Below are 108,679 nucleotides of genomic sequence, written 5' to 3'. Positions count from 1 at the left end.
AAGAATAGCACTAGCTATTTGAATAGCTAGTGCTAAGAGCTTTTTATATGAGTAGCCCCCACATTTGACAAAGAGCCTGTGTTTGTATAATTTAGCTAGTAAGGGTCGCTACAAGGCTACTACGCATAAGGGCATTGCTCAGGGGTGGGGGATGTGGAAGAGCACGGTATACTCCTCACAAAGGGTATTTCATAATGTATCGTCTCTTGTAATGCTATGTACTCTGTGGCGGCTATAAGAAAATATGGCAAAGGGAAACGAGCAACACATTCCTTCACAAACGGTATTTCATAATGTTTGTTCAGGAACATGTTGCTCGTTTCTGGCATTTTTATAATTCAGCTAGTAAGGGTAGCCACAAGGCTACTACGCATGACTGCGTTCCTCAGAGAGTTATAGTGTATGTGCTAGTTTGATGTACTCTCTGATGCGTTCGCAGGAGTTGTGGAAGGCTTTTTGTTCGTCTGAGGTTAGGTGCAATTCCAAGATTTCTTCGATGCCGTTTTTGCCGATGATGGCAGGGACGGAGGCAAAGACATTGTGTTCGCCGTATTCGCCTTCTAGTTTGCACGATAGAGGTAATACTTTTTGTTCATCGTGGAAGTAAGCGCGGATAATTTCTGTAACGGATGCAGCGATGCCAAATTCGGTGGAGCCTTTTCCAATGAGGACTAGGTAGCCACCGTATTTCATTTGTTCTACTAAGGCATTTTCATCAAAGGTTGGGAAGCGGTGAGGAAGTTCCTGTTGGAGTTCTTTTAAAGGTTTGCCAGATACTGTGACGTGGGACCAAGGGACCATAGCGCTACCACCGTGTTCACCCATAGCATAGCAAGATAAAGAACGACGATGTACGTGGATTTGCTCAGCTACCAATCGTTGCAAACGAGCGGAGTCCAAGGATGTGCCAGAAGAGATGATTTTATGTTTTGGGTAGTCTAAGTATTCTTGCACATAGGCAGCTACTACATCGGCAGGATTGGAAATGCTAACGATAAAACCGCTGAAACCAGAGGCTTTCACACGAGGTAAAAATTCACGTAACACCTCTACTGTGGAGCCTAGTGTATCTAAGCGATCTTGTTCTGGGGATGGGAGGGGACCTGCAGAAATGACGAGAATATCACAGTCTCCGATATCTTCAGGTTCACAAGCGATAGCTTCCACACGATGTGGTAAGTAACTTACAGCATCATTAATATCGGTGGCTTGGGCAATCGCTTTATCTTTGTCGATATCCACCATGTATAATTGGTCAACCTCACCTTGTGTAGCAAGGGAAAATGCCACGTGGGAGCCCACATGACCAGTGCCGATAATAGCAACTTTTCGTAGTTCTATAGACATATTGTTCCTCCTGTGTTGAATGATTAAAGTAATTAGTAATATGTAATAGGATAAAACTTTTGAGTTCATTTAGTCAATACGTCACTTGCTAATCTATGCAGCCTGTAGGTCGTCACTTATTCTGCTATGTAGCCTGTGGCGATCTATACTAAATATTGCAAAGGGAAGACCGCAACATATTCCTTCTCAAACTGATACAGTGGTTAGGTTTGTTCAGGAACATGTTGCGGTCTTCTTGTATTTGTGCAATTTAGCTAGTAAGGGTCGCCACGAGGCTGCTACGCTTAACTGCGTTCCTCAGGGAGTGGTTTGTGGTGTTTGTTCAGAGCACACCGTGCTCTTCTTGTTTTTTTGATTCAGTCAGTAAATCTCGCCGCAAGGCTGCTACACTTAACTGCGTTCCTCAGAAATGGTGGGAAACATGTGGCACTCTTCTTGCGTTTGTATAATTTTGCTAGTGATAACTGCCACAAGGCTGCTACACTTAACTGCGTTCCTCAGGAATGGTGGGAAACATGTGGCACTCTCCTTGTGTTTGTGTAATTTTGCTAGTGATAACTGCCGCAAGGCTTCTACGCTTAACTACATTCTTTAGAGAGTGGGATTGGTTTTGAGTTTTTTGTAGTACTTCCTAAGAAAACCATAAATTAAGATAGAGTTTCCTGAAACTCATAGTGGTTGTTCGTAATTGGTATGATATATGAGTGGCTATTTATATATAAAGCCTAGGGATTGTATAGTATAATGAATGCATGACAAATTTAGAACTTGAAGAATTAGCGATACAATTAAATATTCCTGCAGTGGGGGTGGCACCTTGGCCATTGCCGGCGGAGGCGTTGTTACATTTGGATACGCCCTATCCTTGTCCGTTTACGAATGGAAGTATTGAAGAACGATTGCAGGGGTCCACGACTATTGCTTCACCGAAGTCCGCTATAGTCTGTTTGTTTCCTTATTATATGCCTAGGGAAGGAGTGACGAATTTAGCTAGGTACTGTTGGGGAGATGATTATCATGTTGTGGTACGACAGTATTTGGAACGACTAGTGGAAGTTTTGCGTGAGCGCTATCCTGATGACATGTACGAGATTCACTGCGATACGTCACCTTTAGCGGATCGGTATATGGCATACTTGGCAGGCTTGGGGTTTTATGGGTGGAACCAAACGTTTATTAACCCTACGTGGGGATCCTATACTGGTATTGGCACTATTATGACGACGTTGGAATTGTCTCCTTCTGTACCGCTTGCACAGAGCTGTCTGCAATGTGGTGCTTGTTTGCGTGCTTGTCCTGGTAAGGCTTTACAAGGAGATCATTTAGATTATCGAACTTGTAAAAGTTATCTCACTCAGTGTAAGGGGGATCTTTCAGAGGAAGAAGAACGAATTATTGGTAAAACACCTCTCATTTTTGGGTGTGATGTATGCCAAGAGGTGTGCCCTCACAATCAGGGGATACCTATGACGCCTATCCCAGAGTTTCAACAGGTTGCATCCTACATTGAGATGGAGGAATTAGAAGGAATGACGAATAAAGAGTTTAAAGCGAAGTACGGCCACAAAGCATGGGCTTGGCGAGGAAAAAAAGTGTTGCTTCGGAATGCGGAGATTGTTAGAAAGGAAAAGCATGAAGGAAAGTAAGTCTGTTTCATTGTTTTTAATTATATTCTTAGGATTGCTCACAGCGGTAACGCCATTGGCGACGGATATGTATTTGCCAGCCTTGCCGATTATGCCTGGTGAACTGGATACATCGGCATCGAATATTCAAATGACCATCGGCATTATGACTATCGGCATTGCATTGGGACAACTCTTTGCAGGGCCTATTAGTGATGTGCTGGGGCGGAAAAAACCGCTCATTGTGGGAAACCTACTTTGCGTAGTAGCTACCATTGTTTGCGCTTATGCACCAAATATTGAAGTACTCTTGCTGGGCCGATTTTTGCAAGGTGTAACAGGTTCCTTTGGAGTAGTTATCTCTAAGGCTATCGCTCGTGACCATGCATCGGGACCGGCTCTGATTAAGTTGTTGGCATCATTGATGATGGTCAATGGATTGGCGCCTGTCATTGCTCCTCTTGTTGGAGGACAAATTTTGGCATACGAAACGTGGCGATTCATTTTCGTCGTTTTAGCAGGATTTTCCCTAATATTATTGATAGGTTCCATTCTATTCCGTGAAAGTTTACCAAAGGAGCAACGTGTAGTAGGTGGTGTTCAAGTGGCGCTCAAAAATTACAAGACGTTGCTGAAAGACAAAGCTTTTTTAGGGCAATGTGGTATTCAATGCTTTGCTTTTGGAGCCTTCTTTTGTTACATTAGTGGATCTTCCTTTGTATACCAAAATATCTTTGGGCTAGATGCACAACAATTTAGTTACATATTTGGTATTAATAGCTGTGGTATTATTCTATTTAGTATGATTAGCTCTCGTTTGAGTAATGTCATTAAGGATTACCAATTATTACAAGGCAGTTTAACTGTGCTCTTCTTAGGGTCTTCTTTGTTCTTAGGCGCTATGGCACTGAATATGCCATTCTTAGTGGTGACCACAATTTTATTCTTTACTGTAGGGATGGTGTCTCTATTCGGGGCGGCTAGCTTTTCTATGGCTATGGCCAATTACGGTCACCTAGCAGGTAGTGCATCTGCCTTATTAGGCTTTTTCTCTATGATGTCTGCGGGTATTGTGTCCCCTATTGTGGGGATCGGAGGGTCACATACGGCAATTCCTATGGGAATCACCATGGTGGTTTGCTCGTTAACGGCGTTGCTCTGTTATTATCGATTTGCTCGACCGGCTATATAGGTATACTTTCATAGCAATGAAATTCTAGGTGAATATAGTGTATAGTCAACTTTTGGCATCGTATTGTATCCTAAGACCATGCGTGTATCTGAAGGAGTGCCATTGTATAGTACATACAATGGTGTATAGATGAAAGATGATAACGATATAGTAGTGGTATTCTATAGTACACAGAATAGTTTATAGATGAAAGGGTGTGCTAGTAGATGACTTAATGATTCGAGATGCTTTTATAATAGATGCAGCAAAGTAGGCTTTCATAGGTGTAGATAGAAAAAATTAGTCCTATTTCGTTGACATAAACAGTGCTTGTCATGTATAATAATTGAGTCATAGTTTGGGTACGCCCAACTATTGCAAGCCGCATGAAGAGGTCAATAATATTTGGCTTCGGCTAGATAACCGCATTCAGCGAGTACGAATACAAGGAGGTGTCATAATGTACGCAATTATTAAAACTGGTGGTAAACAATATCGCGTTTCCGAAGGCGATGTAATCACTATTGAAAAATTGGATGTAGCAGCTGAAGGAACTGTTTCTTTTGACGAAGTTGTAACTGTAGTTAAAGACGGTGATGTTAAAGTTGGTACACCACTTGTGGACGGTGCAAAAGTTACTGGTACAGTACTTGAACATGGTAAAGCGAAAAAGATCTTGGTTTTCAAATACAAAGCGAAATCCAACTATCGTCGTCGTCAAGGCCATCGCCAACCATTCACTAAAGTTCGCATCGAAAAAATCGAGGCGTAAGTATCATGACTCACATTGATGTGAAGCGGAATCGATTAGGGCAAATCATAGAATGTCATTTTCGAGGACATGCTGAAGCAGGTCCTTACGGAGAAGATATTGTATGTGCCGCTATATCCATGCTTTCACAGACATCGATCTTAGGTCTTCATGAGGTGGCTAAGCAATCCATGGAGTACCAAATAGAAGACGGTGAGTTACATATCCTACTTTCAGAACCCATTACTGAAAGAGGACAAACTATATTAGAAACGATGCTTCTTGGTATCAAGAATGTGGCGGATCAATATAGTGATTTTGTTAGAGTGAGTGAACAATAGGAGGTGAACTACATGTTATTCAATATCCAATTACAACTATTCGCATCTAAAAAAGGTGCTTCCAGTACAAAAAATGGTCGTGATTCCGAGTCCAAACGTCTTGGAGTTAAATGCCATGACGGTTCTACTGTAAAAAGTGGTAACATCCTAGTTCGTCAACGTGGTACACATTTCCATCCAGGCACTAACGTAGGTATCGGCAAAGATGATACTTTGTTTGCATTGGTTCCTGGCCGTGTAGCATTTGAACGTGCTGGTCGTTATAACCGTAAAGTTTCTGTATATCCTGTAGAAGCTTAATCATAACACATATGAAAGGTCACTAGATAGCAATATCTGGTGACCTTTTTTGTTTGTTTAGTATAGGATTTTGCCGTTATTACAAATAGGACAACAAGATTTTGTAAAAATGATGTTATATCAGATATGCAGTTTAAGGTTATAGGTTGTAAAAGGACATGACGGTTTCAGAGTGAACAAATGAATAGATGTATATTTCTGTTTATGCATACATAGTATTAGTATTTGCTTTCATAATGCACACTAATTTTATATACATTGATTCATAAGTGGAGTATAATAAAAGAAAGACTATATCTAATAAAATCGGTATAGCGCTTATGTTAAGACAAAGCCTAGAAAGATGTAGGCTATCATAGATCTACTAAGTCAGTAGAAAAGGAGTTTACTATGTATGATGTACACTCTTCCAAGGCGGAAGAATTTATTAATCACGAAGAGATTCTAGCCACATTACAATATGCAGAAGAAAATAAGGAAAACCGTCCTTTATTGGATGCCATATTAGAAAAGGCAAAAACTCGTGTAGGATTAAATCATCGTGAGGCGATGGTACTGTTAGAATGTCCCTTGCCAGAATATAAGGAAAAATTATTTGCTTTAGCAAAAGAGATTAAACAAGCGATTTATGGCAATCGCATTGTATTATTTGCTCCGTTATATTTATCAAACTATTGCATCAATGGTTGTGTTTATTGCCCATACCATGCAAAAAATAAAACCATTACTCGCAAAAAGTTAAACCAAGATCAAGTGCGTGAAGAAGTGATGGCGCTAGAAGCCATGGGGCATAAACGAATTGTTATCGAATCTGGTGAACATCCATTAGAAAATCCATTGGAATATATTTTGGAATGTATTAATACGATTTACTCCATAAAAAAAGATAATGGTGAAATTCGTCGTGTCAACGTCAATATTGCGGCTTGTGAAGTAGAAGATTATCGCAAATTACATGAGGCAGGCATTGGTACGTACACATTGTTCCAAGAAACATATAATAAAGAAAACTATGAAGCCCTTCATCCAACAGGACCTAAGAGTGATTATGCCTACCATACAACGGCTATGGATCGCGCTATGGAGGCAGGTATTGATGACGTGGGCATTGGCGTCCTCTATGGATTGGAACACTACAAATATGACTTCGTAGGCTTGTTGATGCATGCAGAACATTTAGAAGCGAAGTTTGGTGTAGGTCCGCATACCATCAGTGTACCTCGAATTTGTCCAGCTGATGATATCGATGTAGATGATTTCAGTAATGCTGTACCAGATGATATTTTTGAAAAAATCGTAGCTTTGATTCGTGTATCTGCGCCGTATGCAGGTATGATTATGTCTACTCGTGAAAGTCAAGCTATGCGTGAACGAGGGTTAGCCTTAGGTATCTCGCAAATTTCTGGAGGATCTCGTACATCTGTGGGTGGCTATGTAGAAGAAGAACCAGAAGAAGAAAATTCTGCTCAATTTGATACGAGTGACCGCCGTTCCTTGGATGAAATTGTGGAATGGTTATTGCAATTAGGTTATGTACCTAGTTTCTGTACGGCTTGTTACCGTGAAGGTCGTACAGGAGACCGATTCATGGCACTGGCAAAGAGTGGACAAATTTCCAATTGTTGTCAACCGAATGCGTTGATGACATTGAAAGAGTATTTACTAGATTATGCAGATGAGGAAACTAAGGCTGTTGGTGCGGCTGTTATCGACGTGCAATTAGACTCCATTAAAAATGATCTAGTGAAAGAAAAATCCAAAGCTTATATTGCGCAAATGGAAGAGGGAGAACGTGACTTCCGATTCTAGTCAAAATTTAGTGCATAGGGTATAATATTTAATATATAGTGTTTATATATTGAAGTTATAAACAGAAGATTGTGGGAGGACAGAATGGAACAAAAAGAGATGGTTGTTGTCGTTGACTTTGGTGGTCAATATAACCAACTGATCGCGCGTCGTGTACGTGAAAATAATGTGTATTGTGAGGTATATCCGTACAATAAAGCATTAGAAAAAATTAAAGAATTACAGCCAAAAGGTATCATTTTCACAGGTGGTCCTGCTAGCGTATACGAAGACAATGCTCCAAAAATGGAAGCGGAAGTATTTGAACTTGGCATTCCAGTGTTGGGTATGTGTTATGGTATGCAATTCATGGCGCATACATTGGGCGGTCATGTAACGTCTGCAGAAACACGTGAATTTGGTAAAACACCAACTCATGTGGATGTGTCCTCACCATTATTTAAAGGACTTTCAGAAGAAGAAATCGTATGGATGAGCCATGTGGATTATGTGGCAAAAGTGCCAGAAGGTTTCAAAATTGTAGCGCATACAAAAGATTGTCCTGTAGCAGCCATGCAAAACGAAGAGCGCCGTTTATATGCTATGCAATACCATGCAGAAGTGTTGCATACAGAACATGGTAAAGAAATGTTGCACAACTTCTTGTATGAAGTATGTGGATGCACAGGCCAATGGACGATGGCAAACTATGCAAAAACTGCTATTGAAGAGATTCGTAATACAGTAGGTGATGGCAAAGTATTATTGGCATTATCTGGTGGTGTGGATAGCTCCGTAGCAGCGGCGTTAATCTCCAAAGCTGTAGGGGACCAATTAACTTGTATCTTCGTTGACCATGGTTTGATGCGTAAAAACGAAGGTGACGAAGTAGAAGCGGCGTTCAAAGATTCTGGTATGCACTTCATTCGTGTGGATGCAGAAGAACGTTTCTTAACAAAATTAGCAGGTCTTGAAGATCCAGAAGCGAAACGTAAAGCTATTGGTGAAGAATTTATCCGTGTATTCGAAGATGAAGGTCGCAAAATTGGTTCCGTTGATTACTTAGCACAAGGTACGATCTACCCAGATGTAATCGAGTCTGGCACTGGCGAAGCAGAAGTTATTAAGTCTCATCACAACGTAGGTGGGTTACCTGCAGTAGTAGATTTCAAAGGCTTAATCGAACCACTTCGCAACTTGTTCAAAGACGAAGTTCGTCAATTAGGTGCTGAACTTGGTTTGGCAGATTACCTAGTATGGCGTCAACCATTCCCAGGACCAGGTCTTGCGATCCGTGTCATGGGTGAAGTGACAAAAGATAAACTGGACGTATTGCGTGACGCGGATTACATCTTCCGCGATGAAATTGCAAAAGCTGGTTTAGATCGTTCTATTAACCAATACTTTGCGGTGTTAACAAGCACACGCACAGTAGGTGTTATGGGTGACTTCCGTACCTATGATTACACATTGGCGTTGCGCGGTGTAACTACAACTGACTTTATGACAGCTGATTGGGCACGTATCCCTTACGATGTATTGGATACTATCTCCCGCCGTATCGTGAACGAAGTAAACCACATTAACCGTATCGTGTACGATATTACAAGTAAACCACCAGCAACGATAGAGTGGGAATAAAATAAATAGACTGAAAGCCAGCAGAACTTTGGATCTGCTGGCTTTTTTATTTATAATCTCCTTAAAGTATGTTACAATTAATAGAATACGGAATTCTTTATAAGGAGAGGTTCGATGAAATTATTTTCTTCATTAGGAAGAGATTTAGGAATAGATATTGGTACCTTTCACACGCATATTTTTGTGGAAGGTCGAGGGGTGGTTGTATCGGAACCATCTATAGTGGCAACGGATGCAAAACAAGAGAACATTGTTACCATTGGCGAAGATGCGCAGCGCTTATTGTTGCGCAATCCGGAAACATTAGCACCTATGAGTCCTCTGAAAGAGGGCTTTATTGTGGACTATCGTATTGTGTTGTCCATGTTAAAGTATTTTATGAACAAAGCGTCCAAGGCGGTTCGTAGATCCCGTGTTGTCATGGCAGTGCCTTGTGGTATTACCGATGTAGAGCGAAGGGCCATGACGGATGCCATCATTCAGGCGGGCGCTCGGGAAGCACATTTGCTAGAAAGTCCAGTAGCAGCAGCGATTGGTGCAGGACTTCCTATCTTTGAGGCCCGTGGTAGTATGGCTGTCGATATTGGCGGTAGTACTACGGATGTAGCTATTTTATCGATGGGTGGTAAAGTAGCGAGCCGCACATCACGGATTGGTGGTAATGAATTAAACGAAGCCATTTACCATTATATACGTAATGAGTTTTCTATTATGGTATCCGATGAAACAGTGGAAGACATTAAGCAAACTCTTGGTTGTGCGATCGCTCCATCTATCGAAGGAGAATACACTATCGTAGGTCGTCACTCTGAAACGGGACTTACCAAACGCTGTATGATTCGTAAAAGTGAAGTCTATGAAATTTTGCGACAACCGATTGCAGATATGGTGGCGGTTATACGCAGTATTTTGGAAAAAACACCACCTGAATTAGTGGCAGATATTATGGAAAGCGGCATGCTCCTTACGGGAGGTACGTCTTTACTTGAAGGATTAGACCGCCACATCCAAGAGGAACTAGGTATTCCTGTACGCATTGCAGATACGCCAGGCGATACGGTAGCACTTGGTTTAGGCAGAGCTGCTGCAGATGTGCAACGCTTAGAGCGATTATTAGTGGCTAGTAAATTACGAAAGGGGCGATCTTAATGCAACAATCTGAACGAAAATGGTTGACTATGATCGTAATCCTTTGTGCCATATTAGGAATTTTTGGGTACGTGTGGAAACAAAGAACGCAAGTACCAGTGGTGACGGTAACTTTAGAGAACCTAATGGCTCCTTTCACTTATGGAGCCAGTCGTTTCTTATCTGGTTTACATACGGGAATAGCCGTGATAGATAATGGTATCTTGCGTGTGAAAGACATGTCAGACATAGAGGAGCGCAATGCTGAACTAGAACAAAAACAAGTAGCCTATGATGAATTAGTAGCAGAAAATATTCGCTTACGACAGTTATTGAAGTTTCAAGGAGAACAACCTCAATTTGTGTTGTTAGCGGCGTCCGTGGTAACTCGTGATAGAGGCGCCTGGACAGATACTTTCACTATTAGCAGAGGCAGTGCAGATGGAGTAGCGCCGAATATGGCGGTCATTGCTCCGCGCGGTGTAGTAGGTTTCGTGTCTGATGTGTATGAACACTCTGCACGGGTGCAAAGTATATTAGATCCACGATCTGCGACGGGAGTTATCGTACAACGACCGGAGTCTAGAATTGCATCCATACTGAAGGGCAATGGCAATCGCCCTATGGAACCACAAATGGTGAATATCGCTTTAAATGGCGACGTTCTAAAAGGTGATACCATCGTGACCTCGGGTTTTGGAGGTATGTATCCGAAAGGATTATTACTGGGCCATGTGAAAGACATTGTTACCGATGAAGAAGGATTTGTGAAACATGCTGTCATCGACCCTACAGTGGACTTTCAAAGTTTAGAAGAAGTATTTGTAATTGTATCATCATCCATTGCACGACCAGAAGCGCCAAAATTAGAGCCAAAATTGATTCCTCGTACGCAGCGAGATCAAGTAGAAGGGGCTAAAGGGACGGTGCAACAATGAAACGATGTGCTTGGACATTGATGGTATTAGGCGTTATTATTATCCAATCCTTAGTGGTACCTAGATGGTTTTCCTATTCGTGGGCGCCTCATCTATTACTAGATATTGCGTTGGTAGTGACCGTATTGAAAGGCCGGTCTCATGGTATGATGCTAGCCGTTGTAGGTGGTATCGTTCAAGACGTGATGATCGGAAACTATTTTGGATTACATGTGGTATCCTATGCGATGGTAAGTTATATGTTAGGCTCTATGCAAGGCACTGTGTATGAAGAACAATGGTACGCCACAGCTTGGTGGACAGGGGTAGGAGCCGCCTTAGTCATGGCTCTACAAATAGGTTTATTATGGATTGTACAAGAACCAATTGTCATGACCACCTACATTTGGAATCATGGAATTCCTTCGATAGGGATTGATGCCTTAGTAGGCATTGTGGTGCATAAATTAGTATGGCGCTGGGAAGAAAAGGATGAATACATGTGGTAGAAAGGAGAGGCTATGTTAAAAGCACTATATAAAAAGAAAAAAACGACACGCTTTGATGTATTGCTAACCATAGTCGTCATCATTTTTGCTATTTTGCTAGGACGTGTATTTTATCTGCAAGCCATTGAAGGTGATTATTACCGTGGAAAAGCGGAGGGAAATCGACTCCGGATGCTCTCTATGACGGCTACACGGGGATTAATGTATGATAGAAATGGTCAAATTGTGGTCGGTTCACGACCTGCCTATATGGTGTCTATGTTGCCCACTGGAAAGCAGGCGGATCCAAAAGAGCTAGAGCAATTGGCGTCCTATTTACAAATTCCTGTGAAAACATTGGCAGAAAAAATAGAGGCTCATAAGGGTGGCTATGAACCGATCCGATTAGCTAGTGACGTGACCTTAGACAAGGTGACAAAAATTGAAGAACATCGTCACGAATTACCTGGTATTACGGTAGATGTAGAGCCACTTCGCTATTATCCTCATGATACGATGGCATCCCAATTATTGGGCTATGTAGGGGAAGTCAGTGAAGATGAGCTGGCGGAAGCGAAACAAGCAGAGTTAGACGGAACACATACGGGTGGCACCATTGGTCCTGGTACAATTTTAGGTCGTTCTGGGCTAGAGAAAATGTACGATTCTGTGCTACGTGGTGTGGATGGTGGCCGCCAAGTAGAGGTGGATGCCAGTGGACGCCCTGTAGAAGAAGTAGGACGTAAACACACCATACCAGGTCGCAATATTCATTTAACCATTGATTTGAATCTACAAAAAGTGGCTGAAAAAGCTGTTTATGACCAATTAGCAGCGCTTAGAAAACAAGGTATTCCTGCGAAGGGAGCTGCCGTAGTGGCCCTAGATCCTAATACAGGGGCGGTACTCGCCATGGTGAGTGCACCAGGGTTCAATCCGAATTGGTTTGCGAAAGGGATTACTACGGAACAATGGAATCAGCTAAATACAGATGCCAATCATCCTTTTGAAAATAAAGTAGTTACTGGTGAGTATCCGCCAGGGTCTCCTTTCAAAATTATTACGGGGGCAGCGGCCTTAGAATTGAAAAAGGTGACTCCTAATGAAATGATTTATGACAGTGGTAAACACTGGTTAATCGATAAACGAAATGCAGAAGGAGAAGCCTTAGGCTGGCTGGATTTTAATAAAGCTTTGGCGAAGTCAGATAATGTGTATTTCTATGAAATGGGGAATCGCTTAGGCATCGATAATATCGATAAATATGCGAAGATTTTTGGGCTTGGTGAAAAAACGGGAATCAAGTTATATGATGAAGGCAGTGGTAATATTGCTAGTCCCGAATACAAACGAAAAGTATTTAATCAAGATTGGTACTTAGGGGAAACATTCGATGCCGCTATTGGACAGTCTTTCACATTGGTGACGCCGATACAAATGGCAGTGATGATGTCTGAGATTGCTAACGGAGGGATTCGCTATCAACCGTATGTAGTGAGTCGTATCGATAATGCTGATGGAACGCCAGAAGAGATTTTTGGGCCTAAGAAATTAGGAGTCTTGCAAGTATCGAAAGCCGTCATGGATATTGTTCGCAATGGTCTTAGAGACGTAACCTTGGAAGGTGGTACGGCAGGGGAAATTTTTAAAGGCTTATCCTTAGCCGTAGCTGGTAAAACGGGAACGGCGGAAAATGCTACTGGCCGTGACCATGGTTGGTTCGTTGCCTATGCACCGTATGACAAGCCTCGTATCGTTGTAGTAGCTCTGGTAGAACAAGGCGGCTTTGGTGCCGTTTCTGCAGGGTCCATTGTACGCCCTATTTTGGAAGAATACTTTCACATTCCTAAGCCGGTCGTAGTCCCTGCGGATGATAAGAAAGAGGCTGCTAAAAAAGAAATCGCCTCTGGAAAAGAACAAAAGGTAGACTAGGAGTATACTATGTGGCAGAGAATTATACGTGAATGGGATTGGATTTTGGTGCTCTCCACCATCAGCTTGATTATCATTGGTTGTGTTGTTATCGGCAGCGCTACTCATGTCAATCGAGAAGGACTGCAAATTACAGGGTTAGTATCGAAACAATTGCTATTCTTTGGATTAAATATCGTTGCCATTGTAGGTCTGCAATGGTTAGATTACGAGCGCTTGCGCCCTTATGCAAAGTGGATTTATGGTGCTACTATCGTTATGCTTTTGGCAGTTATGGTGGTAGGCACATCGGCACTAGGTGCGCAACGATGGATTCAGATTGGACCTATTACGATACAACCATCAGAATTTACGAAGTTGATGATGATCATTAGCTTGGCAAACATGCTGGAAAGTCGAGTAGGAAAGTTAAATACTTTTAAAGAGCTATTGCCTGTATTCTTATTTTTAGGAATCCCAGCCTTGTTGGTGTTTAAGCAACCAGATTTGGGGACATCCTTAGTGTATGTAGCTATATTAGCAGGCATGCTCTTTGTGAGCGGTATTCGTATGCGGTTAGTGCAAATTATGGTTGGCACTATGGTAGCGCTGTTGCCGTTAAGCTGGTTTGTACTACAAGAGTATCAAAAACAACGGATTATGGTGTTTTTGAATCCTAATGTAGATCCCTTTGGCGCAGGATATCATATTATCCAATCTAAAATTGCAATTGGTTCAGGCTTACTATTTGGTAAAGGGCTCTTTGAAGGAACCCAAAGTCAGTTGAACTTTTTACCGGAAAACCATACGGACTTTATTTTCTCCGTGGTGGGGGAAGAATTAGGTCTTCTAGGTTGTTTTGTGGTCTTAGGATTACTATTGGTGGTTGTGTATCGTAGTTTCTTAATTGCGAAACGCTCGGTAGATCCCTTTGGTATGTTGATTGCCACAGGTATTGGCTCCATGCTGTTATTTGAAGTGTTAGTCAATGTAGGCATGACGACAGGTATTATGCCAGTAACAGGGATCCCATTGCCTTTCATCAGTTATGGTGTTAGTGCTTTGACCACCAATCTATTGAGTATAGGTTTATTATTAAATATAGTAATGCGTCAGAAAAAACGCATGTTTTAATTGTTAGAAATGAGGCTTATGCCTCTAGTGAGGTTGTATGATTCACTTAGATCCATCATGGTTACAACATGTGGAAAAACCGGCTCGCTATACCGGAGGGGAATGGAATAGCATTGTAAAAGACCACAGTACAGTGGATGTGACAATGGCCTTGGCATTTCCTGATGTATATGAAGTAAGTATGAGCCATTTAGGAATAAAAATTTTATATGGTTTGTTAAATGAACGTCAAGATGTGGTGGCTGAGCGTGTCTTTGCGCCTTGGCACGACATGGAAAAGGAAATGCGAGACCGTACGATTCCTTTATTTTCCTTGGAAACAAAAACACCAATTCGGGAATTTGATCTATTGGGATTTACATTGCAATATGAAATGAGCTATACCAACATCTTGAATATGCTGGATATGGCAGATATCCCTTTCTATAGCAAAGATCGAGATATGTCTTTCCCATTGCTATTAGCAGGGGGACCTTGTGTATATAATATTGAACCTATTGCAGATTTTTTTGATATCGTGTCTATCGGTGAATCGGAAGAATGGCTTGTAGAATTTGTAGAACTATTTAAAGCAGAAAAAGTGAAAGGGTTTCCAGGCGGTAAAGAGGCATTCTTGCGCAAAGCAGCCTTAATTGAAGGGACCTATGTGCCTGCTTTATATGAACCAGAATACACAGAGGACGGTCATTTTAAAGGATTAAAAATTTTGGCAGAGGAAGCGCCATCAGTAGTAAAAAAACGTATCGTCGAAGATGTGGAACACTCCTATTATCCGACAGCGCCGATTGTGCCATATTTAGACGTAGTCCATGATCGGGCTGTATTAGAATTATTCCGTGGTTGTTTGCGAGGCTGTCGTTTCTGCCAAGCTGGTATGTTATATCGTCCTGTTCGTGAAAGAACGCCGGAACGATTATTACAAATGGCAAAGGATATTATCGCCAATACGGGATATAATGAAATTTCTTTAATGTCTCTAAGTTCTGCCGATTATTCTAAATTGCCGGAATTAGTGGATATGCTGATGGAAGAATTTAAAGATAAACAAGTCAGCGTTAGTTTACCATCTTTACGTATTGATGCATTCTCTATTGATATTGCAAAAAAAGTGCAGCAAGTGCGTAAAAGTGGCTTAACCTTTGCTCCAGAAGCAGGCTCTCAACGTATGCGTGATGTGATTAACAAAGGTGTTAGTGAAGAAGATTTGATGGCAGCCTGTGAAAATGCTTTCAAATCTGGTTGGAATACAGTAAAGCTCTATTTCATGATGGGCTTGCCAACAGAAACCGACGAAGACGTAGCAGGCATTGCTGACTTAGCTTATAAAGTATTGGATTTACATCGTGATATTACAGGTAAACGTAATGGCAAGGTGACAGTGAGTTGTTCTTTCTTCGTACCGAAAACACACTCCCCTTACCAATGGTATGGTCAACAAGATGTAGAGGAAATTCATCGTAAACAGAGATATTTAAAATCTCTTATCAACAATCGCAATATTTCCTATCATTATCATGATGGACATACAGGGTATTTAGAGGCTATCTTTGCTCGTGGAGATAGACGATTAGCGCTATCCGTTATAGAGGCATGGAAACATGGCTGTAAATTTGATGGCTGGACAGAGTATTTTAAATACGATACCTGGATGCAGGCTTTCAAAGATACGAATATTGATCCAGATTATTATGCTCGCCGTGACCGTAGTTTTGAAGAGGCATTGCCTTGGGAACATATTGATGACACCGTAAGTAAAGCCTTTTTACAACGTGAATGGGAGCGTGCTGTAGAAGGTACGTTGACGTGGGATTGCCGTCGTAAGCCATGTAATGGCTGTAATGCTTGCCCAGAGCTAGGCACACCAATTATTGATTATAAGGAGGGTGGACGTGTTGAGAAAGTTACGTTTGGCCTTACATAAGGGAGAAGAACTTCGCTTTTTATCCCATTTAGATTATGCCTCTGCTATAGAGCGTATGATTCGTCGCAGTGGGATTAAAATGGCTTATTCTGAGGGATTTAATCCACATATGAAAATTAGCTTTTCCTCTGCCCTAGCGCTGGGAATTACTGCGAGTGCTGAATATTGCGATATGGATGTGTTAGAAGAAGGGTCATTAGATGAATTGATGAGCCGACTTTCACAATCAGCGCCAAAAGGCTTAGAAGTGTTGGATGGACGATTCATGCCGGATAAAGTAAAAAAAATGATGGCTATTTGCAATTATGCTGTCTATGAGGTGACAGGTCCCGCTGTAGAACGCGCAAATTGGGAACAGTTGCTGGAACCTTTTAATAGTGCAAATGAAGTATTATATGAAAAAGTAACACCGAAGAAAACAAGAATGATTGATGTGAAATATTTCATTAAAGAACCATTGGTAGCAAAGGTAGACGGAGATATGGTAACAATTCGTATGGCTATTGGCGTATATCCAGAAGGGACTATGAAGCCAGGGGATATGTGGAAATTGGGCAAAGAGCAATACGGTTGGCCCGTAACAGATAGTTATTCTATTCACCGTGAAGCGATTTTGATTGAAACGGATGGGGCTTGTATTACGCCTCTAGAAGTGGAATAAGGAGAGACTATGAATCGATTATATGCCAATGTGATGAAAGAGGAAACCCGTCTTGCCATTGTGGATGAGACAGGGGATTTACAACAAATTATATATGAACGACCACAGCTATCAAATCGCGTACATCATATGTATAAAGGGGTAGTGAAAAATGTTTTACCTGGCATGAGTGCAGCTTTCCTCGACATTGGCATCGGTCAAAATGTGTACCTAAACCTACAAGAACAAGGGAAACAGAAAAAAGTACATGTAGGGGAAGTACTGCTCGTGCAAATTGTAAAAGATGCCATGCTTGGTAAAAGTGCGCGTGTTACTACAGATATAAGTTTAGCTGGTCATTACATGGTCTTATTGCCCAATGATCAACAGATTCATATTTCTAAAAAGATTACAGACCCAGAGTTGCGTCAGTCTTTAAAAGATATGGCACAACCTTATTTAGAGCGAGGTGTCGGATTTATTCTTCGCACTGCCGCTATGGGGGCGAGTCAAGAAGAGATTGCCAGGGATATGGCTTATTTACATCAGACTTGGGAACACTTGCAAAAGCGCTACAAGGTAGCACAGAATGGAACGGAAATTTATGGAGATGCGAACCTTTGGTATCGTGTCATCCGTGATTATGTAGGGCCTACGGTAGGTTCCATTATGGTGGATGATATGGCTGCCTATGAAGAGTTGCAGCAGCTCTTAGGGGCAGGACGATTTGGTAAGCCTGTAGACGTGAGTTTGTGGAATCAAAAGGAAGACATTTTTAAGACACATGGTATCGAAGAACAAATCGATGCGCTGTTAAATCATCGTATTGATTTGCCATCTGGTGGTTCTTTGCAGATTGATCAAACAGAGGCGCTCACGGTAATCGATGTCAACTCGGCTCATTACAGTGGTAAGAATGAACAAGCGGGACAGGTAGCGAAACGTGTCAACCAAGAAGCGGCCCATATGATTGCTCGACAATTGCGATTGCGGAATCTTGGAGGTATCATCATCTGCGACTTTATCGATATGCCGAAGCAGGATATGGAAGAACTTGTGCAGTTGATGCATCATCTAGTGAAAAAAGATCCTATTAAAACCGTGGTATGTGGTATTACATCCTTAGGGTTGTTGGAATTGACACGGAAACGGGAGCGCCAAAGTATTCCCTCTATCCTTTTTGATACTTGTTCCAGCTGTGGTGGCACTGGGCATGTGTTAAAAGGAGAAACGGTACATTTACAAATCTTGCGCCGTTTGCGTGAATTGTATCGCTTTGGTCGCTTAAAAACGGATGTATCCATTGTGGTTCATCCAGATGTAGGCCAATTCTTTACAAAACAAGTATTGGAATCGTTGCGTACAGAATTACAACGAACTATACAAATTGAAAATGATGCCACAATGGGACTAGAAGCCTATTCCCTATTAGCCTTAGGTGATGTATAATAATGGAATTAGTACTAAAAATAATTGCAGTTCTCTATATGAAATGTAATATTTTTAAGGAAAAGTGCTTGGGATTGCCAAGCACTTTTGTTGTTATTTACAGGAGGGACTTGTGTCATACCTTGAAATATTGATTTTATCGGTAGGTCTTGCCATGGATGCCTTTGCTGTTTCTATTTGTAAATCATCACAAATGAAAGATGATCCTACTTATAAGAAAGTATTGTTAGCATTTTTATTTGGTGCCTTTCAATGCATGATGCCTATTATAGGGGCAGCCGTAGGAGCTCAGTTTTCGCAGAACTTTGATGAATGGGACCACTGGGTTATTTTTATTACCTTAGGCTATTTGGGTATTAATATGATTCGTGCCTCTCTCAGCGATGAGGAAGAAGATAAAACAAAGGTGGATTGGAAAGAAATGTTAGCCTTGTCCATTGCCACTAGTATCGATGCATTGGCAGTGGGAGTCACTATTGCGTTATTACATGCGGATGTACTTACTACGTCAGTTACCATTGGTGTGATTACCTTCTTGGTATGTCTGGTAGGCATATTTAGTGGGTACCATATGATGAAAGCATTCCGTGAAAGAGCGGAAATGGCTGGGGGCGTTATATTGATCTTAATTGGAGTGAAAATATTGCTGCAGCATTTGGGGTATCTACCTCGCTAAATCGTTTCTTGCTGTGCTATGTAGCCTGTGGCATTTTTACTGAATGGTGTAAAGGGAAGAGCACGGTATACCCCCCTCTCAAACGGTATTTCATAATGTTTGTTCGGGGGCACACCGTGCTCTTCTTGCATTTTTGTGATTTAGGTAGTAAAAAATGCCACAAGGCTACTACGCGCAACTGTGTTCCTTACAGAGGGGGCGCACTCTTCTTGTGGGGTATGCAAATTAGCTAGTAAGGGTCGCCACAATGCTACTACGCGCAACTGCGTTTCTCTGTGTGTTTGAATGGAGTTGTTTAGTTTTGGTGAAGGAACTCCACAGGATATTTTAACGCTCACTGCGATATTCTATTGGGGAGAAAAAAGGGCTTGACGGAATGTATTTAGTGGTTTATAATAATTAAGTATTCACTTGGAGAGGTGTCCGAGCGGCTTAAGGAGCATGATTGGAAATCATGTGTGCGGTGATACCGTACCGAGGGTTCAAATCCCTCTCTCTCCGCCAAGGTTTAAAAGCGTTTATGCGTTGCATAGACGCTTTTATTATTATGTCCGTTGTATTCTAGAACAGGTTGGTATATAATTATTACAATAATGTTATATTCTCTACTATGGGGATAGAACCTAACTGGGTCAGGGCCAAAGGCCCTTTTTGCTTTCTATTTTCTGTTCTTAAAGAACTCCGGTGATATCTGTGACATAACATAAATTAAGGCACCTCAAAGATTTTTTTGCCCCCTACCTTGCCCCTCATAAGGAGTCACAAAGCAATTCTTGTATTTTGTGGCAAGATGGTATATAATTAACTCAATAAATGTTATAGTCCCCATTATAGGGTAAACAAAAAAGGACGGGTGCGACCGTCCTTTTTGCTTTCTTATTTTCTGTTCTTGAAGAACTCAATAACCATATATGAAATAATATGGATCAAGATACCTTGAAGAACAGGGGCGAGAAAGACGCCAATGCATAAAATGTTAAAGTCACCCATTTAGGGCTCACCCCCTTTCTTTAAATAAAGGGTTACATAGAGTATACCATATTTTACCCATGAATGTATGCGAATATTCGCCCTTATTGTGTGTTTATCATAGCTTAGGTATAAACTATAGGGCGACTATGGAAAAGCCCCGTACAGGCGAAATAAGAGCATTATTTTTTAAGGTCATACCCTTATAAATAGTCAGAAAATAGAGAAACAAGACTAAAAGCCGTACAGCTGATAGCCTTGTTTATGAGGTGATTATATACGTTAGTTTTGCCCCTTATCTTGCCTCCTGTAGAGGGTGGAAGGTGGAAAAGCTAGGAGATAAGCGGACGGTTGCCTCCGTCCTTTTTGCGTTATAAAATATCTAGTATCTTATGCAAAAGAATGGTACAATAATTCCGTATGAGGAGGCGTTGTATGGATTTTTTATGGTTATTATTTGACGTCATCGGAACGATAGCTTTTGCCATATCGGGAGCTCTTTTGGGGATTCAACGGCGTATGGATATTTTTGGTATTTTGATGTTAGCGTTGGTCACTGCTATTGGCGGTGGGATTGTACGGGATGTGATGGTAGGACGTATACCGCCTACATCCTTGCAAACGGGATTATATATTTCTATCACGTTAATTACGGTTGGTATTATGTTCATCATGTATCACTATGGTTGGAATCGTTATATTGAAGGTAAAGGGGCAACGAAGGTATATCTTACAGCGGATGCCTTAGGGTTGGCTTCTTTCACAGTGACAGGAGCCACAATTGGAATAGCTACAGATCCAACTAACTTGGTGCTCACCGTTGTATTAGGTGGAATTACAGCTGTGGGTGGCGGTATTATCCGAGATGTGTTAGCGCATCGCACGCCGAGTGTGTTGAAAGAAGAAGTGTATGCCTTGCCGGCCTTATTAGGAGGTATCTCCTACTTTGTAGTGTATGGTATGGGACATCCAATTGTGGCATCTTATGTGACATTTCTCATCGTTTTCATCATTCGCATGGTAGCCATTGAATATCATTGGAATCTGCCGCGTATTGATCGGATTCATCGATGATTATACTATTTGATGGTGTACATGCAGTCTAGACTTTCAGTAGTATTGAAAGTTTATAAGATACAGGCTTGTTACATTTAAAAAGATGATAAAAGATTTTATTAATAAGCTATATAAAAGAGAATATTGGTTGGTATAGTAATTGAGAAAAATAATTCTCAATTATCCATACATTGCCAATATATTAAAAATATACAAATATACAAATATATTTTGTGAAAGTATAATACAGAAAGAACAGGATTCACTAAGAAGATAACTAGCAACTATGCTATGCAATAGGAGAGATATTGAATATGAGTAAACAATTATGGCGACGTAAGTTTGCTGTGATGGCTACAGCCATTGCCACAGCGATACTGAGTCATGCAAGTACTGCAGAGGCTACGACGGTGCTGTATGTACCACAAGATGATCGGCCGGTCAGCTTAGCCTATACGGTGGCGACGGCTCAAGATGCAGGATATACGGTGTTAACACCACCACAATACTATATTTCTGGGCGAAACTTTCAAGGAAATGCGGAGGCCATGTGGAGATGGGTGGACGAGAATGTTAGCAAAGCGGATGTGCTCGTGCTAAGTACAGATTCCTTAATTTATGGTGGCCTTGTAGATTCTAGAAAACATAATTTAGATTTGCATACGTTGGAATATCGTGTGCGTCATATCGAGGACTTACACAAAAAATATCCCAATGTGCCAATCTATGCCTTTGGTACGGTGATGCGCTCTCCACGTGCTAGTGGAGGCGGTGTGGAGCCAGCCTATTATGATCAATATGGACCGACGATTTTCCGGATTGCCGCATTACAAGATAAATTAGACAGCCAAAAATTGACCTCAGATGAACAAAAAGAGTTGTTCATGTTGCAAGCTACAGTGCCGGTGGAGTTTCTACAAGACTGGTTCCATCGTCGTCAAAAAAATATGGAAATCAACCGTCAGTTGATTGATATTACGAAAAAAGGTGTTTTTAAATATTTTGCGTTGGGGCATGACGATACGAGTAGTTTATCTCAATCAGCTATGGAAGGTCGCTATTTACAAAAATATAGTAAAGGACTTTCTCCTACACAATATGGTAGTTTTCCAGGGGCTGACCAATTAGGCCTACTATTGATTGCTCGTGACCATGTAGATCGCAATCACTTAATGCCTACCTTCGAGGTTATCTATCCATTAGGTGGTGGTGGCGAGACGGTGCCACACTATGAAGATCAAAAGGTAGAAAAAACGATTGCCGAACATGTGGTAGCTGTAGGTGGCACGATGAAAGCCAAAGGCAAACCATCAGTATTACTAGCAGTGAATACTCCACTAGGTATGGTCACAGGTGAGTCAGAAGCCTTTGAAAACTTCCCAATGATTTCTAGAAGTACTAATGAATTTTTAGATCACATTCAAGCATCTATGAACCAAGGAGTACCTGTTAGTATTGCAGACATTGCTTATTCCAATGGTTCGGATAATACGTTGGTCTATGGATTGTACCAACGGGATTTACTGTATAAAGTCAGTGCCTATAATGGGTGGAATACGGCAAGTAATACTATTGGCTATGCCATAGCACAAGGTATTTTAGGAGTGCACATGGATGACCAAAGTCATCGAAATATGTTGACACAACAATACTTGGATAACTGGGCGTATCAAGCGAATATTCGTAAAGATGTGTATCGTATGCAAGACTCCATTCGTACAGATAATGTGAAATATACAGGCACCTTAAATGAAGTGTTAGAAAGCTATTTAGGTGAGCGTGTGCAGGACTTTGCAGCAACTTATTTAAAATTGGATCCACGCACGGTATCAGCTCGATTCCCATGGGGACGATTGTTTGAAACAGATATTACAGTATATCGTGAGCCGGTGGCTCCTTTACAAAAAGAATTGCGTTTACAACGTGAAGCGGCAGAACGAGAACGACTAGAAGCAGAAGCGAAAGCAAAGGCGGAAGCTGAGGCAAAGGCTGCTAAAGAAAAAGCAGAGGCAGAAGCAACGAAATTGAAACAAGCTCAATAATGTTATGTCATACAAGAAGAGGGGGCGTAGCCCCTCTTTTTTGGAGGGATTATGAGAAAGCCAGCTATACCGGCTATCACCTATATGCGGGGACTTTGTATGTTAGGTGTTATCGGTATTCATGTAGGGTCCTATGCACTAGCAAACCCTACGATTAATATACATCTATTAGGACTGTTAGAAATTGTGTCTCGTTTTACAGTGCCAGCCTTTTTCTTCCTATCCGCCTTCGGATTGTTTTATCATACATCGGTGGAGGATGAATTTTCTTACTCCAATTTTTTGCGCCGGCGTATACAAGTAGTGCTCTATCCATACATTGTATGGACTATTTTATATACAGCCTATAATGCGGTGCTAGCGCATAGTGCATGGGGACTGATGCCACATGTGTTAGGGTTGACTCTACTTTTTGGAAATGGTATGTATCACCTGTATTTTCTAGTCATACTTCTTTGGTTTTACGCTTTGATGCCACTTTGGCGATGGGTCCTACGGGCTATACTGAAAGCTCCCATAGTGCTGATTACTATATTATTTTTTGTGCAAATGGCAGTGAACTATTGGTCATCTTATATGGCAGGTTCTGTACAATTTTCCCGAGAATGGTTGCAGTACATATTTAGCATGCGCCTCAATTATTTTGTAGGATTTTATATATGGATTTTCCTATTAGGTGGACTATTAGCAGAGCGATTTGATGCAATGTTGGAATGGATTGACTCCCGCGGTTTTGGTATTACTGTTGGATTTATCGTATCTTTAGTGGCGATGCTAGGCTCCTATTACTATGTAATGGCAGAGTGGGGATATACTCGACTAGAGGCCATTTACACAGTACATCAACTAAGTCCACAAGGATTGGTGTATACAGGTATGGGCTGTATCTTTTTTGTGTGGGCTTTCACCGTGTCATCCATGAGTGACATAGTGGAAACCTTTTGGACAGAATTGGGAAATGCATCCTATGGGATTTATTTGGTACATCCATTTATGTTGATTCTGTTAGATAAAGTTTTGCAAATCGGCGGATTAGGATATACAACGACAACAGTCGTTTTTATGTATGTGAGCGCAGTGATCTTGTCCTTTGGAGTGACAAAAGGATTAGAAATATTGCCGAAACAAGTACGGGCTTATGTGTTAGGCAAGTAAGTCGTCTCTTGTTTTGCTATGCAGTCTGTGGCGTTTGTAACTGAATAAGCAAAGGGAAGAGCACGGCATACCTCTCTCAAAATGCATTTCATAATGTTTGTTCGAGGCACGCCGTGCTCTTCTTGGGTTTTGTGTGGGGTAGGTAATAAGGAACGCCACAAGGCTGCTACGTGTAACTGCGTTCCTCAGGGGATGGGAAGAGCACGGCATATTCCTCCACAAACTGATACAGTGGTTAGGTTTGCTCCGGAATACACCGTGCTCTTCTAGTATTTGTGTGATTTAGGTAGTAAGGAACGCCACAAGGCTACTACTCGTAACTGTGCTCCTCAGGTGGAAGGACGTTATTTGCAAACTTGCGCGTTGCTTAGTTTGCGTTAGTGGTAGATTGTTTGCTTCTACAGGAGATTTGATGTAAAAGGTGTAGAATTTTATAGTTGTCTGTACTATAATGAAAGTAATACTTGATTCGTATGTATGCTATGAGGTGTTATTATGAAAGAATTAACATATTTTAATGGCGAGATGATAGAGTCTGGCGCCAAGGTGGTTAGTCTTGATGATAGAGGATATTGTTTTGGTGATGGTGTATACGAGGTAGTGCGTGTATATAATGGTCGCGCTTTTGCCTTTTCCTATCATCAAGATCGCTTGTATCGTTCGATGCGTGAAATGGATATTCCTGTGCGCATGCCTCCTGATGAGCTGCAAGAGTTGCACGAAATCATGATTGAACAAAGTGAAATTACTGATGGATATATTTACTTACAGATTACTCGTGGGGTAACACCACGTCATCATGCGTTTGAGCGTTCTAAATTAGAACCGCAAATGTATATGTTTATTAAACCGATTACAACGGATTTAGGGGCCTTGCAAGAAGGTGTAAAAGCCATTACATTACCTGATGAACGGTGGGCTCGTGTAGACATCAAAACACTAAACTTAATTCCTAATATTTTGGCACAAACAAAAGCCGAGAAAAAAGGTGCTTATACAGCTATTTTAGTGCGTGATGGCATCGTTACAGAAGGGGCTACATCTAATGTATTTGTGATGAAAGATGGTGTGTGTTATACGCATCCAGCCGACCATCATATTTTAAAGGGTATCACTCGTCAGTTAGTGGTAACTCGTGTAGCACCAACAGCAGGGATTACGATTATTGAGCGTGAATTTGATGAAGCTTTCCTAAAAGATGCAGACGAAATCTTCTTCACCGATACGATTGGTGGCATTATTCCGATTACCACCTTGAATCGTGAGCCTGTAGGTGATGGTAAACCAGGTAAAGCAGCAAAAGTATTAGCTGAACAATTACAACATTTAATGGAAGAAGGGTTAGCATAATGTCAGTCAAAACAATAACAGGAAGTGCCTTGCTCTTAGCAATTGCTTTGCTAAGCCAAGGATTTCTTCGCATGATTATTCCTATGCACGGTTTAGTGCAATTTTTAGTGGGCTCCATCGTAGGCGCTTGTACGGCACTGGCTACGTGGCGCTATGGTTTGTGGAGTGGATTCGTTGTAGCTTGTGTGACACCGATTATGGCATTTATACAAGGTATGTTGACCATACCTCTATTTGTACCTGTGGTGGCTATTGGTAGCATGGCATATGCAATTACTGTAAAGGTATTAGGAACAAAACGTGTATGGATGACAGCTATTACAGGGGCTATCGTAAAAAGTGTAGTTCTTTATGGACTATTCTTGGCTTTATTCCAATTGATGCCGGGTATTCCTGAAGCGATGAAAAAAGGCATCTTGTTCAGCATGGGTTGGCCACAATTAATTACAGGCACTTGTGGTATTTTCTTAGCTGCATTCATTGCAAAACGTGGTGGCATTAAGCTCCAGAAACAAGACTAGCTAGTATGTGAATTGTATGTAAGGGAGTATATTCATCCGACTATTGCTCGCTGTCATTACGAAAAGTACAGGTATTTGTATAGAAATACCTGATAATTAGTGTATGGCTAGTATACGAGGAAGAATAGTTTCTTTAGATAGTGAATGTATTTATTGGAAATGCTAGCTTTCATTGATTTATAATGAGGAATTTTCATGCTAGTAGAAATTGGATACTTTCATAAAACTGTTTAAAGTACGTAAAGATGAAGGTATCAAGTGAGTTAGAGCGGTTTAACTGATTAGGATAATAGGGTACTTGTTATAAAGAGCAAGCACCTCTAAATATGAAGATATAGATTTAAGCTATAAAAGACGATAGGCAAGTAGTATAGTGGGAATTATTGACAGTCTGTCTACTCACATTGTACAATTTATGCATACCCAAGAGCTCTTAGGTTACTGAGAGCTCTTATTTTATTTAGTTTGAAAAGGAGAGGATTTCATGATAGAACTTAAACAGATTCGAAAAGTCTATGAAGGTGCTGTCCGCGTGGAAGCCTTGAAAGAAATTAATGTGACTATAAAAGAAGGCGAAATTTTTGGTGTTATTGGTCAATCTGGGGCCGGTAAATCTACCTTGATTCGCTGTATCAATATGTTGGAACGCCCTACATCTGGATCCGTTATTGTGGACGGTGTAGATTTAACGAAGTTGAACACAGCAGAACTTCGTGAAGAACGCAAACATATTGGTATGATTTTCCAACACTTTAATTTACTTTCATCCCGCACAGTCTATGAAAATGTAGCATTTCCATTGGAATTGCAAGGATTGTCAAAGGAAGAAATCAGAGAGCGTATTTTGCCAATTTTGGACATAGTAAAATTGTCGGATCGTTTAGACAACTATCCGTCTCAATTGTCCGGTGGTCAAAAACAACGTGTCGGTATTGCCCGTGCCTTAGCAAGCAACCCAAAAGTGTTATTATGTGACGAAGCTACGTCAGCCCTTGACCCACAAACAACAAAATCTATTTTGGCATTGTTGAAAGACATTAATCGCCGATTAAACTTGACTATCGTCTTGATTACTCATGAAATGAATGTCATCAAAGAGATTTGTGATCGCGTAGCCGTTATTGAAGGTGGTACGATTATTGAAGAAGGTCCTGTAGTAGATGTATTTACAGAGCCAAAACAAGCTACAACGAAAGAATTCGTGTCTGCTATTATCAGACGTGATTTGCCAGAAGATGCATTGGCTCACTTGACGTTAAATGAAGCTTGGGTAGAAGGAGCCAATCCGATTGTACGATTGACTTTCAAAGGCAATGTAACAGATGAACCTGTGGTGGCAAGTATCATCCGTAAATTTGATACAGATGTAAGCATCTTATTTGGCGGTGTCGATTATATTCAAGATATGAGCTTTGGACATTTGATTGTAGAATTAAAAGGCGAGCGCGCTAAATCAGAAGCGGCTATCGACTACTTACATAATTTACCAATTGGAAGCGAGGTGATCGGTTATGTCACAGCAAATCATTAATTTATTGCTACAAGGTTTCTTAGAAACCATACAAATGACGGTGATTTCCACTGTAGTAGCCGTTCTAATAGGGGTTCCATTGGGCGTAGTTTTAGTCATCACCAGCCGTGGTCATATCATGCAAAATGAAGCGGTGAATAAAGTGCTAGGCGCTATCGTAAATGCCACACGTTCCATTCCGTTCATCATTTTAATGGTAGCCATCATTCCATTTACTCGATTAGTAGCAGGTACATCCATTGGTACTACAGCAGCTTGTGTGCCATTGACATTGGCGGCCATCCCATTCTTAGCTCGTTTAGTAGAAACAGCCATCAAAGAAGTGAATGGAGGTGTTATTGAGGCAGCTCAATCCATGGGGGCTACACCATTGCAGATTATTTGGAAAGTGTTGTTGCCAGAAGCGTTACCAACATTAATCGATAATATTACGGTCCTAATCGTTAACTTAATTAGCTATTCTGCTATGGCAGGTGCTATCGGTGGTGGCGGTCTTGGGGATATTGCGATTCGCTATGGATACCAACGTTTCCAAGGAGATGTGATGTTAGCTACTATCATCATCTTAATTGTATTAGTACAAGTCATCCAAAGTGCAGGTGACTATTTATCCCGTAAAGTGAATAAAAAATAAAGGAGATATTATGAAGCGTATTTTAGTCGGCTTATTAGCCATTGCATCTTTAGTGTTACTATTAGCAGGATGCGGTAAAGAAGAAGCAAAACCAGCAGCAGATGCACCAATTAAAGTAGGTGTAACAGCAGGTCCTCATGCAAAGGTCATGGAATTTGTAAAAGGTGAAGCGGCAAAACAAGGATTGAACATCGAAATCGTTGAGTTCAGCGATTATATTCAACCGAATATTGCCTTAGATCAAAAAGAATTGAATGTGAACTCTTTCCAACATCAACCATTCTTGGATAACACAGTAAAAGATAAAGGTTTGAAAATTCAATCTATCGGCAAAACAATCTTATTACCAATGGCGATTTACTCTAACAAATATAAAGATTTGAAAGATGTACCAAATGGTGCTACTGTAGCGATTCCTAACGATCCTACCAATGGTGGTCGTGCCTTATTATTATTACAACAAGCTGGTTTAATTACATTGAAAGATGGCGGTAATGTTAAATCTTCCGTAGCAGATATTACAAGCAATCCTAAAAACATTGATATTCGTGAATTAGAAGCAGCGCAAATTGCTCGTTCCCTAAATGATGTGGATGTAGCAGCAGTGAATACAAACTATGCAATTCCAGCAGGTTTGAACCCACAAAAAGATGCTGTTGTAGTGGAAAGTACAGATTCTCCATATGCTAATGTAATGGCTGTTCGCACAGAAGATGTAAATAATGAAACATATCAAAAACTGTTGAAAATTTACCAATCTGAACCTGTACGCAAATTCATTCAAGAAGAATTCAAAGGATCCATTATCCCAGCATTCTAAGTGAATAAAAGCAACAAAGAAATATAAAACAGAGGCTAGTTGATGAACTATCATCAACGGCCTCTGTTTTTTGTATAAGAATGATGAATTTATGATATGTGTATAGTATTTCCTATGGTATAATAGTAGTGAAATAAAGTACATTCCGAATAGAATTATGAAGGAGTAGAAGGTTGAATCAAAAACTTAAAAATCCAATGCACGACCAGTTATTTCGGGCAGTCTTGTCTTTGGAAACACTAGAAGAATGTTATGAATTTTTTGAAGATATTTGTACCATCGGAGAATTGAAATCCATTTCTCAACGCTTAGAAGTGGCACGACTGTTAAAGGCGGGTACAGGATATGACCAAATTGTAGAAGTAACAGGAGCTAGTACAGCTACGATAAGCCGTGTGAAACGGTGTTTAAATTATGGCGCTGATGGATATAATAAAATTTTACCTCGCATTGAAGACTAGAAGATAGAAACAGACATCAACGTGATGTATATAAGAGAGGAGGGCTCATACTATGGAAGGCGATTTACTCATAGGTATTATACTATTTTTTGCAGGAGCCCTAGCGGGGTTTATTGACTCTATTGTAGGTGGAGGAGGGCTGATTTCGTTGCCAGCGTTGATGCTGACGAATATGCCGGTAGCCATGTGCTTAGGAACCAATAAATTATCTAGCGTTTTTGGATCTGGCACAGCGATGATTAACTTCGCCAGAAACAAATTGGTAGATTGGGCATTCGTGAAATGGATTATGCCATTTACTCTGCTTATCTCCATGGTAGGTGCTTATATAGCAGTCTATGTGCCAGGCACATTTTTAAAACCACTTATCATTGTATTATTGCTAGCTGTATTCATTGTGGTGCTTACCAAAAAAGATTGGGGTGCCATAGCACAAGTAGAACGTAAAACAGGATGGAAGCTACTTGCTTACATAGCGGTGGCTATCGCCATCGGTTTATATGATGGATTTCTAGGACCTGGAACAGGAATGTTTTTAATATTCTATTTCTTGTTTATGGGCTACGATTTCTTAGGCGCATCAGGAAATGCCAAAGTATTGAACACAGTGAGTAACTTTGGGTCCTTACTAGTGTTCATCTATATGGATCAAGTGAATTATGGCTATGGGCTCGCGGTCGCAGCAGGACAAATTATTGGCGCTACTACGGGATCTAAGTTAGCTATGGTGAAAGGTGCTGGACTAGTGCGATTTTTATTTATCGCCATGTCTTTGACGATGTTAATGAAATTGTCCTATGACTATTTACTTTCACTGGGAATTATATAGTAGGAGTGATTATGCAAAAGTTTAGTGATAATCAAGTAGCATTAATCAGTGGCGGCACATCGGGTATCGGGTTTGCTACTGCGGAATTACTGCTAAAGCAAGGTTGGTGTGTTGTCATCAATGGTCGCAATGAATGGGATGGACAAGAAGCGGTAGTCAAATTACGCCGTATTTCCTCAAAAGTACGATTTGTACAAGGCGATGTAAGCAAAGTTATGAATTGCCGTCGTATTGTAGAAGATACAGTGCGCCTATTTGGTAATTTGAATGCTTTGGTAACGGCAGCTGGTTACTATGAAGAGCGACTATTGGAAGATGTGGACGAGCAAAACTTTGATGAGATGTTCGGAACCAATGTAAAAGGCACCGTTTTTTTATGCCAAGCCGCAGCGCCGTACTTGAAACAAGTGCATGGTAGTATTGTGACCATATCAAGTGATGCAGGACTACAAGGTAATGTGGCGTGCACTGTGTACGGAGCATCCAAAGGGGCTGTAGTGAGTTTTACGAAATCCCTATCCTTAGAAATGGCACCTCATCGTGTTCGTGTTAATTGTGTATGTCCTGGTGATGTAGACACTTCATTAGTGGCAAAACAATTAGCCAATGAACCTTCTGGGGATATTGTGAAAGCTAAGGTAGAAATGGCGTTACATTATCCATTAGGACGGATTGCGCAACCAAAAGAAGTAGGAGAAGTCATTGCTTTTCTAATCAGTGAGAAAGCCTCTTTTGTGACGGGAGCAGCGTGGACGGTAGATGGTGGATTAACAAGTTGGTAATTCATGGCGAAATTTGATACAATAAGGGTAATCAGTACATTTACACTTAAATGTTTTGTGGTAAGTATAGGAGACAAATATGGAACAGTTGGAATACAATAATGAAACACTTGCTCAAGCAACGAATGTACAAGAAGAAGTAGAAACAATTTGTCGTTGGGCAGCAGCTCGTGCAGCAGGAATTGCAGCATTGCCAAGTTTTACATATGCTGGATTATTGGCCAATGACGTATATATGGTGAGCCGTATCGCTCAAGCCTATGGTGTATGTCCTGCCAAAGAGGGTGTGACTAGCTTTTTAGTGGGCCTTGGTGGCAGCGCTGTAGCAGCCTTAGTGTGTACCATCGTGCCAACAGTGATTCTTCGTGTGCCAGTAGCAGCAGCCATCACTTACGGCGTTGGTAAAATAGCGGCACAATGGATCGAAGAAGGCATGCCAGCATGTCCTAACTTTGAAAGTTATCGCCAACGTTTGGTGGAAATTTATGAACATAATAAAGAAACAGTCATCACATTGGCGAATACACCACTTCGGGATAAGCCGTTGGGTAATGAAACTGTAGATTTCTTAGATGATGTGCAGGTGTCTGGTAATGATTATTTAGCAAGTGCCAAAGGCTTTGCAGGTTCTTTTGTTGGATCTGATTTGTTGGCTAATGTAAGTGCTGTAAAAGATTTAGCAGTAGGAGCAGTATCCATCTTGGCAGCTACGGTAAAAGACACATTAGAGAAAAGTGGTAATGAAGAATTATTAGATAATGCTCGTCATGCTGCAAAAGGCGTAGGCTCTTTACTTAAAATTTTAGCTACGGAAGCGTTGTCCTTAACAGGTGCTGTAGCAGGTACATCAGCATCTAAAGCAAGTGTATATACAAAAGCAGCTTATGAAAAAGCAGATACGGTGCGACAAACATTAAATGATTCCTTACAAACTAAAGTAGAACCAGTGGTGGAAAAAGCCACAGCTGTTATGCAAGATGTAAAAGAAGTGGTAGAACCAAAACTACAACAAGTAAAAGAAAAGGTAGAGCCGAAATTACAGCAAGTAAAAGAGGCAGTAGAGCCAACACTACAGCAAGTAGAAGAAAAAGCTTCTGAATTAACAGCCAAAGCGATTGACCAAGCACAAGAAGCTGTACAAGACATTCGTGAAAAAGCAGAAGTTGTGAAGGAAACAGCCGTAGAATTAGCGGAACAAACAAAAGAAAAAGCCGTCGATTTAGCAGAACAAGCAAAAGATAAGTTCAAACAATAATCAGAGAGGTCATCACTATGAATATCTTACAAATCCTTAAGTATGGAAAAACATTTACATCTGATGCCTTTATGTCTACTGTAAATCGTATGGGCCGTAATATTATGTTTGCACGAAAAGCAGTTATGTTATATTATTGTTTACGTGATAATGACACACCAAAATTTGTGAAAGCTGTTATAGCTGGGGCTCTGGGATATTTAATTTTACCTATCGATTTCATTCCAGATAGTATACCAGGTCTTGGCTGGGTAGATGATGTAGCTGTTTTAGCTATTGCTATGAAAGTAGCCAATCGCTATATTAAGGCTTCTCATAAAGAGCAAGCACAAAAATTTGTGCCAATCGGATCAATTGATTAAGTAGTAGAAGGGGCTCCTTGGAGCCTCTTATTGCATAGGAAAGGTAGTATACGATGATTTCTACATCATTGCGCGTCCGCTTTTACGAAACGGACATGATGGAGATTGCCCATCATACGAATCATTTGCGATGGTTTGAAATGGGAAGAATTGAATATTTCCGCCGTTGTGGCATTAGTCTATGGGACATGATGCAAGAGGGCATCGTATTTCCTATCACAAAAGTGAGTTGTGAATATAAGGAAGTAGCACGTTTTGATGATGTATTGCGGGTAGAGTTAACAGTGGCTTCTTTATCGCGGGCTCAATGTACTTTTACATATCGGATTATTCGTGAAAGTGATGGTGCTCTGATATGTACTGGAGAGACACAAAATGTGTTTACCTCTAAGGAAACCGGTAAAATAATTCGTTTGCCAGACGTATTTTTTAAACCTATGAAAGCCGTAGCAGAGGAGGAGTAGGGAATGACGCCCATACAGAAAGAATTACCTATTGGAGTATTCGACTCTGGCATCGGTGGATTGTCTGTATTATCTGTGCTTAACCAAGAATTTCCAGAAGAAGATTTTATTTACGTCGGAGATAGCGCTAACAATCCAGTAGGCAATAGACCCATTGAGGAAATTGAAAGCATTGCAACGAAGATTGCAGAGTTTTTAGTGGCACAGCCAGTGAAACTGATCGTCATCGCTTGTAATACATTTTCTGTAGTAGCCTTGGATAAGCTATCCAAACGATTTGATGTACCTATTGTGGGGATGTCGCAGGGGATTCATGATGCACTACGCATCAAAGTGAAACAGAAACGAAAAGGCCCTTTAGGTATTATGGCTACGGTAGCGACCATCAATAGTCATAAACATATGGATGCGGTACATAGCTTAAAACCCCATGTGAAAGTGGTAGAACAAGGTTGTAAAGACTTGGCAGCCTGCATTGAGGAAGGCCATTTAGATGATGCGGTTTTACGACATTGTGCAAAAGAATATGTACAGCCTTTGGTAGAGGCAAATGTGGAAGTGGCCATTTTAGGTTGCACCCATTATCCTTTAGTAGAACCTGTATTGCGAGAGTTGACGGATAATCGAATTTGCTTTGTAGATCCTGCGTGGGAAACATCCGATGCAGTAGGAGCTATTTTGTACGGAGAAGATTTAGAACAAACAAGTGGTCGAATAGGAACGATACAAGTTTGTGTCACGAGTCATGCAGATCGAGTGACTCCTATCGTACAAGATATTTTCAAAGATACTAGCTTAGAAGCTAAGCTCATTACTCTTTAGGAGGAATTATGTATATTTACACATTAATAGATACCCTAGTGTGGATAGCCTGTATCATTGCTATCATTTATATTGCCTACCGCATATTTGCATGGTGCCAAGGCAATGAAGACATTGTAATCTTGGTGAAACGTCGCACTCCATTTGTGGTAGAAGACATTAGTTTTGATCAAGTAGTGTTATCTACGGATATTCCATTTGTGAACAGAGGCAAACAATATGGAACCATCATGGATATGTTCCCTCGTCATTTATTGCCACAAGAACAATTTGACAATGTGCGAATTCAATCCTGGTTGACCGATGCAAAAGCAGAACGTCATGATGGCTATTGGGAAGCGTTAGTCTATAAACAACGACAAGGCAGTACGATTCGTTTGCGTCTAGTGATGACGGCTAATAGTGGTAACATTCGTAAAGACTTAGTGGGATTCCCAGACATGCCTATCGATATTTACCATCAAGTGGTAGGTCGCGAGGCGTACCGTATTTCAAAAACTAGAATTACTCTAACTGCAGAAGAGTTAGAAGTAGCAATGCGTAAATAGGAGGTACATTATGGCAGAATTAGAACTTTTACCAATCCCTACGCGCATTTTAACGAACAAAGATGATATCGTAGAGGCTATCGTAGAATTTGCAGGTCCTTATATTGGACCAGAAGATATTGTGTGCGTAGCAGAATCCGTCGTGGCTATCACGCAAGGGGAGTTTACACGACCAGAAGATTTAAAAGTATCTTGGCAGGCTAAATTTTTAAATCGCTTTATCCATCCTGATGGATCTATGGCATCTGTGTATGGTATGCAAGCAGCTATGGATAAAGAAGGGGAATGGAAAATGATGTTTGCCTTCCTCTGCGGAGCCGTAGCTAAAGTGTTTAAAAAATCTGGCGTATTCTATCAAATGGCACGGACTGCATCTTTAACAGATGATGTGACAGGCACCATGCCTCCTTTTGATAAATGCATTGTATATGGACCAAAACAACCACATGCAGTAGCGGATGCTATTATGAAAGCCACAGGAGCCTATGGGGCTTGTGTAGCGGACGTGAATGATTTAAAACGAGCAGCTATCTTAGGCCATAGTCGTGGATTGAAACCGCAGCAAATTGCGCAGATTTTAATCGATAATCCATTTGGCAATGATAGCCAAATGACACCTATCGTTGTGATTAAAAATTATGCCTCTGTGTCTGCACGGAGACGATAAAAATTGTTGATACTTAGGCTTGCAAATTGAGCTGTATCAGCGTATACTGAAAGAGAACTTTGGGGAGCCTACTGGCTGAGAGTAAACGAAAGTTTTGACCCATAACCTGATTTGGATAATGCCAACGTAGGATAAGTTTGATTCGTCATACTGAGGACATCCAACAGGATGTCCTTTTTTTGTATCTTTCATGGGATGGTCTATCGTATAGGGGTACAGAATAAAGGTACATCGAAATGGATGCACAAGTGGAACAGAATAGTGAGACGATAGAGTGCTACAGCATGAAGGGGCATACCACCGCGGGTATGGTTTTTCGTGCTGTTTTTTTATACTAGTATGTGGTGAAGGAAGCATGATTAGCAATTGGCATGATACTAGTTTGAAATAGGTATATAGCATACGCTATAGTTAGGAGGATACTATGAAAGTCAACGGAAGTACTTATAATTATGAAGGGCAAACGGTACAGGAAGTACTAGAAGCTTTAGCGTTTCGTATGGATCGCATTGTTGTGGAGTATAATGGCAAAATCCTTTCCAAAGCGGATTGGGAATCCACTCGTGTGAGTCCTGCAGACACAATGGAAGTAGTAACCTTTGTAGGAGGTGGCTAAATGGTATCTTTACAAGATAAAAAAGTTCTGCTTATCGGTGTGGGTGGTGTTGGCTCCCATGTGGCAGTGGCATTGTGCCGTGCTGGAATTGGTCAGTTAGAAATCGTAGACTTCGACGTTGTGGATGAGAGTAATCTAGGCCGTCAATACTATGACGTGAATGATGTAGGAGTTTTAAAAGTAGAGGCTATGAAAGGCCACCTCAATCGGATGAATCCAAACTGTGAAGTCATCGTTCATAATGAATGCCTCACACCAGAAAGATTATCTGAATTAATCGATGGCTATGACATGGTCGTAGAAGCAGTGGACAAGGCTGTCACAAAAGCGTGGATGACAGAAGTTATTTTGACCCATCCAGCAGAGCCTTTATTGGTAGGCTGTTCCGGTATGGCAGGTTGGGGCGATAGTAATGGTATCCGCCGTGAACGAAGACATCATCGTTGGTATTTATGCGGTGATGGTGTGAGCGATATCGATTCTATCGGAAAAATTACTGCCGCTCGTGTCATGGTTTGTGCCGGACATATGGCAAATGCTGTGATTCAACTATTACATGGAGAAGATATTGATTAAGGAGGAACCTATGACACTTTCAGTGAAAGATATGGAAACACAAGATACATGGACCTTAGGGGGACATACATTGCATTCTCGATTTATCTTGGGGTCTGGAAAATTTTCTATCGACTTAATCGAGGCTGTCCTAGAAGAAGCGGGCGCAGAAATGATTACCTTAGCTCTACGTCGTGCGGTAGGTGGAGAAGTGGAAAATATCCTAGATGCTATTCCAAAGGATACCATCTTAATTCCTAACACAAGCGGTGCCAGAGATGCAGAAGAAGCGGTACGCATTGCTAGATTATCACGTGCTACAGGTTGTGGAGATTTTGTAAAAGTAGAAATCATGAAAGATTCAAAATATTTATTGCCACATAATGGGGAGACCATTAAAGCTACAGAAATATTAGCAAGAGAAGGATTCATTGTTATGCCATACATGTATCCAGATTTAGAAGTAGCTCGTGATTTGGTGAATGCTGGAGCCGCTGCGGTGATGCCTTTAGCGGCACCTATTGGATCTAATCGTGGATTGCAGACAAAGGAATTTATCAAAATTTTAGTGAATGAAATTGATTTGCCTATCATCGTAGATGCTGGTATTGGTGCTCCATCCCAAGCAGCAGAAGCTATGGAAATGGGCGTAGCTGCAATCATGGCAAATACAGCCGTAGCCTCGGCAGGTCATATTCGAGGTATGGCGAAAGCCTTTGGTTTAGCCATCCAAGCAGGACGATTGGCATATTTGTCAAAATTAGGGCCAACTCTTGAAACCGGTGGTAGCGCTTCATCTCCGTTGACTGGATTTTTGAGATAATAGGAAAGGAATAGCCATGTCTAGTACCACCAGATACCATATAGACGATCCATGTTGGAAATATCGCCCCCATATGGATCAAATTGAAAGTCCCATTTTAGAAACAGTGTTACAAGAACGTGAACAATATACGTACGATCACTATACAGCAGATGATGTACGCCGTGTGTTGCAAGAAGATACTATTGATTTAGAAGGACTGAAAATTTTATTATCTCCTGCAGCAGAGCCTTTTTTAGAAGACTTGGCGGAGAAAGCGAAAGCCGTAAGAACAAGATACTTTGGTAATTCTGTATATTTGTTTACACCGCTATATATTTCAAATTATTGTGATAACCTATGCGTGTATTGTGGCTTCAACTGTAAAAATCAGATCCATCGGGCGAAGTTAGATGAAGCAGGTATTGAAGAAGAATTAAAAAATATTGCCAAAACAGGATTACAGGATATTTTAATTTTGACTGGGGAAAGTGAACGCCATAGTCCGATTTCTTACATTGGTCGTGCCTGTGAATTAGCAAAGAAATATTTTAAGGTAGTGGGCGTAGAAATTTACCCTGCCAATGTAGATGATTATGCATATCTACGAGAATGCGGTTGTGATTATGTGACCGTATTCCAAGAAACGTATAATTGGGAAAACTATAAAACACTGCATTTGTTAGGGAATAAAAGCATCTTTCCATATCGATTAGAAACACAGGAACGAGCTTTACGAGGAGGAATGCGTGGAGTAGGACTAGCAGCCTTATTGGGATTGGATGATTTCCGAAAAGATGCCTTTGCCACGGCTTTGCATGCTCATTTGTTACAACGTACCTATCCGCATGGAGAAATTAGTATTTCTTGCCCGCGCCTACGCCCTATCGTTAATGATGACACCATCAATGCAGGGGACGTAGGAGAAGCTCAATTATTGCAAGTCATCTTGGCGTATCGCTTATTCCTACCCTATGCAAATATTACGATTTCCACTAGAGAAACAGCCAGGTTCCGTAACGGGGTCCTACCATTAGCAGCAACGAAATTGTCAGCAGGTGTCAGCACAGGTATTGGTGAACATTCCTCAGAAGAAAAGAAACAAGAAGAAGGGGATGCACAATTTGAAATTGCTGACAGTAGAACCGTAGCGGAAGCTATGGAAGATGTGAAAGCCTTAGGCATGCAAGTGGTGATGAGTGATTATATCGATGTGCTCTATGAAGAAAAATAGCCCATCTATAGACACCTTAGTGTTGATTACAAATCGCCAGCTACTGAAAGATGACATTAGCTTAACAACATATGGTGCAGCACTGTCTAGGGGTATAGAAAGATTACAAAAGTATGGCAGACATTGTATTAATCATACAGAAGAAAGTAGTTTACCGTATAATATACGTAGAGCATATAGATCTACAGTAAAAGTGAATCTTCATAGTACTAAATTGCCTGATGCGAGGGCAGATAGTGCTGAACCAGACAACTGGATGAGAAATCACAGCAGTCTGTACACCCTGTGCCGTGACACTGATTTACCCTTTAAGGAGTATCTCCATCTCTGCGATTCCATAGGTAGTACCGTGGTATACCATGGAAAAGCAATTACTACCCGGGCACAATTAGAGATTATCTTAAACAGACAACCACGAATCCATATGCCTACCAATCTAATACGTCATTGGCAATCCGAACAAGAAGAACTATGGATTACCTTGCAACAACATTTTCAGGACATAACTATGTGGAGTACCGTCCACAACGAAGACGATATCAAGTTGTTAACATCCCTAGGAATCCCTAATTTGGAGTACGTCTTAATCAGTCCCATCTTTCCCACACCATGTAAAACAGGACATCCTGGTATTGGCGTTAGCCGAGGGAAAAAACTGTTACAACAGATCCAAGCTGAATATCCTCATGTACAAGGTATTGCATTAGGAGGTATCCACGAGCACAATTACCAACAATGCTTGCAACATTTTTTTACTGGCGTAGCTATTATGTCTGATTTCATGAAGCAAGTGCATAGCCATATATAAATATAAGAACGCCATACACTTCGGAGCAAATCTCAGTGGAATGTAAATTTGTGGAGAAGTGTATGGCGTTCGCTCCTTACGTTCTAGGCACGAAAGCGGGGAAAGAACGCCATATACAGCGTAGCACTCTCAGTGGAACGTAAATTTGTGGAGAAGTGTATGGCGTTCGCTCCTTACGTTCTAGGTACGAAAGTAGGGAAAGAACGCCATATACAGCGGAGTTTGCAAAACAAGTCTCAATCCTGTAAAATAGATAGGTAAAGATCATAAGGAGGAGCTATGTTACTGTCAATTGTTGTTCCCGTATTTAATGAGGAAGATAATATTCAAAAATTTTATACTACAGTCAAAGATGTATTGCAAACACTTGACTATGACCATGAAATTATTTTCGTCGATGATGGGTCCAGTGATGATAGTGCAGGCATGCTACGATATATTGGTAATCAAGATCCAAAAGTAAAAGTGCTGTTATTGGCAAGAAACTTTGGTCATCAATTAGCCTTGACCTGTGGATTAGATTACGCTCAAGGTGATGCGGTAATCACTATGGATGGAGATATGCAACATCCACCAGAGTTGATTCCAGAACTAGTCAAACATTGGGAAGCAGGTGCAGATGTAGTACGTACCATTCGTGATTCCACAGAAGATGCTAGTTGGGCAAAAGCTTTTACATCGAAATACTATTACAAAGTGCTTAACAAATTAGCCAATGTTCCTATCGTGGAAGGTGGTTCGGATTTTCGTTTGATGAATCGAAAATCCTTAGAAACATTGAAAAACTTTCGTGAACATGGCAGATTTTTGCGGGGCATTGTAGGCGACTTGGGGTTCGTGCAACATGAATTTCACTTCGTAGCACCCCCACGCTTTGCAGGCACTTCTAAATTTAGTGTAAAAAAAATGATGCGCTTTGCGTTAGACGGCATTACAGCATTTTCTAGAGTACCCTTGCGTTTAGCCTTATATATCGGCTTGCTATGCGGACTATTAAGCCTGATTATGATCGGACACATATTGTTTGTTCACTTCTTCTCTGACAATGTTATCAGTGGTTGGTCTACCCTAGGGGTGGCTATCTTCTTCCTAGGTGGTGTACAACTGGTAGGCATTGGTATTATAGGAGAGTATGTAGGACGAATTTTTGAAGAGGTTAAACAACGACCGTTATATTGGGTGAAAGACACTATAAACTGTCACATAGAAGACAAATAATCGTATATAAGAGAGGAGTCCTATGACGAGTAAAAAGAAACAATACCTGGCAGTCGCTCTATTAGTAGGCTTTTTAGGTACTAGTGTACACGGAGCTTACCAATATGGCGATACAGGCAATGAAATTCTTGGAATTCAAAAAAAACTCATCGCTGCTGGTTATAAAGCTAGGGAAACTAGCGAATATGATGCAAATACAAAGTGGGCTGTTAGATTATTCCAAAAAGATAATGGATTAACAGTGGACGGTATATTAGGGGCAGTGACCTATAAAAAATTGATGGGTAAACCACTGCCGGCGACAACGAAAACGGTGTCTAAAAAGAAAGAAATTTCTGAAAAAGATGCGCTACTATTGTCCCATATCGATCCAAGTAGAGAATCTACAGCTATCACATCTACGTTAAAGCATAAAAAAGACAAAAGCTCTGCCCCACAAGGGTTGACTTTCAAAAAGAAAGGCAAAACATACAAAGGCTTAGAGATTGGACATCAACCTATATCTGGCAATGTGAAAGAGATTTTGACCTATGCGAATACATTTACGGGCGTGCCTTATAAATTTGGAGGCACTACACCAGCGGGATTTGATTGCTCTGGATATATTCGATATGTATTCCAAAAGATAGGCTTTGATATGCCGCGCCAAGCTGACGAACAGTATACAGTGGGTAAAAAAGTAGAAAAAAATAACCTACAACCAGGTGATTTAGTGTTCTTTGAAACCTATGAACCAGGGATTTCCCATTCTGGTATTTACATCGGTGATGGACAATTCATCAGTGCCACATCTAGCAGTGGTGTAGCCGTAGCAGATATTGATGATAGCTACTGGGGACCACGTTACAGGGGGGCAAAACGCGTCCTATAACACACAAGCTGTAATGATACTGTCATTACAGCTTTTGCCATATATGCGATAAGTGGAAATATAAAGGAGTTAACTATGACGCACGCAGGCATTCACATACAAGATGTACAATTTTCCTATGGATCTCAGACGGTTATCCATAATATGACGATCACTATTCCCAAAGGTGAGTTTGTACTGGTGGTGGGACCTAATGGATCTGGGAAAACCACCTGGCTTCGTATGGTAGCAGGACTATTAGAACCGACAGCAGGTCATCTTTGCTTAGACGGCATTAGTCCGAAAGAAGCACAAATGAAAGGACTCATTCACTTAGTGCCACAAATTTATAACAAGAATGCAGCCCAATTTCCAGCTACCGTAGAAGAGGTAGTGGGACTCGCTTTATTTCACGTACCGAAGGAAGATAGAAAAGGACGCATCTTGGATGCTTTGGAATTGGTGGGCATGCAAGATTTCTTGAAACGCCGCATTGGAGAACTCAGTGGAGGTCAACAACAACGTGTCATGTTAGCTCAAGCCTTAGCACGGAAACCGAACTATATCTTGTTGGATGAGCCCACAAGTGGCATTGATTACGAAACAAGTAAGAAAATTTATGAAGTATTGCGCTCCTTACAACAAGAAAATATTACCGTCATTATGGTTACTCATGATGTGACGGAGGCCGTGGAAGTGGCAGATACAATTTTATGTGTGGATGGACATGCTTGTTACTATGGGCCTTGCAAAGGCTTTATGGAAAGTCATCAGGGCTCTCGTTTGGCATGGCATTTAGGAGGTTAAGATGGACATTTTATCCTATACATTTATGCAACGTGCCTTTTTAGCAGGCCTCGTCGTGGCGCTCATGTGTCCCTTAATCGGTATGTTCATCGTTATCAAACGACAATCCATGCTCGGCGATGGCTTAGGGCATATTGCTTTCGCCGGTGTAACGGGGGCATCCTTACTGAAAGTATACCCTCCATTAGGTGCTGTTATATTGACGGTACTTTCTGCGATGGGAATAGAACTCGTGCGCCGCTACCAAAAACAATATGCAGATATGATAATGGCATTATTCTTTTATGCAGGCTTAGCGTTGGCTATCGTATTTTCCACGATGGTAAAAATGCCTAGTACGGGTCTATTGAACTTCTTATTTGGCAGTATTTTGACGGTCACTATGACAGATATCTATGGCATTGGTGCAGTGGCGATAGTAGTGGGTGTTATCATGAAATTTGTGTATCACTCTTTAATGCTTACCTCCTTTGACGAGGAAATTGCTCGCACCGTAGGTATCAATGTGAATCGTGTGAACATGATCTTTGCCATCTTAACAGCCTTGGTCGTTGTGATGGGGATGACCGTAGTAGGGATTTTATTAATTAGTGCGTTGATGATAGTTCCTGTTGCCTCTGCTCATTTATGGAAACGAGGTTTTAAAGAAACTTGGGGTATCGCCACCGTATATTCAGTGTTATCCGTTGTTGGCGGACTATGTAGCGCCTTTTGGTTAGACTTTGCACCAGGAGGTACGATTGTACTTACAGCTATTGGACTGTATGTCATTACATTTTTTGTGAATTTAGTGAAGTGTAGATAGTAATACAATATAACATCAGTATTGAAAGTATCGGAATCATATATAAGTCAATGACCGTACCTAAATGCATACTTTCATCAAAATCTGTGGTATAATAAAGGCAATAGACAATTTTAGGAGGGAAACCATGACAGGAAATGAATTACGCCAAGCGTATTTGAATTTTTTTGAAAGTAAAGGACATTTAAAACAAGAGAGTTATTCTCTTGTTCCAGATAACGACCCATCTTTGTTATTAATCGGTGCGGGTATGGCGCCTTTAAAACCATTTTTTACAGGTAAATTAGTGCCACCTTGTACACGAATTACGACAAGCCAAAAGTCAATTCGTACAGGTGATATTGAAAACGTAGGACGTACAGCGCGTCATCATACATTCTTTGAAATGTTGGGGAACTTCTCTTTTGGTGACTATTTCAAGAAAGAAGCCATCCATTGGGCATGGGAATTCTTAACAGAAGTTATCAAATTGGACAAAGAAAAATTATATGTCACTGTATATCCAGATGACCAAGAAGCATATGACACTTGGCATAATGAAATCGGCTTGCCAGATAGTCATATTAGCCGTCTAGAAGATAATTTCTGGGAAATCGGCGAAGGTCCATGCGGTCCAGATAGCGAGATTTTCTTTGACTTAGGACCAGAACGTGGTTGCGACGATCCAAACTGTGCGCCAGGTTGTGATTGTGATCGTTTCCTTGAAATTTGGAACCTTGTGTTCACGCAATTCAACCGTACTGCAGAAGGTACATACGAACCATTGGCTAAGAAAAATATCGATACTGGCGCTGGTTTAGAACGTTTGGCATCTGTGTTGCAAAACAAAGAAAGTAACTTTGAAACAGACTTGATTTTCCCAATCATCGAAGCCACAGCGAAAAAAGCGGGTGTTACGTATCATACAGATGCGAATACAGATATTTCTTTGAAAGTTATTGCCGACCATATTCGTGCCATTGTAGCATTGATTGCAGATGGTGTGTTACCATCTAATGAAGGCCGTGGATATGTACTTCGTCGTATTTTACGTCGTGCTGTTCGTCATGGTCGTCTATTAGGCATTCAAGGACCATTCTTGGTACCATTAGTAGATATCGTAGTAGATATCTTAGGTGGAGCTATCACGAACATTGTGGAAAAACAAGACTTCGTAAAACGTGTGGTAGCGAATGAAGAAGAACGATTTAACCAAACTTTGGCATCTGGCCTTGATATGTTGAGCCAATTGTTGGATACATTAAAAGCTGATGGTACGACTACCGTACCTGGTCAAGATGTATTCAAATTATATGATACTTACGGATTCCCATGGGAATTGACAGAAGAAATTGCGCACGAAGCAGGTTTCACGATCGACCAAGCTGGTTTTGAAGCTGCCATGAATGAACAACGTACCCGGGCTCGTGAAGCTCGTGAAGATGTAGATGCAAAAGTAGCAACTCCAGATATTACGCACTTATCCAATGAACATATTTCTGACGATGAAAGTGCCACAGCATCCACCGTCTTATTAATCGGTGAAGGGGCAAAAGCTATCGATCGCGCTGAAGATGGACAGGATGTAACCATTATCGTAAAAACGACTCCATTCCATGCAGAAGGAGGCGGACAATTAGGTGACACTGGCTTCATCGTAGGTCCATTGGGTAAAGTAGAAGTACATACAGCGAAAAAATTACCAGAAGGCACTACGTACCATATTGGTACAGTGGTAGAAGGTAGCATTTCTGTGAATGACGAAGTTACGTTTGCAGTGGATGTAGAGCGCCGTCAACATATGGCACGTAACCATACAGCGACGCATTTATTACATGCTGCTTTGCGCTCCGTATTGGGTACACATGTCAACCAAGCTGGCTCTTTGGTAACGCCAGACTACTTGCGTTTTGACTTTACACACTTCTCTCCTGTGACGGCAGAAGAATTACAAACGATTACGAACCTGGTAAATGAACAAGTTCTTCGTGCCTCCACATTGGAAGTAGAAACGATGTCCATCGATGCAGCGAAAGCAAAAGGCGCTATGGCGTTGTTCGGTGAAAAATATGGCTCCGAAGTACGTGTCGTATCTGTACCAGAATTCTCCATCGAATTGTGTGGCGGCTCTCACGTAGAAAATACAGGATTTATCGGTCAATTCCGTATTACTTCTGAAGGTGGTATCGGTTCTGGCGTGCGCCGTATCGAAGCGGTGACAGGTAAAGCAGCTTTAGCTTTAGCACAACAAGAAGAACATACGTTAAAATCTATAGCAACTCTTGTAAAAGCAAAACCACAAGAAGTGGTAGGCAAAGTACAACAGGTACTGGACCATGCAAAAGCTGTAGAACGTGAGCTAGATCAAGTGAAAAAAGAATTGAACAGCGGTAATCTTGATGGTGTCTTAGCAGGTCAATTTACAGTAGGCGATGTAACAGCTGTGGTCGCATCTGTTCCAGTATCCGACATGGGTGAATTGCGCGATATGGCAGATATGGTTCGCGATAAAATCGGTTCTGGCGTTGTTCTTTTAGGAGCTGCTGGTGGCGATAAAGTAAACTTCGTCTGCATGGCTACGAAAGACGTAGTAGGGAAAGGTATCCATTGCGGTAACATTGTAAAAGCAGCAGCCCAAGCGGCTGGTGGTAATGGCGGTGGCCGTCCAGATATGGCACAAGCTGGTGGTAAAGATCCAGCAGCGATGGACCAAGCCTTAGCAGCAGGTAAAGAAGCCATCCAATCCATGGTTGGATAAGGTTACTATAGATGAGACTTTCAATAGAAAACTCATAATAAGGAGGGATTGTATGAATCTTTCAGATAAAACAATGGTGATTAAACCGGTACAAACTACGCCGTTAACGCCAGAAGAAGTATTCCAACATGTGTTTCAAGCACTAGTGGAAAAAGGGTATAACCCGATTAGTCAAATCACAGGATATCTCATTTCGGGAGATCCAACGTATATTACAAGTTATAACAATGCTCGGAAAGATATTCGTAGCATCGAACGTGATGAACTCATTGAAGAACTTGTAAAAGAGTATGTGAAAGCGAAACAATTATAATGCGAATTATGGCACTAGATGTGGGAAGTCGGACCATAGGCGTCGCATGCAGTGATGCGCTGTATATTACAGCGCAAGGCATTGAAACCATTCGCCGTACATCTCACGAAAAAGACTTTCAGCGCATTGCGGAATTAATCCGTGAATATGAGGTAGACACCATTGTGGTAGGAATGCCTAAAAATATGAATGGCACCAAAGGGGAACGGGCTGAAAAAACGGAAGCCTTTGTGGAAAAGATGAAAGAAGTCATTTCTACGCCAGTTGTATATTGGGATGAACGTTTATCTACAGTGATGGCGGAAAAATCTTTAATTGCCGCTGATGTAAGTCGTAAAAAACGGAAAGAAGTCATTGATAAAATGGCAGCAGTTGTCATTTTACAAGGCTATTTAGATAGTCGTTCATAAGGAGGTTACCATGATCGAACAAGGTTACGAAGGTGAAGTATCTGTGATTGTCATTGAAGACGAAAATGGAGAAGAGATGTACTATGAAGAAGAAATGCTCATTCAATATGATGGAAAGGCATTTGCAATTTTAGTATCTCTTCCTCCAGAAGAAGACACTGAACATGATGAACCAGAAGTGATTATTGCACGCATTGATGAAGAAGATGGAGAACAAGTTTACGTGGCTCCAACTGATGAAGAATTCGATGCAGTCATTAAATTATACGAAGAAATGGACTAATCGCTAGTAAGGGCTGTAACAGATTGCCGATAGGCAGTTCCGTTGCAGCTCTTTTTCTGTATGGTGGTCATCATGTTTAGAAATAATGAGTACAGTGGAGAAGTAAGAGATATGGCAACAGAAGAAAAGAACAAACAAATTCAGTATGAACTATATATTCCCGCCCAATTTGACGAGGAGATTCGACGTTCATTAGAAGCACTGATGGAGGATATGTTAGAAGATATAGGGACTGTGCATGAAGGGGAATCGATGTATAAAGAAAATGGTGAAATTGACCATTGTGTACTTCGGTTTTCTATGGATGAAGGGGATGAATTCGTAGAGGAAATACTTCTCTGCTTGAGAGAAGCAGGTGTACCTTGTGGTGCTAAGTTATATCAAAATGGAAATGTCATTGCAGAGTTAGGCAATTTACATCATATCCATGTTGTGTTGGATGCATCATTAGGATATACGAAACAGTTCAAACGATTGGATACAGAAATTTCTAAGGCTTTGAAAGAAAATAACGTTGTCAGTGGCACCACACTACATATTCCAGAGGGAGTGGCTATCTTTGCGTATTATGTAGCAGATAAGGACCTTGCAATGAGCACCATTGAGAAGTATCTTGGTCGCAGTGCGCTAGGAACAGGAGCTACGATCGATGTGGTAGACTCGGGCCTTACGATTCATGAACGGTTTATGACAGATATATATAGCATCTATCGTGGGGTAGTGCCTGATTTGTGGTCTGCCATTAAAAATGAGTGGAAAGGCATCTCTTCCCGAGAGTGGATACAATTGTTGCGCCGCTATCCAGATACGCCGGAAGGGCTTAGTTTCTTGCTCAATATTGTGAATGGTACGTACCAACAGGAATACACATCTATGAAGGTTACATTCCCTATGTTTCTCTACGAAGGCAAACGATTTTACTTACTGTCAGCACGTCAAATGTTAGAATTTGATCTTCATGGGCGAGATGTGATGAACATGGATATATGGGGGCCTGATGTAAAACCGTCACAAGTACGAGCGCCTTCTAAACAGAGAAATCTGTGCTTGTTTGCGACTACTGGGGAAGGGGAAGAGGCATCGCGGCTGTACCTTGACTACAACCCGACAAAATCCGGGCATGTAGGGCAGGTGATCTATTACGATGGGGACACGCATATGCTAGAGGTGTTGGCGCCGTCTTTCAGTCACGCCTTGTTAGAAATTATGGATGAAATGTCCGACAATTTAGCGGATTCCATTCTAGAAAGCGTTATGGAACACATCATGAATTTGAATATAGAAGCATTGGACCTCGACAGCGAAGATAATCAGCTCCTGATGAGTACTATGGCTATCCTAGCTGAAAGTACCATAGAAGATGGCATGAGTCCTACACCCCTTAGAAGTGGAAGTATGGGCATGGTATTATTAGAAAATGCTACTTTTGATATGGAGCAATTTAAACAGGACTTGCTCGCTCAATGGGATATTGTTTCCGCAACAAGTGCTAATGATATGAAAGCAGGAGCAGCGGTTGTTACGAAAGATGTGGACTCTGTAGATACAGCAGATATGGAGAAAGCACATGTGTTAATCATTGACGATGTGAAAGTTGTGATAGCACCATTCGACTTTGCTATGCCGGTAGAAGCATTAGAACCGGGGGCGCTGCGGAATTATCTGTTTAACAATGCCTTAGACGTGGTTATGAAGCATACGAACCATGTAGCAATCAGTATCGTAGAAGGTACGGGTAATACATTGGAAGATAGTATTTTGCTGTCGAAGTTACTTGCAGTGGCAACAGTGCAAACAGGAGCTACCGCTATCTATACAAATGGTGTTCTCTATGAAGCGGACAAGTACTACCAAGAAACAGAGAATCTACGAGATAATGTGTTGCCTATGGTGAACCTCGTGTGGGTTGATATTGATTTTGAAGAAGATGGAACCACATCTTTGTATACTAATGGTATGGAAGAGTTCGACCAACTCAATGTGGAATTCTTGCATTGTCCGTGGGATCCAGAGCGTGCTTGGAATTATATCCTTAGTGTGGCGAATTTTATGCTCACATCTGGAAAAGAGCTGAATGACGGTGATTCTATCGGTAGAACAGAGACAGAAGAACTGGTGGTTCACATCGATGAGCCAGTCCATGCAGATGGATTACAAAGTATACAAATTTTCTTTGCTGAAAGTGAAGAAGCATAAATAATAAAAGAGGCTGTAGAATTATGACAGCCCTTTTTCTGTATGAACGGGATGGTGTCCTTAGTGGTTCCCTGTAATTCGGAGTGGAGAGTACTTTCACAGGTCAAACATATAGCATAGGTGAGTGTAGCCTCTAGATTGATCTATGCTATATAGAAAAATTGCTATATACACTCCTAAAATGGTATAATATAGTATTCATTGAAAAGGAGATTGCTGTGAAACAATATGTAAAATACATCTACGGATGTGTAGCGATTCTGTTAGTGACAGTATTTGGTGTCCTGGCAGGTATGTATTATATTCCTTGGACAGGTGGCTCTAAGGAGGATGTAGAAACGGTTGTCATTAGTGAGAACCAAACTGGTGCGGAGATTGGTGATGTGCTCTATGAAAGAGGCCTCATAACGTCACCAACTGTGTTCCGTGGTGCCTTGCGCTTAACGGGGACGATGGACAAATTACAACATGGGTATTATCAAATTCCTCATCACTCTAGTTTAAGCGAGATTATTGGATTACTCCAACAAGGTAGATTGAAAACAGTTAAGCTAACGATTCCAGAGGGATTTACCATCGGTGAAATTGGCAAGCGTATCGAAGAGCAAGGTATTGATACGCAGTATGCTTTCATGGAATATGGCAAGACATATACGCCCTATGAGTATATGGTAGGGACGAAGCCTGTGACCTATCGGGTAGAAGGATTCCTATTCCCTAGCACCTATGAGATTCCTGTAGGCAGCAAGGCAGAAGATGTGATGAAGATTATGGCGGATGAAATGAATCGCCAATTAACGCCAAAATTGCGACAAGATATTGAAGCCCAAGGTATGACTATCTTTGAGTTCATCACCTTAGCATCGTTGGTAGAAAAAGAAGCGAAGTTCGATGAAGATCGTCCTATCATTGCTGCTGTATTCCGCCAACGTTTGAAAACGGGCATGCCTTTAGAATCTTGTGCCAGCATCCAATACATTCTAGGGTATCCAAAGCCGCTCATTACGATTGAGGATACACAACTAGAAAGCCCATACAACACATACCTTCATAAAGGATTGCCACCAGGGCCAATTGCAAACCCAGGCATCAAATCCATGGAGGCGGTTCTCTATGCACCACCGACAGAGTATTTATTCTTTGTGGCTGATAAAGAGGGGCACCATCATTTTACAAAAACCTATGAAGAACATTTGAAAATAGTGGATCAAATTTATGAAAATTAAAGAGATTTTAAATGAACAACGCATTTATGCGCTCTTGCATGATGTACCAATTTTACGGGAATCGGAAGTAGAACTCTTTGAAGACTTAATTGGTTTGTACAAACCGAAACGTGTGCTAGAAGTGGGGACTGCTATCGGATATTCGTCTTTGTTATTGGCGAAACATATGGACAAAGAAGGACAACTAATCACCATGGAATTAGACGATGTGCGCCATGGGATGGCAACTCATTTTATTTCGCAGTCGGAATACGGGGATAAAATTACGTTGCTGAAAGGAGATGCCACAGAATTATTAGAAACGGTGGAAGGGCCTTTTGACTTGGTGTTCCTAGATGGTCCTAAAGGGCAGTACTTGAAACAGTTGGAATTGATCGAGCCGAAGCTAGCAGAAAGCGCAGTGGTACTCGCTGACAATGTGCTATTCCGAGGCTATGTGCGGGGAGATAAAGAACCGCCACGTCGCTTTAAAACCATTGTGAGGCGGTTGCAGGAGTACTTGGCTTATGTAGAACAAAAAGAACACTATAACACCACCATTTATCCTATGGGAGATGGCATGAGTGTCAGTGTATGGAAAGGATAGATTATGACGAAACGACATATGGAATTACTAGCTCCAGCTGGTAATATGGATAAATTAAAAATGGCCATCCGCTATGGAGCAGATGCCGTATATTGCGCTGGCCGTGCTTTTGGATTGCGTGCCGCTAGCTCCAACTTTGACAATGATCAATTGAAAGAGGCTGTAGAATTTGTACATAGCCATGGCAAAAAAATCTATGTAACTTGTAACATTATTCCTCACAATGAGGACTTAACAGGCTTAGAAGAGTACTTACAATTTTTAGAAAGTATCAAGGTGGATGCCATCATTGTTGCCGATTTAGGTATTTTCTTGTTGGCGAAACGTGTGGCTCCAGGCTTAGAATTGCATGTAAGTACCCAAGCCAATACAACGAACTATTTGACTACAGAGTTCTGGAAAGAACAAGGGGCAGCTCGTGTAGTAGTGGCTCGTGAGGTAAGCATTGAAGATATTAAGACCATGCGTGAAAAAGCAGATATCGAAATCGAAGCCTTCGTTCATGGAGCTATGTGTATTTCTTACTCTGGACGTTGCTTGTTGAGTAACTATATGACCAACCGTGATGCGAACCGTGGTGCTTGCACACAAGCGTGTCGTTGGAAATATAATTTGGTGGAAGAAAATCGTCCTGGCGAATACTACCCAATCGAAGAAGATGAACATGGCACCTACATCTTTAACTCCAAGGATTTATGCTTGTTGAAATACATCCCTGAGCTGTATAAAGCCGGTGTAGATAGCTTGAAAATCGAAGGCCGCATGAAGTCTGTGCACTATGCAGCGACTGTATCTAAAGTGTATCGGGAAGCTATTGATAAGTTTCTAGAAGAAGGGGACGATTGGTATGTACGTGATGAATGGTATGCAGAATTAGAAAAAATCTCTCACCGTCCTTATACAGAAGCCTTTGCCATCGAAAAGCCAGGGGAAGAAGCGCAAAACTATGGAAAATCTTCCAATACGCAAACCCATGATTTCATTGGTCTTGTAGAAGGGTACAATGCAGAAGAAGGTTATGCGTACATGGAACAACGTAATAATTTCAAGGTAGGAGAAACAGTGGAATTCTGTCAACCTCATGGACCATTGGTGAAGCACGTAATTACACGTATGACTGATGAAGATGGTAATGATATTGATGTGGCAAAACATGCGCAAATGAAATTGCGCCTATACATCGACACACCATTGGAAGAATACTCCATGATGCGCCGTGAAACAAAGCAAAAATAATTCTTGCTGTAGAAGGGGAGGACCAAGATGCAAGAACAAGACATTGTGTATGATCCGCAGTATGTGTACTTTCAGATTGAACGACAGCATACGAATTATGTGAATCGCATATTAGAAGGTTATGAATATGTAGGGGTCATGACGACGGTGAATGCAGAGGGGTTGTGCATGGTCCGCACCACTGAGTCAACTCGTGAGTTAGCAAAACAAATTTTACAATCCTTACCTATTTCTGTGACTCTCTTGGAGTAAGCAAGTTCTGAAAGAGAGGCACCATATAAGTTGTACTAGTATTACGTATTGGTGAATAAAGTGGAGAACTAAGAGATATGGCAACAGAAGAAAAGAAACAACAAATCTCGTATGAACTATATATTCCAGCCCAATTTGACGATTCTTGTAGGGCTTCTTTGGAAGTACTGATAGAACATAAACTAACAGATGTGGGTACTATCCATGAAGGAGAATCCGTGTATAAAGAGAATGGTGAAATTGACCATTGTATACTACGGTTTTCCATGGATGAAGGGGATGAACTAGTAGAAGAAATACTCATTTCTTTAGAAGAACTAGGCATACCATATGGTGCTAAGTTGTATCAAAATGGAACGGTTATTGCAGAATTAGGCAATTTACATCATATCCATGTCGTATTGGATGCATCGTTAGGGGATGCGAAACAGTTTAAACGATTGGATGCAAAAATCTCTCGGGCTTTAGAAGAAAATAACGTTGTCAGCGCTTCAACACTACGCATCCCAGAGGGAATAGCGAACTTTATCTACTATGTGGCAGATAAAGATCTTGCGATCAGCACCATTGAGAAGTATCTTCGTAGAAGCTCACTGGGGAAAGGGGCTACCATCGATGTGGTAGACTCCGGTCTTACGATTCATGAACGATATATGACGGATATATCTCGTGTGTATCGAGGGTTAGTACCTGATGTATGGAATGTGATTCAAAGCGAGTGGAAAGGGGTGTCCCCTCAAGAATGGATGAATTTATTACGGCGGTATTCACATACTCCGGAAGGGCTGAGTTTCTTGCTTAATGTGGTGAATGGTACCTATCAAAAGGAATATACGTCCTTGAAAGTAAACTTCCCTATTTTTATGTACGAGGGTAAACAATTCTATTTACTTTCAGTGCGTCAAATGTTAGAATTTGATCTTCACGGACGAGAAGTAATGAATATGGACATATTGGGGCCTGATACAAAACCATCGCAAGTACGAGCGCCTTCTAAACAGAGAGATTTATGCCTCTTTGCAGCTACTGGCGAAGGGGAACAGGCGTCCCGTTTATACATCGACTATAATCCAACAAAATCTGGCACTGTAGGACAAATCATCTATTTTGACGGAGATACGAATACATTGACCTTGTTGGGGTCTTCTTTCAGCGAAGCCTTGTTAGTACTTATGAGAGAACAATCCGATAGGGTAGGTGATTACTTAGTTGAAAGTATCATACAGAAAACAATGAGCCTAGATATAGATATGGCTGATGTACAAAGTGCAGAGAATCAACTATTGTTTGATGCAATGCGGAATTTGGCGGAAAAAATTCTAGAAGGCACTGGTGGCATTGGACCTATGGTCGGTAAACGCGGTTTTATGGGCATGGTGCTATTGGACAATGCAGAATTTGATGTGAATCGCTTTAAAAAGGATTTACTCACTAAATGGGATATTGAGTCCATTACAAGTCCTGAAGGAATGAAAGTTCGTGCAGCCATTGCCACAAAGGATGTAGATTCCGTGGAAGAAGAGGATATGGAAGAAGCACACTTTCTAGTGATTGATGACTATAAAGTAGTGGTGGCACCATTTTCCTTTGCCATGCCAATGGAAGCTGTTATGCAGGGGGCTACTCGAAATTACCTTTGGGATGATGCATTGGATGCGGTAGTTAATCATACGAGCCATGTGGCAATTAGCATTGTGGAAGGACCAGGTAAGCCATTAGAAGAAGGGATTTTACTAGCTAAGTTACTGGCAGTGGCGACGGAGCAAACCGGAGCTAGTGCGATATATACAAATGGAGTTTTGTACGAAGCTAGTAAGTACCATGAAGAGACGGAACAGTTACGGGATGATATGCTACCTATGGCAAATTTAATCTGGGTAGATATGGACTTTGAAGATGATGGTACTATTTCCTTGTCCACTAGTGGTATGGAACTGTTCAAGCAACTCAATATTGAGCTTTTACATTGTCCGTGGGAACCGGAAAAAGCTGAGAACTATGCGCTAGCTGTGGCAGGCTATATTTTGACATCAGATACAAAGGTGCAAGATGGTGATTCCGTTGGTAGAACTGAGGGAGAGCAAATGATAGTTCATATCGGTGAACCAGTTCATGCAGATGGATTGCAAAGCATACAAATTTTCTTTGATGAAAGTGAAGAAGATTAAATATGTGGTAAAAGTAAGGAATCAATAGATGATGAAAGGGGCGTGTAGAATGCCGACAGCCCCTTTTGTTGTATAAACAGTTGTATAGCCTTGCGTATATACAAAAGTAATGTGTATTGTTAGTAAGGGAAAAACTCTTGCCATTCTACTCATATTTTGTTAGAAAAAAGTTAAATAAATTATAAAAAACGCTTGCATAGATGTGAGGGATATGATATTATATATTTGTTGTTACAATAAGTAGCAAACGGTAGCGAAACAATGTTTCCCAAGGACAGTTGAATTGGTTCGTTACTATGGATGGAAGATATCGGGGCATAGCGCAGTTTGGTAGCGCACCTGGCTTGGGACCAGGGGGTCGCAGGTTCGAATCCTGCTGCTCCGACCATTTTCTTATGTGCGGGTGTAGCTCAATGGTAGAGCCCCAGCCTTCCAAGCTGGTTGCGAGGGTTCGATTCCCTTCACCCGCTCCACTTATACATGTTGTTGTATTTAATGCGTTCCCATACAGAGACAATGTCTATGTGATGGGTTATTTTATTATTTACAGTAAAATAGCATGACATAACTACATATGGTTCAGTAGCTCAGTTGGATAGAGCAACGGCCTTCTAAGCCGTGGGTCGGGGGTTCGAATCCCTCCTGGATCACCAGAGTACAAAGGATTCTACTTGATGTAGGATCCTTTTTGTGTAGCAGGGATCGACGCACTAAGGTCTCTGCGTCACTGCGTTCCTAGAGACCTAAGTTGCTTACGTACCCCTCCTGGATCACCAGAGTACAAAGGATTCTACTTGATTTAGGAGCCTTTTTGTGTGGCAGGGATGCTATCGCTAAGACCTTAGCGTCGCCTAAGGCTCCTAAAGGTCTAAGCTTGCCGCTATCCCTCCTGGATCACCACGTAAATAAGCGGATAGTTCAGATTGAGCTATCCGCTTTTGTGTATTTGCATTATTTTATTGTTACGAAACGACACAAGGTTTCTACACCTAACTGCGTTCTCTAATCTCATCGCTTCCTAATATGAGAGGAGGTGATACTATAACACTATTCGAAGTTTTAATATTATTAATTCAGTTCGGATTGCTTGTTGTAGCAGTTTTAACTTATATGCAAATGTAAGTGAAAAGCCTAACGTATCAACCCTTCTCTTTATCTTTCCAAAATAGTAATGCACCCATGGCATTGACTATGTAGAATATGTATTTGCCAACGTTGGCGAAATTGCCTTGGGTGAAAGCTTTCAATAGTTGCACGATGTTATAGATCATCCAGAACGGCCATTGTGTATCTAATTTTAGAGCGTTAAAAAGGTTCGCAATGAGTGAGAAGGCAAATACGATGGTGGTTAGGATGGATAAAAAGTTCATATGACCGCCAAAGCCTATGTAATTGGCAACGCTGGAAATGGTGAAAGCAATGACGGTGATGATGCCAGCAACTAATCGTTTTTGTGAAGAATTCATTGTATTAGGAATGCCTTCGTGGGATGCATTCCATTTTTTGATGGCAAAGGTATAGATAATGAAAGTAACAGGATAGGTAATGATAGCTGCTTTATTTCCTAAAATAAAATCGATGGCGCCGGATAGGATCGTGTTCACGATGCCGAGATAATTCCCCCATTTGTTGAGCTGTCCTGTAAATCGTGTAGACAACATAGAAATGCCAACGTTAATAACAGAAATAAGACCAAAGGGAACGAGAGCAGTCCAAGGCCCCCAATCTACAAATTTTTCAAGACGTGAGTTCAGGTAACCAGCAGAAATGGCAATCCCCACTACAAGTGCGACACCGAGTACATCAAACCACTTGGAAATAGCGAATTGTTTTAAATACTGTTTCATAAAGGTATCCTTTCTATGAGAATATAAACTTGTATGAATGTGTGAGTTCATAGGTAATACATGTAATAGAAACACTAGATACATCATTGTAATAGGCATAGTAGAGGTATTAGGTTTCTGTATAAGAAATCTACGAGTATACTCGTAGATAACAAATATGATTTTTACCATATGTTTAATCATAACATACTAGTAGGAATATCTCAAATAATGATAGTAATAGCTTGCAAGCTAGTGATGCTAGTGAAAGCCTCACGGAATCGGTTACAAAAAGAGTTGTCTCTTGTTTTGCTATGAACCTTGTGACGGATCTGATTAGATAAAGGGATGACCGCAATACACTGTGAGTATTACTTGTCACGTTCAATTATATATATTTAGGCAAAGGGAAGAGCACGGCATACCCCTTACAAACGGTATTTCATAATGTTTGTTCGGGGCACACCGTGCTCTTCTAAGGTATATGTAATTGTGAGATAAGTGAACGTGACAAAGATTTAGCGTACCTAGAGGTATATTGCGGTCATCTTGCATTTGTTTGATTTAGTCAATAAAAGGCTGCCACAAAAGCTGCTACGCATAACTGCGTTTCTTAGGTGGAGTATGGAATCTCAAGGTATTCTAGTAGACGTTTGATGGTGTCTTGCCCATCGTAACAGGTATCGATGAGATATCCCGGTTCACGTAAAAACTCTGTTAAGCCTCGATAATAAAAATGTTTTCTCCTATCTTCTATGATAAAAGGGATTAGATTGTGTTTGAGGCATTCTTTAAAGGCGATGAGTCTACCCACACGACCGTTTCCATCTTGAAAGGGGTGGATGCATTCAAAACGGAAATGAAATTCCACAATATCTTCAAATGAAATGTGTTCTTTGTTTGTATACCATGCTAATAAATTTTGTACATCGCCTGTCACTTGCTCAGGTTTTGAGGTTTCTCTACCACCGACTACATTCGGTCGTGTTTTGTAGTCTCCTACTTTGAACCAAGGAAGTGTTTCGTCTTTGGTGTTACTTTTTAATAGGTAGTGAAGGTGTTTAATGATCACTTCTGTTAATGGATCTTCGGCAATATCAATGCAGTAATCAATGGCTCTAAAGTGGTTGATAGTTTCAATGATATCATCAACGGACAGACTTTCTTCTCCGTGAACAGTATTTGTTTCAAAGATATGTCTAGTTTGCTCTTCGTTCAATTTACTACCCTCTATATGGTTGGAGTTATAAGTCATACGCACTTGGAGTTCGTGGTAGAGTCCACCAGAGATTTTATGGTCTTTTTCTTCTCGTAATTGTGTAAGGATGGGATTGTCAGACTCTAGTGTGTAGAGATCTGTTGGAGAGCAAGAAAAGTACTCACATAATTTGTGTATCACTGATGGTGAAAGTTTTTCACCTCTTCCGATTTTCGCAATGGTTCTTGAAGATATGTGAAGTAAATGTGTTAAGCTTGACTTACGTATATCATTCTCTTCTAATATGGTTATTAATCCTTGGTAATTATACATATACTACCTCCATAATCTTTACTTATCATATAAAAAAATGGACAAAAAGTAAAGATTTTAGAGTGGAAAGTAAAGATATACGACTACTAAGTAAAGAATAATAAAAGATTGTGTAATACATCTGTTCGTGACTCTAGCTACATACAAACCAACGTTCCTCATGGTATAATACGATATAATACAAGGAGGATCTATGACGATACGAGATAGGATTATTGCCTACTGGAAAGGGCGCAGTGCTGAGTTTGGAGCACTTCGTAAAAAAGAATTGACATCTGATTTGGCGCCACGTTGGCTACGAGAGATTACGCCGCATATTAAAGATCATCATCAACGTATTCTAGACTTAGGTACAGGCACAGGCTTTTTTGCTTTTTTGTTGGCACAACAAGGATATTCTGTGACCGGTGTGGATCTAACGGAAGAGATGATCGCAGTGGCGAAGGAGCAAGCTTTGGAATTGAAGAATTCCTTAGCGGGTACGGTAGACTTTCATTGTATGGATGCCATGCAGTTAGAGTTTTCCGATGATTCTTTCGATGTGATTGTAGCTCGTAATGTAACATGGACACTGCCTGATGTGGAATCGGCCTATAAAGAGTGGTATCGTGTGTTAGCGCCCAAGGGTGTGCTTATCAATATTGATGGCGATTATGGTGTAGAATTGAAAGTTCCCGTAGTGGCGAACCATCATATTCATGAAGGTGTTTCCAACACAACGATGCAGGAATGCATTGCTATAACAGAGGAACTTTCCATCAGTCGTATGGATCGCCCTCATTGGGACGTACACATGATGCGCAAGGCAGGATTTTCCAGAGTGTATTTAGATATGGCGGTGAGCAGCCGCATTTATGAAGAAGAAAATGAATTATATAATCCAGTGCCACTCTTTTCCATTGTGGCAAGGAAATAAGGAGTTATTATGCAAACATTTGAAACTTTTAATGTAACAGAACAGAATAAATTTGGTATGGCATCTGCTTTAGCGATGACAGATTTCACAAAATGCTTTGAACCAGTACTATTTCTATTTGGTCAATCTGGTGTGGGTAAAACGCACCTATTGAAAGCCATGGAGCAAGAAGCGGTGAAACAGAATGCAGCTATCCGTGTGCGGTATGTGACGGGAGCACAGTTCATGAAAGAATACAACGACAGCGTGACCTATGGCGAAGTGGCAGATTATATGGAAGAATACTGTAAATTACATCTATTGTTGGTCGATGATGTACAGGACATTGTATATAGCGATGATGAAGGAACTAAGAAGATGTTTATGCGTCTGGTCCTTGGCATGAAGGCAAAAGGGCGACGCATGGCAGTCACATTTAATGAAAGTTTTGACTCCGAAGATCGCTCCAATGAATTGCAAAATGAATTAACTGATAGTGTGGTAGCTTTCATAGAATAGAAATCAGTTATTATAAGGTATAAAAAAGTCATATAACCTATGAAAAGAGGCGGATTTATATCTATAGAAATCGGTGGTTATATCTGTTATACTTACTAGGAGAGGTTTCTATTGAGCGGGTGCTCAGGAGAGGAGATAAAGTATAATGGCTATTTCAGAAGAAGTACGACAACGATTTGCAGGGGAGTTTGAAAAGTTTCAAAAGGGAATTGAAGGTTTCTTTTCCAAAGAAATTGCTCCTAAAGATTTCAAAGGCATTGGTGGAGGATTCGGCAGTTATGCAGAACGAGGCTTTGAAAGTGCGATGTTGCGGTTACGGTTTTTTGGATCCCGTATTCTTCCATACCAAATGAAATTCTTAGTGAATGCAGTTAAAAAATATGATTTACAATATGTACATTTCACAACGGGTCAATGTATTCAATTCCATAAATTACAAGGTGAGCAAATTTTAGAATTGTACAAAGAATGTTTTGAACACGATATTTATAGCCGTGGAACTGGTGGAGATAATTTTCGAAATGTGACAGCTAGCCCATTGCATGGTGTACATCCAGCTGAACCATTTGCTGTGACTCCCTATTTACAAGCGGTCAGTGAATATGCTGTATCTTTGATTGGTACGTTAGCATTACCTCGTAAATATAAAATCGGTTTTTCTGTAGTCGATAATGAAGGTCATGCGAACTACAAAGACTTAGGCTTTTTGGCAAAAGAAAATGGTAAGTTTGATGTCTACGCTGGTGGCGGTATCGGTGGCGGCTCTGCCTTTGGTTTCTTAGTGGATGAAGATATTAATCCTAATGAAGTATTGCACCACGTAGAAGGTATGTTACATCTATACCATGAATTAGGTGACTTTAAGAATCGTGGTAAAGCACGTTCTCGTTTTATTGCGCAACACTTAGGGGAAGAGGAATTCCGTAAAGCATACCATGAATATTTGGAAAAATCTAAAGCAGCCCATGATTTAACATTGTCGGTGGCTCCTTACGAAGTGAAAAAAGTAGGCACTACAACACCGACAACAGAGTTGGCAGAACCCCAAAAACAAGAAGGCTTGTATTACATTCAATATAAACCACTAGTAGGTACACCACCTATTGATGTATTTGTAAAATTATTTGATTATGTAGGTGGCTTAGAAGAAACTGAAATCCGTATCTGCGGTGACGAATCTGTATACATCGTAAACTTAACCGGCGAAGAAGCAGATACAGTAGCAGCCATTATTGGTGATACGCATGCGAAAAATAGTTTTGAGCATACGGTATCCTGTGTAGGTGCTACGATTTGTCAAATCGGTTTCCAAGATTCTTCTGGACTTGTGAAAGTTATTAAAGAAACGTTAGAAGCAGAAGGGTTATCAACAGATAAGTTACCACAATTACATGTATCTGGTTGCCCATCTTCCTGTGGTACACACCAAGTAGGTAAACTAGGTTTCCATGGATTTACAAAAGTGGTAGATACAAAACCTCAACCAGCTTTCAAAGTGTTCGTAAATGGCAATGGCGAAGTAGAAGGACAACGCATGTCTGATGAGTTAGGGGTTGTCACTGTGGAGGATATTCCTAAATTCTTCATCGATCTTGTAAATACACTTGAAGCGGCTGGTCAAGATTATGATGCTTGGAATGCAGCGCATCCAGAGGGATTACAATCTGTATTGGCAAAATATCTATAATGTATATAAAACGTTCTTACTTAGGTAAGGGCGTTTTTTCGTTTCCGCCTCGTGAGTGTTGGTTGGTAGAGGTGCTGGATTGTATTGAAGAATTACGATAGATACGGTATAATGAAAGAGATATCTCAAGATTGAGAATGCAAGCTTCATGGAGTATAGTCATGTGAGTTTTGTTCATAGAAGTATATATAGGAGAGTCCAATGAAAAAAAGTACATTAGCATTAGTAGGCGCTATGGCATTTGCTGCAACCTTTGCAGTAGCCCCACAAGCACATGCTGAAATCAATGAATATTCTAATTTAAATGATAAAACAGTAGTGGTACGCCAACCTGGTCAATCCATGGTATTGTCCATGCGTGAAGTAGCAGGTATTTTTGTGGGCCGTTATGTAAAAGCAGCGGTTAGCTCTATCACATTAGATCCATCCAAAGGTAATTACCAGTACGTGGTGGTAGGTTACACACCAAAACAAAAAATTACTATCGACGTGGATGTGATTACTGGTAAGGTAGTACGTGAATTCCGTTCTAGCAAAGCAAAAGATGTAGCATCCAAAGTGTTCAATCCATTGAAGGTAATTTCTCCAAAAGAAGCAGAAGTAGCCGCTCGTGGTTTGGTAGGAGAAGGATCTTTCACTAGAGGATGGGAAATTAAAGCAGAAAATAATGAAGTGGTGTACATTGTTCGTACCCAAGATACAGATGAAAAAGAATATAGTGTGAAAGTAGATGCTGTCACTGGGAAAGCACTTGAAAAAGGTGCACCTATTGATTGGGCTAAAATAAAAGCAGATCGTTTGCGTAATGATGGGGTAGGTAAGCCATTTACATTGCAACAAGAGCCAGAAGACAATGAGGCAGATCCTACAAAAACATTATAATAGGTGACGTATGACATATAATAATATTATATTTACCATTGAAAGTAATGTGGCAACCATCACATTTAATCGTCCAGAAGTGCAGAATGGCTTTAATGTGCCGATGTGTGAAGAAATTCTTGATGCAATTCGCATGGTAAAAGAAACGGACGAGGCTCGTGTGTTGGTGTTCAAAGCAGAAGGCAAAGTCTTTTCTGTAGGTGGAGACTTAACAGAAATGAAACGCGCTGTAGAGGAAGATGATACAGAATCTTTATTTGAAATTACTCATTTGGTGATGCAAATTTCTTTAGCTATGAAACAGTTACCAAAACCTGTCGTGATGTGCACCGATGGTGCTGTAGCAGGGGCGGCTTTCAATATGGTGTTGGCAGCAGATATGTGCGTGGCATCTACAAATAGTCGTTTTATTCAAGCTTTTGTGAATGTGGGCTTAGCTCCAGATGCAGGTGGCATGTACTTGTTAAGCCGCGCGGTAGGCATTAACCGTGCTATGCAACTGGCTATGACAGGGGAAGCGGTAACCGCTGAAAAAGGTAAGGAATATGGCTTCGTCTATAAGGTGTGTGAACCAGAGATTCTAGAGCGTACTACAAATCGCTTGGTACAACGCTTGGCAAAAGGGCCTGTTCACTCCTTCCGTGCTATGAAGCAAATGATGTGGGCTAGCTTCTTCACTAATTTTGAAGAATATGCAGAATTAGAAGTGAAGATTCAAAACTCCTTAGGGGCCACAGAAGACTTCCGAGAAGGTGTGCGTGCCTTTGCAGAAGGAAGACGACCAAAATTTAAATAATACATCTTAGGATGTGAATACAAAAAGAGCTATTACGACTAAGTAGAGTCGGTAATAGCTCTTTTAGTATTGGTGTATATGTATGCTCATAGGGGATAATCTGAGATAGATTGTGTTCTTATACAAAACGAGATACATAGTTCAAAAGTAGTGAAATTAAAAAAGAGGACTCTCCTAGAGAAGAGTCCTCGCATATATGTGATTAACGGTCGCCGTTAAAAATGGAGTTTTTAACGATAACGTAGTCAACTTTTTTGATAGCTTGTAGTGTAGTACCACCAGCGTAGGAGATAGAAGATTGTAAATCTTGTTCCATTTCAGTCAATGTATCGAAGATACTGCCTTTAGATTGGATCGTAATTTTTTTGCCTTCTACGTTTTTGCGTTCCCCTTTTTGGTGCTCGGAAGCGCTACCGAAATATTCTTTGTATGTAACGCCATCGATTGTCACTTCTTTACCTGGGGATTCGATATGACCAGCGAATAAAGAGCCAATCATCACAAAGGAAGCACCGAAGCGGATGGATTTGGCAATGTCACCGTGGTCACGGATACCGCCGTCAGCGATGATAGGTTTTGTAGCTGCTTTGGCACACCAACGAACAGCAGATAATTGCCAGCCACCAGTACCAAAACCAGTTTTTAATTTTGTAATACACACTTTACCAGGTCCGATACCTACTTTGGTAGCATCAGCCCCAGCATTTTCTAGTTCACGAACTGCCTCTGGTGTACCTACGTTACCAGCGATAACGAAGCTTTCAGGAAGTTCACGTTTAATGTGTTGAATCATGTCGATAACGCTGTTGGAATGACCGTGAGCGATATCGATGGTAATATATTCTGGGCATAGATTTGCTTCTTTTAATTCGTTTACGAATGCAAATTCCTCTGGTTTAACACCGATGGAAATAGATGCAAATAAACCTGCCTCATGCATGTCTTTTACAAAAGCCAAACGTTTTTCAGGTTGGAAGCGGTGCATGATGTAGAAGTAGTTTTTAGCAGCTAATTCTTTGGCTAACTTTTCATCGATGATAGTTTGCATATTAGCTGGCACAATTGGTAAACGGAACGTACGATTTCCCAGTTTCACAGTTGTGTCACATTCGCTACGGCTAGATACGATACACTTGTTCGGTATCAATTGCACGTCTTCATAATCGAAAATGTTTGTAGTATTGATCATTATTTGTTGCCCCCTAAATAGACAGAATTAGGATTACGACATAATCCTTATCTATTATACATAAGACCTCCTATCTTGGCAACAAGGGGACGAATATACTTAGTCATCTTTGATATGCTAATTTGTACTAGGGGAATGCTGTGTTTTGTGAAAAAATATATAGATAAAAATAGATTAAAAGTGATACAATATAAGGAATAAATAAAAGTAATTTGATAATGTATTTCAATGTATCATAGTGTGAAAAGGAGATAGATATGAGTTATACAAGTTCAAGCAAAACAAAAATGTTGGTAGAAGGCGGTCTAGTTATTGCTATGGCTCAAATTTTAAGCATGTATGTCATCTATCAAATGCCACAAGGTGGCGCTGTGAAAGCAGCTAACTTGGTGCCATTGTTAATTTACGCCTATCGTTGGGGTGGTCGTGCAGGCATCTTAACTGGTATTGCCTATGGAATTGTTCATTTCCTATTGGGATTTAAATTTTCGATTCATTATATGAGTATCGTATTGGATTATATCTTAGCCTATGGTGCCATCGGTATTGCCGGTTTCTTCGGTGGTTCTGGTACTGTGAAAGCTTTCTTTGGCGCTATCTATGCGATTTTAACACGCTTTGCTATGTCTGCCATTAGTGGTGTAGTAGTGTTTGGGTCCTATGCACCAGAGGGAACAAGCCCTTGGATTTACTCTCTAACGTATAATGCAACATATATGTTGCCAGATATGGTGATTAATTTAGTGGTATTAGCGTTGTTATATGTGCCAGTGATGCGTGGATTAGGTCGTGTGACACCCACTCATAAATAATAAAACATCTAGGACAGGAGATATATATGATTTCTGAATTAGGAATTATTGTATTAGCGGGTGGACTTAGCACTCGCATGGGAACAGATAAGACGAGATTGCCTTGGGGTAGCACAACTTTATTAGGAGAAATGCTCCGCAAGGCGGTCCTTACAGAATGTGGAGAAATTTTAGTCTCCATCAATCGAGAATTAGAAGAGTCAGAGGCACATATTATTGAAGAAGCCCGTTCCTTTGGTCGAGATATTCAATTAGTGCCAGATACGATTGCTATGAAAGGTCCTTTAAGTGGATTGCAGTCAGCTCTTTCAGTAGGAACTAGAGAAGCTTATATCGTGGTATCTGCAGATATGCCATGGTTTTCCTTTCACTGGTTGCCATCTTGGGAAGTGCATATCGATGCATTTTTCCAAGGAGAATTATTAGCCATGGTTCCTTATGTAGGTTTGCAAGAGTACGAACCGTTGGCGGCCATTTATAAACGGTCCGTGCTAGATATAATTCAAGAAGCCTTAGATGGTGAAGATGTATCTATGCATGGAATTTTGGATAAGATTCCCTATATGGAAATGGATATGAGTGAAGAAGCAGAGCTATATAGTAATGTGAATACTCGATTATCTTATAAATTGGCGAAAGCTAAATCTGCTAACCGTGAACGGTCTGTGCCGATTGTGACCATTAGTGCAAGCCAATCTAAATCGGGGAAAACTACAGTGGCTACAGCTCTGATTAAGGCGCTTTCAGAGAGAGGCGTTGTGGTGGGCATGGTGAAAAGTGATGGACACGGATTTTCCATGGATAAGGAAGGCACTGATACATGGAAAGCCAGTCAATCAGGAGCTAAAGCCGTGGCCATAGCGGGACCGAATGGATATGCGATGATGGTCCATGGTGAAAGTATGCAACGTCAACAACAATTAATTCGGTTGGCTAATGAAATGCCCGTGGATTTGGTTTTATTGGAAAGTCGCAGCCATGGAGTGGCGCCGATCATTGAAGTGGTCCGTGCAAACCATAATGAAACGAGACTGCCGCAGTTAGAAGAGATTGTAGCAGTAGTGACAGATATAGAAGACACATTAGAAGGAAATACGATTTGCGAACAGTTCAATTTCAGTGAGGAAGATATGGAACGGTTAGCAGATTGGATATTGAAGGAGTTGTTATAATGCAAGTAGTAACAGTAGAAGAAGGCTTGCAACGATTAGAAGCTCCTTTTACAGATAGTGCGTATACCCTCGACATAGAGTCTGTTCCTATTGGACAGGCCTATGGCAGAGTATTAGGGGCAACGGCGCTAGCTAAGATGGATTATCCTCCTTTTAGGCGATCGGCCATGGATGGGATTGCTATTCGTTATACTGCTGATACGAGGTCATATCGTATGTTAGAGACGATTGGTGCAGGGGAAGTCTTTCAAGGTCAATTAGAGCCTGGTGAAGGAATCCATATTATGACGGGTGCCATGGTACCAGATACGGCAGATACAGTGGTAGTAAAAGAAGCGCTAACTTGGAGTAATGAAACAGAAGTGACAGTACCTAGTCGAATCGAAGTGGGTCAACATATTATCCTCGCCGGGGAAGATATACAAATTGGTCAGGAATTATTGCCTGCTGGTACTGTGTTGGAAGCAGAACAAGTTGGAACTTTAGCAGGGCAGGGATATAGTGAAGTCTCTGTGTACCGAAAACCAAGAGTGATTGTGCTCACCACAGGCCGTGAAGTACAAGATCCAACAGAGACACTACGAGTAGGACATATTTATAATTCCAATCGGTATTTATTAGAAGGTACCTTATATGCATTAGGCGTTGATGTGGTGGGCGTAGCCCATTTGTCAGATGCGCCAGGTACGGTAGATGGTAATATTGCCACTGTACAACATATGCTAGATACATTGGGACCAGTAGATATGATTGTTAGCACTGGCGGTGTATCTGTAGGTGACTATGATACGATGCCGGAATTGTATGAACGTTTAGGCGCTACTACATTGTATCGACGTTTACAGATGCGTCCAGGGGCAGCTTCTTTTGGCGGTATTATTACAGTTAGAGAGTACCATACATGGTGTATGGGCTTATCTGGAAATCCTACAGCAGCAATGAATCAGTTTTATTTATTGGTATTGCCTCTGTTGGAACGATTATCTGGTCGGGCGACAATGCGTCGTTGGATAGATTGCCACCTAGGGGAAGTTGTGGATAGAAAACATCCGTTAGATCGCTATTATCAAGGGCATATTGTGTATGAAGGAGGCTCTTGCTGGGCGTATCCTAATTTAGGAATGACCTCAGGTGGTTTACAAGCTTTATCAGTGGCCAATGGATTAATCAAAATTCCTAGCAATAGCGAACGACTAGAGCGGGGGGCTATAGTGAAAGTGTTCCCTTTTAGTCGATAAACAGAATAAAGAAACAAAAATATGAATAAAAACTCTGTTTTATAAGAAGTAATCTTGTGAAAATAGAAATAATTTGATATAATAATTCTATAGAATTTTATAAGTAAGGTCTGCAAAGAGACACATCGTACACGTACCCTGTGCCTCTTTTTGTATGGCCTTCAAAAGGTAGTATTTATGAAAAAGGAGATTCTATGGCAGTATTAAAAAGACTTGGATTATCTGGGTGGATTGTCATCGGCTTAATAGCGGGTGTACTAGTAGGTTCTGTAGCCCCAGATTTTGCAAAACAATTAAAACCATTGGGCGATGTATTTATTCGTATGATTAAAATGATTGTAGTCCCATTGATTTTTAGTTCCCTTGTAATGGGTATTGCCGGCACAGGTGACTTTAAAAAATTAGGCCGCTTAGGTGGTAAAGCTATTTTATGGTTTGAAGTTGCCACTACGATTGCCTTATTTGTTGGTTTATTTGTGGTAAATGTGTTCGAACCTGGTGTGGGTGTAAACTTAACGGCTACTGGTAATGCAGTAGACATTGCCAATAAAGCTGCTGCAAAAGGGGCCGTGGATCACGTACAAATGTTGGTGAATATCATCCCTACGAATATCGTGGATGCTATGGCACGTGGTGATATGTTGCAAATTATCTTCTTTAGCTGTATGTTTGCCATTGCAGCTGCTACGATTGGTAAAGAAGGAAAACAAATCGTTGAACTGTCTAAAGATTTAGCGCACATCATGTTCAAAGTAACACATTACGTGATGTATGTGTCCCCAATCGGTATCTTCGGTGCCATTGCGTACACTGTAGGTAACTTTGGCTTAGGCATGTTAGTACCGTTGATGAAACTAGTATTCACATTATACGGTGGTTTGGCATTCTTCTTAATTATTGTGATTGCAATCGGTTCTTTCTTTACGAAAGTTAATTTATTCAAACTTGGTAGAGTGTTGAAAGAGCCAATCGTGTTAGCATTCTCTACAGCGGCTTCTGAAGCAGCGTTGCCAATTGCGATGGAAAAATTGAAAAAGGTAGGCATTCCAAACCAAGTGGTAAGTTTTGTGTTACCGTTGGGATACACATTTAACTTGGATGGATCCACATTGTATTCTTCTCTAGCAGTGGTGTTTATAGCCCAAGTGTACGGCGTACCATTCCCATTAGAACAACAATTGTTGATGGTCTTAACATTGATGTTATCCACCAAAGGGATTGCCGCAGTACCGGGTGCATCCTTAATCGTCATTGCCGGAACAGCAGCAGCCTTTGGCTTGCCAGTAGAAGGCTTAGCCTTAATTCTTGGTGTAGACCGTATCCTAGATATGGCTCGTACGGTATGTAACTTATCTGGTAACTGTTTAGCGGCAGCCATTGTAGGTCGTTGGGAAAACGAAGTATCTGCGGAACGCTTAACAGAGTTAATGGAACATCCGTTGACAGATGAAGAAGTCGATGCATTAGAACAAGCTAGTTTTGAACATGTAGGTGAACAACAAGCATAATTAGTTTTGCTGATAGCATTGAAATAGTATATAAGGGGCTGTAACAAAATAGCTCCCAATAAAACAGAGGAAAGTTGATCAAAAAGTATCAACTTTCCTCTGTTTTTTTATGTTTTATAAGCAAATGTAAATAGGTACATTTTGTTACAAGCCCTTTTGACATATTGTGATAGTGGATTATATAGTTACGTATAAGGAAACAGGGAGGTAGAAAGGTCCTGGGAACGGTGGAATAAAAAAAGTAAGCCGGACAAGAAAAAATACCATGACCATCTTTAAGATGTTCATGGTATTTGTTGATAGGGTTCTTTAGGTCATCTGTAGGGAAGAGTAGAGGAGAAGACCTAAAGATGTGAATGAAGGATGTCTATCTATACACGACATACCATAGAGGTAGCATGGTAGAGGTAGTTGGTTATGTCGTATACATATATTATGAGGCCCTATAAAAGGAGTTGAGGAGTTTATAATATACGTACATCACTTCACAAGAAAGAGAGTATCATAGTGTTGCTACTCTTTATGTGTAGTATAAACTAGAAACGTCAAAAGAATGTCAAAACATAAAACTTTTTATTAAAAATTTCTTGAAAAAAAGATTTGTATATTTTTGTGTACACTAATTGTACTATTGTATCTCTGTAAAGGATTTGTTATAATACTTTCTATAGAATTTTAGGATAGGTTTTGAAAGAGACATTCTGTACTTGTACACCATCGCCTCTTTTTATATAACCTGAGCAAGTATTGGTATGTAAAAAGGAGATTCTATACTATGTTAAAGAAAATTGGACTGTCCGGGTGGATAGGCATCGGCCTCTTGGCTGGTGTGCTAGTAGGTGCAGTGGCACCAGATTTTGCGAAACAATTAAAACCTTTAGGTGATGTATTTATTCGCATGATTAAAATGATCGTAGTACCTTTAATTTTTAGCTCCCTAGTCATGGGTATCGCTGGCACAGGGGACTTTAAAAAATTAGGCCGCCTTGGGGGAAAAGCGATTCTATGGTTTGAATTAGCTACTACGTTGGCACTATTTATCGCGCTGTTTGCTGTGAATGTAGTAGAACCAGGAGTAGGTGTGAACTTGACAGCGAGTGGTGGCGCTACAGAACTCGTTAACAAAGCAGCCTCTAAAGGTCAAATGGACCATGTGCAAATGTTAGTGAATATTATTCCAACAAATATTATTGATGCCATGGCTCGTGGAGATATGTTACAAATTATCTTCTTTAGCTGTATGTTTGCTATTGCAGCAGCAAGTTTGGGTAAAGAAGGAAAACAAATTGTAGACTTATCAAAAAGTATAGCCCACATCATGTTTAGAGTGACTCATTATGTCATGTATATTTCCCCTATCGGCATTTTTGGTGCTATTGCGTATACAGTAGGTGCCTTTGGGATTGAAATGCTGATTCCATTATTAAAATTAGTATTTACTTTATATGCAGGGCTCATTGTGTTTCTTGCCATCGTACTGGGGATTGCATCGGCTTTAACAAAAGTGAACTTATTTAAATTATTCTTCGCACTGAAAGAGCCTACTATCCTAGCGTTTACTACCGCTGCATCGGAAGCTGCTTTACCAATTGCTATGGAAAAATTGAAAAAGATGGGGATTCCTAATCACATTGTAAGCTTTGTACTTCCGTTAGGATATACATTTAACTTAGATGGCTCTACATTGTATTCTGCATTAGCAGTTGTATTTATTGCACAAGTGTATGGGGTACCATTCCCTATTGATCAACAAATTTTAATGATGATTACCTTGATGTTATCCACTAAAGGGATTGCAGGGGTACCAGGAGGTTCCTTGATTGTAGTCGCAGCTACCAGCGCAGCGTTTGGACTTCCGGTGGAAGGCTTAGCTTTAATTTTAGGCATTGACCGGGTCTTAGATATGGGCCGTACCGTATGTAACTTATTAGGTAACTGCATTGCAGCGGCTATCGTAGGCCGTTGGGAACATGAAGTGTCTGCTGAAACATTGACCCGACATATCGAACATCCATTAACAGATGAAGAAGTAGCTGCATTAGAGCAAAAACACTTAGAAGCTATGGCTAACACGCATGCATAATAGAATATAAAATATCTAGACACCATATGTATCTTTCACAGGTATATATGGTGTTTTTATAACTTGTTATAGATATGTTTTTTGCATTTATTAATAGACGAAATATGTAAATTCGTTGTATGATGTTCATAATAAACTATTTCTTTACTATAGTACTAGTGAAAAGTATGGCAGTTTGGAAAGGTAAAGAATTGTAGTAAGGTTGTTACAGCCATGCAAGTGCATGGGGATACATAAGGAGGGAGACACATGTTAAGTGATATTGAAATTGCTCAACAAGCTGAGATGAAACCAATTGTAGAGATTGCTAAAGGATGCAATCTAACAGAAGATGAATTGGAATTATATGGAAAATATAAAGCAAAAGTATCCTTTGACGCAATGGAACGTTTGCAAGATGCACCCAATGGTAAGTTGGTACTAGTCACAGCCATCACACCTACACCAGCAGGGGAAGGCAAGTCTACCACCACGATTGGATTGACACAAGCTTTACAACAAATTGGTGTAAATAGTATTGCCGTGTTGCGTGAACCATCCTTGGGCCCTGTGTTTGGCGTTAAAGGTGGTGCTGCTGGTGGTGGTTATGCGCAGGTAGTGCCAATGGAGGATATTAACCTTCATTTTACAGGAGATATGCATGCCATTACGGCGGCTAATAACCTATTATCTGCAATGATTGACAATCATATTTTCCAAGGTAATGCACTACAGATCGACGTGCGTCGCATTAGTTGGAAACGTGTATTAGATATGAATGATCGTGCTTTGCGTAATGTGGTCATTGGTATGGGTGGTCCTATGAGTGGTGTACCACGGGAAGATCATTTCATGATTACCGTAGCCTCTGAAATTATGGCTATTCTATGCTTGGCTCGTGATTTAGAAGATTTAAAAGAACGATTTGGTTGCATTGTCATTGGTACGAACCTATCTGGAGAGCCTGTATTTGTTCACCAATTGGGCTGTGAAGGGGCGATGGCACTCCTTATGAAAGATGCTATTAAACCGAACTTAGTACAAACGTTAGAGCATACACCAGTATTGATTCATGGAGGTCCATTTGCGAATATTGCTCATGGATGTAATTCGATCATTGCTACTAAGCTAGGACTAAAATTAGGCGATGTAGTCATTACAGAAGCAGGATTTGGCGCTGATTTAGGGGCAGAGAAATTCTTGCATATTAAATGTCATTATGGAGATATCTTCCCTGATGCGGTGGTCATCGTAGCGACTATTCGAGCTTTAAAAATGCATGGAGGCGTGCCAAAATCAGAGTTGACCAAAGAAAATGTAAAAGCACTAGAACGAGGTTTTGTCAACTTAGGAAAACAAATTACCAATATGAGAGCCTTTGGCTTGCCAGTATTAGTGAGCATTAATAAATTTGCTACAGATACACCAGCGGAAATCGATGCGTTATTACAATTATGTGATCACTATGGTGTGGATGTGAGCCTCAATGAATGCTGGGAAAAAGGTGGCGCCGGCGGTATTGATATGGCGAAACAAGTAATGGGTATGCTGGAAGGAACAGATATACAGCCAACTGCTTTATACGATGTGAAAGATAGTATCCCTAACAAATTGACAGCGATTGTGAAAGAAATTTATGGCGGTAATGGAGTCGAATTTACTAGTGCAGCGAAAAAGCAAATTGCGCAATTGGAAGAGTGGGGGCTGGCAGATTTACCAGTATGTGTAGCAAAAACACAATACTCCTTAAGTGATAATCCAGAGCTATTAGGTGCACCTACAGATTTTACCATCACTGTACAAGATGTACGGATTGCTAATGGAGCTGGGTTCATTGTGTGTCAAACAAGTAATATTATGGTCATGCCAGGATTGCCGAAACAACCGGCCGCACTTGATATGGATGTCACTGCAGAGGGGACTATTAAAGGATTATTTTAGGAGGAATGATGGAATTACATAACGCATCTGTACTAGACTTTATTCGCGACCTTGGATCTAGTGCACCCGCTCCAGGTGGCGGTAGCGTGGCAGCTATGAATGGTGCCATGGCGGCTGCTTTAATTGAAATGGTGGCGAATTTAACGATTGGGAATGCAAAGTATGAAGCGGTCCATGAAGAAATGAAAAGCATTCAAGAAGCTATGTGCCAAGTGAAAGAAGAATTTGTCCATTATATCAATCAAGATAGTACTGCTTTTATGGAGTTAATGGGAGCTTTCAAACTGCCGAAAGAAACAGAAGAAGAAAAAAGATTCCGTAAAGCAGAAATACAACGTACAACGAAACAAGCGGCCTTGGTGCCTTATGAAATTGGTAAATTGGCGTATACCTTATTGCCATTGGCGGAAACAGTCATTGTAAAAGGAAATGCTAATGCCATTACGGATGGAATGATTGCTGTCATTAATGCAAAAGCCGCTGTAAAGAGTGCTTTTTTAAACGTAAAAATCAATTTAGGATCTATACAAGATGCAGAGTTTGTAGCACAATTGGCAGACAGTATGGAAGAGATAGAATCTGTGTTAGATGCAGAAGAACAACGATTGTTAGGTCTTGCTAAGTTATAAGACTCATCGTAATGGAATGAAGGAAATCATATGGGGATAGAAATTCATTTATTAGGGACACCACGCATACAAGTAGATGGGAAAGATATCTTTTTTACCTATGGAAAAGTGCAAGCCCTCATTTATTATATGGTGGTGAAAGGAGTAGCCCTCCGAGATGAAATCAGTGGTTTACTATGGACAGAAAAATCAGAGGTCAATGCCAGAAAAAACTTAAGAAATGCCATTTACGAGGCAAAAAAACTGTTGGGGACAGATGTATTTGTATCACCGAGAAATGCTGTACTACAATGGAATCCTACATCGCATATCTATGTGGATGTCCATCAATTTCAAAGGAATCCTAAACAATATATAGATATTTACAAAGGGGAATTTTTACAAGGGTTTTATGTAAAAGAGGCAGAAGCTTACGAAGATTGGTATTTAGGAGAGAGAAGTCGACTCAAATCTCTTTATATGGAGGCTGTATACGACCTTGTAGACGAGGGGATTGAAGAGAAAAATATCACTTGTATTGAAAGGTATATTCCGGTGTTGTTATCCTATGATCCTTATAATGAGGAACGGTTTAGTGCGATTTTAGAACTTCTTATGAGTCAAGGGTTCATAACTATGGGGAAACAATTATACCAACAGTTACAATGTATGTATGCAGATGATTTAGATGAAAGTGTACCTGACTCTCTTCGAGAAGCCATGCATGTATCCAAAATACAAAAGCAAGAGGCCGTGTCTTTTGTAGAACATACGATGCTGAAAGGCCGCGATGCAGAAGCAGGTGAGGTACAGAAATATTTGCACTACTTTGAAGAGACGCCAGTAGCTTTGCGTATCACAGGAGATACAGGAAGCGGTAAAACAAGTCTAGTAGAATATATACGAGATAAAGTAGAGCCCTATCGATGTGTGTTAGATAGCCAATGTTATGAAGAGGAGCAAGGCTTACTACTGCATGCGTGGATTCCTATTATAGGGAAGATACTGGAAGAAATTGAATTACAAGGGGTAGAAAATATTGAATTACGGCGCATTTATGAAATCTTTCCGCAGTTAGACCGTCGTATGGCTCGAGATTTAGGGTTTTTAGAGGTTACCGAAGCGTTACCCTTTGATGTGGTGTATCAAGCAGTATCAAATTTGCTAGAACAGGTGTCGGAAGAAATTCCTTTCACATTGATCTTTGAGGATGTGCAATGGATGGACTCCTTAAGCTTTTCTTTGTTGAGTTTGTTGCTGTTACATCATAGTTCTGAACGTCTCATGATGATTGTCACTGATGTAGATGAAGTGAAAGGTATGCATCAACGAACCTTGCAAAGTTTAGAACAGCAGAAAGCATTGCAAAGAATTTCTTTGTTACCTTTGCCAGACGAACGGATACGAGAGTTTATCTTAGACCGAGAACCTACGTTACAGGATACAGACATAGTGAATCAATTAGTGGAAGTCAGTCGAGGCAATCTGTTGGTGCTCATAGAAAGTATGCAACTATGGAAAGAATATGGCTCCATTTATGGGTTGACCAAAGATATGGAACTGCTCTATAGCAAGAAATGTGATACTTTATCAGAAGAAGAGCGAAAATTGGTGGATTTTATCAGTTTATTCTACAATGAAGCACCATTGGGCATGATTGAACACTATATGGGCTTGGATAAATTGCGTCTTTTACAAACCTTAGAGGAATTGGAAAGAAAAGGGTTCATTGATTATCGTACACAACATGGTGAAGTGCAATACAGCTTATGCCAATATAAGTGCAAAGAGTACTTACGGGACCAAATGGCAGTGGATCGGCGTCAAATTTTACATGCTTATTTGGGGGAAGCTTGGGAAAAACGATTGACTCACTCCAAGGAAGATATGATTCGCTATAAGCAACTGGAATTTCACTTCCGTGAAGCGGGACAATACAAAAAATCTTTAATGTATAAATTGAAATCTTTTATGCATTACTTAAACTTTAATAAAGATGCCTCTCCAGAACTTGGGGTAGGAGAATTATCCTCTGTCTATGCAGGGTACTTTATGGGAGAAGTAACGGGAAAAGCCTTACAGGAAATAGAAGACGAGTTAGACTATGTGTACACATTGTATGGAGATGTGCCAGACGTGCGTGCTTTAGAACTACCTTATCTATATGGAACAGGTAAATACCATATGAGTATAGGTGATAAAGAACGAGGCTTACGATACTTTCAAGAATTATTAGAAGAAAGTACGGAGCAAGAAGCATCGAATTATAAGTTGAAAGCATATAAAGAGATAATTTATTATCACTTGCAAATGCGCCATGCTCTTGAAATTCATCAGTATACGTCGAAGGCGTTGGCATTGGCAGAACAGTATCATTTCAAAAAAGAAATAGGTGTTATTTTGCGGCTGAAAGCGTTGGCTTTCATTATGGAAGGTCAGCCAGAACAGGCAATTCCCCTCCTAGAGGAATCCATACGATTATTCTCGGTAACTCAAACGGTAGCGCGTAGATATGCTATCAATATCGCAGCTGCTTATAACTACTTAGGAGATATTGAAAAAAGTCAGTCTCGTCTAGAGAAAGCATTAGAGATGTATCAAAAAGCGCTGGACTATTGCGATAAAACAGAGTTATATAGTTCATGGATTGTATTTGCCACCAATGCGGGTATGACTGCCTTTGCATTGCAACAGTATGAAGTAGCGGCTACGTATTTTCAAAAGTCCTATGAATTATGCTTGCAATATACCATAAGTCGACGGAGACCGACCATTGAGGCCTACCTTGGTTTGTTAGCACGAATTCAAGGGGATATACATACAGCTGTGTCCTATTTGGAATCTGCGCAATCTCATGGTGTAGTAGAGCAACATGGACAAGAAGTTGGGCGCGTGCATTGGGCGATTTGTTTCTTCAAAACTGAGTATCCTAGTGCAGAGGTGGATCAAGCATTTTCCGAAAGCTTGGCTACCTATGGTACAATAGCATTGCAACAATTAGATGGCTATGGAGATGTATGGGAACGAACGTACCTAACACAGTTGCTCCAAGCCGAGTAAGTACAAAAGAAGGAGATCCTACATGGATATAGTGTTAAACCCCATAGTGTTATCAGTCATCGCTATGTCGATTCTGTGTTTGCTACGATTTAACGTGTTGTTATCAGTTATCGTAGCTTCTCTGGTAGCAGGATTGGCAGGGGGCATGACAGTAACCACTACGATTGAGTCTTTAATCGGTGGCATGGGTGGCAATTCGGAAACTGCATTCAGTTATATTTTATTGGGCGCCTTAGCCATTGTTATTGGGCGATCTGGGCTAGCCACGGTAGTCACTAAAAAGATTACCAATATTGTAGGTACGAAAAAAGTGGCATTTACCTTGCTCATCGCTTTTGTATCCTGCTTTTCGCAAAATTTAATTCCTGTGCACATTGCCTTTATTCCTATTTTGATTCCCCCATTGTTAGTAGTTATGAATCGTATGAAGTTAGACCGTAGAGCGGTGGCATGCGCCTTAACATTTGGTCTAAAAGCACCTTATGTATCCTTGCCAGTTGGCTTTGGCTTACTGTTTATGACCATTATCAAAGATCAAATGGTGGCTAATGGTGTGAATGTATCTATTTCAGATATAGCTTCTGTCATGTGGATTGGCGGTATATCGATGGTGGTAGGATTATTGCTTGCCATTGTGTACTATAGCCGAAACCGTGAGTATGAAGATATTGCGGTGGTGCAAGAAGAATCTACAGAGCATACAACTCGTATGACGCCGGATTGTTGGAAAGGATTAGCCGGAGCAGCGGTGGCTTTTGTGGCACAGCTGTATTTTAAATCTTTGCCGATTGGAGCGTTGGCAGGGCTAGCTGTATTTTTTGCTACAGGACTTATCAAATGGTCCAAAATGGATGAAGATGTGGATGGTGGTATTCGCATGATGGGGACCATAGCCTTTGTCATGTTAATAGCAGCAGGCTATGCGAATGTATTGCGAGAAACAAACTCCGTAGAACATTTAGTAGCAGCCACAGTATCTATTATTGATTCTAAATTAGTTGGAGCTATCGTGATGCTTATCGTTGGATTGCTCATTACTATGGGAATCGGTACATCTTTTGGTACGATTCCTGTCATTGCATCCATATATATTCCTATGGGATTGCATTTAGGATTTTCCGTGCCGGCTATCATTTTGTTAATCGGTATTGCAGCCGCACTAGGTGATGCGGGGTCACCTGCATCAGATTCTACATTAGGACCTACATCAGGACTCAATGCAGATGGACAACATAATCATATATGGGATACTTGTGTGCCAACATTTATATTCTATGACATTACTTTGTTAATCGGTGGTGTTGTAGGGGCGCTGGTGTTATAATGGAAAAGGACTGTCGCAACATGTAGGAATACATGTTACAGCAGTCCTTTATTGTATAGAATTAGTATAAGAATGATTGTATTTCTGTTACAGATTGAGTGGAGCAAAGAATAGGACGATGTAAATAATAATTAGTTAAATAAAGCGAGCAAGAGACATCCAAGTACGATGAGAACAATAATGAACAGAATTAAAGAAAAAACAAAAATGCCGATAGATTCGAATAACATAAATATGACATCGATGAAAGAGATAAGTGTAGATAAGAAAAATTTGAACATAAGAGATACTCCGTGAACTGCGTGCATTTTTTAATTAATCAAGTTTGTAAAAAATAAAGTGATGTCAAACTGATGTCAAAAAGATGTCAACTTGAAAAAGTTGCGTCAATCAATATTAATGCTGCAAAACAAAAGAACCGCACGGCTGTGCGGTTCTAAATATGGTGGAACACCAGGGGTTCGAACCCTGGACCCTCTGATTAAGAGTCAGATGCTCTGCCAGCTGAGCTAGTGTTCCATAAGACGAGATAAATTATGTTTTTATTATAGACCTATCATTCAAATTTGTAAACGAAAAATTTATAATTTACATAGGTAACTGCTTGCTATTTATGAGGTTTTATGTAATAATAGAGGAGTCAGGAATTGCCTGGCTTTTTTAGATTGCATTTGACATAGGCTTCCACTTTGTGGTAGTCTATATTAGTATGTTTATGAAGTAATAGCCGTCTAGGCACTTTAAAGAGAGGTGTAAACTGATGCGTAACGCAGTAACTATGGCTTGTACTGAATGCAAGCAACGTAACTATCAGACAAACAAAAACAAAAAAAATAACCCAGATCGTATTGAAATGAATAAATTCTGTAAATTCTGTGGTAAACACACGTTACACCGTGAAACAAAATAATTGTTAATTATTTGTTGACGTGAGGAATGTGATATCATGGCAGGAACTAATTCAAAAGCTCAAGCACAACAAAACAATAACGGTAAATTCGTTCGTGAAGTGCGCTCTGAGCTCAAGAAAGTAGTCTGGCCTACCAAAAAAGAGCTTGTGAACTATACGATTGCCGTATTTGTAGCAGTAATTTTAATTTCTGCTATTATTGGTATCGTTGACACAGTATTTGCAGAACTTTTTAAATTGTTAAAGAGTGCTGTAAGGTAGGAGGCTTTTTTAATGGGAACAGATAAAAAGTGGTATGTCTTACATACTTACTCAGGCTACGAAAACAAAGTAAAAACCACTTTGGAGTTGAAAGTTCAAGCGATGGGAATGGAAGATGTGATTTCACGCATCTTAATTCCAATGGAAGATGAAATCGACGAAAAAGATGGCGTAAAAAAAGTAGTAAAACGCAAAGTCTTTCCAGGCTATGTGCTGGTAGAAATGGAAGTGAATGATGAATCTTGGTATGTGGTGCGTAATACACCAGGTGTTACAGGATTTGTTGGTTCGGTAACAAAACCAGTGCCACTATCTGATTCTGAAGTAGCCTATATCTTGAAGTCTCAAGGTTTAGACCAAGAACCAGTACAAACTCTTGATGTTGAAGTAGGAGAAACTGTCCGAATTACATCCGGTGCCTTTGAAGATAGAACAGGCGTTATTACTGAAATCAATCACGATCATGCAAAACTACGTTTGAATGTAGAGATGTTTAATCGTGAAACCCCAGTAGAGGTAGGATATTCTCAAGTTGAGAAGATTCTTTAATATATTATATAACTCTAACCTTTTTAGGCGGCCGGGAGGTTGCCAGTGGGAGGGGCAATTTCGCTCCGTTACCACCACATTTTGACGCAAGGAGGTGTAATCACCATGGCTAAAAAAGTTAGTAAAGTTGTGAAATTACAGTGCGAGGCTGGTAAAGCGAGTCCAGCGCCACCGATTGGTCCAGCTTTGGGTCAAGCAGGTGTTAACATCATGGGCTTCGTTAAAGAATTTAACGAAAGAACAGCTCAACAAGCTGGTCTTATCATCCCAGTTGTTATTACTGTATACGAAGATAGAAGCTTCACTTTCATCACAAAAACTCCACCAGCTGCAGTTTTATTGAAAAAAGCAGCAGGTATCCCAAAAGGATCTGGAGTACCTAACCGTGATAAAGTAGCTAAAGTTGGTCGCGATAAAGTTCGTGAAATCGCTGAACTTAAAATGCCTGACTTAAATGCTAACACTGTTGAGCAAGCTATGCGTATGGTAGAAGGTACTGCACGCAGCATGGGCATTGAAATCGTTGATTAATTAGCGTACGGTATGTGACTCACATATCGGTGGGAGGGACATCCCGTTACACCACATAAGGAGGAATAAAAATGGCAAAAGTAGGTAAGAAATATGCTGAAGCAGTAAAACTTATCGAAGCAGATAAATTCTACGAACCAGTAGAAGGTATTGAATTAGTTAAGAAAACTGCCACTGCAAAATTCGACGAAACAATCGAAATCGCTTTCAATTTGAACGTCGATCCTAAATACGCTGATCAACAAGTTCGTGGTGCCGTTGTATTACCACATGGTACAGGTAAAACTCAACGCGTACTCGTATTTGCGAAAGGCGACAAAATTAAAGAAGCTGAGGATGCTGGCGCAGATATCGTTGGTTCCGAAGAATTAGTAGCAAAAGTACAAGGTGGTTTCAGCGACTTCGATGTTGTTGTAGCTACTCCTGACATGATGGGCCAAGTTGGTCGTTTAGGTAAAATTTTAGGTCCTAAAGGCTTAATGCCAAACCCTAAAGTTGGTACTGTAACACCTGATGTAGCTCGTGCTGTTAGCGAAATTAAAGCAGGTAAAATCGAATACCGTACAGACAAAGCTGGTATCATTGCTTGTCCTATCGGTAAAGCATCTTTCGATGATGCGAAATTACTTGACAATTTCCGTACAATCGTTGATACTATTGTTAAAGCTAAACCTGCAGCAGCTAAAGGTCAATACATTAAAACTGTGACACTTAGCTCCACTATGGGTCCTGGCGTTCCTATGAACGTGTTTAAATTAACAAGCACTAGCAAGGAACAATAATTATATATGTTCTCTTAGCTGTAGACGGCTGGCATCATTTGATTTAATGAGGAAACTCGCCCGCTGAGGCTGAATCCAATCTATTATGGAATGGTTCTCGACCTCAACGTCTTCGTTGAGGTCGTTTTTACGCTAAGATAGTACATAGAAAATCACCAAAAATCTACAAGGAGGTATTCTAATGGCTGTCACTCAACAAAAACAAGCAGTTGTAGCTCAAATGAAAGAAACTCTTTCTCAAGCGAAAGGTGCTGTATTAGTTGGTTATAGCGGTTTGACTGTTGCTCAAGTAACAGATCTTCGTCGTAAATTCTTGGCTGAAGGTGTAGAATACAAAGTAATCAAAAATACTTTGACTCGCATCGCTGCTAACGAATTAGGTTACGAAGCTTTCTCTGAGCATTTAGAAGGTCCTACTGCATTGGCAACTTCTAGCACAGACGCTGTAGCTCCAGCTCGTATTCTTGAAAACTTCATTAAAGACACAAAAACTGAAGCTTTAACTGTTAAAGCTGGTATTGTGGAAGGTGAAGTTCTTGACGCTGCAAAAGTACAAGAAATTGCAAACTTGCCGAACCGCGAAGGTATGCTTTCCATGCTTCTTTCCGTGCTTCAAGCTCCAGTTCGCAATGTAGCGTACGCAGTAAAAGCTGTTGCGGAAGCAAAAGACGAAACTGTTGCATAATAGCAACACAATTAACTAAGAAAACATATATCAAAAATGGAGGATATCAATCATGGCATTGAACATCGAAAACATCGTTGCTGAATTAGAAACTGCAACTATTTTAGAACTTAACGATCTTGTAAAAGCAATCGAAGACAAATTCGGCGTAACTGCTGCTGCTCCTGTAGCTGTAGCTGCTGCTGGTGCTGCTGCTGGCGGTGCTGACGCTAAATCCGAATTCGACGTAATTCTTAAAGACGCTGGTGCTTCCAAAATCAACGTAATCAAAGTTGTACGTGAAGCTACTGGTTTAGGCTTAAAAGAAGCTAAAGCTATCGTTGACGGCGCTCCTGCTGCTGTTAAAGAAGGCGTAGCAGCTGCTGACGCTGAAGCTTTAAAAGCTAAATTAGAAGAAGCTGGCGCAACAATCGAATTGAAATAATTGATTTGCTAGTCAAAACCCCTTGAACACTTGTGTTTGAGGGGTTTTCTTTGTGTATAGAGCCCTCCAAAGGGTGGTAATGGTCTTAGTATCTCTATATAGGGTTATAAGGGCAAACTGAGTTGGTTTTAATAGCAATGTGCTTAGTTAGATAAAAGTTTCGTTGGGGTTTTAAAGCTGTTATAGGACCTAGAGGTAGGATAAACGAGTGGAGTGTATCATGTATATGTTTGTATTTTTTAATATATATGATAGAATCCATATCAAAAGTATTCGATATATGGTATACTAGATAAGTATAAAGATGTTGTAAATAATACAAAGTTGAAAATTTTTAAATGCACTTTTAAATGTATTTAAAATGATGAGACACATCAAAGGATAGATGTGTTAATAATAGAATAGAGGACAGAATGAAACTAATTATATCCCCTAGTAAAACAAAAGATATAAAAGGCACTCTTAGTGGACCTATGTTTGCACCGCATATGACGGAGCAAATTGTGAAACACATGCAAGGTGTATCAAAAGAAGGTCTAGGGAAAGCTTTAAAAATAAAAGATACAGTCTTAGATGAAGTATATGATTTTTATCAACATTATGACAAAGAAGTAGAAGGTATGGCGGCGCTTAGCTATGACGGGCTATCTTTCAAAAATTTTGATTATGATGGACTTTCAGAGGAAGGAAAAGTATTCGCTAATACCCATGTATGGATAGGGTCTGCCTTGTATGGCTTAGTAGCCCCTAATAGTGGTATCAAAGGATATCGGCTGGATTTAATTGATCCTGTATTGAAAGAGGAAAAAACAAATCTCTATGCGTGGTGGCAACCTTTAGTGGATTCCGCTGTAGGTGAGGAAGATTGGATAATCAATTTGGCATCTAAGGAATATTCTAAATGGATTAACCATCCTAAGATGGTGACCTTAGAATTTTTAGAGCATCGTAATGGTGTGTGGAAGCAGCTAAGTACTTCATCAAAACAGATGCGTGGATCTTTGGCGCATTATATCTGTGAACATCAAGTGACAGAACTTTCAGAGTTACCAAAAGTATTAAAAGGATTTGTATTGGATCCATTGCCTACAGCTATAGATGGGTCAATTACCATTGCCTATCGTAAGGAATTATAAGTATTACATGTGTTCTAATAGAGGAAATATGACAGTAGATAGCATTTTACAAAAAGACCTTGTCGGAGACGAGTGGTTAACGGAAGAGGAGTTACGATTTCTTATGACCATTACGGATGAGGGAGAATTACAAAAAATATATAAAAAAGCCTATGAAGTAAAAGCTGCTTATGTAGATAAGGTGGCCTATTACCGTGGACTCATTGAGTTTTCCAATCGTTGTATCAAAAACTGTTTATATTGTGGTATCCGTCATGAAAACAGCAAGACAGAACGATTTGATATGTCTCGTGATGATGTATTAAAAATGGCACAATGGGCCTACGATCATGAATATGGTTCTTTAACATTACAGTCCGGAGAACGCACGGATGATGACTTTGTAGATTATGTGGTGGATTTAATTCGAGATATTAAACAGTTAAGCAACAATGAGCTAGGCATCACCATGTGTGTAGGGGAGCAATCGGAAGAGGCGTATAGACGTATGCGTGAAGCAGGCGCTGACCGCTACCTTCTTCGCATTGAAACAACGAACAAAGACTTATTTGAGATGATTCATCCAAAGGATGCCTTACACTCCTTTGAGACACGTGTGAATTGCTTGAAGTCTTTGCGCAAGGTAGGATTTCAAGTCGGTACAGGGGTTATGATTGGTTTACCAGGACAAACATTAGATGATCTTGTCAACGATATTTTATTTTATCGTGATATGGATATCGACATGATTGGTATGGGACCGTATGTGGTACACCATGATACTCCTCTAGGGCAACGTGCTTTGGAGTTAGGTATAGACTCACAAGAGGGTAAACTAGAGCGGGTACAGTTAGGATTAAAAATGATTGCCTTAACACGTCTATTCTTAAAAGATGTGAATATTGCAGCTACTACAGCATTACAAGCTTTAGACAAACTAGGTCGTGAAAAAGGATTGGCCGCTGGAGCGAATATCTTAATGCCTATCATTACAGTACCAGAACATCGTGCGAAGTACTTGTTGTATGATAACAAACCTTGTGTAGATGACAATGCGGACCAATGTAAAGAATGTTTAACTCGTCGAGTGATGTCTATTGGTGACCGTGTAGGCTGGAAACAGCAAGGCAATTCACAACATTATAAAAAACGAATTCGATAATTTCATGTGAGGTGACTGATGAATTTATTAAATGAAATATTACGACATAATCGAGAATTTCTAGACAGTACGACTAAAGAACATGGGGATGAGCCTCCAACAGTAAGTAAGGTGCCAACTCGTGAAATTGCGATTTTGACGTGTATGGATACGAGATTAGTGAACTTTATGGAGAAAGCTCTCGGCATTGAACGGGGTCATGCAAAGGTGATTAAATCGGCGGGCAACTCCATTTCAGGTATGTTTGATAGCGTGGTACGTAGTTTACTAGTTTGTATTTATGAGCTAGGAGTATCTGAAATTTTTGTGATCGGCCATTATGAGTGCGGTATGGCGAAAACTACTTCTGAAAGTTTGACTACAGCTATGTTGTCGCGTGGTGTAGCACCTGAGGCGATTCAAATGGTGCGTCACGAATTAGAGCATTGGGCTGATGGATTTTCTCACCCAGTAGATAATGTACAAGAAACGGTGAGCATGCTTCGCATGAATCCATTGATTCCAAAGGATGTAGCAGTCCATGGACTAATGATGCATCCAAACTCTGGAGAAGTTGAAGTTGTAGAAGTTGGCTATGAATTATAAAAAATGATTGACAAGTAGAATCAACTTGTGATATCCTTAATGGGTATCGTGGAGGATTACTCAAGAGGCTGAAGAGGACGGTTTGCTAAATCGTTAGGTCGGGTTACCGGCGCTAGGGTTCGAATCCCTAATCCTCCGCCACAGACAAGAGCACATATGCTGGCATGTGTGCTCTTTTGTTTTCTCTATCATTAAAAATCGTCAAATAAACGTCAAAAAGTTATGGACGATATGCATGTTAGTTATAATTAAATTCGATTTAATAAAAAGACTATAAAAAGTATTATAAAAAATAGTTTATGAGATAATAACTATCTGTCATTTCACAAATGGTCTAGACTCTTGTATACTACAGACATGCAATAAGAACATACACTTTAGGGTGTATATACAAGGAAGGAAGTAACTAATATGAGTTTAGTATCAGCATGGATAGAAAATTTAAAAGAACATCGTTTAGAAGCATGTGAAGCAAGCCAATGCAAAGATAATAGCATTAAAGGCTGGCCACATCCTTGGACTTCTGAATTACAAGATGAAGAAGTTGTAGAAGTATTTGTAGCAGAATGCTGCAACAATTAATTTAGCGTACTTTCCCTTTATATAGAGGACTCCAACAAGAAGCACAAAAAACCACGGTGAAGGAAGACACCGTGGTTTTTTGTTGCTCTTTTGGAAAATCCCATATCATTTGTTCATCAGAGTTGGAACAGAAATTTTATTAGTCTATTACATAACTGATTGATGTGCTGAGAGAGGAGATGGACTGCAGTAACTCTACTATTCTATTACCAATTGCATATATGTGACATTTAAACATCAGTTTTCAGCTATATCAGCAACATATGGTAATTCTACCATGCGAACTTCTTGCAATTGCCAAGTTAGATTGCCCCCAGTTAGGTTGGTCAAATCTGTTTCTAAGGAAGTCACAGCTTCTGGTTCTACATAGATTTCAATAGATACTAGATCTGTAAACGATGCTGTATAGTGAAGCTCTAGAGTTTGTAGTTGGCGTTCTATGGCTCCAAAGTTAGAATAATCTATGGAGATAGTTACAATTTGACGTGGTGCAATGAGTAGTTTAGGCCCTTCTTGGACAGCCTTGGCTGCACTATGAGAGTAGGCACGAATGAGTCCCCCTGCACCTAATTTAATGCCACCAAAATAACGAGTCACTACGACAGCCACATTGGTGATCCCCGTCTTTTTTAACACTTCTAACATTGGCTTTCCGGCTGTACCAGATGGCTCCCCATTGTCAGAGGAACGCTGTTGTTCTTGGCGAGGACCAATGGCATAAGCTGTACAGTTGTGAGTAGCATCCCAAAATTCTTTGGATATACGTTGGATGAAAGCTTGTGCTTCTGCTTCAGTAGTAACAGGAGCAATAGAGGAAATGAAACGTGACTTTTCTATGATATATTCAGTTCTAAATTCATTGGCTAGAGTGATATAAGATTGTGGAATGTCTGACATAGGAACTCCTGAATAAGAATAATAAAAATGAGTTTACAATCGTTGAATACTTATAGTATAACACAAGTTAGTGGAACACTGTTGCTATATGAAATATAGAGTGTCAGGCCTGTATGTTTGGACAGTGTAACATAGACTAGAGACAGTAGTTTGTGTAAACACGGTGGGTTAGACAATCGATAGCCATCAAATCGGTGTAAGCCACATACTGCAAGATTTGTATAAGAAATATACTGTTAAATTTGTATAGGGTATATACTATGAAAAAGGTTGGATATATGTTAATATATTCATAGTAATAAATATAGGTATCTTTCACATAGAAGCATATAGCATGAGGAGGAAGTATGCATAAAGAAGAATTTTCTATTATTGGCATGCACTGCGCTGCTTGCGTAGGGCGTGTAGAAAAAGCAGTTAGCAAATTAGATGGTGTAGAAGATGTGAAAGTCAATTTGCTCACCAATAAAGGAACCGTAACGTATACAGAAGATAGCACAATAGGTGCTACAGAAGTCATCGCAGCCATTGAAAAAATAGGCTTTGGTGCGCATGTGGCTACGGATGAAGGCGTGATGGTAGAACCGCCATCCCATAAAAAACAATATATACGACTAGGCGTAGCAGCGCTCATGTCTATCCCTATGATGGTATCCATGGTGGGACACTATCTATGGCATTGGCCGATGTTATCTCATGAAATTGAATTAGTCTTAGCTACGATCGCTCAATTTGGTACAGGTTGGATTTTTTACACGGGTGCTTTTGCGGCGATTCGGAGTGGTACACTTACTATGGATGTACTAGTAGCATTGGGGACTTCTGTAGCATATGGATTTAGTATTTACCAAATGGCGGTAGGGAAGCATGATCTCTATTTTGAAACCTCTGCGTGGCTTATTACATTTATTTTGCTAGGTAAATTATTAGAGGATATCGCTAAGGGTCGTACGTCTGAGGCTATTCAAAAATTAGTGGCATTACAACCTAGCGTGGCCCATGTGGAACGCAATGGGGAGTGGATGGACATTCCTACGAAGGAGATTGTCCTAGGTGACAAAATCCAAGTACGGGCCGGCGAAAAAGTGCCAGTAGATGGAATTATTTTAGAAGGTCATTCCACAGTGGATGAAGCTATGTTGACAGGTGAAAGCGTACCTGTAGAAAAAGGTCAGTCTAGTCAAGTCATAGGCGCCACAGTTAACATGTCGGGCACATTTATTATGAAAGCCACTGCTATTGGGGAGGAAACTATGTTATCCCAAATCATCAAAGTAGTGGAACAAGCACAAGCATCTAAAGCGAGCATTCAGCGTATCGCGGATGTGGTAGCATCCTATTTTGTGCCGGTAGTTATCGGTATTGCCATTCTTACCATGATTATTTGGTATTTTGTATTAGGATCTACGGTAGGAGAGGCTTTATTATATGGCACAGCTGTGCTTGTAATTGCCTGCCCGTGCGCCTTGGGCTTGGCGACACCCACATCCATCATGGTAGGTTCAGGCCTTGGGGCAGAACATGGTGTGCTTATTAAAAGCGCAGAATTTTTAGAAAAAGCAGGTCATATCAATGCCATCATCATGGATAAAACTGGGACTTTAACGGAAGGAAAGCTATCTGTTACGAAAGTGATATATACAGCAGGTGATGAAATGTATAACTTAGCTTTCACAGTGAATCTTGAAAAAGGTTCTACTCACCCTATTGCACAAGCCATTGCTAAATACGGTGCTAGCAAAGGCGTGCCACAAATGATCGTGAAAGACTTCCAAGATATTCCAGGAAAAGGATTGGAAGGACGTATAGCGGATAAATTGATTCGGGTTGGTCATACTCGCTGGATGCAAGAACTAGGTGTTGATATCACGCCATGGCAAGCAGAGATTCACAGCTTGGAAGAACAAGGCAACTCCGTATCTATCTTGCTAGTAGACGGCGCAGTACATGGTATTTGGGCTGTGGCGGACACATTACGTCCAGAAACGCCTGAGGTTGTAAAGGCTTTACAAGAGCAAGGCATAGATGTATGGATGGTGACAGGCGATAATGCGCGCACAGCAAACTATGTGGCATCGCAAGCAGGAATCACCCACGTGGTAGCTGAGGTATTGCCGCAAGACAAAGCAAATACCATCGCCACATTACAAAACCAAGGAAAATCCGTTGGCATGGTGGGAGATGGTATCAATGATGCGCCAGCTTTAGCGCTAGCAGATATTGGATTTGGTATCGGTCATGGTACGGACGTAGCCATTGAGGCGGCGGATATCGTATTAGTGCGAAATGATTTGCGCACCTTAGTACAAGCCGTGACGATTAGTCGTAAAACGATGACAAATATTAAACAAAATTTATTCTGGGCATTGATCTTTAACTGCATTGGTATTCCATTGGCAGCCATAGGGTATTTGAGCCCTATCATTGCCGGAACCGCCATGGCATTTAGCTCTGTTACGGTGGTGAGCAATGCATTGCGATTAAAACGTGCAAAAGTGTAATCATCGGCCTATATGATGATCCGGAGATGTTCATCATGGTGTTGGAATAGTTATGTAATAGGACTTACATGAACATTCACCGTATGATATACAATAGAAAAGGACTATAACAAATACGATCTAGGTACGATTTGCTATAGTCCTTTTTATGATTGTTATACAAAATGCTGGAATTATGTATATAAGAGTGGTCAGTAATAGTTTTAACACAAAAATAGAACCCCAACTCAAGGGAAGAAGAGTTGGGGTTTTGTTTCGGACTTTGTCCTATCTATTTCACTCAAAGGCTGGGGTATATTCTAATAGTATGGGCGTACGTATTTGAATCAACCTTTTTTGTGCTTACATTTACCAGCTGTGTTGCCGCTCATAATGCGGTTGAACATAGCATGGATTTCCTCGGAAGATTGACCTTCTTCACGAGCTGCTTCAATATGACGCATTGCCATATCGTAGCGTGCTAATTTTTCTGGATCGTTCGCGTAAAATTCGCGACCTTTGTGTCCACATGCCATAGGAATAGCCTCCTTTTTACAATATAGTTTATACTTATTAACTTGCTCATTGAGAACTCCTGTACAGTTAGTACCCGTCCTCTGTTATTATAATAAAGTATATGGTTGTGGTGGAGTCAATAAATAAAAAGAATTATTTTTAAAAATTTTCATATCTGTCATTAACCATTGATAGTATAAGGTTTATAGAACTTGAAGGGCTCTGGACTAGACTTTTTTATGAGAATTAATTTAATAATATAAAAAATACATGAATGAAAGTTAATATGTTAAAAAGCCCATAGTTATGCTATAGTATAGGTGTAGTTAAAACTATATACTTATAGTTTAGTTTTAACAAAAAACTTATATATTACACGAAATGAAAGAATAGAAGTATTATAAAGATTACAGATAATACAGATATGGCAAATCTTGTAAATGTATTATAAGGAACATGAGTATAAAAGGCATTACAGGCATTACAGGTGTTAGAGGTGTTAAATGTAGTAAACCGGTTAGAAAACTTAAAGACCTGTCGGAAATACAGTAGAAAGGATAGTATAGATGCGAAATATTTATATGACGATTGGAGATGTGTCAAAGATTTATGTCATATCAAAACAAACGATCTTATATTATGAAAAATTAGGATTGTTTCCTCCTGCAAAAATAGAAGAGAATGGATACCGCTATTATACATTAGAAGAATGCTATCGATTAGAGATTATTCTGACCCTAAAAAAACTAAATCTATCCTTGAAAGATATTCAAGATTATGTGGAACATCGAGGTCCACATATGTTGAAAACCTTATTAGAAGATGCACGCTATGGCTTTGATCGGGAGATTAACGATTTATATACGAATAAAATGAATTTAGAGAGAACCTTATTTAACTTAGAGCGATATTTAAAAATACCTCAAAATCGATTGTTCTTTGGTATGAAAGAAGAATCTTTCTATGCACTAACCCCGTATGATGCAACAGAAACAGGGAAGAAAAAGTTATTTACTTTGTTAGAACATCAAGCTAGACTTATAGAGGAAGTGCCTTTTAAAGCCATTCAAATTGGTATGGCTATCGATGGAGAAGACTATGAACAGGGAGATATCATCAAGTACAGCCATTATTGTACAGATGTAGGGTTTGATTATGAAGGAGACATGGAGATTGTTACTCGTCCTAGAGGGATGTATCTAGAAATGTTTTATACAGGTCTTTATGAAGAACAGGCTCAGTGGATGTACGATAAAGTAAGTAGTTATTTGTCTTATGAGGGATTACAAATTGCAGGTTCTGTATATATAGAACCAGTACGGAATTATTGGACAGAGACAAAACGTGAAGACTATTTATCTAAAATTACAGTACCTGTTGAGGAATAGGTGAAACATGTATACCGGAAAATTGGAAACAGAATATAAAAAATGAGTTACCATAAGACGCGATGCAGTACAAAATATTATAAGATGTTGTGGTATAGATTATTTTGTGTGTAAAGGCAATTCACTTTACAACTATTGACAAGTTAGGTAAATATTGGTAATATAGGGTGTAAATATTTTTTGCTTGACAGATAATGCTTTCAAAACGCTTAGAAGGAGGAACCATGGAAGAACGAATGACAATTAGTTTGTTGTTAGATTTTTATGGATCCTTGCTGACGGAGCGACAACGAGAATGTTATGCCTTACATCATGAAGATGATATGTCACTAGGTGAAATTGCAGAAGAAATGCATATCTCTAGGCAAGCTGTTCATGATAATATTGAACGAGCAAAGGCTAGTATGGAGGGGTATGAACAAAAGTTACACCTCATTGAACAATATTTACTACGGCGAAAGATTGTGAAACAGATTAGAGAAGAGCTAGTATCTACTGCCATTACATCTGAATCGATTCAATCATTATTAACACAATTGGAGGGCTAGTATGGCTTTTGAAAATTTAACACATAAATTACAAGAAGCCTTTGCATCCTTAAAAGGAAAAGGTAAAATTTCTGAAGAAGATGTTAACCTAGCGTTACGACAAGTTCGGTTTGCTTTGTTAGAAGCTGACGTAAACTTTGGAGTAGCGAAAGATTTCATTGCCCGTATCAAGGATAAAGCCTTGGGTGAGGAAGTATTTGGTTCCTTGAACCCTGCGCAAACGGTCATTAAAATTGTGAATGACGAATTGACAGAGTTATTAGGTGGAACGGAAAGTCGCATCATGATTTCTCCGAAAGCACCGACTATCATTATGTTGGTAGGCTTGCAAGGGGCAGGTAAAACGACTACGGCTGGTAAGTTGTCTGTACACCTTCGTAAACAAGGTAAGAATCCGATGCTAGTAGCAGCCGATGTGTATCGCCCAGCAGCGATTAAACAATTACAAGTAGTGGGAGCTCAAATCGATGTTCCTGTATTTGCGAATGAAACGCCGGGTGCAAATCCAGTTGAGATTGCTAAAGCTGGTATTGAAGAGGCAAAACGCTCGTTCAAAGATATTGTCATCATCGATACAGCAGGCCGCTTAGCCATTGATGAAACATTGATGGATGAACTCGCTAATATCAAGGCTGAAGTAAAACCTCATGAAATCTTGCTAGTGGTAGATGCCATGATCGGTCAAGATGCGGTGGGTACAGCTGAAGCATTTAATAATTACTTGGGCCTAGATGGTGTCATCCTAACAAAAATGGATGGTGATGCCCGTGGTGGTGCAGCGCTTTCTATTAAAGCAGTAACAGGAACACCTATTAAATTTACTGGTACTAGCGAAAAGATGGACGGCTTAGAAGTATTCCATCCGGATCGCATGGCATCTCGTATTCTTGATTTAGGCGATTTCAAAACATTGATTGAAAATGTGCAAAGTTCTATCGATGAAGAAGAAGCGAAAAAAATGGCTGAAAAGATGGCCAAAAATAGCTTTACCCTAGACGATTTCTTGGCACAAATGAATCAAATTCGCAAACTGGGGCCTTTGCAAAATATCTTGGGTATGCTGCCTGGTATGGGTAAATTGAAAGACCAGTTAGCTGGCTTTGACTTAGATAATAAAGAAGTGCGTCAAATTGAAGCTATCATCAAATCTATGACTATGGCGGAACGTACGAATCCTAATATATTGAATGGATCTCGTCGCAAACGTATTGCGGCAGGTTCTGGTACAACAGTACAGCGAGTGAATCAGTTAATTAAACAATTTGAGGATGCTCGCAAGTTTATGAAGCAAATGCAGTCTATGAGCAAAGGTAAGAAGGGTATGTTCCCTAAATTACCGTTCATGGGATAATATTCTATTTAAGGAGGTGAAAGAAGAATGTTAAAAATCCGTTTAACTCGTTTAGGTGCTAAAAAAGCTCCTTTCTATCGTATCGTTGTTGCTGACTCCCGCGCTCCACGCGAAGGTCGTCCAGTTGATACAGTAGGTCAATACGATGCTACTAAAAACCCAGCAATCGTTAATATTGACGAAGAGAAAGCATTAGAATGGTTGGGTAAAGGTGCACAACCTACTGATACTGTTCGCTCCTTGTTCAAAAAACATGGTGTTATGCAAAAATTTGCTGACGCTAAAAAATAATTAATAGAGAGGCGTACTGTGATGCAAGAATTAATTACATTAATTGTTCAATCATTAGTTAAGCAACCTGAAGCCGTTTCTGTTACTATGGAAGTTCGCGATCAAGTGGAAGTCTATGAAATCCGTGTCGCTCCTGATGATATGGGTAAAGTAATCGGAAAGCAAGGTAAGATTGCGAAAGCGATTCGCGCTGTGGCTAAAGCAGCGGCTATTAAAGAGAACAAGAAGATATCCGTTGATATTGTCTAAAAGGGTGGTAACATGGAAGAAATGACATTACGCGTACCCGTGGCAATTAAGTCTAAGGTTACGGACACTTTAAAAAACAAAATTATTGCTGATTTACAACAACAAATGAATATGGCGGACCAAGATTTGCAACAAATCGAATTTCAAGCTAAACGTTTGTTAAGTGAACAAGCAAAAATTGATGCACAAGGTTTAATCCAATTGCGTCAACAAATCGAGGAAGATAAGCAACAACGTATAGCTTTCAAAGCTCAAGTAGCAGAGCATTTGAAAGAAGCGGAAAAGCTTGAAATTGGTTCTGAAATTGCCCAAGGCCAAATGGAGCAAACTATTACTGTGAAAATCGGTGATAACTTAGATGCTCTTCTAGGGTCTGAAATTTTGCTAGAAGATGGCAAAGTTGTGGCATTCCGTAAATAATGGATACTCAAGAACTGATTACCATCGGTGTGATCGTCGCTCCGCACGGTGTGCGGGGCGATGTTCGTATATTGCCGAGAACAGACTTTCCAGAACGGTTTATGAAAATGGATGTGTGCTACATTAATGGTCAACCATACCATATTACATCTGCAAAGTTTCATAAGCAGTTTATATTGGCTACTTTCAAAGAATTGCCTGATCGCACCGCTGTAGAGCGTTTAGGTAAACAAGAAATAAAAGTGCCAAGACAAGATTTGGTGGAATTGCCTGAAGATAGGTATTATATCTTTGAAATCGAAGGCCTTGCCGTAGAAGATACAGAAGGTAATGATTTAGGCATTGTAAAAGAAGTATTACAGCCTGGTGCGAACGATGTTTACGTGGTAGCCAAAGAGGGGGAACCTGATTTATTATTGCCAGCTTTGAAAACGGTGGTATTAACCATTGATATTGAAGGTGGTAAGATGATCGTAGCCCCTCCAGAATGGTTGTAATAGAAAAGTCCCTTGTACTGAGTGCAATGATGCGTTCAGTACAGGGGACTTTTTGTATATTTGGGGTTCTATAATATATTTTGGGAGAGAGCAAAAGTCATCCCCCAAGATATATTCTTTATGCATAAAAATAGGTATATCAATTAGTTTACTTTACAACCTTAGTAAGGACATATATGAAAAAGCTAAATGTAGACTATATTAGACCTTACACATACATAGGACTAGTGGTGTAATCATAATGACTGTCACGATAGCGTGGATTATCTACGGTGAGTCGCCATAGTCGACTTGCTAGTTGATCTTGCTCGCACAGTACTTTGGTAATGCCAGTTACTTGCTGACAGAAAGGGGCCCACTTTTGCACAATGGGAATGGAGGCATGTTTTTCTTTTAAGTATTGACGACCTCGGTCGTTGAAAGCTAGCAGTCGTCCATAGGTAGGTCCTTGTCGGTGGCACTCTTGGAACATCTCTTGAGTGCGACGGAAGAGACTGTACGCAGCGATGCGATCGAGACGGGCGTAGGTATAGCGTCTTGATTTTAAACTTTCACGGGCTTGTTCCCAAGAAGAAAGGGTGCTCGCAGTAAGCCAGGCCTCTTCTAAACCGTCGCTCATGTCATGTAAGGTTTGCAAACCTTCTTTTGTTGCTACACGACTAGTGAGGTGGATCATGTCATAATAGCGGTTTAGATTGGCATAATAGTTAGCTTGTACGATGTCTATGGCAAGAGGGGCTACCATAGGGGGGAAGTAGTGATGCCAATTGAAAGTGTCTTCTTCTAAAGAAGAGGCGTCGATTCCTAATTCACCTAACGAGATAGATGCATCGTCTTCTAATGAGGCATAAGGTGCGTAAGAGGTATCAGACATTTGTAGTATGTTGTGAGACCTGGATAGACTGGAAGATGTTTGTTTGGATGTATAAATAGCATTTCGTAAGGCTGTGCCAGATGGAAACGAATCATCTAAGGTGGGATTGTGATGGGAACTAGTTCGTTTCACGGGAATGATGTCTAACTCGATGTGATAGCGATGTAAGGCACGTATGTATTCAATGCCTAAGATAGTGTTAGGGTCAGTGTCTAATATGCGCATATGGTTTGAGTTTTCTAATACACTGTCTTTAGATGATTGTTGTTCTGTTGGTGAAAGTACGGTATCAGATGTGTTTTTGCCTGAGACATCATGGGTATTCATTGAGGTACTTACTGAATAATACTGCTGGATTGCTTTGCGTAAGGCTGTACCATAGGAGTATCCTTGAGTCAAGAGTGTGCGCAATGATTCTTGTGTACTAGGATGGTCTAGAGTTTCTGCAACGGATACAAGTTCCTCTACATCTGTATGGCTGGCACCAAATGAGATAGCGTCACACCCTAGGGCATGTAATAATCTGACACCACCGGATGCAAAATATTCTGCCGAACTAACGGCGAACATAGAAGGTAGTTCAAAGACGATATCAGCACCACCCATAACAGCCCATTGAGCACGGTGAAATTTAGAAAATATGGCAGGTGTCCCCCGTTGCACGAAATCTCCACTCATCACAACGAGCAAGGTTGAGTTAGGATATATACGGCGAAGCTCTTGTAATTGATGGGCATGCCCTTTGTGAAAGGGATTATATTCTGCAATAATTCCTATGGTGTTCATAATCTAGTACCTCCTATTATGTATATTAGTATATCATGAGATAAAACTTTCATAAACGCTGCCCATAGGGTAACTGGTTGGGTGGAAAGGTGATATACTATAGATGTAGAAAGGAATGAAGTAAAATGAATGTTAAAGAGCTTAAACAATTTTACAATGAACAGCAAGATATGTTTTTATAATCTATATAAAAGAGTTACAATACATGAAAGAAGTCATAAAAAGGGGTGGAAAAAAACGTGACATTAATGGTATAATTGACTGTAGAAATTGTGTCTATTAGAGGTAAGTATATGAAACAATATATCATAGCCCTTGGTTTAGGGATGGTGTTGTTCTTGGGTGGCTGTGGTAGTCAACAAGCCATCGATACCTATAGTTTTGGTCAGAAAGTCATCAATGTAGGTCAATCTGAAGTGATTGTGGATTCTCCGTTTGACTTCGGTCAGTTGGATAGAATTACAGCTAATGAAAAGGGACAACCTTTGACCATCTATGCAGGACTAGATAAAAATTATGGTGTCTATGTAAGCGCTACACAAGCTTCTACAGGTGCACCATTGCCAACATTAGAAGAGGGCACAAAATTAGCGCAACAGGAATTGGCCAAAGAATTAGGTCAAGCTGGTGCTAAAGCACAATGGACTCAAGAAGCTGTGCAAGTAGACGGTGTGAATGCCGTTAAATCTAGTACGACGGCGGGTTCCAATGGGCAAACAATTCGGTTCACTCAGTATACTTTCATCAACAAAGGTGTACTGTGGAATATACGCTATTCATACAGTGATCAATCTCTGCAAGGAGAAGATATCAATCAACGTGTGAATGGGCACATTCAAGTTACTAAGAAAGAGGGATAAGTAATGAACGTTTTAGTCGTAAACTGCGGTAGCTCCTCCTTGAAGTATCAATTAATTGATATGGAGCATGAAGTTGTATTGGCGAAAGGTCAATTCGAAAAAATCGGTTCCGATGATGCAATTTTCACTCATCGTCGTCCAGATGCAGACAAATTAGAACGCATCGAACCAGTAGCTGACCACAAAGTGGCGTTACAAGTCTTATTGGATATTTTGGTAGATCCAGAACATGGCGTGATTGGTTCCATGGATGAAATCGACGCTGTAGGTCATCGTGTAGTACATGGCGCTGAAAAATTCGCTGATTCCGTATTGATTACTCCTGCAGTGATGGAGGCATTGGAAGAATGCGCGAAAATTGCTCCACTTCACAATCCTCCAAACATCCAAGGTATCGAAGCATGCCAAAAAATTATGCCAAATGTACCACAAGTTGGTGTATTTGATACAGCATTCCATCAAACAATGCCTGCTGAGGCGTTCTTGTATGGTCTTCCATACGAAGCATACACTGATTTAGGTGTTCGCCGTTATGGTTTCCATGGTACTTCCCACAAATATGTGGCACAACGTGTGGCTGAATTGATGGGTAAACACATGTCCGACCTTCGTATCGTATCCTGTCACTTGGGTAATGGTTCTTCCGTTACAGCTATCAAAGGTGGCCGTTCTATCGATACTTCCATGGGTTTCACTCCATTGTCCGGTTTGATCATGGGTACTCGTTGTGGTGATATTGACCCAGCTATCGTGCCTTACTTGATGGAAAAATGGGATATGACATACCATGAAATCGATGCTATCATGAATAAAAAATCTGGCGTATTCGGTATTTCTGGTGTATCTAATGACTTCCGCGTTATCGAAGAAGCTGCTGAAGAAGGCAATAAACGTGCGCAATTAGCATTGGATATGTTCCACTACAAAGTACGTGCTACAATCGGTGCTTACGTAGCTGTTATGGGCGGCGTTGACGCTATCGTATTCACAGCTGGTATCGGTGAAAATGGTATTGGTAACCGTGATGCAATCTGCAATGGTTTAGAATACTTAGGTACTCGTATTGACCCTGAACGCAACAATGTTCGTGGTAAAGAAGCGGAAATCAGTGCAGAAGGTTCCAAAGTTAAAATCTTTGCAATCCCTACAAATGAAGAAATCATGATCGCTCGTGATACAAAACGTATTACAGCTCCATTAGTGATGAAAAACTGGTAATCTTTGATTACTTGTGAAAGAGTCCCCTCTATGAGGGGCTCTTTTTTTGTTGACAAATGCTTTCATCGGTTGTTATTCTAACAGTAGGATGATGATACTGTTGATGAAAGGATGAGATCATGTCTATACAATATCAAGAACAATCGAAACGATCCAAAGCTGGCATTGCATTAGTTACTGTATTTATTGTGATAGCATTGGGTGCGTTGGCATATAGTGTATGGCGCTATGTGGAGTTAGGTAGTATAGCCTTAGCGGAAATATTAATAGAAGGAATGATTCTATTTGTCCTTGTATCGCAGGCAGTGGGGACCTATACATTTAGGTTGACCGAATCGGATCTCATCATTGATGAGGTAGGCTTATTAGGAAAGAAACGAATGATCATTCCTTATACAATGATCAACGGGGTCTACCAATTTAAACAATCGATGATGCCCCCATTGAAATTTCGCTATAAATATCGTAAATTATCGTCCACTGATGATCGCCCTGTATGGGCCTTAGCTTACTCAGTGGTAGAAGGGAAAAAGTTAAAACATGGCCGTGTGTTATTAAAAGCAGAACAAGAGTTGTTTGATGATTTAGCGCAGCATGTACCGAATTTGATACAGGTGAAAGAAGACCAAGTTGTCTTTCATGCATACCTAAGAGAAGATGCTTTCAAACATGGAGAAGATTTTGCGATCTATGCAGCCAATGTATATGGGCAAGGTCAAGCGGGTGCAGAGGATGTGAAAGAATAAGCTTTTCTTAGTATAGGTTAGAAAGGGAGTTTACCCTAAGCTGATTGGTATCATTAGACTTCGACTGAGGTGGAATCTGTGAGAGAACTTGGATAAAGTTTGAAGAAAATAAAAGGACTTTTCAAATCTATAGCGAATATACATAGTAAAGAAAGATATATGAGTGCCCACGATGGGGACATAGTGATGCGTCACACTCTTTGGAGTGTGGCGTGTTGTCGTTTATAGGGCTAAAGGATGTACTTTCAAATGTTGGAGGAATTATGTTGGATTTACAATCATATCAAATGCCACGAGAAAAATTTATTGCCTTAGGAGCGGAAGCGTTAGAGTTGGAAGAATTATTAGCCATTTTATTGCGTACAGGGTGCAAAGGTTCCACCGTCTTAGAAGTGGCTCATGAAGTGGTGAAACGCATGGAAGGATTGGTAGGAGGCTTGAACAATGTTACCGTAGATGCTTTGCGAGAAATTGATGGCATTGGGCAAGACAAGGCGGTGACTATTTGTGCGGCTATCGAACTGGGCAGACGTCTAGGACAGATGAAAGTGAAACGAGATTGGGAAGATTTTAGCACTCCGGAGGCGGCTGCTAACTACATGATGGAACGTCTCCGTCATAAAACAGAAGAACATTTTTATGTTTTATTACTGACGGTAAAAAATAAATTGATTAAGCCTGTTCTGATTTCTAAAGGAGGATTGACTAGTAGTACGGCGGAGCAACGAGCAGTATTCCGTCAAGCTATCGATGCCAATGCGGCGGCTATTATTTTGATGCATAACCACCCATCAGGAGATCCTACCGAGAGTAGTGATGATGTACGGGTGACTAAAATTTTTGCTAGAGCTGGGGAAGTGATGGGTATCCCTGTGTTAGATCATATCATTATTGGTGATGGTATCTATGTAAGCTTATTAGAAAAAGGGATACTATAGGTGCAGATGTTCTATAAATTTGCTATAATTAAATGATTAGAACAATGAAAAGGAATCAGAGGTTATAGCGTGCGAATTATTGGAATAGATCCGGGCTATGCGATTTGTGGCTATGGTATCATTGATGTCATAGGAAGCTCTTTAAAACCTGTTACCTATGGAGTGATAACCACAGAGGCGAAAACGCCAGAAGCAAGCCGGTTAGAAATTATATTTAATGAACTAAGCGATATTTTAGAAGAATTTCGCCCTCAAAAGTTTGGTATAGAAAAATTGTACTTTGCCCGCAATGTAACGACGGGTATCGGTGTAGCACAAGCGAGAGGTGTTACCTTATTGGCGGCGAGTCAACAAGACTTACCAATTTACGAATATACACCATTGCAAGTGAAACAATCTGTGGTGGGCTATGGGAAAGCTACAAAAGAGCAGGTCACGTATATGACGATGAACTTATTGGGGATTCGTGAAAAAATTAAGCCCGATGATGCGGCTGATGCTTTGGCGATTGCTATCTGTACAGCCCATAGTTCTCATACGGATACATTAAAGCAAATTTTACAGTTGTGAGGAATTTATGATTGCATATATAAAAGGGATTGTTACCCATCGATTACTGGATGCGGTGTACGTCAATGTTCATGATGTAGGGTATCGTGTGTACGTGCCTAGTTCAGTGCAAAGTCAATTACAGGTAGGCGGGGAAACTTGTTTATTTACGTATACTAATGTTCGTGAAGATGCCATTCAGCTATATGGTTTTTTGACGATGGAAGATTATGAGTTATTTTTACTGCTCATCTCCGTATCAGGAGTGGGGCCTAAATTAGGTCTTGGTATTTTATCAGCTATTAGTCCAGAACATTTTGTAGGACTCATCATTAGTGGTGATACAAAAGGTCTTCAGAAATTGCCTGGTATTGGTAAAAAATCAGCAGAGCGATTGGTGCTAGAGTTAAAAGACAAAATTGAAAGCCTCGGTATTGCAGGAACTTTTGCGACGACGGGAAGAATTTCACCAGTAGAACAAGTGCCTGTAGGTGCTACCGAAGAAGTGCTAGAAGCACTTATGGCATTAGGATATAGCGCACAAGAGGTGCAGCCAGTAATCCAAGAAGTTTACGATGGAACACAAGAAGTACCAGTCTTATTAAAACAAGTATTAGCGGCATTGGGTAAAGGACGATAAGAATGGATCAAGAAAATCGAATTGTAACCATGCAAGAACGGGAGGAAGACAATTGGCAATTTAGTCTTCGTCCTCGCTATTTAAAAGAATATATTGGACAAACACAGGCAAAGGAGAATCTTCATATTTTTATTGAGGCGGCCAAGCTGCGAGGAGATACCTTGGACCATGTTTTACTCTATGGACCTCCAGGGTTAGGGAAAACCACCTTGGCAGGAATCGTTGCTAATGAATTGGGCGTAAACTTCCGAGTTACCTCTGGACCAGCCATAGAACGAGCTGGTGATTTGGCAGCTTTATTGAGCAATTTGCAACCGGGAGATGTACTGTTTATCGATGAAATCCATCGTTTATCTCGCTCTGTAGAAGAAGTGCTATATTCTGCTATGGAAGATTATGCTTTAGATATCATTATTGGTAAAGGTCCGAGTGCTAGATCGGTGCGCATTGAATTGCCTAAATTCACGCTAATTGGTGCCACAACACGAGCAGGATCTTTGGCGGCACCGCTGCGTGATCGCTTTGGTGTGATTAGCCGTTTAGAATATTACAAGCAAAATGAGCTAGAATTTATTGTGAGCCGTTCTGCTGATATTTTAGATATTCATATGGATCCAGAAGGGGCTAGTGAAATCGCTCGTCGTTCTAGAGGAACCCCTCGTATTGCCAATCGTTTATTGAAACGTGTTCGTGATGTAGCGCAAGTATTGGGTGATGGTGTGATTACAAAAGAAATTGCAGATCAGGCATTACAGCGTTTAGATATTGATAAGCTAGGTTTAGATCGGATAGACCGACGTATTTTATGTACTATTATTGAAAAATTTGATGGTGGCCCTGTAGGGGTGGACACGATTGCAGCCTCAGTGAGTGAGGAACGTGAAAGTGTTGAAGATGTGTATGAACCGTATTTGATGCAACTTGGCTTATTGGCACGAACAAATCGCGGTCGTATCGTCACTCCTGCTGCCTATGACCACTTGGGGATACCTAGGAAGGTGGATGCATGAGACAGGTAGGATATCGCTATGTGGCGATAGCAGTGATGGCCGCTCTATTGGGAAGTACGCCATTTATAGGGATGGCTGCACCGCAAAAGGAAGTGCCGAAACGTACAACAGTGAAATCGACTTTTGTGAAACCGAATGAAAGAAAAGCTCCAACAGTACCAAAACGAGTGATTCAAAAACCTACGGTGAAGGGATCGAATGCTGGAAAACAGACCGTGTCGGAGTCTAATAAAAAAGATAAAAAAGGAGCTACCCAAGCAGTAGCTAATATAGTAAGAGAATCAGGTTCTAGTGGAGAACCGGTGATACGAGTATTGCTAGGGCATCGATCACAATCTTTTTCCATTAGTAGCGCTATGCCTATGGTTGTTCTAGATAGTCGTGGACATCAAGTACAAACTATCAAAGAAAATCAGACTGTGACAGTTTCGAGTGGAGGCGGTTCAGTACAGATAAATGGACATAGTATTGATACGTCTATTACCGTTCAAAATGTACAAGGTAGATATGGATCTGAATTACAAACGTTAGGTAAAACCTATCGAGGAGCCATCACTGTGCATGGTAATGCATCAGGATCCATGAGTGTACTCAATGTATTGGGCTTAGAACAATATGTACAAGGGGTAGTCCCAGAAGAAGTGGTACCTAGTTGGCCTACGGCGGCTCTAGAAGCGCAAGCAGTGGCGGCTAGAACCTATGCTTTGCACTCGATGAAGAGCAAACAAAATAGTATGTATGATATTGGAACTACTACAGCTGACCAAGTATATGGAGGGAAAAGTAGTGAGTTTGTAAGCACAAATACAGCGGTAAAGCGTACACATGGCATGGTTCTCACTTATCAGGGCCAACCGATTAATGCTCTTTTTCATTCCGATGGAGGTGGCTATACAGAGGATAGCGTGAACCTATGGGGTAATGATTTGCCCTACTTAAAAGGGGTGCAAGATTACTCGAATCATGAGGGTACAACTGTATGGAATGTCATTACTAGCCGTCAAAGTATAGAGCAAAAATTAGCAGCAGCTAGCAAATCGGTAGGGTACTTACAGAAAATTGAATTATCTCCATTGGCAGATCGACCTATGAAAGTACAAGATCGAGGGGTTTCAGGGCGTGTAAAAACAATGAAATTTGTAGGTGAAAAGGGTTCTATATCGCTTACAGGAGAACAGGTGCAAGGGATATTTGGCTTAAAGTCCACCTTATTTGATTTTTATGTAGGACAAACACCGCCGAGTCGGATTCAGGGGTTTTCCGTAAAAGCTAACCATACGTTTAGTAAAGCGAATCAGACTGTGACAATTCATGGATATGGTTGGGGACATGGTTTGGGACTTTCACAGTGGGGAGCGGCGGAAATGGCTAGCCGAAAAGAGGCAAGTCAGCCTGATTATTATAAAGTAATTTTACAACATTATTACCAAGGTACGGCACTCACGAAACTGTACAATTAATGAGGAATAGTATGAAAGTATCTGATTTTAATTATGATTTACCTGAGGAACTCATTGCACAACATCCGGTAGAACCACGGGATACGTCGCGATTGATGACCTTGGACAAGGTAAGTGGAGAGATATGCCATAAAGCATCCTTTCACTCCATACTAGATGAACTATGTGAAGGGGATGTGTTAATCTTTAATAACACTAAGGTTATCCCTGCTCGTTTGTATGGAGAACGTAAAAGGACAGGTGGTAAGGTAGAAGTGCTACTGTTAACGCCCAAAGGAGAACATCTTTGGGAGTGTCTGGTAAAGCCAGGGAAAAAATGTCTAAAGGGACAACTCTTATCCTTTGGTCCTAATCTAGAGGCGGAGGTTATAGACCATACAGATTTTGGCGGTCGACTGATTCAATTTAAGCCGAACGGTAATTTTGATGAGATTATTAATGATATTGGGGAAATGCCATTGCCTCCGTATATCCATGTAAAACTAGAAGACAAAGATAGATACCAAACGGTATATGCCAAAGAAAAAGGATCCGCAGCAGCACCCACAGCAGGCTTACATTTTACACCGGAATTATTGGATGAAATTCAGCGCAAAGGGGTACAAATTGGATTTGTTACATTGCATGTAGGGCTAGGCACATTCCGCCCTGTGTCGGCAGAATCCATTGAAGACCATGATATGCATAAAGAGTTCTATCACGTGTCGGAAGAAACTGCAGAATTGGTGAATCGTGCTAAAGCAGAAGGTCGAAGAGTGATTGCCGTAGGAACTACATCAGTGCGTACCTTAGAATCAGCAGCGACCGAGGTAGGTCATGTAAGGAGCGGATCCGATTGGACTCAAATCTTTATTTATCCTGGCTATGAGTACAAGATGGTAGATGCATTGATCACTAACTTTCATCTCCCACAGTCTACCTTACTCATGCTCATTAGCGCCTTAGCTGGCAGAGAGCATTGTCTGGCGGCCTATGAAGAGGCGGTACGTGAAAAATATAGATTTTTCAGCTTTGGTGACGCAATGTTCATTCGATAAGTTGAAAGTTGTGTTATAATACAGAAGTAATAAAGGAGTGTGTATATGGCGATTAGATATGAATTGCAAAAACAATGTCCCCACACAGGTGCACGGGCAGGGTTATTGCATACTCCTCATGGAACCTATGAAACACCGATGTTTATGCCCGTAGGGACACAGGCAACGGTAAAAACATTGGCCCCAGAGGAGCTGAAAGCGATGGGTTCTCAAGTGATTTTGAGTAATACCTATCATTTATTCTTGCGCCCAGGCGCTGACCTAGTGGAAGAAGCGGGCGGATTGCACAAGTTCATGAACTGGGACCAAGCCATCTTAACCGATAGTGGCGGGTTCCAGGTGTTCAGTTTAGGAAAGCTGCGCAAGATTACCGAAGAAGGAGTGAATTTCAGATCACATCTAGATGGGTCGAAAAAATTCTTATCTCCAGAAGTGGCTACGAAAGTACAGGAACAATTAGGGTCTGACATTATGATGGCATTCGATGAATGTATCCCTTATCCTGCGGATCATCGATATGCAGATGCATCGACAGCACGGACCACACGTTGGGCGGAACGTTGCCAAGAGGCACGTCGTTCTAAGAACCAAGGTATGTTCGGTATCGTCCAAGGTGGCATGTACAAAGACCTGCGTGAAAGAAGTGCCAAAGAGTTAGTGGCTATGGGCTTTGAAGGGTATAGCATTGGTGGCCTTTCGGTAGGGGAACCACATGATTTGATGTATGAAGTACTAGAATATACAACACCATTGTTGCCTGCCAATAAAGCTCGTTATTTGATGGGTGTTGGTACTGCTGACTGTTTAGTGGAAGGGGTAGCTCGTGGTGTCGATATGTTTGACTGCGTATATCCAACACGTGTGGCCCGCAATGGTATGGCCATGACATGGAAAGGGCGATTGAATTTACGCAATGCTTCTTTCATACGTGACTGGGGTCCGATTGAAGAAGGTTGTGGCTGTTATGCGTGCCAAAACTATTCAAGAGCTTATATTCGACATCTATATAAGGCAGAAGAAATTTTGGCTTTCCGATTGGTGTCGTATCATAATTTATATTTCTTACTAGAATTTATGCGTCAAATGCGTAAAGCTATCCTAGAGGATCGCTTTGTAGCATTCCGCGAAGAGTTCTGGCAGTATTTTACTAAATAGGAGGACTTATGGATTTCTTAGAATTTTTCCAAGGACAAACAGGGCAAGCGATTTTACCATTGTTGATTATGGTCGTGATTTTCTACTTCTTGTTATATCGTCCGCAAAAGAAACAACAAAAACAACGTCAAGTGTTATTGAACAGTCTAAAAAAAGGTCAAAAAGTATTGACTGTTGGCGGTATTTATGGCGAAATTGTTTCCTTAACAGAAGATACATTAGTGTTACAAGTGTCTGAAAAAGTAGAAATGAAGTTTGCTCGTACAGCCATAGCTCAAGTTCTTGGAAAGGAACAAAAGTAATGGATAAGACGGCATTGCGCAAAACGTTTTTAGAACGCCGTCGCAGTGTACCAGTCCAAGAGGTTCCTACGTGGTCGGCACAATTGGCGGATCGACTGTGGGCTATGCCTACAGTGGTTGATGCGGAGCATATCATGGCGTACTTGGCTATGCCCAAGGAAGCTAATCTTGATGCTTTCATTATAGAAGCCTTGGAGCAGGGGAAGCATGTTTATGTACCTGTGTGCGTGACCAAAACAGAGATGGTAGGCGTTCGGATTACTGATTTAGAGTCACTCGCAAGGGGAATATTGGGAATCCGTATTCCAAACGAACCCTATGATATCGTAGAACCAACACAATTGGATTGTATTCTCGTTCCTGGTCTTGCCTTTGATCGTAGAGGCGGTCGCATGGGAATGGGGGCTGGATATTATGACCGATACTTACAACAGATTGCTGTAGAGAACCGAATCGGTATAGCCTGGGATAATCAAATTTCAGAAGAAATGTTACCCATGGCACCTCATGATGAGTGGATGCATACCATTGTGACACCATCAGAGAGTATCCATTGTTATAAAGAATAGGAGGGAATCCATTGAACACAAAAGCAGCTTTACGCTTTTTCGGCGTAGTAGCAGTGATTTTAGGCCTATTTATTTGGCTCATTGGACCACTTGCTAACTCCATTAAACAAGGGTTGGATTTACAAGGTGGTACTCACATTGTATTAGAAGCGCAAGATTCTGGACCTAACGTGGTTACTGATGATGCAGTAGAACGGGTTATTCAAATCTTAGGCCGTCGTATTAATGAAATGGGTTTAACTGAGCCTATCATTCAACGTGAAGGTAAAAAACGTATCATTATCGAATTACCTGGTGAAAAAGATCCGCAAAAAGCCATCGAAACAGTTGGTAAAACGGCGGTTCTTGAGTTCCGTGATGAAAATGGAAAAGTCCATTTAGATGGTAATGACTTAAAAGATGCAAAAGAACAATTAGAAGGTAAACAAGCATCCGTTAATATCCAATTAACAGATGAAGGTGCGAAAAAATTCGGCGCTTTAACAACAGCTAATATTGGTCGTCACATCGGCATTTATTTGGATGGTGAGCAATTGACAAATCCAGTGGTCAACGAACCAATTACTGGTGGTAGTGCTCGTATTACTGGTAGCCGTGACTTGGAAGAAGCGAAAAGCTTAGCTATTTTACTACGTTCTGGTGCATTGCCTGTAAAAGTAGAAGTTATGGAAGTGCGTACCGTTGGTCCTACCTTGGGGCAAGACTCTAAAGATAAATCTGTTGTAGCTTTTGGTGTTGGTATTGCTTTAATCATTGCATTTATGCTTGTGTTATACAGATTATCTGGATTCGTAGCGACGATCGCTTTGTTAGTGTTTGTGTTAATTTTGGTAGCGATCTTAGGGCCGCATGCTTTGAATGCGACCATGACCTTGCCAGGTGTAGCTGGTATTATCCTCAGTATGGGGGTTGCCGTGGACGCGAACATCTTAATCTTTGAACGGTTCAAAGAAGAAGTGGTGGAAGGTAAAACATTGCGCATGTCCATGGAATCTGGTTTCCGCCGTGCTTTTGATACGATCTTTGATGCGAATACATCCGTTATGATTACAGCGGTGATCCTCATTGTTCTTGGTAGTGGACCTGTAAAAGGTTTCGCTATCAACTTGGCATTAGGTGTTATCGTATCCATGTTTACAGCTGTATCTATGAGTCGTACCTTGATGCATATGCTCATTGCGGCACAAATTACGAACCGACCATTCTGGTATGGATCTAACGTATCTCCATCTGTTACGATTGAAGCATTTAAGAAAGGAGATAAGAAAAAATGACATTTGATGTAATAAAACGTCATCGTTGGTGGTTTAGTATCTCCTCCATTGCAGTTATTCTAAGTATCATTTCCATGTTTATGTATGGATTTAACTTTGGTATCGATTTTACAGGTGGTACCATTGTAGAAGTGGAATTTAGTAAACCAGTGCAGGTATCTGCTGTACGGGAAAATTTGAAAGCTTTTGAATTGGAAAATGCAGTGATCCAATTATCTGGTGCAGATGCTACTGAATCAGAAGGTAAAACGGTAATGATTCGTACTCGTAACCTTGAGGCTAGTGAAAGTCAAGCTGTGGTAGCGGCGTTGAATAAAAACTTAGCAGAAGGTACGGTAAAACGGATTGAATCTGTAGGTGCTGTGATCGGTTCTGAAGTCACAGAGCATGCATTGATTAATTTGCTCATCGCTTTCGTAGCGCTAGCACTATATATTACATATCGATTTGAGTATCGTGTAGCCTTGTCTTGTTTGTCTGCTATCTTCCATGACCTTATCATGGTATTAGGGATATTCTCTTTCTTCCATTTAGAAATTGATTCATCCTTCTTGGCGGCGATTTTGACGGTTATTGGTTACTCCATGAACGAATCTGTCGTAATCTTTGACCGTATTCGTGAAAATACACATACTCATAAGCGTACTGATACATTTGCAGATCTTGCCAATGCAAGTATCCATCAAAGTATTCATCGTTCTTGTTATACATTATCTACAGTATTATTTGCATGTTGTTCCTTGTACTTCTTTGGTGGGGATACAACAAAGAACTTTGCTTTATGTATGATCGTAGGTTTCGTCAGTGGTGCGTACTCATCCATTTGCGTAGCTACATCTTTGTGGGCAATTTGGAAATCCAACAATAAAAAAGATGCACGAAATCGTCTCTAATGAAGCTATTCTGTTTTGCTAGAATGCTTGATTGGTGAAAGGGAAACGAGCAACATATTCCTTCTCAAGCTATACAGTGGTTATGCTTGTTCAGGAACATGTTGCTCGTTTCTGCATTTCGGCATTTAGGTAATAAGGATATAGCAAAACGTTCTACGCAAAGATGGCATTCCTTGGTGGTGTCATTAGAAACGAGCAATATATTTCTTCTCAAGCTATACGGTGGTTATGCTTGATTAAAAAATATTGGGAAAGGGGTTGCAAAATGTTTAAAAATATCATATAATACATTCAGTGCTTGAGACACAAGCACTTTTAATTTTCTTACAGCTTAGTAATTAAGAAAATTAAAAAGATTAAAAATAACTGTTGACACGAAATTGTGAATCTGTTATTATAATCTAGTCGCCACAACACAGCGTTGTGAATGACAAAGTTGATCTTTGAAAACTGAACAATGTAAGGTAATTACTTCGAAAGAAGTAAACATAAGCCAG

107 protein-coding genes, 6 tRNA genes and 1 riboswitch are annotated in these 108,679 nt (G+C 40.6%); of the genes, 104 read left to right on the top strand and 9 right to left on the bottom strand.

The annotated features are described in order from the left end of the window. Positions 1-393: 393 nt before the first annotated feature. Positions 394-1,341 (bottom strand): L-lactate dehydrogenase, encoded by a 948-nt coding sequence (locus EO121_RS04195; protein ID WP_127166262.1) that lies wholly within the window; start codon positions 1,339-1,341, stop codon positions 394-396. A gap of 758 nt (positions 1,342-2,099) precedes the next feature. Between EO121_RS04195 and EO121_RS04190 the strand changes: the two genes are divergently transcribed. The 20 genes from EO121_RS04190 (at position 2,100) to EO121_RS04095 (ending at position 24,450) form a co-directional block, all read left to right on the top strand. Continuing rightward, positions 2,100-2,993, top strand: a complete 894-nt coding sequence (locus EO121_RS04190; RefSeq protein ID WP_127166252.1) for an epoxyqueuosine reductase — start codon at positions 2,100-2,102, stop codon at positions 2,991-2,993. Continuing rightward, a complete protein-coding gene (locus EO121_RS04185; protein ID WP_127166250.1) occupies positions 2,980-4,164 on the top strand; it encodes a multidrug effflux MFS transporter in 1,185 nt (394 codons plus the stop codon). Before EO121_RS04190 ends, EO121_RS04185 begins: the two co-directional genes overlap by 14 nt. 439 nt (positions 4,165-4,603) lie before the next feature. Beyond that, positions 4,604-4,915, top strand: a complete 312-nt coding sequence (rplU, locus tag EO121_RS04180) for a 50S ribosomal protein L21 (RefSeq protein ID WP_009352881.1) — start codon at positions 4,604-4,606, stop codon at positions 4,913-4,915. Positions 4,916-4,920: 5 nt separating this feature from the next. Beyond that, entirely contained in the window at positions 4,921-5,235 is a 315-nt protein-coding gene (locus EO121_RS04175) for a ribosomal-processing cysteine protease Prp (protein WP_127160363.1), read from the top strand. A 12-nt stretch (positions 5,236-5,247) separates the two neighbouring features. Then, a complete protein-coding gene (gene rpmA, locus EO121_RS04170; protein WP_127160364.1) occupies positions 5,248-5,535 on the top strand; it encodes a 50S ribosomal protein L27 in 288 nt (95 codons plus the stop codon). Positions 5,536-5,925: 390 nt separating this feature from the next. Next, the gene (gene hydG / locus EO121_RS04165) at positions 5,926-7,344 is read left to right on the top strand and encodes a [FeFe] hydrogenase H-cluster radical SAM maturase HydG (protein ID WP_127166248.1); all 1,419 of its coding nucleotides are present in this window, start codon (positions 5,926-5,928) and stop codon (positions 7,342-7,344) included. Positions 7,345-7,428: 84 nt separating this feature from the next. After that, a complete protein-coding gene (gene guaA / locus EO121_RS04160) occupies positions 7,429-8,964 on the top strand; it encodes a glutamine-hydrolyzing GMP synthase (protein ID WP_062401247.1) in 1,536 nt (511 codons plus the stop codon). Positions 8,965-9,078: 114 nt separating this feature from the next. After that, on the top strand, positions 9,079-10,113 hold the full coding sequence (locus tag EO121_RS04155; protein ID WP_127166246.1) for a rod shape-determining protein: 1,035 nt from the start codon (positions 9,079-9,081) through the stop codon (positions 10,111-10,113). Next, positions 10,113-11,030: a rod shape-determining protein MreC gene (gene mreC / locus EO121_RS04150; RefSeq protein ID WP_127166244.1), complete on the top strand. Its 918-nt coding sequence runs from the start codon at positions 10,113-10,115 to the stop codon at positions 11,028-11,030. Before EO121_RS04155 ends, mreC begins: the two co-directional genes overlap by 1 nt. Continuing rightward, positions 11,027-11,518 carry a rod shape-determining protein MreD gene (gene mreD, locus EO121_RS04145; RefSeq protein ID WP_127068055.1) on the top strand — a complete coding sequence of 164 codons (492 nt, stop codon included), beginning with the start codon at positions 11,027-11,029 and terminating at the stop codon, positions 11,516-11,518. The genes mreC and mreD overlap by 4 nt, the downstream gene beginning before the upstream one ends. Positions 11,519-11,530: 12 nt before the next feature. Further along, a complete protein-coding gene (gene mrdA / locus EO121_RS04140; RefSeq protein WP_127166242.1) occupies positions 11,531-13,429 on the top strand; it encodes a penicillin-binding protein 2 in 1,899 nt (632 codons plus the stop codon). Between the two features lie 9 nt (positions 13,430-13,438). Further along, positions 13,439-14,542: a rod shape-determining protein RodA gene (rodA, locus tag EO121_RS04135; protein ID WP_127160373.1), complete on the top strand. Its 1,104-nt coding sequence runs from the start codon at positions 13,439-13,441 to the stop codon at positions 14,540-14,542. 37 nt (positions 14,543-14,579) lie between these two features. Next, the gene (locus EO121_RS04130; protein ID WP_127166240.1) at positions 14,580-16,463 is read left to right on the top strand and encodes a TIGR03960 family B12-binding radical SAM protein; all 1,884 of its coding nucleotides are present in this window, start codon (positions 14,580-14,582) and stop codon (positions 16,461-16,463) included. Beyond that, positions 16,435-17,124, top strand: a complete 690-nt coding sequence (locus EO121_RS04125) for a TIGR03936 family radical SAM-associated protein (RefSeq protein WP_127160411.1) — start codon at positions 16,435-16,437, stop codon at positions 17,122-17,124. Before EO121_RS04130 ends, EO121_RS04125 begins: the two co-directional genes overlap by 29 nt. 9 nt (positions 17,125-17,133) lie before the next feature. After that, positions 17,134-18,552, top strand: a complete 1,419-nt coding sequence (locus EO121_RS04120; protein WP_127166238.1) for an Rne/Rng family ribonuclease — start codon at positions 17,134-17,136, stop codon at positions 18,550-18,552. A 112-nt stretch (positions 18,553-18,664) separates the two neighbouring features. After that, positions 18,665-19,228, top strand: a complete 564-nt coding sequence (locus EO121_RS04115; RefSeq protein WP_127166236.1) for a manganese efflux pump MntP family protein — start codon at positions 18,665-18,667, stop codon at positions 19,226-19,228. A gap of 413 nt (positions 19,229-19,641) precedes the next feature. Next, a tRNA-Ser gene (locus EO121_RS04110) sits at positions 19,642-19,732 on the top strand. A 900-nt stretch (positions 19,733-20,632) separates the two neighbouring features. Then, complete coding sequence (locus EO121_RS04105; protein WP_127166234.1) at positions 20,633-21,271, top strand: trimeric intracellular cation channel family protein; 639 nt, start codon at positions 20,633-20,635, stop codon at positions 21,269-21,271. A 296-nt stretch (positions 21,272-21,567) separates the two neighbouring features. After that, positions 21,568-23,295 (top strand): DUF4127 family protein, encoded by a 1,728-nt coding sequence (locus tag EO121_RS04100; RefSeq protein ID WP_127166232.1) that lies wholly within the window; start codon positions 21,568-21,570, stop codon positions 23,293-23,295. A gap of 51 nt (positions 23,296-23,346) precedes the next feature. After that, entirely contained in the window at positions 23,347-24,450 is a 1,104-nt protein-coding gene (locus EO121_RS04095) for an acyltransferase (protein ID WP_127166230.1), read from the top strand. 282 nt (positions 24,451-24,732) lie between these two features. Here the strand turns inward: EO121_RS04095 and EO121_RS08860 are convergent, their stop codons facing one another. Continuing rightward, on the bottom strand, positions 24,733-24,903 hold the full coding sequence (locus tag EO121_RS08860; RefSeq protein WP_370447208.1) for a hypothetical protein: 171 nt from the start codon (positions 24,901-24,903) through the stop codon (positions 24,733-24,735). Positions 24,904-24,945: 42 nt separating this feature from the next. Between EO121_RS08860 and dat the strand changes: the two genes are divergently transcribed. The 36 genes from dat to EO121_RS03910 all read left to right on the top strand — a co-directional run bounded on the left by dat (position 24,946) and on the right by EO121_RS03910 (position 55,251). Continuing rightward, positions 24,946-25,800 carry a D-amino-acid transaminase gene (gene dat, locus EO121_RS04085; RefSeq protein ID WP_127166228.1) on the top strand — a complete coding sequence of 285 codons (855 nt, stop codon included), beginning with the start codon at positions 24,946-24,948 and terminating at the stop codon, positions 25,798-25,800. Next, entirely contained in the window at positions 25,800-26,321 is a 522-nt protein-coding gene (locus tag EO121_RS04080; RefSeq protein ID WP_127166226.1) for an ECF transporter S component, read from the top strand. The genes dat and EO121_RS04080 overlap by 1 nt, the downstream gene beginning before the upstream one ends. 484 nt (positions 26,322-26,805) lie before the next feature. Further along, positions 26,806-27,852: a methionine ABC transporter ATP-binding protein gene (locus EO121_RS04075; RefSeq protein ID WP_127166224.1), complete on the top strand. Its 1,047-nt coding sequence runs from the start codon at positions 26,806-26,808 to the stop codon at positions 27,850-27,852. Next, positions 27,833-28,486, top strand: a complete 654-nt coding sequence (locus tag EO121_RS04070; protein WP_127166222.1) for a methionine ABC transporter permease — start codon at positions 27,833-27,835, stop codon at positions 28,484-28,486. The genes EO121_RS04075 and EO121_RS04070 overlap by 20 nt, the downstream gene beginning before the upstream one ends. Positions 28,487-28,496: 10 nt before the next feature. After that, a complete protein-coding gene (locus EO121_RS04065) occupies positions 28,497-29,306 on the top strand; it encodes a MetQ/NlpA family ABC transporter substrate-binding protein (RefSeq protein WP_127166220.1) in 810 nt (269 codons plus the stop codon). A gap of 197 nt (positions 29,307-29,503) precedes the next feature. Beyond that, a complete protein-coding gene (locus EO121_RS04060; RefSeq protein WP_127166258.1) occupies positions 29,504-29,767 on the top strand; it encodes a YerC/YecD family TrpR-related protein in 264 nt (87 codons plus the stop codon). Between the two features lie 52 nt (positions 29,768-29,819). Continuing rightward, positions 29,820-30,596, top strand: a complete 777-nt coding sequence (locus EO121_RS04055; RefSeq protein ID WP_127160385.1) for a TSUP family transporter — start codon at positions 29,820-29,822, stop codon at positions 30,594-30,596. Positions 30,597-30,607: 11 nt separating this feature from the next. Continuing rightward, positions 30,608-31,378 carry an SDR family NAD(P)-dependent oxidoreductase gene (locus EO121_RS04050; protein ID WP_127166218.1) on the top strand — a complete coding sequence of 257 codons (771 nt, stop codon included), beginning with the start codon at positions 30,608-30,610 and terminating at the stop codon, positions 31,376-31,378. Between the two features lie 79 nt (positions 31,379-31,457). Then, on the top strand, positions 31,458-32,633 hold the full coding sequence (locus EO121_RS04045; RefSeq protein ID WP_127166216.1) for a hypothetical protein: 1,176 nt from the start codon (positions 31,458-31,460) through the stop codon (positions 32,631-32,633). A gap of 17 nt (positions 32,634-32,650) precedes the next feature. Next, positions 32,651-32,995, top strand: a complete 345-nt coding sequence (locus EO121_RS04040; protein WP_127166214.1) for a YkvA family protein — start codon at positions 32,651-32,653, stop codon at positions 32,993-32,995. Between the two features lie 53 nt (positions 32,996-33,048). Next, entirely contained in the window at positions 33,049-33,459 is a 411-nt protein-coding gene (locus tag EO121_RS04035; RefSeq protein ID WP_127166212.1) for a thioesterase family protein, read from the top strand. Positions 33,460-33,462: 3 nt separating this feature from the next. Further along, on the top strand, positions 33,463-34,281 hold the full coding sequence (murI, locus tag EO121_RS04030) for a glutamate racemase (protein WP_127166210.1): 819 nt from the start codon (positions 33,463-33,465) through the stop codon (positions 34,279-34,281). An 8-nt stretch (positions 34,282-34,289) separates the two neighbouring features. Then, positions 34,290-34,829: a hypothetical protein gene (locus tag EO121_RS04025; RefSeq protein WP_127166208.1), complete on the top strand. Its 540-nt coding sequence runs from the start codon at positions 34,290-34,292 to the stop codon at positions 34,827-34,829. Positions 34,830-34,839: 10 nt separating this feature from the next. Further along, the gene (locus tag EO121_RS04020; protein WP_009352865.1) at positions 34,840-35,496 is read left to right on the top strand and encodes a coenzyme F420-0:L-glutamate ligase; all 657 of its coding nucleotides are present in this window, start codon (positions 34,840-34,842) and stop codon (positions 35,494-35,496) included. Positions 35,497-35,546: 50 nt separating this feature from the next. Beyond that, a riboswitch (TPP riboswitch) is annotated at positions 35,547-35,646 on the top strand. A gap of 274 nt (positions 35,647-35,920) precedes the next feature. Next, positions 35,921-36,112: a sulfur carrier protein ThiS gene (gene thiS / locus EO121_RS04015; protein WP_127166207.1), complete on the top strand. Its 192-nt coding sequence runs from the start codon at positions 35,921-35,923 to the stop codon at positions 36,110-36,112. Next, a complete protein-coding gene (gene thiF, locus EO121_RS04010) occupies positions 36,113-36,688 on the top strand; it encodes a sulfur carrier protein ThiS adenylyltransferase ThiF (RefSeq protein ID WP_127162832.1) in 576 nt (191 codons plus the stop codon). It begins immediately after the preceding gene. A gap of 31 nt (positions 36,689-36,719) precedes the next feature. Next, positions 36,720-37,490: a thiazole synthase gene (locus EO121_RS04005; protein WP_127166256.1), complete on the top strand. Its 771-nt coding sequence runs from the start codon at positions 36,720-36,722 to the stop codon at positions 37,488-37,490. A gap of 73 nt (positions 37,491-37,563) precedes the next feature. Beyond that, positions 37,564-38,703, top strand: a complete 1,140-nt coding sequence (gene thiH / locus EO121_RS04000) for a 2-iminoacetate synthase ThiH (RefSeq protein ID WP_206168542.1) — start codon at positions 37,564-37,566, stop codon at positions 38,701-38,703. Then, complete coding sequence (locus tag EO121_RS03995) at positions 38,690-39,511, top strand: thiamine phosphate synthase (RefSeq protein ID WP_164725858.1); 822 nt, start codon at positions 38,690-38,692, stop codon at positions 39,509-39,511. Before thiH ends, EO121_RS03995 begins: the two co-directional genes overlap by 14 nt. Positions 39,512-39,790: 279 nt before the next feature. Then, on the top strand, positions 39,791-40,729 hold the full coding sequence (locus EO121_RS03990; protein WP_009352941.1) for a glycosyltransferase family 2 protein: 939 nt from the start codon (positions 39,791-39,793) through the stop codon (positions 40,727-40,729). A 22-nt stretch (positions 40,730-40,751) separates the two neighbouring features. Next, entirely contained in the window at positions 40,752-41,600 is an 849-nt protein-coding gene (locus tag EO121_RS03985; RefSeq protein WP_127166201.1) for an NlpC/P60 family protein, read from the top strand. A 75-nt stretch (positions 41,601-41,675) separates the two neighbouring features. Beyond that, on the top strand, positions 41,676-42,386 hold the full coding sequence (locus tag EO121_RS03980; RefSeq protein WP_127166199.1) for a metal ABC transporter ATP-binding protein: 711 nt from the start codon (positions 41,676-41,678) through the stop codon (positions 42,384-42,386). A 1-nt stretch (position 42,387) separates the two neighbouring features. Then, entirely contained in the window at positions 42,388-43,191 is an 804-nt protein-coding gene (locus EO121_RS03975) for a metal ABC transporter permease (RefSeq protein ID WP_127166197.1), read from the top strand. A 127-nt stretch (positions 43,192-43,318) separates the two neighbouring features. After that, on the top strand, positions 43,319-45,928 hold the full coding sequence (alaS, locus tag EO121_RS03970; RefSeq protein ID WP_127166195.1) for an alanine--tRNA ligase: 2,610 nt from the start codon (positions 43,319-43,321) through the stop codon (positions 45,926-45,928). Positions 45,929-45,980: 52 nt separating this feature from the next. Further along, positions 45,981-46,241 (top strand): IreB family regulatory phosphoprotein, encoded by a 261-nt coding sequence (locus EO121_RS03965; RefSeq protein WP_126939627.1) that lies wholly within the window; start codon positions 45,981-45,983, stop codon positions 46,239-46,241. Further along, positions 46,241-46,651, top strand: coding sequence for a Holliday junction resolvase RuvX (gene ruvX / locus EO121_RS03960; protein ID WP_127166193.1), 411 nt, complete (start codon positions 46,241-46,243; stop codon positions 46,649-46,651). The genes EO121_RS03965 and ruvX overlap by 1 nt, the downstream gene beginning before the upstream one ends. 10 nt (positions 46,652-46,661) lie before the next feature. After that, a complete protein-coding gene (locus EO121_RS03955; RefSeq protein ID WP_127166191.1) occupies positions 46,662-46,934 on the top strand; it encodes a DUF1292 domain-containing protein in 273 nt (90 codons plus the stop codon). Positions 46,935-47,006: 72 nt separating this feature from the next. Beyond that, complete coding sequence (locus EO121_RS03950; RefSeq protein ID WP_164725857.1) at positions 47,007-49,130, top strand: DUF4261 domain-containing protein; 2,124 nt, start codon at positions 47,007-47,009, stop codon at positions 49,128-49,130. Between the two features lie 218 nt (positions 49,131-49,348). Further along, positions 49,349-50,356, top strand: a complete 1,008-nt coding sequence (gene mltG, locus EO121_RS03945; RefSeq protein ID WP_127166187.1) for an endolytic transglycosylase MltG — start codon at positions 49,349-49,351, stop codon at positions 50,354-50,356. Further along, a complete protein-coding gene (locus EO121_RS03940; RefSeq protein ID WP_127166185.1) occupies positions 50,346-50,942 on the top strand; it encodes an O-methyltransferase in 597 nt (198 codons plus the stop codon). Before mltG ends, EO121_RS03940 begins: the two co-directional genes overlap by 11 nt. 3 nt (positions 50,943-50,945) lie before the next feature. Continuing rightward, on the top strand, positions 50,946-52,178 hold the full coding sequence (locus EO121_RS03935; RefSeq protein ID WP_127166183.1) for a U32 family peptidase: 1,233 nt from the start codon (positions 50,946-50,948) through the stop codon (positions 52,176-52,178). A 27-nt stretch (positions 52,179-52,205) separates the two neighbouring features. Beyond that, the gene (locus EO121_RS03930) at positions 52,206-52,430 is read left to right on the top strand and encodes a DUF4911 domain-containing protein (protein ID WP_127166181.1); all 225 of its coding nucleotides are present in this window, start codon (positions 52,206-52,208) and stop codon (positions 52,428-52,430) included. Positions 52,431-52,507: 77 nt separating this feature from the next. Further along, positions 52,508-54,598, top strand: coding sequence for a DUF4261 domain-containing protein (locus tag EO121_RS03925; RefSeq protein ID WP_127166179.1), 2,091 nt, complete (start codon positions 52,508-52,510; stop codon positions 54,596-54,598). 311 nt (positions 54,599-54,909) lie between these two features. After that, positions 54,910-54,986 (top strand) — tRNA-Pro (locus EO121_RS03920). A gap of 11 nt (positions 54,987-54,997) precedes the next feature. After that, positions 54,998-55,071, top strand: a tRNA-Gly gene (locus EO121_RS03915). Between the two features lie 103 nt (positions 55,072-55,174). Then, positions 55,175-55,251: transfer RNA gene (locus EO121_RS03910), tRNA-Arg, on the top strand. A 486-nt stretch (positions 55,252-55,737) separates the two neighbouring features. Here EO121_RS03910 and EO121_RS03905 read toward each other — a convergent pair. Together EO121_RS03905 and EO121_RS03900 are read right to left on the bottom strand one after the other, a co-directional pair. Next, on the bottom strand, positions 55,738-56,445 hold the full coding sequence (locus tag EO121_RS03905; RefSeq protein WP_127166177.1) for a nicotinamide mononucleotide transporter: 708 nt from the start codon (positions 56,443-56,445) through the stop codon (positions 55,738-55,740). 592 nt (positions 56,446-57,037) lie between these two features. Then, positions 57,038-57,955 carry a Fic family protein gene (locus EO121_RS03900; RefSeq protein ID WP_127166175.1) on the bottom strand — a complete coding sequence of 306 codons (918 nt, stop codon included), beginning with the start codon at positions 57,953-57,955 and terminating at the stop codon, positions 57,038-57,040. Positions 57,956-58,148: 193 nt separating this feature from the next. Here EO121_RS03900 and EO121_RS03895 point away from each other — a divergent pair, with 193 nt between their 5' ends. From EO121_RS03895 to EO121_RS03875, 5 genes are all read left to right on the top strand, one after another. Then, positions 58,149-58,871 (top strand): class I SAM-dependent methyltransferase, encoded by a 723-nt coding sequence (locus tag EO121_RS03895; protein WP_127166173.1) that lies wholly within the window; start codon positions 58,149-58,151, stop codon positions 58,869-58,871. Positions 58,872-58,880: 9 nt separating this feature from the next. Further along, entirely contained in the window at positions 58,881-59,369 is a 489-nt protein-coding gene (locus EO121_RS03890; protein WP_127166172.1) for a DnaA ATPase domain-containing protein, read from the top strand. A gap of 145 nt (positions 59,370-59,514) precedes the next feature. Beyond that, positions 59,515-61,056, top strand: coding sequence for a nitrite/sulfite reductase (locus EO121_RS03885; RefSeq protein ID WP_127166170.1), 1,542 nt, complete (start codon positions 59,515-59,517; stop codon positions 61,054-61,056). 201 nt (positions 61,057-61,257) lie between these two features. Further along, positions 61,258-61,938, top strand: coding sequence for a PepSY domain-containing protein (locus tag EO121_RS03880; RefSeq protein WP_127166168.1), 681 nt, complete (start codon positions 61,258-61,260; stop codon positions 61,936-61,938). 10 nt (positions 61,939-61,948) lie between these two features. Continuing rightward, a complete protein-coding gene (locus EO121_RS03875; RefSeq protein ID WP_127166166.1) occupies positions 61,949-62,734 on the top strand; it encodes an enoyl-CoA hydratase in 786 nt (261 codons plus the stop codon). 202 nt (positions 62,735-62,936) lie between these two features. Here EO121_RS03875 and guaC read toward each other — a convergent pair whose 3' ends face one another. After that, positions 62,937-63,923: a GMP reductase gene (gene guaC / locus EO121_RS03870; protein ID WP_127166164.1), complete on the bottom strand. Its 987-nt coding sequence runs from the start codon at positions 63,921-63,923 to the stop codon at positions 62,937-62,939. A gap of 257 nt (positions 63,924-64,180) precedes the next feature. Here guaC and thiT point away from each other — a divergent pair, with 257 nt between their 5' ends. The 9 genes from thiT to EO121_RS03825 all read left to right on the top strand — a co-directional run bounded on the left by thiT (position 64,181) and on the right by EO121_RS03825 (position 77,648). Next, complete coding sequence (gene thiT, locus EO121_RS03865; protein ID WP_127166162.1) at positions 64,181-64,735, top strand: energy-coupled thiamine transporter ThiT; 555 nt, start codon at positions 64,181-64,183, stop codon at positions 64,733-64,735. Positions 64,736-64,761: 26 nt separating this feature from the next. Next, positions 64,762-65,907, top strand: a complete 1,146-nt coding sequence (gene mobB / locus EO121_RS03860) for a molybdopterin-guanine dinucleotide biosynthesis protein B (protein WP_127166161.1) — start codon at positions 64,762-64,764, stop codon at positions 65,905-65,907. Then, positions 65,907-67,145 (top strand): molybdopterin molybdotransferase MoeA, encoded by a 1,239-nt coding sequence (locus EO121_RS03855; RefSeq protein ID WP_127166159.1) that lies wholly within the window; start codon positions 65,907-65,909, stop codon positions 67,143-67,145. Before mobB ends, EO121_RS03855 begins: the two co-directional genes overlap by 1 nt. A 194-nt stretch (positions 67,146-67,339) precedes the next feature. Next, positions 67,340-68,653 carry a dicarboxylate/amino acid:cation symporter gene (locus tag EO121_RS03850; protein WP_127166157.1) on the top strand — a complete coding sequence of 438 codons (1,314 nt, stop codon included), beginning with the start codon at positions 67,340-67,342 and terminating at the stop codon, positions 68,651-68,653. A gap of 775 nt (positions 68,654-69,428) precedes the next feature. Beyond that, a complete protein-coding gene (locus tag EO121_RS03845) occupies positions 69,429-70,736 on the top strand; it encodes a dicarboxylate/amino acid:cation symporter (RefSeq protein WP_127166155.1) in 1,308 nt (435 codons plus the stop codon). A gap of 249 nt (positions 70,737-70,985) precedes the next feature. After that, positions 70,986-72,656, top strand: a complete 1,671-nt coding sequence (locus tag EO121_RS03840; protein ID WP_127166153.1) for a formate--tetrahydrofolate ligase — start codon at positions 70,986-70,988, stop codon at positions 72,654-72,656. 8 nt (positions 72,657-72,664) lie between these two features. After that, entirely contained in the window at positions 72,665-73,285 is a 621-nt protein-coding gene (locus EO121_RS03835) for a cyclodeaminase/cyclohydrolase family protein (protein WP_127166151.1), read from the top strand. 30 nt (positions 73,286-73,315) lie between these two features. Further along, positions 73,316-76,324, top strand: coding sequence for an AAA family ATPase (locus EO121_RS03830; RefSeq protein ID WP_127166149.1), 3,009 nt, complete (start codon positions 73,316-73,318; stop codon positions 76,322-76,324). Between the two features lie 22 nt (positions 76,325-76,346). Then, positions 76,347-77,648 (top strand): Na+/H+ antiporter family protein, encoded by a 1,302-nt coding sequence (locus EO121_RS03825; RefSeq protein ID WP_127166147.1) that lies wholly within the window; start codon positions 76,347-76,349, stop codon positions 77,646-77,648. A gap of 443 nt (positions 77,649-78,091) precedes the next feature. Here EO121_RS03825 and EO121_RS03820 read toward each other — a convergent pair. Beyond that, positions 78,092-78,167: transfer RNA gene (locus EO121_RS03820), tRNA-Lys, on the bottom strand. A gap of 241 nt (positions 78,168-78,408) precedes the next feature. Here EO121_RS03820 and rpmG point away from each other — a divergent pair. The 12 genes from rpmG to EO121_RS08635 all read left to right on the top strand — a co-directional run bounded on the left by rpmG (position 78,409) and on the right by EO121_RS08635 (position 85,234). Beyond that, positions 78,409-78,558, top strand: coding sequence for a 50S ribosomal protein L33 (gene rpmG / locus EO121_RS03815; protein ID WP_062401675.1), 150 nt, complete (start codon positions 78,409-78,411; stop codon positions 78,556-78,558). Positions 78,559-78,594: 36 nt separating this feature from the next. Next, on the top strand, positions 78,595-78,819 hold the full coding sequence (gene secE / locus EO121_RS03810) for a preprotein translocase subunit SecE (RefSeq protein ID WP_127161188.1): 225 nt from the start codon (positions 78,595-78,597) through the stop codon (positions 78,817-78,819). Between the two features lie 12 nt (positions 78,820-78,831). Beyond that, positions 78,832-79,368 carry a transcription termination/antitermination protein NusG gene (gene nusG, locus EO121_RS03805; protein ID WP_127166145.1) on the top strand — a complete coding sequence of 179 codons (537 nt, stop codon included), beginning with the start codon at positions 78,832-78,834 and terminating at the stop codon, positions 79,366-79,368. A 105-nt stretch (positions 79,369-79,473) separates the two neighbouring features. Next, on the top strand, positions 79,474-79,899 hold the full coding sequence (gene rplK, locus EO121_RS03800; RefSeq protein WP_062401677.1) for a 50S ribosomal protein L11: 426 nt from the start codon (positions 79,474-79,476) through the stop codon (positions 79,897-79,899). A gap of 71 nt (positions 79,900-79,970) precedes the next feature. Further along, a complete protein-coding gene (rplA, locus tag EO121_RS03795) occupies positions 79,971-80,681 on the top strand; it encodes a 50S ribosomal protein L1 (RefSeq protein WP_009353433.1) in 711 nt (236 codons plus the stop codon). Positions 80,682-80,862: 181 nt separating this feature from the next. Then, positions 80,863-81,366, top strand: a complete 504-nt coding sequence (rplJ, locus tag EO121_RS03790; protein ID WP_126939438.1) for a 50S ribosomal protein L10 — start codon at positions 80,863-80,865, stop codon at positions 81,364-81,366. A 52-nt stretch (positions 81,367-81,418) separates the two neighbouring features. Next, the gene (rplL, locus tag EO121_RS03785) at positions 81,419-81,790 is read left to right on the top strand and encodes a 50S ribosomal protein L7/L12 (protein ID WP_009353354.1); all 372 of its coding nucleotides are present in this window, start codon (positions 81,419-81,421) and stop codon (positions 81,788-81,790) included. Between the two features lie 413 nt (positions 81,791-82,203). Next, positions 82,204-82,926, top strand: a complete 723-nt coding sequence (locus tag EO121_RS03780) for a YaaA family protein (RefSeq protein WP_127166143.1) — start codon at positions 82,204-82,206, stop codon at positions 82,924-82,926. A gap of 28 nt (positions 82,927-82,954) precedes the next feature. After that, positions 82,955-84,067, top strand: coding sequence for a [FeFe] hydrogenase H-cluster radical SAM maturase HydE (gene hydE, locus EO121_RS03775; RefSeq protein WP_127166141.1), 1,113 nt, complete (start codon positions 82,955-82,957; stop codon positions 84,065-84,067). A gap of 18 nt (positions 84,068-84,085) precedes the next feature. Then, positions 84,086-84,652, top strand: coding sequence for a carbonic anhydrase (locus tag EO121_RS03770; protein WP_127166139.1), 567 nt, complete (start codon positions 84,086-84,088; stop codon positions 84,650-84,652). A gap of 50 nt (positions 84,653-84,702) precedes the next feature. Continuing rightward, positions 84,703-84,793 (top strand) — tRNA-Ser (locus EO121_RS03765). 270 nt (positions 84,794-85,063) lie between these two features. Then, positions 85,064-85,234: a hypothetical protein gene (locus EO121_RS08635; protein ID WP_164723833.1), complete on the top strand. Its 171-nt coding sequence runs from the start codon at positions 85,064-85,066 to the stop codon at positions 85,232-85,234. A gap of 237 nt (positions 85,235-85,471) precedes the next feature. Here the strand turns inward: EO121_RS08635 and EO121_RS03760 are convergent, their stop codons facing one another. Next, positions 85,472-86,131: a YigZ family protein gene (locus EO121_RS03760; RefSeq protein ID WP_127166137.1), complete on the bottom strand. Its 660-nt coding sequence runs from the start codon at positions 86,129-86,131 to the stop codon at positions 85,472-85,474. 347 nt (positions 86,132-86,478) lie between these two features. On the opposite strand from EO121_RS03760, the gene EO121_RS03755 reads away from it, so the two are divergent. Beyond that, positions 86,479-88,632, top strand: a complete 2,154-nt coding sequence (locus tag EO121_RS03755) for a cation-translocating P-type ATPase (RefSeq protein WP_127166135.1) — start codon at positions 86,479-86,481, stop codon at positions 88,630-88,632. A gap of 326 nt (positions 88,633-88,958) precedes the next feature. Here EO121_RS03755 and EO121_RS03750 read toward each other — a convergent pair whose 3' ends face one another. Then, positions 88,959-89,147, bottom strand: coding sequence for a hypothetical protein (locus tag EO121_RS03750; protein ID WP_009353434.1), 189 nt, complete (start codon positions 89,145-89,147; stop codon positions 88,959-88,961). Between the two features lie 546 nt (positions 89,148-89,693). Here EO121_RS03750 and EO121_RS03745 point away from each other — a divergent pair. The 7 genes from EO121_RS03745 (at position 89,694) to rimM (ending at position 93,871) form a co-directional block, all read left to right on the top strand. Next, positions 89,694-90,515 (top strand): MerR family transcriptional regulator, encoded by an 822-nt coding sequence (locus tag EO121_RS03745; protein WP_127166133.1) that lies wholly within the window; start codon positions 89,694-89,696, stop codon positions 90,513-90,515. Positions 90,516-90,739: 224 nt separating this feature from the next. After that, positions 90,740-91,063 (top strand): YlxM family DNA-binding protein, encoded by a 324-nt coding sequence (gene ylxM, locus EO121_RS03740; protein ID WP_127166131.1) that lies wholly within the window; start codon positions 90,740-90,742, stop codon positions 91,061-91,063. A gap of 1 nt (position 91,064) precedes the next feature. After that, positions 91,065-92,414: a signal recognition particle protein gene (ffh, locus tag EO121_RS03735; protein WP_127166129.1), complete on the top strand. Its 1,350-nt coding sequence runs from the start codon at positions 91,065-91,067 to the stop codon at positions 92,412-92,414. A 27-nt stretch (positions 92,415-92,441) separates the two neighbouring features. Continuing rightward, positions 92,442-92,705, top strand: coding sequence for a 30S ribosomal protein S16 (rpsP, locus tag EO121_RS03730; RefSeq protein WP_009353289.1), 264 nt, complete (start codon positions 92,442-92,444; stop codon positions 92,703-92,705). Positions 92,706-92,726: 21 nt separating this feature from the next. Beyond that, on the top strand, positions 92,727-92,954 hold the full coding sequence (locus EO121_RS03725) for a KH domain-containing protein (RefSeq protein ID WP_009353402.1): 228 nt from the start codon (positions 92,727-92,729) through the stop codon (positions 92,952-92,954). Positions 92,955-92,966: 12 nt separating this feature from the next. Further along, positions 92,967-93,374 (top strand): YlqD family protein, encoded by a 408-nt coding sequence (locus tag EO121_RS03720; RefSeq protein WP_127068203.1) that lies wholly within the window; start codon positions 92,967-92,969, stop codon positions 93,372-93,374. Then, complete coding sequence (gene rimM / locus EO121_RS03715) at positions 93,374-93,871, top strand: ribosome maturation factor RimM (RefSeq protein WP_127166127.1); 498 nt, start codon at positions 93,374-93,376, stop codon at positions 93,869-93,871. The genes EO121_RS03720 and rimM overlap by 1 nt, the downstream gene beginning before the upstream one ends. Positions 93,872-94,079: 208 nt before the next feature. Here rimM and EO121_RS03710 read toward each other — a convergent pair whose 3' ends face one another. Further along, positions 94,080-95,531, bottom strand: coding sequence for a nucleotidyltransferase family protein (locus tag EO121_RS03710; RefSeq protein ID WP_127166125.1), 1,452 nt, complete (start codon positions 95,529-95,531; stop codon positions 94,080-94,082). 293 nt (positions 95,532-95,824) lie between these two features. Here EO121_RS03710 and EO121_RS03705 point away from each other — a divergent pair, with 293 nt between their 5' ends. From EO121_RS03705 to secF, 14 genes are all read left to right on the top strand, one after another. Then, positions 95,825-96,391, top strand: coding sequence for a hypothetical protein (locus tag EO121_RS03705; RefSeq protein WP_127161200.1), 567 nt, complete (start codon positions 95,825-95,827; stop codon positions 96,389-96,391). A gap of 3 nt (positions 96,392-96,394) precedes the next feature. Further along, the gene (locus EO121_RS03700) at positions 96,395-97,609 is read left to right on the top strand and encodes an acetate/propionate family kinase (protein WP_062401717.1); all 1,215 of its coding nucleotides are present in this window, start codon (positions 96,395-96,397) and stop codon (positions 97,607-97,609) included. Positions 97,610-97,728: 119 nt separating this feature from the next. Next, complete coding sequence (locus tag EO121_RS03695) at positions 97,729-98,355, top strand: hypothetical protein (RefSeq protein WP_127166123.1); 627 nt, start codon at positions 97,729-97,731, stop codon at positions 98,353-98,355. Positions 98,356-98,618: 263 nt separating this feature from the next. Continuing rightward, entirely contained in the window at positions 98,619-99,293 is a 675-nt protein-coding gene (gene radC / locus EO121_RS03690) for a DNA repair protein RadC (RefSeq protein ID WP_127161202.1), read from the top strand. Between the two features lie 69 nt (positions 99,294-99,362). Beyond that, positions 99,363-99,863: a crossover junction endodeoxyribonuclease RuvC gene (gene ruvC / locus EO121_RS03685; RefSeq protein ID WP_009353415.1), complete on the top strand. Its 501-nt coding sequence runs from the start codon at positions 99,363-99,365 to the stop codon at positions 99,861-99,863. 7 nt (positions 99,864-99,870) lie between these two features. After that, positions 99,871-100,482, top strand: a complete 612-nt coding sequence (ruvA, locus tag EO121_RS03680; RefSeq protein WP_127166121.1) for a Holliday junction branch migration protein RuvA — start codon at positions 99,871-99,873, stop codon at positions 100,480-100,482. 2 nt (positions 100,483-100,484) lie between these two features. Then, complete coding sequence (ruvB, locus tag EO121_RS03675; protein ID WP_127166119.1) at positions 100,485-101,492, top strand: Holliday junction branch migration DNA helicase RuvB; 1,008 nt, start codon at positions 100,485-100,487, stop codon at positions 101,490-101,492. Beyond that, a complete protein-coding gene (locus EO121_RS03670) occupies positions 101,489-102,952 on the top strand; it encodes a SpoIID/LytB domain-containing protein (RefSeq protein WP_240629386.1) in 1,464 nt (487 codons plus the stop codon). Before ruvB ends, EO121_RS03670 begins: the two co-directional genes overlap by 4 nt. An 11-nt stretch (positions 102,953-102,963) precedes the next feature. Beyond that, positions 102,964-103,989, top strand: coding sequence for a tRNA preQ1(34) S-adenosylmethionine ribosyltransferase-isomerase QueA (gene queA, locus EO121_RS03665; RefSeq protein ID WP_127166117.1), 1,026 nt, complete (start codon positions 102,964-102,966; stop codon positions 103,987-103,989). A gap of 45 nt (positions 103,990-104,034) precedes the next feature. Further along, positions 104,035-105,144 (top strand): tRNA guanosine(34) transglycosylase Tgt, encoded by a 1,110-nt coding sequence (gene tgt / locus EO121_RS03660; protein ID WP_127166115.1) that lies wholly within the window; start codon positions 104,035-104,037, stop codon positions 105,142-105,144. An 8-nt stretch (positions 105,145-105,152) separates the two neighbouring features. After that, complete coding sequence (gene yajC / locus EO121_RS03655; RefSeq protein WP_009353379.1) at positions 105,153-105,446, top strand: preprotein translocase subunit YajC; 294 nt, start codon at positions 105,153-105,155, stop codon at positions 105,444-105,446. After that, positions 105,446-106,015, top strand: coding sequence for a 5-formyltetrahydrofolate cyclo-ligase (locus EO121_RS03650; RefSeq protein WP_127166113.1), 570 nt, complete (start codon positions 105,446-105,448; stop codon positions 106,013-106,015). Before yajC ends, EO121_RS03650 begins: the two co-directional genes overlap by 1 nt. Positions 106,016-106,026: 11 nt before the next feature. Continuing rightward, positions 106,027-107,289 (top strand): protein translocase subunit SecD, encoded by a 1,263-nt coding sequence (gene secD, locus EO121_RS03645; RefSeq protein ID WP_127068220.1) that lies wholly within the window; start codon positions 106,027-106,029, stop codon positions 107,287-107,289. Further along, a complete protein-coding gene (secF, locus tag EO121_RS03640; protein WP_127161207.1) occupies positions 107,286-108,182 on the top strand; it encodes a protein translocase subunit SecF in 897 nt (298 codons plus the stop codon). Before secD ends, secF begins: the two co-directional genes overlap by 4 nt. Positions 108,183-108,679 lie beyond the last annotated feature (497 nt).

It is taken from the genome of Veillonella sp. CHU732 (genome assembly GCF_003992085.1).
Lineage (GTDB): Bacteria > Bacillota > Negativicutes > Veillonellales > Veillonellaceae > F0422.
The sequence above is the reverse complement of the archived record's forward strand: the minus strand, read 5'-3'. Positions and strand labels throughout refer to the sequence as shown.

Coding starts and splice junctions, on each gene's coding strand:
- EO121_RS04065 (WP_127166220.1), top strand. CDS start 28,497: ATGAAGCGTATTTTAGTCGGCTTATTAGCCATTGCATCTTTAGTGTTA.
- EO121_RS03855 (WP_127166159.1), top strand. CDS start 65,907: ATGCAAGTAGTAACAGTAGAAGAAGGCTTGCAACGATTAGAAGCTCCT.
- EO121_RS03845 (WP_127166155.1), top strand. CDS start 69,429: ATGTTAAAGAAAATTGGACTGTCCGGGTGGATAGGCATCGGCCTCTTG.
- EO121_RS03955 (WP_127166191.1), top strand. CDS start 46,662: ATGATCGAACAAGGTTACGAAGGTGAAGTATCTGTGATTGTCATTGAA.
- yajC (WP_009353379.1), top strand. CDS start 105,153: ATGGATTTCTTAGAATTTTTCCAAGGACAAACAGGGCAAGCGATTTTA.
- EO121_RS03825 (WP_127166147.1), top strand. CDS start 76,347: ATGGATATAGTGTTAAACCCCATAGTGTTATCAGTCATCGCTATGTCG.
- thiF (WP_127162832.1), top strand. CDS start 36,113: ATGGTATCTTTACAAGATAAAAAAGTTCTGCTTATCGGTGTGGGTGGT.
- thiH (WP_206168542.1), top strand. CDS start 37,564: ATGGATCAAATTGAAAGTCCCATTTTAGAAACAGTGTTACAAGAACGT.
- EO121_RS04130 (WP_127166240.1), top strand. CDS start 14,580: ATGATTCACTTAGATCCATCATGGTTACAACATGTGGAAAAACCGGCT.
- EO121_RS03990 (WP_009352941.1), top strand. CDS start 39,791: ATGTTACTGTCAATTGTTGTTCCCGTATTTAATGAGGAAGATAATATT.
- EO121_RS03750 (WP_009353434.1), bottom strand. CDS start 89,147: ATGGCATGTGGACACAAAGGTCGCGAATTTTACGCGAACGATCCAGAA.
- ylxM (WP_127166131.1), top strand. CDS start 90,740: ATGGAAGAACGAATGACAATTAGTTTGTTGTTAGATTTTTATGGATCC.
- rpmG (WP_062401675.1), top strand. CDS start 78,409: ATGCGTAACGCAGTAACTATGGCTTGTACTGAATGCAAGCAACGTAAC.
- mobB (WP_127166161.1), top strand. CDS start 64,762: ATGATTTCTGAATTAGGAATTATTGTATTAGCGGGTGGACTTAGCACT.
- EO121_RS04070 (WP_127166222.1), top strand. CDS start 27,833: ATGTCACAGCAAATCATTAATTTATTGCTACAAGGTTTCTTAGAAACC.
- rplA (WP_009353433.1), top strand. CDS start 79,971: ATGGCAAAAGTAGGTAAGAAATATGCTGAAGCAGTAAAACTTATCGAA.
- EO121_RS03925 (WP_127166179.1), top strand. CDS start 52,508: ATGGCAACAGAAGAAAAGAAACAACAAATCTCGTATGAACTATATATT.
- ffh (WP_127166129.1), top strand. CDS start 91,065: ATGGCTTTTGAAAATTTAACACATAAATTACAAGAAGCCTTTGCATCC.
- alaS (WP_127166195.1), top strand. CDS start 43,319: ATGACAGGAAATGAATTACGCCAAGCGTATTTGAATTTTTTTGAAAGT.
- EO121_RS03705 (WP_127161200.1), top strand. CDS start 95,825: ATGAAACAATATATCATAGCCCTTGGTTTAGGGATGGTGTTGTTCTTG.
- EO121_RS03670 (WP_240629386.1), top strand. CDS start 101,489: ATGAGACAGGTAGGATATCGCTATGTGGCGATAGCAGTGATGGCCGCT.
- EO121_RS03770 (WP_127166139.1), top strand. CDS start 84,086: ATGAATTTATTAAATGAAATATTACGACATAATCGAGAATTTCTAGAC.
- EO121_RS03935 (WP_127166183.1), top strand. CDS start 50,946: ATGACGAAACGACATATGGAATTACTAGCTCCAGCTGGTAATATGGAT.
- EO121_RS04035 (WP_127166212.1), top strand. CDS start 33,049: ATGATTTCTACATCATTGCGCGTCCGCTTTTACGAAACGGACATGATG.
- tgt (WP_127166115.1), top strand. CDS start 104,035: ATGGCGATTAGATATGAATTGCAAAAACAATGTCCCCACACAGGTGCA.
- EO121_RS03980 (WP_127166199.1), top strand. CDS start 41,676: ATGACGCACGCAGGCATTCACATACAAGATGTACAATTTTCCTATGGA.
- mreD (WP_127068055.1), top strand. CDS start 11,027: ATGAAACGATGTGCTTGGACATTGATGGTATTAGGCGTTATTATTATC.
- EO121_RS03895 (WP_127166173.1), top strand. CDS start 58,149: ATGACGATACGAGATAGGATTATTGCCTACTGGAAAGGGCGCAGTGCT.
- guaA (WP_062401247.1), top strand. CDS start 7,429: ATGGAACAAAAAGAGATGGTTGTTGTCGTTGACTTTGGTGGTCAATAT.
- EO121_RS03650 (WP_127166113.1), top strand. CDS start 105,446: ATGGATAAGACGGCATTGCGCAAAACGTTTTTAGAACGCCGTCGCAGT.
- hydG (WP_127166248.1), top strand. CDS start 5,926: ATGTATGATGTACACTCTTCCAAGGCGGAAGAATTTATTAATCACGAA.
- EO121_RS04190 (WP_127166252.1), top strand. CDS start 2,100: ATGACAAATTTAGAACTTGAAGAATTAGCGATACAATTAAATATTCCT.
- EO121_RS03695 (WP_127166123.1), top strand. CDS start 97,729: ATGTCTATACAATATCAAGAACAATCGAAACGATCCAAAGCTGGCATT.
- EO121_RS03930 (WP_127166181.1), top strand. CDS start 52,206: ATGCAAGAACAAGACATTGTGTATGATCCGCAGTATGTGTACTTTCAG.
- guaC (WP_127166164.1), bottom strand. CDS start 63,923: ATGATCAATACTACAAACATTTTCGATTATGAAGACGTGCAATTGATA.
- EO121_RS03835 (WP_127166151.1), top strand. CDS start 72,665: ATGGAATTACATAACGCATCTGTACTAGACTTTATTCGCGACCTTGGA.
- EO121_RS03745 (WP_127166133.1), top strand. CDS start 89,694: ATGCGAAATATTTATATGACGATTGGAGATGTGTCAAAGATTTATGTC.
- EO121_RS03760 (WP_127166137.1), bottom strand. CDS start 86,131: ATGTCAGACATTCCACAATCTTATATCACTCTAGCCAATGAATTTAGA.
- queA (WP_127166117.1), top strand. CDS start 102,964: ATGAAAGTATCTGATTTTAATTATGATTTACCTGAGGAACTCATTGCA.
- rpsP (WP_009353289.1), top strand. CDS start 92,442: ATGTTAAAAATCCGTTTAACTCGTTTAGGTGCTAAAAAAGCTCCTTTC.
- EO121_RS03830 (WP_127166149.1), top strand. CDS start 73,316: ATGGGGATAGAAATTCATTTATTAGGGACACCACGCATACAAGTAGAT.
- EO121_RS03975 (WP_127166197.1), top strand. CDS start 42,388: ATGGACATTTTATCCTATACATTTATGCAACGTGCCTTTTTAGCAGGC.
- EO121_RS04100 (WP_127166232.1), top strand. CDS start 21,568: ATGAGTAAACAATTATGGCGACGTAAGTTTGCTGTGATGGCTACAGCC.
- mrdA (WP_127166242.1), top strand. CDS start 11,531: ATGTTAAAAGCACTATATAAAAAGAAAAAAACGACACGCTTTGATGTA.
- hydE (WP_127166141.1), top strand. CDS start 82,955: ATGACAGTAGATAGCATTTTACAAAAAGACCTTGTCGGAGACGAGTGG.
- murI (WP_127166210.1), top strand. CDS start 33,463: ATGACGCCCATACAGAAAGAATTACCTATTGGAGTATTCGACTCTGGC.
- EO121_RS04105 (WP_127166234.1), top strand. CDS start 20,633: ATGGATTTTTTATGGTTATTATTTGACGTCATCGGAACGATAGCTTTT.
- EO121_RS03880 (WP_127166168.1), top strand. CDS start 61,258: ATGAAAAAAAGTACATTAGCATTAGTAGGCGCTATGGCATTTGCTGCA.
- EO121_RS03900 (WP_127166175.1), bottom strand. CDS start 57,955: ATGTATAATTACCAAGGATTAATAACCATATTAGAAGAGAATGATATA.
- EO121_RS03755 (WP_127166135.1), top strand. CDS start 86,479: ATGCATAAAGAAGAATTTTCTATTATTGGCATGCACTGCGCTGCTTGC.
- rimM (WP_127166127.1), top strand. CDS start 93,374: ATGGATACTCAAGAACTGATTACCATCGGTGTGATCGTCGCTCCGCAC.
- EO121_RS04005 (WP_127166256.1), top strand. CDS start 36,720: ATGGAAACACAAGATACATGGACCTTAGGGGGACATACATTGCATTCT.
- EO121_RS03700 (WP_062401717.1), top strand. CDS start 96,395: ATGAACGTTTTAGTCGTAAACTGCGGTAGCTCCTCCTTGAAGTATCAA.
- thiS (WP_127166207.1), top strand. CDS start 35,921: ATGAAAGTCAACGGAAGTACTTATAATTATGAAGGGCAAACGGTACAG.
- EO121_RS03885 (WP_127166170.1), top strand. CDS start 59,515: ATGGCTATTTCAGAAGAAGTACGACAACGATTTGCAGGGGAGTTTGAA.
- nusG (WP_127166145.1), top strand. CDS start 78,832: ATGGGAACAGATAAAAAGTGGTATGTCTTACATACTTACTCAGGCTAC.
- EO121_RS03720 (WP_127068203.1), top strand. CDS start 92,967: ATGGAAGAAATGACATTACGCGTACCCGTGGCAATTAAGTCTAAGGTT.
- EO121_RS03965 (WP_126939627.1), top strand. CDS start 45,981: ATGAATCTTTCAGATAAAACAATGGTGATTAAACCGGTACAAACTACG.
- EO121_RS04155 (WP_127166246.1), top strand. CDS start 9,079: ATGAAATTATTTTCTTCATTAGGAAGAGATTTAGGAATAGATATTGGT.
- EO121_RS08635 (WP_164723833.1), top strand. CDS start 85,064: ATGAGTTTAGTATCAGCATGGATAGAAAATTTAAAAGAACATCGTTTA.
- EO121_RS04055 (WP_127160385.1), top strand. CDS start 29,820: ATGGAAGGCGATTTACTCATAGGTATTATACTATTTTTTGCAGGAGCC.
- dat (WP_127166228.1), top strand. CDS start 24,946: ATGAAAGAATTAACATATTTTAATGGCGAGATGATAGAGTCTGGCGCC.
- rplU (WP_009352881.1), top strand. CDS start 4,604: ATGTACGCAATTATTAAAACTGGTGGTAAACAATATCGCGTTTCCGAA.
- secF (WP_127161207.1), top strand. CDS start 107,286: ATGACATTTGATGTAATAAAACGTCATCGTTGGTGGTTTAGTATCTCC.
- EO121_RS03780 (WP_127166143.1), top strand. CDS start 82,204: ATGAAACTAATTATATCCCCTAGTAAAACAAAAGATATAAAAGGCACT.
- EO121_RS04175 (WP_127160363.1), top strand. CDS start 4,921: ATGACTCACATTGATGTGAAGCGGAATCGATTAGGGCAAATCATAGAA.
- EO121_RS03725 (WP_009353402.1), top strand. CDS start 92,727: ATGCAAGAATTAATTACATTAATTGTTCAATCATTAGTTAAGCAACCT.
- EO121_RS04075 (WP_127166224.1), top strand. CDS start 26,806: ATGATAGAACTTAAACAGATTCGAAAAGTCTATGAAGGTGCTGTCCGC.
- EO121_RS03995 (WP_164725858.1), top strand. CDS start 38,690: ATGAAGAAAAATAGCCCATCTATAGACACCTTAGTGTTGATTACAAAT.
- ruvB (WP_127166119.1), top strand. CDS start 100,485: ATGGATCAAGAAAATCGAATTGTAACCATGCAAGAACGGGAGGAAGAC.
- secE (WP_127161188.1), top strand. CDS start 78,595: ATGGCAGGAACTAATTCAAAAGCTCAAGCACAACAAAACAATAACGGT.
- EO121_RS04025 (WP_127166208.1), top strand. CDS start 34,290: ATGTATATTTACACATTAATAGATACCCTAGTGTGGATAGCCTGTATC.
- EO121_RS04020 (WP_009352865.1), top strand. CDS start 34,840: ATGGCAGAATTAGAACTTTTACCAATCCCTACGCGCATTTTAACGAAC.
- rplJ (WP_126939438.1), top strand. CDS start 80,863: ATGGCTGTCACTCAACAAAAACAAGCAGTTGTAGCTCAAATGAAAGAA.
- EO121_RS03840 (WP_127166153.1), top strand. CDS start 70,986: ATGTTAAGTGATATTGAAATTGCTCAACAAGCTGAGATGAAACCAATT.
- EO121_RS03985 (WP_127166201.1), top strand. CDS start 40,752: ATGACGAGTAAAAAGAAACAATACCTGGCAGTCGCTCTATTAGTAGGC.
- rplL (WP_009353354.1), top strand. CDS start 81,419: ATGGCATTGAACATCGAAAACATCGTTGCTGAATTAGAAACTGCAACT.
- mreC (WP_127166244.1), top strand. CDS start 10,113: ATGCAACAATCTGAACGAAAATGGTTGACTATGATCGTAATCCTTTGT.
- EO121_RS03875 (WP_127166166.1), top strand. CDS start 61,949: ATGACATATAATAATATTATATTTACCATTGAAAGTAATGTGGCAACC.
- ruvX (WP_127166193.1), top strand. CDS start 46,241: ATGCGAATTATGGCACTAGATGTGGGAAGTCGGACCATAGGCGTCGCA.
- thiT (WP_127166162.1), top strand. CDS start 64,181: ATGAGTTATACAAGTTCAAGCAAAACAAAAATGTTGGTAGAAGGCGGT.
- EO121_RS03950 (WP_164725857.1), top strand. CDS start 47,007: ATGTTTAGAAATAATGAGTACAGTGGAGAAGTAAGAGATATGGCAACA.
- EO121_RS04185 (WP_127166250.1), top strand. CDS start 2,980: ATGAAGGAAAGTAAGTCTGTTTCATTGTTTTTAATTATATTCTTAGGA.
- EO121_RS04060 (WP_127166258.1), top strand. CDS start 29,504: ATGCACGACCAGTTATTTCGGGCAGTCTTGTCTTTGGAAACACTAGAA.
- EO121_RS04040 (WP_127166214.1), top strand. CDS start 32,651: ATGAATATCTTACAAATCCTTAAGTATGGAAAAACATTTACATCTGAT.
- EO121_RS03890 (WP_127166172.1), top strand. CDS start 58,881: ATGCAAACATTTGAAACTTTTAATGTAACAGAACAGAATAAATTTGGT.
- rplK (WP_062401677.1), top strand. CDS start 79,474: ATGGCTAAAAAAGTTAGTAAAGTTGTGAAATTACAGTGCGAGGCTGGT.
- EO121_RS04050 (WP_127166218.1), top strand. CDS start 30,608: ATGCAAAAGTTTAGTGATAATCAAGTAGCATTAATCAGTGGCGGCACA.
- EO121_RS04080 (WP_127166226.1), top strand. CDS start 25,800: ATGTCAGTCAAAACAATAACAGGAAGTGCCTTGCTCTTAGCAATTGCT.
- ruvA (WP_127166121.1), top strand. CDS start 99,871: ATGATTGCATATATAAAAGGGATTGTTACCCATCGATTACTGGATGCG.
- EO121_RS03905 (WP_127166177.1), bottom strand. CDS start 56,445: ATGAAACAGTATTTAAAACAATTCGCTATTTCCAAGTGGTTTGATGTA.
- EO121_RS04045 (WP_127166216.1), top strand. CDS start 31,458: ATGGAACAGTTGGAATACAATAATGAAACACTTGCTCAAGCAACGAAT.
- radC (WP_127161202.1), top strand. CDS start 98,619: ATGTTGGATTTACAATCATATCAAATGCCACGAGAAAAATTTATTGCC.
- EO121_RS04120 (WP_127166238.1), top strand. CDS start 17,134: ATGAATCGATTATATGCCAATGTGATGAAAGAGGAAACCCGTCTTGCC.
- EO121_RS04095 (WP_127166230.1), top strand. CDS start 23,347: ATGAGAAAGCCAGCTATACCGGCTATCACCTATATGCGGGGACTTTGT.
- EO121_RS03710 (WP_127166125.1), bottom strand. CDS start 95,531: ATGAACACCATAGGAATTATTGCAGAATATAATCCCTTTCACAAAGGG.
- EO121_RS03940 (WP_127166185.1), top strand. CDS start 50,346: ATGAAAATTAAAGAGATTTTAAATGAACAACGCATTTATGCGCTCTTG.
- rpmA (WP_127160364.1), top strand. CDS start 5,248: ATGTTATTCAATATCCAATTACAACTATTCGCATCTAAAAAAGGTGCT.
- rodA (WP_127160373.1), top strand. CDS start 13,439: ATGTGGCAGAGAATTATACGTGAATGGGATTGGATTTTGGTGCTCTCC.
- EO121_RS03850 (WP_127166157.1), top strand. CDS start 67,340: ATGGCAGTATTAAAAAGACTTGGATTATCTGGGTGGATTGTCATCGGC.